The organism is Paraburkholderia sp. CI2, assembly GCF_014201055.1.
Classification (GTDB): Bacteria; Pseudomonadota; Gammaproteobacteria; order Burkholderiales; family Burkholderiaceae; genus Paraburkholderia; species Paraburkholderia tuberum.
The window spans coordinates 55,516-170,858 of the sequence record NZ_JACHDL010000007.1 but is presented as its reverse complement, the minus strand read 5'-3'; the positions used below and the strand labels follow the sequence as shown (position 1 = coordinate 170,858).

Sequence of the window (115,343 nt, the reverse complement as noted above, 5' to 3'; positions counted from 1 at the left end):
CTGTCGCGCTCGGCAAGTCTGCCGCCGCTGACCTTCACCGCCGACGAACTCGCCGCGCTCGCCGCCGGCGCGCGCATGCTCGAATCATGGGGCGGCGCGGGCTTCGCGAGCGGCGCGCGGGGCGCGCTGGCCAAAATCGCATCGGCGATGCCCGCCGACAAGCGCGCGACGCTCGAACGGCTCGCGATCTTCGCGCCGTCGTTTCACATCAAGGGGGATTTTTCGACGCAGCTCGACTCGCTGCATCGCGCGATCGATGCGCGCCAGGTGGTGCGCTTCGCGTACACCGACGCCAACGGCGCCGACACCGAGCGCCGCGTCTGGCCGCTCGCGCTCGCGTACTGGGGCGCGCGCTGGACGCTCGGCGCATGGTGCGAGCTGCGTGCTGATTTCCGCAACTTCGGACTGGAGAAGATGCGCGATCTCGAAGTGCTCGAGACGTATCCCGATCAGGAAGGCAGGCGGCTCGCGGATCTGCTGCGGCACGTAAACGCGAGGCCGAAAATATGAAAAGGATCGCGGCGCGACGCACCGCGATCTCAGGGTCTGTTTACCGCTAACGAGCTACTCGAACCGCCTTCACCATATCCTCGATTACCTTCTTCGCGTCGCCGAACACCATCATCGTCTTGTCCATGTAGATGCGTTGATGGTCATTGGGTCAAGCTCCCTATGAAAGCCCGCCGCATCAGGCTTACGGCCGGGGTGCCCGGCGATCCAGGCGGTTATCGCAGGTAAAACGCATTCCGGTAGGTCCAGTTACCGGCATTGACCCGACGCGAAATTTTTCGCGTCCGCGAAAAATCACGCGGCCTGCCAAGGGTTCACAAGGGAGACGCCCGTTGCTACGAAATCAGCGACATTTCGCGTCACCACGGTCATACCATGAACGATCGCCGTAGCGGCGATAAGCGCATCACGCTCCGAGCGCCGATCCGGTACATGCAAGCGCGCGCAGCGTAAGGCAACGCCCGTATCGACAGGCAGCACGCGATCCGCAAATTCAGTTAAGACGTGCTCATCGAGCCATGCACGCAGCAACGCGCCTTGGCTCGGGTCGCTGCGCTCCTTCAGCAAAACGCCCGTTGCCAGCTCCATGATCGTGATTGCAGAAACAAAGAGCGCCGAAGCATCGACGCTCTTTGCCCAGGCGACGAGGTTGGCATCCGCCCTGCGCCCCTTACGGAGTTCGGAAACGACATTCGTATCGATAACAAACATCAGAGTTCAGCCGGCCGGATAGATATATCCACGCGCGGCGGATCGAATTCAATGTCAGCAACCTCGGGCATGGCCAAGGCGTCCACGATGTTGCGACGTTGTCCGGCGAGAAGCCAGTATTCCTCGATGCTCAGCAAAACATGGGCGGGCCTGCCGCGATCGGTGATGAATACCGGGCCGTCCTTGGTCGCCTTTTTCGCCCGGGTCACATCCTGATTGAGTTCCCTGCTGGATAAGGTCGTAATCGTCATATTCCCTCCCGCTATCTAACGTAGTAACGTTACTACATGTCAGGAACGTAGACAAGTCACTACGTTGTGAGTTCCGAAAGAGAAACTTTCGCGTCCGCGAAAAATCCGCCGACGGCGGCTCACTTATGCTCGCTCTCCTGATCGAGAGCGAGCAACGCAAGGTGGTCCTCCAGCGATCTCGAAGTGCTCGAGACGTATCCGGATCAGGAAGGCAGGCGGCTCGCGGATCTGCTGCGGCATCTGAACGCGAAGCCGAACAGATGAGAAGGATCGCGGTGACCCACCGCGATCCTGACGCCGATTCACCGCTAGCGCTCTAGTCGACCGCCTTCACCATATCCTCGATCACCTTCTTCGCGTCGCCGAACACCATCATCGTCTTGTCCATGTAGAACAGGTCGTTGTCGAGCCCGGCGTAGCCCGCCGCCATCGAGCGCTTGTTGACGATCACGGTGCGCGCCTTGTACGCCTCGATGATCGGCATGCCCGCGATCGGCGACTTCGGATCGTTCTTCGCGGCCGGATTCACCACGTCGTTCGCGCCGAGCACGAGCACCACGTCGACCTGGCCGAACTCGCCGTTGATGTCCTCCATCTCGTACACCATGTCGTACGGCACTTCGGCCTCGGCGAGCAGCACGTTCATGTGACCCGGCATCCGCCCGGCCACCGGGTGAATGGCGTACTTCACCTCGATGCCCTTCTCGACCAGCTTGTCGGTCAGCTCCTTCAACGCATGCTGCGCGCGCGCGACGGCCAGCCCGTAGCCCGGCACGATCACGACCGTTTCCGCGTTACCCATCATGAACGACGCGTCATCGGCCGAACCCGATTTCACCGGACGCTGCTCCGCCGCGCCGCCCGCGGCCGCGCCCGGCTCGTTGCCGAAACCGCCGAGGATCACGTTGAAGAACGAGCGGTTCATCGCGCGGCACATGATGTACGACAGGATCGCACCCGACGACCCCACCAGCGAGCCGGCGATGATCAGCATCGGATTGTTCAGCGAGAAGCCGATGCCCGCCGCCGCCCAGCCCGAGTACGAGTTCAGCATCGACACGACGACCGGCATGTCCGCTCCGCCGATCGGAATGATGATCAGCACGCCGAGCACGAACGCGATGATCGTCATGATGATGAACGGCAGCCACGACTGCGTGAGGAAGAAGAGGACGCCAAAGCCGAGCATCGCGAGCGCGAGCATCAGGTTGATCAGATGCTGGCCGCCGTAGACGACCGGCGCACCCTGAAACAACCGGAACCTGTACTTGCCCGACAGCTTGCCGAACGCGATCACCGAGCCGCTAAAAGTAATCGCGCCGACGAACGTGCCGATGAACAGTTCGATGCGGTTGCCGTACGGCAGGAAGCCCTCGATCGGCACGTCGGGATCGACGAGGCCGAACGCGGCCGGCTCCGACACCACCCCATACGCGATGCACACGGCCGCGAGACCGATCAGCGAGTGCATCGCCGCGACCAGTTCAGGCATCTTGGTCATCTCGACGCGCGCGGCGACGAACGCGCCGATCGCACCGCCGATCACGAGCCCGAACAGCAGCAGGCCGAGACCGAGACCGAGATTGGAGCCAAGTGCTTCGGCCTGCCGCGAGATCAGCGCGATGGTCGTCAGAATCGCGATCGCCATGCCGACCATGCCGAAGGTATTGCCGACGCGCGCGGTCTTCGGATTGGACAGCCCCTTGAGCGCCTGGATGAAGCAGACCGACGCGACCAGATACAGCAGCGTGACGACGTTCAGGCTCATTTACGTACCCTCCTTGCCGCCAGCCGGTAGTTTCCTGGGTTCTTTCTTCTTGAACATCTCGAGCATTCGCCGCGTGACGAGGAATCCGCCGAACACGTTGACGGCCGCGAGCGCCACCGCGATCGTGCCGAAGAACTTCCCGGCGCTGCCGACGGTGAGACCCGCCGCGAGCATCGCGCCGACGATCACGATCGCCGAGATCGCATTGGTCACGGCCATCAGCGGCGTATGCAGCGCGGGCGTGACGTTCCAGACCACGTGATAGCCGACGTAGATCGCCAGCACGAAGATGATCAGGTTGATCACCGTGTGATTGATGACTTCCATCTTCGGCTTCCCCTTATGCGTTGCGCGTGACCTGGCCGTCGCGAGCCAGCAGCGTGGCCGCGACGATGTCGTCCGCGAGATCGATGTTCAGCGTGCCTTCCTTGGCGATAATCAGCTTCAGGAAGTCGAGCACGTTGCGCGCGTACAGCGACGACGCGTCGGCGGGCACCATCGCGGCGAGATTCGTATAGCCGACGATCTGCACGCCATAGCGCACCACCACCTGGTCCGCCTCGGTCAGCGGACAATTGCCGCCGCGCCGGCCGTCGACTTCGGGGCCGCGGCCGGCCGCGAGGTCGACGAGCACCGAGCCCGGTTTCATCGCCTGCACGGTTTCGACCGACAGCAGCGTCGGCGCGGGGCGGCCTGGAATCAATGCGGTCGAGATCACCACGTCGGCCTGCTTCGCGCGCTCGTGCACGAGCGCCGACTGGCGCGCGAGCCACGACGGCGGCATCGGCCGTGCATAGCCGCCCACGCCTTGCGCGGCCTCGCGCTCCTCGTCGGTCTCGTAGGGCACGTCGAGGAACTTCGCGCCGAGCGACTCGATCTGCTCCTTGACGGCCGGGCGCACGTCGGACGCCTCCAGCACGGCGCCGAGGCGCTTCGCGGTGGCGATCGCCTGCAGGCCAGCCACGCCCGCGCCGAGAATCAGCACGCGCGCGGCCTTCACGGTGCCGGCCGCGGTCATCAGCATCGGCATGAAGCGCGGATAGAGCGTCGCCGCGAGCAGCACCGCCTTGTAGCCGGCGATGTTCGCCTGCGACGACAGCACGTCGAGGCTTTGCGCGCGCGTGGTGCGAGGCGCGGCTTCGAGCGCGAACGCGGTGACGCCGGCCGCGGCGAGCTTGCCCGCGTTGTCGGCGTTGAACGGATCGAGCATGCCGACGAGCGTCGCGCCGCGCTTGAGCAGCGGCAGTTCGGAATCGGTGGGGGATTGGACTTTGAGGACGAGATCTGCGCCGAATGCAGTGGCGGCATCGACGATTTCCGCGCCCACGGCCGTATAGGCGTCATCGGGAAAGCTCGCGCCGGCGCCGGCGCCGCTCTGGAGCGTGACCCGGTGGCCTTGCGCCACGTACTTCTTGACCGTCTCGGGCGTCGCGGCAACGCGGGTTTCATGCGCGCGCGTCTCGGCTGGCACTCCGATGTGCATCGTTGTTCCTCCTCGACTTCCTGTTTGACGACAGATCTGCCGACGAGGCTCGCCGGCTTGCACATGCAACGGCTAACGCAGGCCCCACTTTAACCGGAAACCGCCACATCACAAATATCGGGGTCGATGCGAATGCGCGGCAGACCGCCAAACTGTTACGGATCGGTCGCGATCCCACCTCGAACATGCTGCAAACCGGCTGCCAGCGGTCACCAGGCAGCCGGCGCGCATAACCGGTAAAATGCGCACCCATGAAACCGGAAACCTGGCGGCCGCACGTGACCGTCGCGGCGATCGTCGAGCGTGACGGGCGCTTCCTGCTAGTCGAGGAACACACTGCCGCCGGCCTGCGCCTGAACCAGCCCGCCGGCCACCTCGAGGCGGGCGAAACGCTGCTGGAAGCGGTGGTCCGCGAAACGTTCGAGGAAACCGCGCATCCGTTCGCGCCCGAGGCGCTCGTCGGCATGTACATGACCCACTTCGAGCAGCCGGACCGCGCGGGCACCACGTACCTGCGCTTCACCTATTGCGGCACGGGCGGCGAACCGGACCCGGCGAGTTCGCTCGATCCCGACATCGTCCGCACGCTGTGGATGAGCGCCGATGAGTTGCGCGCCTGCCCCGAGCGGCATCGCACGCCGCTCGTGATGCAGTGCATCGACGATTACCTGGCCGGCCGGCGTTTCCCGCTCGACGTCGTCCATACGCATTCGGTTGCGCCGAAGCAATAAGGCCGTCACGAGCGGCCCCATAGATCCATGCAGTCATGCAGCACCCAGTGAGTACCTTATGAGCAAGCGCAAAGTCGTAGTAGGCATGTCGGGCGGCGTCGATTCGTCGGTCACCGCGTGGCTGCTAAAGGAACAGGGCTACGACGTGGTCGGCCTGTTCATGAAGAACTGGGAAGACGACGACGACAGCGAATACTGCTCGACGCGCCAGGACTGGATCGACGTGGTGTCGGTGGCGGACCTGATCGGCATCGACGTCGAGGCGGTCAACTTCGCGGCCGAATACAAGGACCGCGTGTTCGCCGAATTCCTGCGCGAATATTCGGCCGGCCGCACGCCGAACCCGGACGTGCTGTGCAACGCCGAGATCAAGTTCAAGGCCTTCCTCGATCACGCGATGTCGCTCGGCGCGGAAACGATCGCGACCGGCCACTACGCGCGCGTGCGCGAGAACGATGGCCGCTTCGAGCTGCTGAAGGCGCTCGACCATACCAAGGACCAGTCGTACTTCCTGCACCGGCTGAACCAGGCGCAGCTGTCGAAAACACTGTTCCCGCTCGGCGAAATTCCCAAGACGAAAGTGCGCGAGATCGCCGCGCAGATCGGCCTGCCGAACGCGAAGAAGAAGGATTCGACCGGCATCTGTTTCATCGGCGAGCGGCCGTTCCGCGACTTCCTGAACCGCTATCTGCCGACCAGGCCGGGCCCGATGAAGACCACCGACGGCAAGATCGTCGGCGAGCACATCGGCCTCGCGTTCTACACGTTCGGCCAGCGCAAGGGCATCGGTCTCGGCGGCAGCAAGGACGGCAGCGGCGAGCCCTGGTTCGCCGCCGGCAAGGATATTCCGACCAATACGCTGTACGTCGCGCAGGGACACGACCATCCGTGGCTGCTGTGCCATACGCTGTCGGCGGGCAACACGAGCTGGGTCGCGGGCGAGCCGCCGGCCGACGGCTTCGCGTGCGGCGCGAAGACGCGCTACCGGCAGGCCGACGCGGCGTGCACGTTCAACGCCTCGGCGGGAGGCGGTTCGGGTGAAGGCCTCTTCGAACTGAGCTTCGGCGCCGCGCAATGGGCCGTCACGCCGGGCCAATCGGCGGTGCTGTATGACGGCGACGTGTGCCTCGGCGGCGGCATCATCGAACGCGCGATGACCGGGCAACCGGCCGAGCTGCCGCAGGATCAGGCGCCGAAGCAAACCCGCGCGCAGCGTCGCAAGCAGGCGCACAAGCCAAAGCAACCGCAAGGCCAGGCGCAGGACGAGCCGCAAACCCCGCGGCAAAACGCGGCTCTGCTCGGCGCGCGTTGAGCGATGCATAACGGCGGGCGCGGCGGGTCGTACCATTCCGGCAGGTTCGCGCCGTTCACCATGTTTCCCCCGCCTGGCGCATTCACACACACTTCACCTTCGCGTGCGACGCTTGGCTTCCATTCGCAGGCCTTATCTTCGGGCTTCGCCGGTCCGCGTCGCACCGTGACCCGCAACCGCCAGTTTTCCCTCGCGACCGATACCGCCCGCACCCCCGTGCGGACGATGCCGCCGCAATGATCTTCACTGCACTGGAGTCCCCATGTTTTCTCGACGCTATCTGGCCATGTGGTGCGCAATCGCCCTCACCGCGGCATGTGCCGCGCTCGCCGCGACGCATCACCTGTCGTGGTTCTGGATCCTCGTGCCGGCCGCGCTCGTCGCGCTCGGCGTGTTCGACCTGAGCCAACAGCGCCATGCAATCCTGCGCAATTACCCGCTGTGGGGCCACCTGCGTTTCATTTTCGAATCCATCCGCCCGGAGATCCGTCAGTATTTCGTCGAAGACGATACCGACGAAAAGCCGTTCTCGCGCGCGCAACGCAGCATCGTCTATCAGCGCTCGAAGAACGATGTCGACAGTCGCCCATACGGCACGCGGATCGACGTGAAGGCGGTCGCGCACGAATGGATCAGCCACTCGCTCGCGCCGACCACGCTCGACGGTCACGACTTTCGCATCGTCGTCGGCCCCGATCGCGCGCGGCCGTATTCGATGTCGATCTTCAACGTGTCGGCGATGAGCTTCGGCTCGCTATCGGCCAATGCGATCATGGCGCTGAACCTCGGCGCGAAGAAAGGCAACTTCGCGCACGACACCGGCGAAGGTTCGATGTCGAAATATCATCGCGAACATGGCGGCGACATCATCTGGGAAATCGGGTCCGGCTATTTTGGATGCCGTAACGACGACGGCACCTTCAACGCCGGGAAGTTCGCGAAGCAGGCCGCCGAACCGCAGGTGAAGATGATCGAGGTGAAGCTGTCGCAAGGCGCGAAGCCCGGTCACGGCGGCGTGCTGCCGGGCGCGAAGATCACGCCCGAAATCGCCGAGACGCGCGGCGTGCCGATGGGCCGCGACTGCATCTCGCCAGCGACGCACTCCGAGTTCTCGACGCCGCGCGAGCTGCTCGAATTCGTCGAGCGGCTGCGCACGCTGTCGGGCGGCAAGCCGACCGGCTTCAAGCTGTGCATCGGGCATCCGTGGGAATTCTTCGGTATCGCGAAGGCGATGCTGGAAACGGGCATTCTGCCGGACTTCATCGTCGTGGACGGCGCGGAAGGCGGCACCGGCGCGGCACCGCTCGAATTCACCGATCACGTCGGCGTGCCGTTGCAGGAGGGGCTGCTGCTCGTGCACAACACGCTGGTCGGCATCGGTCTGCGGCAACGCATCCGCATCGGCGCGAGCGGCAAGATGATCACCGCGTTCGATATCGCGAAGACGCTCGCGATCGGCGCGGACTGGGTCAACGCGGCGCGCGGCTTCATGTTCGCGGTCGGCTGCATCCAGGCGCAGACCTGCCATACCGGCCGCTGCCCGACCGGCGTCGCGACCCAGGACCCGGTGCGCCAGCGCGCGCTGGTGGTGCCGGACAAGGCCGATCGCGTGTTCAACTTCCACCACAACACGCTGCACGCGTTGCAGGAAATCATCCAGGCCGCCGGGCTCCGGCATCCGGCTGAGTTGCGCGCGCATCACATCGTGCGGCGCGTGTCCTCGCATGAGGTGCGGCTGATGTCGGATCTGCTCAAATATCTCGAACCGAATGACCTACTCAACGGCAACTATCGCTATACGCTGTTCGAGACGTACTGGCCGATCGCGCAAAGCGATTCGTTCTCGCCGAAGGCAGAGCTGGCGGCGAGCTGAACGTGCGCGCGGCCCTTGCCGCGTCGCCCGTCGCCCAAAAACCGCATCGCGGCCCGTCCGACCCCGCAAAACGGGCCGCCCCCCTTCCTTTCCGTTAAAATGTCGGGTTTAGCACTTCGCTCCACGGCCCCCTCGCGCGCTTAGGCGCACGCGGCATGGCCCCATGCCCGAAAGGCACTTCATGCTCACGTTTCAGCAAATCATCCTGACCTTGCAGTCCTACTGGGACAAGCAGGGCTGCGCGTTGCTCCAGCCGATCGACATGGAGGTCGGCGCGGGCACGTCCCACGTCCATACGTTCCTGCGCGCGATCGGCCCCGAGCCGTGGCGCGCCGCCTACGTGCAGCCGTCGCGCCGCCCGAAAGATGGCCGCTACGGCGAGAACCCGAACCGTCTGCAGCACTACTACCAGTATCAGGTGGTGCTCAAGCCCGCGCCGGAAAACATTCTCGACCTGTACCTCGGCTCGCTCGAAGCGCTCGGCTTCGACCTGAAGCAGAACGACGTGCGTTTCGTCGAGGACGACTGGGAAAACCCGACGCTCGGCGCATGGGGGCTGGGCTGGGAAGTGTGGCTGAACGGCATGGAAGTGACGCAGTTCACGTATTTCCAGCAGGTCGGCGGTCTCGACTGCAAGCCGGTGCTCGGCGAAATCACCTACGGTCTCGAGCGCCTCGCGATGTATCTGCAGAAGGTAGAGAACGTCTACGACCTCGTCTGGACCGAGTGGGAAGAACAAGGCCCGAACGGCCCCGAACTGCGCCGCCTGACCTACGGCGACGTGTATCACCAGAACGAGGTCGAGCAGTCCACCTACAACTTCGAGCACGCGAACGTCGATCTGCTGTTCACGTTCTTCAACAGCTACGAAGCGGAAGCGAAGCGCATGATCGATGCACAGATCGCGCTGCCCGCCTATGAGCTCGTGCTGAAGGCCGGCCACACGTTCAACCTGCTCGACGCGCGCGGCGCGATTTCGGTCACGGAACGCGCGGCGTACATCGGCCGGATTCGCGCGCTGTCGCGTCTGGTCGCGCAGGCCTACTACGACTCGCGCGAAAAGCTCGGCTTCCCGATGCTCGGCAATCCGGTGCACGGCGTGCCCGGCCTCACCACCGACGAGCAGGAAGCCGCGATGCCCGCGTGGGCGCCGCCGCTGAAAGTCGAACGCAAGATCGACCAGGACTGACGAGAACTTCAACCAATGACTCAATCTCAACACGCTACCCTGCTCGTCGAGCTGCTGACCGAAGAACTGCCGCCGAAGGCGCTCGCCCGTCTCGGCGACGCTTTCGCCGAAGGTATTGCGCAGCGCCTCGCGGCGCGCGACCTGATCGAAGGCGAGCCGTCGTTCGAACGCTTTGCCACGCCGCGTCGTCTCGCGGTGACGATTCACAACGTGCGCGCGGTCGCGCCGGAAAAACACGTGCGCGAAAAAGTGCTGCCGGTTTCCGTCGCGCTCGATAAAGACGGCCAGCCCACCGCGCCGCTCGCGAAGAAACTCGCCGCGCTCGGCTTCCCCGACTTCACGGTGAACGACCTCGAACGCGCCCAGGACGGTAAAGCCGAAGCGTTCTTCCTGCGCTACGCGGCGCCGGGCGCGACGCTCGCCGACGGCCTGCAAGGCGCGCTCGACGAAACGCTCGCGAAGCTGCCGATCGCAAAGCCGATGACGTATCAGCGCCCGGACGGTTCGAGCGTGCAGTTCGTGCGCCCGGTGCATCGACTGACCACGCTGCACGGCGAAGAGGTCGTGCCGGTCAGCGTGCTCGGCATCGACGCCGACGACACCACGCTCGGCCACCGCTTCCTGTCCGAAGGCTTCGTGCAGATTCAGCACGCACAGTCGTATGCCGAAACGCTCGAACACAGAGGCCGCGTGATCGCGAGCTTCGCGAAGCGCAAGGAAGCGATCCGCTCGCAACTGCTCGCGCAAGCCGGTGACGACAAGGTCGTGATGCCCGAAGCGCTGCTCGACGAAGTGACGTCGCTGGTCGAATGGCCGGTCGTCTATGAGTGCCGCTTCGAGGACGAATTCCTGCAAGTGCCGCAGGAATGCCTGATCCTGACGATGCAGACGAACCAGAAGTACTTCGCGCTGACCGATGCGAACGGCAAGCTGCGCTCGCGCTTCCTGATCGTGTCGAACATCGAGACGGCGACGCCGGTCGAGATCGTCGAAGGCAATGAGCGCGTGGTGCGTCCGCGTCTCGCCGATGCGAAGTTCTTCTTCACGCAAGACAAGAAGAAGCCGCTCGCGGATCGCGTGCCACTGCTCGCGAACGTCGTTTATCACAACAAGCTCGGCTCGGCGCTGCAACGGGTGGAGCGGCTCGAAGGGCTGGCCGGCGCGATCGCCGCACTGACCGGCGCCAACGTCGCGTTCGCGACGCGCGCCGCGCGCCTCGCGAAAGCCGACCTGATCACCGACATGGTCGGCGAATTCCCCGAGCTGCAAGGCACGATGGGCACGTACTACGCGCGCCACGACGGCGAGCCGGAAGAAGTCGCGCTCGCATGCTCGGAACACTACCAGCCGCGCTTCTCGGGCGACGCCTTGCCCACCACCGCGACCGGCACCGTCGTCGCGCTCGCCGACAAGCTCGAAACGCTGGTCGGCATCTGGGGCATCGGCCTGCAGCCCACCGGCGAGAAAGACCCGTTCGCGCTGCGCCGTCATGCGCTCGGCGTGCTGCGCATTCTGGTCGAGAAGCAGCTGAACGTCGACTTCATCGAGCTGCTGCGCATCGCTTATGCGCAATTCGCCGGTGTGCCGAGCGTTGCCGATTCGACCGACGCGATCTACGAATTCAGCATGGACCGCCTGCGCGGCCTGCTGCGCGAACGCGGCTACGCGGCCGGCGAAATCGACGCGGTGCTCGCGCTGAACCCGACGCGGCTCGACGACCTCGTCGCGCGCCTCGACGCGGTGCGCGAATTCGCGTCGCTCGCCGAAGCGGCGTCGCTCGCGGCGGCCAACAAGCGTATCTCGAACATCCTGAAGAAGTCGGAAGGCGTGACGAACGGCAGCGTGCAGCCCAGCTTGCTCACCGAGGCAGCGGAGAAGGCGCTCAACGCGCAGCTCGAACAGGTCACGCCGCGCGTGCAATCGCAACTGGCCGTGCGCGACTACACCGGCGCACTGACGGCGCTGGCCGCGCTGCGCGAGCCGGTGGACACGTTCTTCAACGACGTGATGGTCAACGCCGAAGACCCCGCGTTGCGCGCGAACCGTCTGGCTCTGCTCGGCGCGCTGCATCAGCAGATGAACTGCGTCGCCGACATTTCCCGACTCGCCGCCTGAGCACCGCGCCATGCCGATCAAGAAAGTGGTGATCCTCGACCGCGACGGTGTGATCAACGTCGATTCCGACGCGTTCATCAAGTCGCCGGACGAATGGGTCCCGCTGCCCGGCTCGCTGGAAGCGATCGCACGCCTGAACCAGGCCGGCTATCGCGTCGCAATCGCGACGAACCAGTCGGGCATCGGCCGCGGTCTGTTCGACATGGATGCGTTGAACGCGATGCATCTGAAGATGCACCGGATGGCGGCAGCGGTCGGCGCGCGCATCGAAGCGGTGTTCTTCTGTCCGCACACGGCGGAAGATCAATGCGAATGCCGCAAGCCGAAGCCCGGCATGCTGAAGATGATCACCGAGCGATTCGAGGTCGATCCGGCGCATACGCCGACGGTCGGCGATTCTCTGCGCGATCTGCAGGCGGGCGCTGCGCTCGGTCACCCGGTGCATCTGGTGCTGACCGGCAAGGGCCGCAAGACCCTCGCCGCGGGCGGCTTGCCCGAAGGCACGATCGTGCACGACGACCTGCGCGCGTTCGCGCTCGACTTTCTCGCCGACGCTCAGGAATAAACGCGCGCACCGCGCTCCCACCCCCCACCGACCACGCCGATGCGCTTTATCCGTTCCCTGCTGCTGCTGATTTATTTCGTTGTGTTCACGGTGCCGTACGCGACCGCGTGCTTCATCGCGTTTCCGTTCCTGCGCGCGGAAAACCGCTACTGGATGGCGGCCGGCTGGTGTCGTCTGACGCTGTGGACGGTGCGCTACCTGAACGGCATCCGCTACCGCATCGAAGGTTTCGAGAATCTGCCCAACGGCCCGGCCGTGCTGCTGTCGAAGCATCAGTCGGCGTGGGAAACGCTCGCGTTTCCGGCGCTCATGCCGCGCCCGCTGTGCTACGTGTTCAAGCGCGAGCTCTTGTATGTGCCGTTCTTCGGCTGGGCGCTCGGCATGCTGAAGATGGTTCACATCAACCGCAAGGAAGGCAAATACGCGTTCAAATCGGTCACGAACCAGGGCAAGGCCCGCATGGCCGAAGGCGCATGGGTCATCATGTTTCCGGAAGGCACGCGCACGCCGACCGGCAAGCAGGGCAAGTACAAGACCGGCGGCGCGCGCTTCGCGATCGCGAGCGGTGCCCCCGTCGTGCCGATCGCGCACAACGCGGGCCGCGTGTGGCCGCGCAACTCGTTTCTTAAATATCCGGGTATAGTCACGGTGTCGATTGGCAAGCCGATCGACACGACGGGGCTCACGCCCGACGAAGTGAACACGCGCGTCGAACAGTGGATCGAAGCCGAAATGCGCCGCATCGATCCGACTGCCTACAGCGCGGCGGCTAACGATTCCGCCGCCGCGCCCATCTGACGCGCCACGCCCTCGAACTCCGAAGGCGTATTGCGCGAAGCGAAGCCGATGCAGAAGTCTCCTACGCCGCAGCCCGCCGCGGCGCTCGAAAACCGGCAGCTCGATCTCCCGCTCTTCGCCGAGCCGGGGTCGACGTCGTCGTCTCCTTCACCTTCCGCGCCGGGTTCATTGGGCTCAGCGCCGGCCCGGCCGCCCGTCGCGCCGCTCGCGCCGGACGGCAGCAAGCTGCGCAGTCTCGCCATCGGTTCACGCACGCTGCATTACGCGCTCAAGCGTTCCGCGCGCCGCTCGATCGGCTTTGCGATCGACAGCACCGGCCTCACGATCACCGCGCCGCGCTGGGTCACGCTCGCCGATATCGAAACCGCGATCACCGAAAAACAGCGTTGGATTTTTACGAAGCTGATCGAATGGCAAACGCGCGTCGAGCAGCGTGCATTGCCGAAGATCGACTGGCAAGACGGCGCCGAAGTGCCCTACCTCGGTCAGCCGGTGCGCGTGACGCTCGGCGCGCCGCAAGGCATGCTCGCGTTCAGCGCCGAGCACGGCGCGCTGCAATTGCCGCTGCCGTTGCAAGCCGACCCGCAGCAGATCAAGGACCGCGTGCAGGGCTGGCTGCAAGGAGAAGCGAAGCGGCTGTTCGGCGAGCGTCTGGCGATCTACGCGCAGAAGCTGGGCGTCAACTATCGCGCGTATGCCTTGTCTTCGGCGGCGACGCGCTGGGGCAGTTGTTCGAGCGACGGCAAAATCCGCCTGAACTGGCGGCTCATCCACTTTCCGCTGTCGATCATCGACTACGTCGTCGCGCACGAGCTGTCGCATCTGCGCGAGATGAATCACAGTCCGCGCTTCTGGCAGACGGTCGAATCGATTTTTCCGGAATTTCGCGAGGCGCGGCAGACACTGAAGTCGCATCCGCCGGAGCTGTTGCCGACGCTTTGAGGCCGGGTGCTATCTATGCGAGAGCGCTTTCGCGGACTGCAACAGATCGTCGAGCATCACGCCGCGCCTGTCCGGGCTCGTGTCGCGGCCGGTCATGAAACACAGCGCCGCAATCGGCAGTCCCGCACGGTCGCGAATCGGCGCTGCCATACAAAGCCTGAACGCATTCGAGAGTCCTTCGGTGCAGCAGTAGCCTCGTTCTTTTGCGGCCTGCACGTCGTTCAGGAATTCGTCGAATTCGATATTCACCCCGTTGTCGAGGATGAAATCTTCGGCCGGAATGAGCGCGCGAATCTCGTCGGCATTCAGGTGACCTAGCAGCAGACGTCCCGTGGCGGTCCACGGAATCGGCACTCTCACGCCGATGTCCGAACTGATGTTGAATGGCCGGGCACTGTTCTCGGATAACACGACCGTGTACTTGTTGCCTTCCAGCATGCACAGCTGCGTGGTCTCGTCGTACTTCCGTACCAATGCCAGAATGGATTGATGCGCGCGGCTAATCAGATCGTTGTGCGTTGCATAGTCGGACCCGTAGTAGTGCATCTCGCGCCCGAAGAACACGCTCCCATCCGCGGCCGTCTCGAGCCAGCCCACTTCCGCGAGAATCGCGACCAGCTCGTAAATGCTCGAACGCGGCGCGCCAGTCGCCTCGATTAATTCGCGCATGGTCAGCGGGCGTTGGGCGACGTGCAATTGCCGGAACATCGCGATGACGCGATCCACGCCTCTCGCCCGAGACGATTCGGTTACAGCCATGCGTTCACTCCGTAAAGCGTTCATCCGACCGGTTGTCTTTCAAGCGACGTGAGTTTATCCCGCGGCAGACCCGCGAAAGCGACTTTCAGGCCGCGACAGGTCAATGGTCGAGAACTCTGTGCAGAAACTGCCGCGTGCGTTCGTTCGCGGGATTGACGAAGATCTGTTCCGGATCGCCCTGCTCGGCGATGACGCCCTTGTCCATGAAGACGACGCGGTCGGCGGTCTTGCGGGCAAAGCCCATTTCATGCGTGACGACGACCATCGTCATGCCGTCGCGCGCGAGCCCACGCATCACCTCGGTGACCTCGCCGACCAGCTCCGGATCCAGCGCGGACGTCGCCTCGTCGAAGAACATGATGCCGGGCTCGACCGCGAGCGCTCGCGCAATTGCCACGCGTTGCTGCTGACCGCCCGACAACTGGCTTGGATAGTGTGCCGCGCGGTCCGCGAGCCCGACACGGTCGAGTGTCTCCATGGCGCGCTTGCGCGCGTCGTCCGGACTCATGCGGCGTGCCTTGATAAGCGCGAGCGTGACATTGCCGAGCGCGGTCTTGTGAGGAAACAGATTGAACTGCTGGAAGACCATGCCGACATGGCCACGAATCTCTCGCGCCCGGCGCGGATCATGCATGGGCACATCGTTGACCCAGACCTCGCCGGAATCGGTGGTCTCCAATCCCGCCATGATTCGCAAGACCGTGCTCTTACCTGAGCCGGACGCGCCAATGAGCACCAGCACCTCGCCCGAGCGAACCTCGAGATTGATTTCGTTCAACACCCGAGTCGAACCGAATGCTTTGCTGACGCCCGTCAGTGAAATGATGGGTCTGGTTTGGCTTTGGTTACTCACGACAATCTCCTGCGGTCATGGTGGCGCACCCATTGCGAGAGCGGGAAGCACACGGCGAAGTAAATGAGGGCGACGAGTCCGTAGATTTCCACGGGCTTTCCGACCCGGTCGACGATCGCCTGGCCACCATGCATCAACTCGGACATTCCGATCATGCTGACGATCGACGTGTCCTTGATGAGCGACAGATACTGACCGACGAGAGGCGGCAACACGATCTTTCCCGTCTGAGGCAGCACGACGAACGAGAACGACTGAGCCCGCGTAAGACCGAGGATCTGAGATACCTCCCATTGACCTTTGGGTACCGCCTCGATCCCTGAGCGGAAGATTTCGGCGATGTAGGCGCCCTGATAGACGCTCAAGCCGATGACGCCGGCTGCGAAGACGTCGATCGCGTAACCGAAGTACGACACGCCGAAATAGATGAACATCAGCGTGATGAGTACCGGCGTGCCGCGAAACAGCTCCGTATAGAGTCTGGCAATGCGGGCTGTGCCCCACGGTCCGAACGACCGCAAGACCGCGGCGAAAAGGCCGATCAGCGTGCTGCCCGCGATGGACGCAATGGAAAGCAACAGCGTCGTCACCAGACCCTGCAGCAGGATGGAGAAACTGGTTTTCAGCAATTCGACTGACATGATCCAACTCCAATCCGGGAATCAGGCCCGTTTCGTCCGGCGCATAAAGCCGGTCCGGAAACCGGTGCGCGCCGGCATGACGAGGGGAGGATGAAAGATCCGCGCTCCGAGCTGGCCCGCAAGCCAGGACAGTACGTTACTGAGCACGAGATACGCGACGAGCGTCACGCTGAACGTCTGAAGGTAGAGAAGCGTCCGCGAGTTGATCACGGTCGCAGTGCCGGTCAACTCCGGCAACGCAATGGCGGACAGCAGCGACGTACCGAGCAGCAACTGGATCAGGTAGTTGACGATGGCCGGATAGACCGCGCGCGTCGCCTGCGGTAGCACGACCTCGACGAAGATCTGCGCGCGTTCGAGACCGAGAATGCCGGCGGCCTCGAGTTGGCCGCGCGGCACCGACTGTATGCCGGCGCGGAACACTTCCGATAGATAAGCACCGACGTTGACGCCGAGCGCAATGACGCCCGCCCAGTATGCGTCGAGCGAAATACCCGCCGACGGCAGACCGAAGAAAACGATGAAAATCTGCAGGAGAACAGGCGTGTTGCGGATGATTTCAACGTAGCCGCGAGCAATCAACCGAAATGGCGCGAGCGGAGAAACGCTGGCAAGCGCGGTCAACAAGCCGAGGACTAGCGCCAGTACGAATGCCAGCACGGTCACTTGCAACGTCAGCCAGCTCGCGCTCAAAAACTCGGGCACGTAGCCCCACAGAGTGAGCCACTCGTAACTCATCTCACCCTCCGCATCGTTCGGGTTTCAATAGATATCGGCATCTCCCGCTCCTCAAAACTGCGGATTGAGCGGGTAGCGCGGATCGGTGCCGAACCACTTGTTGTAGAGCTGCGCGTTGAGCTTCGACGCATTGACGTTGAAGAGGAACAGATTCAGGTAGTTGAGCCATTCCTGATCGCCGGCCTTGACGCCGAACGCGTTGTATTCGAGCGGGACCAGCGCTTCGTTCGTGACGGCAAGTTCAGGATCGAGCTTGGCCTGATACGCAAGAAAGTTGTTGTCCTCGATCATCGCGTCGGCCTGCCCCTGCTTGACGGCAAGAATCGCGGCCTGCGAGCTGTCGTATTCCTGGATCTTGATCGGGATATTCAGCGAGCGCACTTCGTCGCCATTGGTCGAGCCCTTGACCGTCGCAATCGTGCGACCGCCCATGTCCTTGATCGACTGAACGCCACTATTTTTTCTGACCAGCAGTGCTTCGCTGGCAACCACGTAGGGGGTCGTGAATTCGATTACCTTCGCGCGCTCGAGATTACGCGTGAAGTTGCAGAACACGACATCCACTTTGCTGGTCTGCAGATTCGGAATCCGGTTCGCGCTCGTCGTATTCACGACCTCGAGCTTCACGCCCATCTGCTTCGCGAGTTCCTTCGCGAGGTCCACATCATAGCCGTCTGGTTGGCCATCCTTGTTATAGAACCCGAACGGCGCGAACGTCAGGCAGTCGCCGACGCGCAGCGTGCCTCGCTGCAGCACGGCCTGAAGCGTCGAGGGGGATGCCGCTGCGCTCTGCCCTGGCGTGGCAACCTTGGTGCAGCCGGTGATGGCGAGCAATCCAGCAACAGCGAACAGAAAGGCGGCTTGGGCGCCTCGTTTGGCAAGCTTCATGGCAGGGTCCTAAGCGGAGAAGAGTGGTCCGGAGCGGACGAATCGGCTTCAGCGCCTGTCTGCACGCTCAACGAATTGCCGGGTCACGCATCGATTGTCCGATATATCAGACTGCTATCTGACGAACCGGATTGATGCTGAGTGTTGGACACTAATATCAAACCGGCAACCGCACACAAACCCTTATTGCCCATACTTTTTTGTTCAAATAGATCCGATCGAATTCCACGATGCGCATCGAGTCCGCAGTGGGCCGGGCGGGCGGCGCGGCTTCGGGCTCAAGCTATACGGCAATCATTTACAATTGCCGGAGGTCGACGCATTTATCGACAAACTATCAAAGGAGTCCTCATGCGAATCTTGCATACCATGCTTCGAGTCGGTGATCTGGACGCATCGATCCGGTTCTACACCGAAGTTCTAGGAATGCGCCTGCTTCGAAAGAACGACTACCCGGACGGGAAGTTCACCCTCGCATTCGTCGGTTACGAGGTCGAATCCGAAAGCGCGGCGATCGAACTGACGTACAACTGGGACACGAGCAAGTACGACCTCGGAACCGGCTACGGTCACATCGCCCTCGAAGTCGACGACGCCTATGCGGCATGCGAAGAAGTGAAGAAACGCGGCGGTGTCGTTACACGCGAAGCTGGGCCCATGAAACACGGCACGACTGTCATCGCCTTCGTCGCCGATCCGGACGGGTACAAGATCGAGCTGATACAGAAGAAGGGGCGAGTCGACTGAACGTCCGGTGGCGAGCACGAGTCGCGCTGTCAGCCAGAACGATGAAAACACAGCCCGGCTTCACGTTGCACCCGGCGAATTGACGCCGGGCGAATTCGCCCGGCAATCTTGCCTCGTGCCGACGCCATCAAAAAACGCCGACGACTGACGCTCGGCGTTTTCGCCGCGCACCGGACCGACCGGCTCGCCGTGCACTCTCCCCCTCTTCACCACACCGCCATGAGCACGACCACCGCCTTGCCCGCGCGCCGCACCCCGGATAGCTTCGCGATCCTGTTGATGATCGGCCTGTGCGCAATCTGGGGGCTGCAGCAAGTCGCGATCAAGACCACCAATGCGGCGGTGCCGCCGGTCTTTCAGGCGGGGCTGCGCTCGACGATCGCGGCGCTGCTCGTGTGGGCATGGGCACGCTCGCGCGGCACGCCGCTCTTTCGCGATGACGGCACGCTCGGCGCGGGCCTGCTCGCGGGCGTGCTGTTCGCGGCCGAGTTCGTCTGCATCTTTCTCGGCCTGACGCTGACGAGCGCGTCGCGCATGGCGGTCTTTCTGTACACGGCGCCGTGTTTCACGGCACTCGGCCTGCACTGGTTCGTCGATGGCGAACGCATGCGGCGCATCCAGTGGCTCGGCATTGTCGTCGCGTTCGCGGGGATGGCGCTCGCGTTCGCGGACGGCTTCCTGCACACGGACGCGGGCACGGCTGCAAGCGCGGCCCACGGCTCGACGCTCGCGGGCGCGGCCGGCGATGCGCTCGGCGTGCTCGGCGGCGTCGCGTGGGCCGCGACCACGGTGATCGTGCGCGGCTCGCGGCTCGCGCGGACGAGCGCGAGCAAGACGCTGTTCTATCAGCTGACTGTGTCGGCGGTGGTGCTGCTCGCGCTGGCGCTGGGGCTCGGCGAGGTGCGCGTGGAAAGCGTGACGCCGCTCGCGCTCGCGAGCCTCGCGTATCAAGCCGTGATCGTCGCGTTCGTCAGCTATCTGTTGTGGTTCTGGCTGTTGACGCGTTACATCGCGTCGAGGCTGTCGGTGTTTTCGTTTCTGACGCCGCTGTTCGGCGTCACCTTCGGCGTGCTGCTGCTCGGCGAGTCGTTCAGCGCGCGCTTTCTGATCGCCGCGCTGCTGGTGCTGACCGGCATCGCGCTCGTCAACGCGCCGGCGAAACGGTAAGCGGGCTCGACGGCGGCGCCCTGCCGCCGTCGAGCGTCGAGTCTATTCCGGCGCAGCGGCCGAGCGCACCGCCACCGCCTGCGCCACACTCACGTATTCGGCGACCGGCACGTCCTCCGCGCGGCGTTGCAGATCGAAGCCGAGCGCGTCGAAATCGACGGTGCCGCGCAGCGCGGCAAGCGTGTTGCGCAACATCTTGCGACGCTGCGAGAACGCCGCCGTCACCACCCGGCCGAGCACGCTTTCGTCGACCACCGGCAGTTCGTGCCGCTCGTACGGAATCATCCGCACGATCGCCGAATCCACCTTCGGTGGCGGCTGGAACGACTCGGGCGGCACGTCGAGCTGCTTGTCGATCACGTAGCGGTACTGCAGCATCACCGACAGGCGACTGAACGCCTTCGTGCCCGGCTCCGCCACCATCCGCTCGACCACCTCGTTCTGCAGCATGAAGTGCTGGTCGATCACGCGCTCCGCGAACGTCGCCAGATGAAACAGCAGCGGGCTCGAAATGTTGTACGGCAGATTGCCGACGATGCGCAGCGACGCCTTGTCGCCCGGTGCCGCGAGCGAGCCGAAGTCGAATTCGAGCGCGTCGCCCGCGTGCAGTTCGAGCAGGTTGCCGAACTTCGTCTTCAGACGGCCGATCAGATCGCGGTCGAGTTCGACCGCGTGCAGCGGCGTCTCGGGCGTCGCGAGCCGCTCGATCAGCGGTTCGGTCAGGGCGCCGAGGCCCGGCCCGATCTCGACCATCCGCTCGCCGCGCTGCGGCCGGATCACGTCGACGATCGAATCGATCACGCCCATGTCGACCAGGAAGTTCTGACCGAAACGCTTGCGCGCGAGATGGCCCTGGTGCCGGCCTTGCTGTCTGCTGGTGGACATCGGAGAAACGCTAGAAAGAAAACTGCTTGAGAATGAAAGACGTCACGCTGGAAACACGACGCCACGCGGCGCGTCACGAGCACCGCGACCGCCCACGCTACCCGCGCCTCAGCCCGCGCGACGATGCTGCGCCATCGACACCGCCGTGTCGATCGCGGCCATCAGGCTGCCCGCGTCGGCGCGGCCGGTGCCGGCCAGATCGAGCGCGGTGCCGTGATCGACCGACGTGCGGATGATCGGCAGGCCGAGCGTCACGTTGATCCCTTCGCCGAACGTCGCGAATTTCAGCACCGGCAGGCCCTGGTCGTGGAACATCGCGAGCACGCAGTCGGCTTCGTCGAGATAACGCGGCTGGAACAGCGTGTCGGCCGGATACGGACCGCGCGCGTCGACGCCCTCGCCGTTCACCTGCTGCAACGCCGGCGTGATCACGTCGATTTCCTCGCGGCCCAGATAGCCGTTTTCGCCAGCGTGCGGATTGAGCCCCGTCACGAGGATGCGCGGCGCGGGCAAGCCGAAGTGGTGACGCAGGTCGTGATCGATGATGCGCAGCGTCGCGACGAGGCTTTCGATCGTCAAAGCCGCCGACACGTCCTTCAACGGCAGATGCGTGGTCGCAAGCGCGACGCGCAGCGGCCGCTTGCCGGTGCCCGCGAGCATCATCACGACGCGCGGCGTATGGGTGCGCTCGGCCAGATATTCGGTGTGGCCGGTAAACGGCACACCGGCGTCGTTGATCGTGCTTTTTTGCAGCGGCGCGGTGACGATCGCGTCGAACCTGCCGGCTACCGCGCCGTCGATCGCCGCATCGAGCAGATCGAGCACGTAGCGGCCGTTCGCGGCGTCGAGCTTGCCTGCCTGCGCTGGTGCGCCAAGCGAGTGATGTTCGAGCCGCACGCGCGGGCCCGGCGCGAGCAGCGCCGCCCAATCGACGCCGACCGCGCGCGCGCGCTCAGCGAGCAGTTGCGCATCACCGAGCACGGTGAACTGCGCGTGAGGCCAGTGCGCCGCCGCGCCGGCCAGCGCCTGCGCGGTCAGCTCGGGACCGACGCCGGCGGGCTCGCCGGTCGTGATCGCGATCTGCAGCGGGCGGTGGGTGGGCTGGGCAGCGCTCGTCATCGCATTGGCTCTGTTATTGCACGTTCGCCGTGGCCGGTTTCACTTCGACGTACGCGGTATCGCGCAGCTCGCGCAGCCAGTCGGCATACGCCTGTTCGGCCTTGCGCTGGCCGATGGCCTGACGCGCGAGATCCATCTGCTGCGCAATCGAGCCTTGCGCATCGCGGCGGCCGAGCACCTGAATCAGGTGGTAGCCGTATTCGCTGCGCACCGGCTCGCTGATCTGACCGTCCTGCAGCGAGTTCATTGCGCGCTCGAACTCGGGCACCGTCTCGCCCGGGCTGACCCAGCCGAGGTCACCGCCTTGCGACGACGAGCCGTCCTGCGAGTAGGTGCGCGCGAACTTCGCGAAGTCGCCGCCGGCGGCGATCTGGTTGCGGATGTCGAGCAGCTTCTGGCGTGCCTGCGGTTCGGACAGACCGTCGCCGACGCGCAGCAGAATATGGCGCACGTGCGTCTGCACGAGCTTCGGCGCGTCCGCGCTGGTGCCCTGGCCGGCACGGCGCTCGACCAGACGCACGATCTCGAAGCCGTCGTTGGTGCGGATCAGATCCGGATTGATCTCACCCGGACGCAGTGCCGACGCGGCCTTCACGAACTCGGGCGGCAGCTTCGACGGCGCGAGGAAGCCGAGATCGCCGCCGTTCTTCGACGCGTCCGGCGCCTGCGAATTGGCTTTCGCGAGCTTTTCGAAATCCGCGCCGCCCTTCGCTTCGGCGAGCAAACCCTCGGCCTTCTTCTGCGCCGCCTCGATGTCGGTCTCGGACGCGTTCAGCGGCGCCTTCACGAAAATGTGCTGGACGTGCAGGTCGTTCGTCTGGCCGGCGCCCGGGCCGCGCTGGCTGGCGATATAGTTCGCGACCTCGGCGTCCGTCACTGTGATCTTGCTGTCCACTTCCTTCTCGCGCAGACGCGACAGCGTCAGCTCCGTGCGCGCGTCGCTCGAGAAGGTGGTCCAGGGCACGCCTTGCGCCTCGATGCGCGCGCGGTACATGGCGAGCGACATGTTGTTCGCCTGCGCGAGACGCTCGAGCGTGCGCTGCACGGCCGCGTCGTCGATGGTGATGCCGTCTTCCTTGGCCTTCTGCAGCTGGATGCGCTCGAGCACCATCTGCGTGAGCACCTGCTGGCGCAACTGGTCCGTCGGCGGCACCGGAGCGTTCTGCTGGTTCAGCCGGTGCGCGATCAGACCGACCCGCTCGTCGAGCTCGCGCTGCGTGATGACACCGTTGTTGACCACTGCGGCGATGGTGTCCACCGTCTGGCCGCTATTGCCGCCCAATGCCTGCGCCTGTACCGACGCGACTGGAACGAAGGACGCCGCGGCGACGAGACCCGCCGCGAGTATTGCCAAGCGAAGCTGTTTCATGATTGCCACAGATACTCCAATGATGTCGGGCGCTTCGCCCGTCTTTTCGCAAGCCGTGAATGACCGGGCGAGCGTCATTCGTAGTTGGTGAACCGCGACTCCGGCGGTGGCGGTGGCGGCAACGGCATGTAGCCGGCCACACTGCTGCGGAACGCGGTCATCAGCCCGTTGTCGACGCTCGACAAGCCCTTGAACGTCAACTGCGCCAGAAACCGTGTGCTCGACTGATTCTGTCCCGACGAGTTCAGGCCGTTCGCGTAGCGCTGGATGCCGGCGCCGAGCGTCCAGCAGTCCGCGTCGTATTGCAGGCCGACCAGGCCGTCGACGATACGGTGGCCACCCAGGTCGTAGTTGAACCGGCCGACACCGTACATCCGGTGCGTCAGCGGCCATTGGCCCGAAATCAGCACCTGATTGATCGGCTGGTTGTCGAGCGTGGTGTTGGCGCGCGTGTAGCGGTACGCGACGTTGATGACCTTGCCGCTCGCCGGACTGAACCCGAAGCCGACACTCGTCTTCGTGAGCTGGTTATTGTCCGCATTATATTGGAACGCCGTTTCCGAAGCGAAACCGGCGCCCAGCTTGATCGACGCGCCCGCGATCAGGTCCGAGTGCGTGGCCTGGGTACTGGTCTGGGTCGGCGTCAGCGTAACGCGCTGATCCCGGAAGTAATACTGCTGCGCGATCACGAAGCGCGCGCGCTCGTCGCCGGTGGACGGGTTGATGAAGCGCGTGGTGAGACCGGCGGTCAGGCGGTTCGCGTCGGCGATCCGGTCGTTACCGACGAACGTATTCGGCGTGAAGATTTCCGCGAGACCGAAGTCGGATTCGGCGGTGTCGAACAGCGGCGCGTTGTTCTGGTTGCGGTACGGCGTGTACACGTAGTACAGGCGCGGCTCCAGCGTCTGGATATAGTCCGCGCCGAAAATGCGCACCGAGCGCTCGAACGTCAGTCCCGTGTCGAACGTGAAGGTCGGAATCGACTCGGTGAAATTCTTCTGCGCCCCCGGCACGTTCGCCAGATCGGTGCCGATGTTGTTCAGGTTGTACGACGCAAAGTGCCACTGCACCTTCGGCGTGACGAAGTAGCCCGGCCCCACCACCGAATACGACAGGTACGGGTTGAACACTACCCGCTGGCCTTCGCTCAGATCCGCGGTGGTGATGCGGAAGTTCGTGTAGTCGGCTTCGGCGCCGAAATCGAAGCCGCCGATGTTGTACTTCGCGTACTTGACGTTCAACTGCGGCTGGCGGCCGTACGGCGCGACCGACGGCTCCAGCGTCTGCCAGTGCTGCTCGCGCGCGAGCACGGACCACGGTCCGTTGTTGTAGGTCAACCCGGCTTCCTGCTGATACAGGAGCTGGGTGCCGTTCATGAACTGGTTGACCGACGACGACAGGTCTTCCGGATAGGTGTTGTCCGAAACCTTGTTGTAATAGATGTAGCCGCCGAAGCCGTTACCGAAATTCTGGTTGTGCTGGATGTACAGCGCGTAGCGGTTGGTCTTCGTCAGGCGATCGTCGGGCAGAAATTCACCGGTGATCGACCCGGAATACGTCGGCGACAGATAGCGGAACGTGCTCTGCAACTGCACACCGCGCTTCGAGATCAGACGCGGCGTGACCGTCAGATCGCGATTCGGCGCGATGTTGAAGTAATACGGCACCGACAGCTCGAAACCGTTCGTCGAGCTCAGCGAGAACGTGGGCGGCAACAGGCCGCTGCGCCGATCGCCCGACAGCGGGAACGACAGCCACGGCGACGCGAACACCGGCACGCCCTGGAAGAACAGCACGCTGTTGTAGGCGACGCCTTCGTCCGCGCCGGTGTCGAAATCGAACTCGCTGCCCTTGATGTACCAGGCCGGATTGTCCGTGCACGCGCAGGCCGTGTAGGTGCCCTTCGTGAACACGGAGCGCTCCGCGTCGAGCAGGTCGACGCGCTGCGCGCTGCCCGAGCCGCCCGTCAGCGTGAAGTGGTACTTCGGCGCGGTCATGAAGCCTTCGGTCGAATCGACGCGCAGATGCGCTTCGGGTCCGATGAAGGTATTGCCGGTATTGATCACGTGGACATTGCCGTACGCATCGGCCATGTCCGTGTCCTGATCGTAGTGCAGGGCGTCGGCCTTGATCACGGACGTGTTGTGCCGCACTTCCGCCGAGCCCTTGGCGGCCAGATCCTGGTCGATCGTGCCGCTCGCGTGGTCGCCGAGCACGAAGGTGGCCGGCCGCTGGCCCGTTTGCAACGGATGATCCTCGAGCTGCGGCGCAAGCTGCATGCCCCACGGCGGGTAGACCGCCTGCGGTTGCGCAGCTTCCCCCACCAGCTGGGCGTGCGCAAGCGCGGGCATCAGACCCGGAACGGCGATCAGCGCCGCGACGAGCCGCCTTTTGCGCGGCACTGCTGCACAGGAAGGAGTGGTATCGGAAAGCTGTCTGGGCGGCATGTATCGTTTGGCGAGTCGACCCCTGCGCAAGCTTTCGTCGTCACGATCCACCGCCTGCACACCGCGACCGTTAGAGTCGGCTGCACGTCTGGATTCCAAATTTGCCGAGTGATAAGGCGGGCGGTGAAACGGAGCACGCGAAAGCTGGCGTGTGAGTCGCGTCAAAAAAGTCGTGGGGTATTATATGGCAAGACGTTGTCCCCAAGAATTTGCCGCCGCTTTTCATGACGCTGCCTTCCACCCAAGATTTCACCGACACCCGTCTCTCCCTGCTCAAGGCCTGGCTGCAAGGCCACGCGGCGCGCCATGCGCTCGAGCCCGACACCCTCGTTCCGGCCTCGTCCGACGCCAGTTTCCGCCGTTATTTCCGGCTCGCCGGTAAGGCGGCGCAAGGCAACGGCGCGGCCACGCTGATCGCCGTCGACGCGCCGCCGCCCGAAAAATGCCGCGAATTCGCACAGATCGCGCAATTGCTCGCCGCCGCCGGCGTGCACGTGCCGCGCGTGCTCGAGGTCGACTTCGACGCGGGCTTCATGCTCGTCACCGATCTCGGCACCGCGTCGTATCTGGGTGCGCTGACCGACGCGCAGGCCGCGGGCGACACGCGCGCGGCTCGCGCGCTGATGCGCGACGCGCTCGACGCGCTGATCCGCTGGCAGCTCAGCTCGCGCGAAGACGTGCTGCCGCCGTTCGATGAAGCGTTCCTGCACCGCGAGATGGAGCTGATGCCCGAGTGGTTCATCGGCCGGCACCTTGGCCGCGAGGTCGATGCCGCCACGCGCGCGCTGCTCGATCGCACGTTCGCGCTGCTGATCGCAAGCGCGCGCGCGCAGCCGCAAAGCTTCATGCTGCGCGATTTCATGCCGCGCAATCTGATGATCGCCGAGCCGAACCCAGGCGTGCTCGACTTCCAGGACGCGGTGTACGGGCCGATCACGTACGACGTCGTGTCGCTGCTGCGCGACGCGTTCCTCAGCTGGGACGAGGAGTTCGAGCTCGACTGCTTCGCGTACTACTGGGAGCGCGCCAAAAAAGCCGGCCTGCCGGTCGATGCCGATTTCGGCGAGTTCTACCGCCAGCTCGAATGGATGGGGCTGCAGCGGCACATCAAGGTGCTCGGCCTGTTCTGCCGCATCAACTACCGCGACGGCAAGGCGCATTACATGAACGACCTGCCGCGCTTCATCGGCTATGCACGCAAGGTGGCGGAGCGTTACGCGCCGCTGCGCGGGTTCGCGAAACTGCTCGACGACCTCGACGGCCGCGCGCAGGAAATCGGCTACACCTTCTGACCGATGACGATGTCCGTAAAGAAAGCGATGATTTTCGCCGCGGGCCGCGGCGAGCGCATGCGTCCGTTGACCGACGCGTGCCCGAAGCCCTTGCTCGAAGTGGGCGGCAAGCCGCTGATCGTATGGCAGATCGAACGGCTCGCGCGGGCCGGCATCCGTAGCATCGTGATCAATCATGCGTGGCTCGGCGCGCAGCTCGAAGCCGCCCTCGGCGACGGTTCGCGCTGGCAGGTCGAGCTGCGCTATTCGCCCGAGCACGAGGCGCTGGAGACCGCGGGCGGCATCGCGCAGGCGCTGCCGCTACTGACCGACGACGGCGCGGATCAGTTGTTCGTCGCGGTGGCCGGCGACGTGTACACCGATTACGACTACGCCGCGCTGCACGCGCACGCCGGCCGGCTGAAGGCGCTGCCCGAGCCCGGCATGCATCTGGCGATGGTGCCGAATCCGGGATTTCACCCAAACGGCGACTTTGGTCTCGTCGACGGCGTGCTGTCGCTCGACGCGCAGCCGCGCCTCACGTTCGGCAGTTTCGGTCTGTACGACACGCGCATGTTCCGCGATCTGCCGCGCGGCACGCGGCGCGCGCTGAGCCCGTATTACCGCGCGACCATCGCGCGTGGGCTCGCGAGCGGCGAGCTGTACGAAGGCTTGTGGGAGAACATCGGCACCCAGGCGCAGCTGGAAGCGCTCGATCGGCTGCTGCGCGCGCGCTGAGCTTTACTTCGCCGGGCTCTCACCTGCCCCGACTGCTTCCGCTCTTTCCACCGCATCCGTGGTGTGCGCGGCGCGCTGCTGCAGCGCCCACATCTGCGCGAACAAACCGTTCGCGCGCAACAGCTCCGCGTGCGTGCCGCGCTCGACGATGCGCCCTTTGTCCATCACGATGATCTGCTGCGCGTGCACGACCGTCGACAGCCGGTGCGCGATGATCAGCGTCGTGCGTTCGCGCGCGATCAGGTCGAGCTCATGCTGGATCGCGCGCTCGGAGCGTGAATCGAGCGCGGACGTCGCTTCGTCGAACAACAGGATCGGCGGATTCTTGAGTATGGTCCGCGCGATCGCGACGCGCTGCTTTTCGCCGCCGGACAGCTTGAGCCCGCGCTCGCCGACCGGCGTGCCGTAGCCCTTCGGCAGACTCTCGATGAACTCGTGGATATGCGCGGCGCGCGCCGCCGCGATCACTTCGTCGCGCGTCGCCGACGGCCGACCGTACGCGATGTTGTAGTAGATCGAGTCGTTGAACAGCACCGTGTCCTGCGGCACGATGCCGATCGACGCGCGCAGCGAATCCTGCGTGACGTCGCGAATATCCTGCCCGTCGATGCGAATCGCGCCGCCCGTCGTGCGGTCGAGATCGTAGAAGCGGAACAGCAGCCGCGCGAGCGTCGACTTGCCCGAGCCGCTGTGACCGACCACCGCCGTCGTCGTGCCGGCCGCGATCGTGAAGCTCACGCCGTGCAGAATCTGCCGCGAAGGCTCGTACGCGAAGCTCACGTCGTCGAAGCGCACCTGCGCGCCGCTCACTTGCAAAGCCACCGCATTGGGTGCGTCGGGCACTTCCCGCGGTGCGCCGAGCAGCGAGAACATGCGGTCCATGTCGGTCAGGCTCTGCTTCAGCTCGCGATAGACCACGCCGAGAAAATTCAACGGAATATACAGCTGCAGCATGAACGTGTTGATCAGCACCAGGTCGCCGAGCGTCAGACGCCCGGCCATCACGCCCTGGGTCGCGCGCCACAGGATGAACACGAGCCCCGTGCCGATGATCGCCTGCTGCCCGAAGTTCAGCGCCGACAGCGAACGCTGCGACTTGATCGCCGCCGCGCGATAGCGCTTCAGGTTCTCGTCGTAGCGGCTCGCTTCCCACTCCTCGTTGCCGAAGTACTTGACGGTCTCGTAGTTGAGCAGCGAGTCGATCGCGCGCGAATTCGCCTTCGAATCGAGCTCGTTCATCGTGCGGCGAAAGTGCGTGCGCCACTCGGTGACCTTCACCGTGAACGCGATGTACACCGCGAGCGCGACGAACGTGACGATCGCGTAATAGGCCTCGTATTTGACGACGAAAAAGCCGAGCACGAGACCGACTTCGACGAGCGTCGGCAGGATGCTGTACAGCGAATAGGAAATCAGCTGCGTGATGCCGCGCGTGCCGCGTTCGATATCGCGCGACATGCCGCCCGTCTGCCGCTCCAGATGAAAGCGCAGCGACAGTCCGTGCAGATGGCGGAATACTTTCAGCGCGAGTTGGCGCACCGCGCTTTCGGTCACTTTCGAAAACAGGATTTCGCGCAGCTCGGTGAAAAACGACGTGGACAGCCGCGCCACCGCATACGCGACCACCAGCAGGCCGACGCCGCCGAGCAGCACGATGCCGGGCGCGTCCTGCGCGCGGCCGAGCGCGGTCAGATGCCGGACCGACGCGAGACTGTCGACGATGCGCTTCATCACGATCGGCACGCCGAGGTTCGCGACCTTCGCGCCGATCAGGCAACTGAGCGCGAAGCTGACTCGCCATTTGTAGGTGGCAAGGTATGGCAGCAGCGACAGGATCGTTTGCCAGTCGTTGCGGGGTGCGGTGGAAATCGGCGAGGGTTCGGACGAAGGAGCGCGGCGCATAAATCGTGGGGAGAGTGTGGAGCTGCCGGAGTTCGCAGCGGCGCGCGGCGCGCGCGCTTCGCTGGGTGCTTTCCCGTACAATTCCTGATCTTTCCATTGTCGCAGAAGCCGACTGGCGGCGCTTTGCATGGCCTACTGTCGAACTGGCCCAGCCATTGCGTCAATGCGCGTCAATACACTCGAACACGTTTCCCAAGGATGTCCCGATGACCGATCTTCTTCAACTTCCGTCCAAGCCGTGCGCGCTGCGCGTCATGCCGCAGCCATCGGACGCGAACATTCATGGCGACGTGTTCGGCGGCTGGATCATGGCGCAGGTCGACATCGCCGGCTCGATTCCGGCAAGCCGTCGCGCGAATGGGCGGGTCGCGACGATCGCGGTTAATTCTTTCCTGTTCAAGCAACCGGTGTTCGTCGGCGATCTGCTGAGCTTTTACGCGGATATCGTGAAGACCGGCAATACGTCGGTGACAGTGTCGGTCGAGGTCTATGCGCAGCGGTTGAGGCTCTCGCAGGAAGTCGTCAAGGTCACGGAAGCGATCCTCACCTACGTCGCCACCGACAGCGACCGCCGTCCGCGCGCGCTGCCCGCGCTGGACTGAGCCGGCGAGGATGCTTAAGCTAGCGATTCCACGCGTCACGCGCCGCGCCACCCGCTAGCCGTTCCAGCCGATCAGCGCACGAGGCCCGGGGCGCCCCCATAGTCGCTCTTCTCATGGAAACGAGATGAAACTGATCGGAATGCTCGACTCGCCCTACGTGCGGCGCGTCGCCATCTGCATGAAGCTGCTCGCGCTCGACTTCGAACACGAGTCGATTTCGGTATTCCGCACCTACGACCAGTTCGCGAAGATCAATCCGGTCGTCAAGGCGCCGACGCTCGTCGCCGACAACGGCGCGATCCTGATGGACTCGACGGTGATCCTGCAGTATCTGGCAACGCTCGCCGGCCCCACCCCGCTGTTCCCGACGCAGGCCGACGCGGCGTTGCGCGCCGCGCGTCTGACGGGTCTCGCGCTCGCCGCGTGCGAAAAGAGCGTGCAGATCGTCTACGAGCGCAATCTGCGGCCTCAGGAGAAGCAGCATGAACCGTGGGTCGAGCGCGTGCGCGCGCAACTGCTCGCCGCCTATGCCGAACTCGAACGCGAGTTGGGCGAAGGGCCGCTGCCCGACACGCAGCGGCAGTTCAGCGCGGCGGACGTGGCCGTCGCCGTAGCCTGGCAGTTCACGCACATGATGCTGCCGGAGGCGGTCAGCAAGGCCGATCATCCGCGGCTCGAGAACTTTTCCGCGTTCGCGGAAAGCCTGCCGGTGTTCAAGGACACGCCGGCTCAGTGACCGGCGTTGGACGCGGCACGCGGCGACACGCGGCGACACGCGGCGACGCCCGTCGCCGCGTCACGCTCGCCTCACGCCGGCTCCAGCTCCGGCACCAACCCGCCGTGCAGCAGTTCGGAAATCGCTTCCGTCGATAGCGGCTTCGCGAAATAGAAGCCCTGCATTTCGTCGCACGCGCGTTCCTTCAGGAAGGCGAGTTGCGCCGACGTTTCCACGCCCTCGGCGATCACCTGCAACTTCAGCGAATGGGCGAGCGCGATGATCGCCGACGTGATCGTCTCATCGTCGCCCGATACGCCGATATCCGACACGAACGAGCGGTCGATCTTCAAGCGGTCCACCGGGAAGCGCTTCAGATAGCTGAGGCTCGAATAGCCGGTGCCGAAGTCGTCGATCGCGAGACCGATGCCGAGCGCGTGCAGTTCGTTGAGCATCGACACCGCTTCTTCCGCGTTGCGCATGATCGTGCTTTCGGTCAACTCGAGTTCGAGGTACTTCGGTTCGAGTCCGGTCTCGTCGAGCACCTGCATCACGAGCTTCGCGATGTCACGCTGCTGGAACACCCGCGCCGACAGATTCACCGACACGCGCGCCGGCGGCAAGCCCTGATCCTGCCACGCCTTGTTCTGCCGGCACGCCTCGCGCAGCACCCACTCCGACAGCGGCCCGATCAGCCCGCTTTCCTCGGCGAGCGGAATGAACGACGACGGCAGCACGAGCCCGACCTCGGGATCGTGCCAGCGCACCAGCGCCTCGATGCCGACGATCTGTCCGCTGCCGATATCGACCTGCGGCTGATAGTGCAGCAGGAACTCGTTGTCGCGCAGCGCGCGGCGCAGGCGTCGTTCGAGATTCAGGCGCGCGCCCGCGCTCGCATTCATCTCCGGCTGATAGAACTGGAACGTGTTGCGCCCCATGTCCTTCGCGCGATACATCGCGACGTCGGCCTTCTTCATCAGCGTTTCGGCATCCTCGCCGTCCTGCGGGAACAGGCTCGCGCCCATGCTGCAGCCGACGTACAGCTCGGTGCCGTCGAGCCACACCGGCTCGGCGATCGACGCGCGCACGCGCTCCATCCACGTGATCAGCGATTGCTCGTCGACGGTGTCGGTCATCACGATCACGAACTCGTCGCCGCCGTGGCGCGCAACCGTGTCGCTGGTGCGCGAGCAGCGCGCGAGCCGTTCGGCGACCACCCCGAGCAGCCGGTCGCCGACGCTATGGCCGAGGCTGTCGTTGACGTTCTTGAAGCCGTCGAGATCGAGGAACACGACCGCGACGCCCGAATGATGCCGCTGCGCGACGACGAGCGCATGTTCGAGCCGGTCGCGCAGCAGGTTGCGGTTCGGCAGCCGCGTAAGGCCGTCGTAGTTGGCCTGGTATTCGAGCTGCTCCTGATAGCGGATCAGCTCGGTCACGTCGTTGATGACGCCGATATGATGGGTGATCACGCCTTCCGCGTTCGGCACCGGCGCGATGAACAGCTGATTCCAGAACAGCGCGCCGTCCTTGCGATAGTTGCGCACCACCGCGCTGACCTCGCGATTCGCCGCGAGCGCCTCGCGGATCAACGCGACGCCTTCCTGGTCACGGTCGTCGCGTTGCAGCACGCGGCAGTCGTGGCCGATCACCTCGGCGGGATCGTAGCCGGTGATGCGCATGAACGCCGGATTCACGTATTCGATCAGATTGCCCGACGGCGACGGCGCGGTGATCAGGATCGCGTTGACGCTCGCGTCGAGCGCCCGGCTTTGCAGACGCAGCGCGAGATCGGCGCGCTTGCGCTCGGTGATGTCGGTGTACGAGCCGAGCACGCCGATCACCTGACCGCCGCCGTCGGTGAAGGGCAGCTTGCTCGTGACCGTCGTGCGGTGCACGCCGTCGATCACGAAGTCGACCTCGAAGTTCATCTTGGGCACGCCGGTGCTCACGACTTCGCGATCGTGCTCGGTCAACAGGTCGGCGAACGCGCGCCACGCCAGGTCGGCGTCGCTCTTGCCGACCACCTGCTCGGGATACGCGAGCCCCGCGTCGCGCGCGAACGCCATGTTGCAGCCGAGATAGCGCGAGTTCAGGTCCTTCCAGAAGATGCGCTGCGGAATGTTGTCGATCACCGCTTCGAGCATCTGATTCGAGCGCTGCGCTTCGGCTTCGGCGTTGATCTGGTCGGTCACGTCGTCCGCCAGCACGAACGAGGCGTCGCGGCCCATGAAGTTCAGTGCGTGATAGGACACGTTGACGCTGAGGATCGAGCCGTCCTTGCGCCGATGCCGCCAGATGCCCGCCATCGTGTGGCTCTGGCGGAGGTCGGCGCTACGCTGCAAGTGCGTCTCCAGTCGGCCGATTTCCGAGTTCGGGCGGATCGCGCGGATCGTCATGCCGAGAAACTCGTCTTCCGTGTAGCCGTATTGCTGGATCGCGGCCTTGTTGACGGCGAGAAAGCACAGCGTGTCGCGATCGAAGATGTACATCGGCACGGTGTGATCGTCGAACAGGCTGCGAAAACGCTCGTCGTTGCGCACCAGCGCGCGGGCGCTGCGCAGTTTTTCGCGAGCGCTGTTCTCGCGCACGCCGAACGTGAGGAACAGCAGCACGCTGCCGGTGAGCATCGTCACGAGCAGCACGAACATCGCGCGCTCGCTGTCGCTCGCCGATGCCGCGAGCGAGGTCTGCAACGAGCGGTTTTCCTCGCTGCGCAACGTGGCGAGCGCGGCTTCGACACGCTCTGGCGCGGGGGCAAGATGCGAGTTCGACGGCGCAGGGTCGAGGGATGCCTCGAATGGCGCGTCGAGGGGGGCCGCGCCTGGCGCTTCGGTCGATGCCGCGTGCGCCGCCCCCGACGCCGCGCTTGCCGCTCCGGGCAGGTCACTCGCCTGGTTGCGCAGCGTGTCCTCGAGATCGTGCTGCAACGCGTGCCGCGCCGCGCTCAGGCTGGCGAGCGCCCCCAACATGTACGGCTCGCTCGCGAGCTCGTCGCGCAGTGATTGCTCGCGGCTCGCGAGTGTGTTCGTCATCGAAGCGGCCGCGTCAGGCGGCACCGGCTTGCCCGATTCTTTCAGGCGGTGCAGAGCGGCGAGCGCGTTATCGAGCGCGGCGTGATACGCATCGAGGTTCTGGCGCACGCTGGTCGAGCGCGCGAGGCGCGCATCGGCGTCGCGCTGCCCGCGAATCTGCGTGTACGCGACGAACGCGTTTGCACCGACCGCGACGACCACGACCGCAATATTGATCAGCAGTCGCTTCGATAGAAAAGGATTCATGGGTTCCGAACGTCAATCGTTCCGAGGGCGGGAGAGCGCGCTCGCTGCCGGTGCGTCGGGCCGCACCGATGCAAGTCTTTTACGCGCCATCCTTTGGATATCGGCAGCGATCGGAAGCGGGTTGAGGGTCGGCGTGAAAAAAATCTGATGATTGGGGGCAACGCTGCGAGTTGGTGGGGGCGCCTGGCTGGGAGCGGCTGGCTGGGAGCGGCTGGCCGGCCGCGCCTAGCCGGCCGCGCCTAGCCGGCCGCACCTAGCCGGCCGCTCCAAATTCCTTCATCGCCGGGACGAAATCGTGGCTCGCCTCGGGCTTGCGCGACAGCTTCGCGAGCACATAGCGCTTGAAAGGTTCGAGCTCGGCCCAGCGCGCGACGCTCGGCGCGGCGAGACCGGCCAGCCCCGCCTGATGCGCGACACCGTCGGGCACGCTGTCGGTTTGACGCCAGGCCGGCGACTCCTCCGGCGTAAACCACTCCGGTTCGACGTTCGCGTGCGTGCGCAGCATCTCGAACAGCGCGTGATCGAAATTCGGTTCGATCTGCGTGTCGTCTTCGACCGGGAAACGCGCGAGCAGCTTGCGATCTTCGAGCGGCAATTGCTGCCACTGCGCGAGCGTGATGCGCAGCCCGAAACGGTCGAGATTGAAGCGCACCGACATCGGGATATAAGTGAAATTCTCCGAAGACGCGACTTCGAAGTCGAACAGAAGCGGTGCTTCGTTGAGTCCCATGTCAGTGCTCCTTGTCGGTGGCGGACAGCGTGCGGGCGTCGCTTGAGGTATTTTAGAACCTTATTCGCGCGACGGCGCCCCGCGCGGCGGCCGCCGCGAAGCATACGGCGAGGCCGGCGCACCCTTTGACGCGCGGCATGATACAGGAGTGAAGCAGCTTGAACGGACAGCAAAACGGGCGCCAAACCGGGCGGGCGAACGGCCAGCCCCACGCCCTCGACAGCGACGAACAACCCGGCGCGGTGCAACTCGAAGTGCGCCGCCATCGCGGCGCGGCGGTTGAAACCGCCACCGATCACGTCGGCCAGGAGTGGCCGGTCGCGCTCGTGTTCAACGGCATCTCGCACGCGGTGATGATGTGCACGCCGCGCGATCTCGAAGCGTTCGCGGTCGGCTTCGCGATTTCGGAGGGGATCGTCGAGCGCGGCAGCGACATTCAGGACATCGAGGTCGAATTGCACGGGCACGGCGAGCTGCCGCATGCCGAGGTGCAATTGCAGGTCGTGCAGCAGGCGTTCACCGGTTTGAAGGAAAAGCGCCGCGCGCTCGCCGGGCGCACCGGCTGCGGCGTGTGCGGCATCGAAAGCATCGATCTGCTGGATCTGAAACCGCAGCGTGTACCCGACACTGGCTTCTTGCAGCGGCTCGCGCCCGATGCGATCGCACGCGCCGCGCGCGCGCTGCCCGAGCACCAGGCGCTCACTCGTTTGACGGGCGGCCTCCACGCGGCCGCGTGGTGTGATGCGCAAGGCGCGATCCACTCTGCGTTCGAGGACGTCGGCCGCCACAACGCGCTCGACAAGCTGATCGGCCAGCTCGTGCTCGACCGCGCCGATACGCGCGACGGTTTCGTGTTTCTGTCGAGCCGCGCGAGCTACGAGCTGGTGCGCAAGGCCGCGCGCGTCGACGTGCCGATGGTCGCGACGATCTCGGCGCCGTCGTCGCTCGCGATTGCGATCGCGCGTGAGGCGGGCGTGCGGCTCGTGAGCTTCTGCCGCGAAGGCAGCTACGTCGATTACGACACGTGGCAGCAGCAAGCTTGAGCAATTGAAGCGGCGCAGCGACGATTCACGGCTAACCCACCCGAAGCCCGCCAGCGTCGCCCCCCTCAGTCGAACCGCCGGAAATCCGGCTTGCGCTTCTCGAAGAACGCCTTGAACGCCTCGCGCGCTTCGGGCGCAAGCAGCATCTTGCCGAAATGCACGGCTTCCTCGGTCATCTGCGTCTGCAGTTCCTGCTGGCTCGCGCGCTTCATCAGGCTCTTCGTCACGCGCAACGACGACGCCGGCAGCGCCGCCAGCTTCGCGGCCTGCGCCGCCGCGAACGCGTCGACTTCGCCCGCCGGCAGCACGCGATTCACGAAGCCCATGCGGTGCGCTTCGGCCGCGTCGAACGCCTCGCCGAGCAGCAGTTTTTCCGCCGCCGCCTGGTAGCCGGCCACGCGCTGCAGCAACAGGCTCGACGCTGCTTCCGGGCACAGCCCGAGCTGCGTGAACGGCAGCGAAAAGCTCGCGGTGTCGGCCGCGTAGACCAGATCGCAATGCAGCAGCAGCGTCGTGCCGACGCCGACCGCCGGCCCCGCGACCGCCGCCACCACCGGTTTTTCCGCCGAACATAGCGCGCGCAGGAATTGGAACACCGGCGGGGTTTCGCCAACCGGCGGCGACTTCATGAAGTCCTCGAGATCGTTGCCCGCGCTGAATATGCCCGCGCTGCCGCGAATCAGGATCGCGCGCACCGACGCGTCGCCCTGCGCGTCTACGAGCGCGTCGGCCATCGTCTGATACATCGCGGCCGTGAACGCATTTTTCCTGCCGGGCCGGTTGAAGCTGATGGTCAGCACCGCGTCGGCGCGCTCGACCAGAATATCCGTCGTCATCCCGTTCATCTCCTTGTGCTCCTGCTGAATGTAGAAACGGTTCGCAAGCCGCGCGGCCTGCGAACCGTTGCGCGGTCCCTGGTGGATCACAGAAGGATCCCCCGTTCGATCAGCGGCTCACAGACGCTCGATGATGCCCGCCGCGCCCATGCCGGTACCGACGCACATCGTCACCATGCCGTACTTGTAGTTGCGGCGGCGCAGGCCGTGCACCACGGTCGCCGCACGAATCGCGCCGGTCGCGCCGAGCGGATGGCCCAGTGCGATCGCGCCGCCGAGCGGGTTGATCTTCGACGTATCGAGGCCGAGGTCCTGGATCACCGCGAGCGACTGCGCGGCGAACGCCTCGTTCAGCTCGATCCAGTCGAGGTCGTCCTGCTTCAGGCCGGCGGCTTTCAGCGCGGCCGGAATCGCTTCCTTCGGGCCGATGCCCATGATTTCCGGCGGCACGCCGCGCACCGCGAAGCTGACGAAGCGCGCGAGCGGCGTCAGGTTGAACTGCTTGAGGATTTTTTCCGACACGACGATCAACGCGCCCGCGCCGTCCGACGTCTGCGAGCTGTTGCCGGCCGTGACCGAGCCTTTGTTCGCGAACACCGCGCGCAGCTTCGCGAGGCCTTCCATCGACGTGTCCGCGCGCGGACCTTCGTCGAGCGACACCTCGCGCGTTTTCACGTTGATCTCGCCGGTCGCGAGATCGGGCACGCGATCGACGATCGTGTACGCGGCGATTTCGTCGTCGAATTCGCCGGCTTGCTGCGCGGCCATCGCGCGGCGGTGCGATTCGACCGAGAACGCGTCCTGCGCTTCGCGGCTGATCTTCCAGCGCTCGGCGACTTTCTCCGCGGTCAGGCCCATGCCGTACGCGATGCCGACGTCTTCGTTGCGATCGAATATATGCGGCGACAGCGACGGCTTATTGCCCATCATCGGCACCATGCTCATCGATTCGCAGCCGCCCGCGATCATCGCATCCGCCTCGCCGACGCGGATGCGGTCAGCGGCCATCGCGAGCGCGGTCAGACCCGACGCGCAGAAGCGGTTCACCGTGACACCGCCGACCGTGTTCGGCAGACCGGCCAGCAGCGCGCCGATTCGCGCGACGTTCAGGCCCTGCTCCGCTTCCGGAATCGCGCAACCGACGATCGCGTCTTCGATCACGCCGGTGTCGAGGCCGGGCACCTGAGCGACGGCCGACCTGATCGCGTGAACCAGCAGCTCATCCGGACGTGTGTTCCTGAACATGCCGCGCGGCGCTTTGCCGATCGGCGTACGGCTCGCGGCGACGATGTATGCGTCTTGCAATTGCTTTGCCATTTGGGAATCTCCTTTGTCGACCAGAGTTGGCCAAAGCTCTTACTCTGGTCCCATGCACATTGTGCGGTCGCCGCTTAGTTGCGCACCGGCTTGCCGGTCTGCAGCATGCCCATGATCCGTTCCTGCGTCTTCTGCGTGCCGAGCAGCTCGACGAACGCGCGACGCTCGAGTTGCAGCAGCCATTCTTCGTCGACGAGGCTGCCCGCTTCGACGTCGCCGCCGCACACCGCTTCCGCGATGCGGCTCGCGATCAGGAAATCGTGCTCGCTGATGAAGCGGCCGTCGCGCATGTTGACGAGCGACGCCTTGATCGTCGAGATCGCCGAGCGGCCCGCGACCGGCACCTGGGTCGCGCGCAGCGGCGCACGGTAGCCCGCCGCGGCGAGCGCGCGCGCTTCCTTCTTCGCGACGTCGAGCAGTTCGAACACATTGAAGACGATCGTGTCGGAAGGCTTCAGGTAGCCCATCGCGCGGGCATCGAGCGCGGAGGCCGACACCTTCGCCATCGCCGCGTTCTCGAACGACTTCTGCAGGAACTTCAGCAGATCGTTCGTCGCGCCGACCTGGCTTGCGGCTTCGGCCGCGCGCAGCGCCGCTTCCTTCAGGCCGCCGCCCGCCGGCACGAGACCCACGCCGACTTCGACGAGACCCAGATAGCTCTCGATGTGCGCGACGCGCTTCGCGCTGTGCAGTGCGAGCTCGCAGCCGCCGCCGAGCGCGATGCCAGAGATCGCCGAGATCACCGGCACGTTCGCATACTTGACGCGCAGCATGCCCTGCTGGAAATTCTTCACGAACGGCTCGATGCCCTTCGCGCCGCCCATCATGAACGCGGGCATCGCTTCTTCGAGGTTCGCGCCCGCCGAGAACGGACCGCCCGGCGTGCCGAGCTTCAGCGATGTGGGCTGCCACACGACGAGGCCCTTGTAGTCCTTCTCGGCCAGTTCGATCGCCTGCGTGAGCCCTTCGATCACCGCCGGTCCGATCGTGTTCATCTTGCTCTTGAACGACACGATCAGCACGTCGTCCTCGCCCGCGCGATCGTCGACCCATGCGCGCACCGCATCGGTCTCGAACAGCGTCTTGCCGTAGGTCTTCGGATCGGCGCCGGTTTCGCCGACGAGCGGCGCGCGGAACACCTGCTTGCGGTACACGTCGAGCGACGAGCGCGGCACGAAGGTCTGCGTGGCCGGTGACCACGAGCCATCGGCCGTGTGCACGCCGCCCTTCTCGTCAACCGCGCCTTCGAGCACCCACGACGGCAGCGGCACGTTGGCGAGCGCCTTGCCCGCCGCGATGTCTTCCTGCACCCATTCGGCGACCTGCTTCCAGCCGGCCGTCTGCCAGCCTTCGAACGGACCTTCGTTCCAGCCGAAGCCCCAGCGGATCGCGAGATCGACGTCGCGCGCATTGTCGGCGATCGATTCCAGATGGACGGCGATGTAGTGATAGACGTCGCGGAAGATCGACCACAGGAACTGCGCCTGCGGGTGCTGCGTTTCGCGCAACAGCTTCAGACGCTCGGCAGCCGGACGCTTCAGAATGCGGCCGACGAGTTCGTCTGCCTTCCCGCCGCCGTCGATATATGCACCCGTGTTCGGATCGAGCACCTTGATCGCCTTGCCTTCCTTCCTGTAGAAGCCGGCGCCGGTCTTCTGGCCGAGCGCGCCCTTCTGCACCAGTTCGGCGAGCACGGCCGGCATTTCGTAGACCGGCAGAAACGGATCGTCCGGCAGCGTGTCCTGCATCGTCTTGATCACGTGCGCCATCGTGTCGAGACCGACCACGTCGGCGGTGCGGAACGTCGCCGACTTCGCGCGGCCGAGGCGCGCGCCGGTCAGGTCGTCCACTTCGTCGAAACGCAGGCCGAACTTTGCGGCTTCGGCAATAACCGCAAGGATCGAGAACACGCCGACGCGGTTCGCAATGAAGTTCGGCGTATCTTTCGCGCGCACGACGCCCTTGCCGACCACGCTGGTCAGGAAGGTTTCGAGCTGATCGAGAATTTCCGGACGCGTCGTCGCGGTCGGGATCAGTTCGACCAGATGCATGTAGCGCGGCGGATTGAAGAAGTGCACGCCGCAGAAGCGCGCCTTCAGTTCGTCCGCGAAACCTTCGGACAGTGCGGTGATCGACAGCCCCGACGTGTTGGTCGCGAAAATCGCGTTCGGGCCGATGTGCGGCGCGACCTTCTTGTACAGGTCGTGCTTCCAGTCCATGCGTTCGGCGATCGCTTCGATCACGACGTCGCACCCGGCGAGCTTGTCGATGTCGTCGTCGTAGTTCGCGGGCTGGATGTATTGCGCGTCGTCCTTCACGCCGAACGGCGCCGGCGACAGCTTCTTCAGATTTTCGATCGCCTTCAGCGCGATCCCGTTCTTCGGGCCTTCCCTGGCGGGCAGGTCGAACAGCAGCACGGGCACCTTGGCGTTGATCAGGTGCGCGGCGATCTGCGCGCCCATCACGCCGGCGCCGAGCACGGCTACCTTGCGAATGATCAGATTGCTCACGTCGTTTCTCCGGAGAGTTGTGCGATGGCGCGAAGCGTCAGCCATGCTTCGCGCGATGTGTGTGGCCTCGCTCGATGTGCGAGCGTCAGAACAACGCTTCTTCGACGTCCATCATCGGCTTCGAACCGGCGCGCGCCTGGCGGATCGTCATCGCCGTTTCGGGCAGCAGCTTCGCGAAGTAGAAGCGCGCGGTCGCGAGCTTCGCCTTGTAGAACGGATCGCCCGATGCCTCCTTGTCCAGCGCGATACGAGCCATGCGCGCCCAGAAGTACGAGAACACCAGATGGCCGACCGTGCGCAGATACGGCACGGCCGCGGCGCCGACTTCGTCCGGGTTCTGCATCGCCTTCATGCCGATTTCCATCGTCAGTTTCTGCACCTTTTCGCCGATCTCGGCGAGCGGGTTCACGAACTCCTGCATCTCCGGCTTGATGCCTTCGGCTTCGACGAATTCGGCGACGAGCTTGCCGAACTTCTTCATCTTCGCGCCCATGTCGCCGAGCACCTTGCGGCCGAGCAGGTCGAGCGACTGGATGCCGTTGGTGCCTTCGTAGATCATGTTGATGCGCGCGTCGCGCACGTACTGCTCCATGCCCCATTCGGCGATGAAGCCGTGGCCGCCGTAGATCTGCATCGCGTGATTGGTGCCTTCGAACGCGTTGTCCGACAGGAACGCCTTCAGGATCGGCGTGAGCAGCGCGACCAGGTCGGCGGCTTCCTTGCGCTCGGCTTCGTCGGCGTGCGACAGCTCCTTGTCGATCTGCAGCGCCGACCAGTACGAGAACGCGCGGCCGGCTTCGGCGTAGGCCTTCTGCGTGAGCAGCATGCGGCGCACGTCCGGATGCACGATGATCGGATCGGCGGCCTTTTCCGGCGCCTTCGGGCCGGTCAGCGAACGCATCTGCAGCCGCTCTTTCGCGTACGTGAGCGAGTTCTGATATGCGACTTCGGTGAGACCGAGGCTTTGCATGCCGACGCCGAGACGCGCGGCGTTCATCATGACGAACATCGCGTTCAGGCCCTTGTTCGGCTCGCCGACCATCCAGCCCTTCGCGTTGTCGAGATTGATCACACAGGTCGCGTTGCCGTGGATGCCCATCTTGTGCTCGATCGAACCGCACTTCACGCCGTTGCGCTCACCGGGCTCGCCCGCTTCGTTCGGCACGAACTTCGGCACGATGAACAGCGAAATCCCCTTGGTGCCCTTCGGCGCATCCGGCAGACGCGCGAGCACGAGGTGAACGATGTTCTCCGCCATGTCATGCTCGCCGCTCGAAATGAAAATCTTCGTGCCGCTGATCGAGTACGAGCCGTCGCCGTTCGGCTCGGCCTTCGTGCGCAGAATGCCGAGGTCGGTGCCGCAATGCGGCTCGGTCAGACACATCGTGCCGGTCCAGACGCCTGCGACGAGCTTCGGCAGATAGCGCTGCTGCAGTTCCGGCGTGCCGTGCGCGTGCAGGCATTCATACGCGCCGTGCGACAGGCCCGGATACATCGTCCACGCCTGATTCGCCGAGTTCAGCATTTCATAGACCGCGTTGTTGACGAACGCGGGCAGTCCCTGGCCGCCGAATTCCGGGTCGCAACCGAGCGCCGGCCAGCCAGCTTCGACGTATTGCCGATAGGCTTCCTTGAAGCCCTTCGGCGTGGTCACGACGCCGTCGCCGGCATACGTGCAGCCTTCCTGGTCGCCGCTGTGGTTGAGCGGGAACAGCACTTCGGAGCAGAACTTGCCGGCTTCCTCGAGCACCGCGTTGATCGTGTCGGCGTCGAGTTCGGCGTGCTTCGGCATTTGCCGAAGTTCGGCCTCGACGTTGAGCAGTTCGTGCAACACGAATTGCATGTCGCGCAGTGGCGCGGCGTACTGTCCCATGACTCTCTCTCCCTGGTTTGACAAAAAGCCAGGCCGTTGGCCGGGTCCGTGGTCGGACCTTCTGCGCCGCGCGTTTCCGGTAGATTCCGGCGACGCCGCTAACGGCTTTCGCTTTGATACGAATTAATCAGTTTTTCCAGCGCGGCCCACGTGAGACGCACCGCATCCGGCAGATGCAGAAAGCGCGCGTCGTGATGCAGGCCGAGCGTGACGCTATACAGTTCGAACAGCATCAGCTGCGGGTCGGTATCGGCGCGCAGATGCCCTTCTTCCATCGCTTGCGAGATCGCGCGCGTGAGCGCCGCACGCCACGTCGTCACGCTCGACACCAACTGCTCGCGCACCTGGCTGTCCGCGCGGTCGTCGTATTCGACGGCGCCGCTGATGTAGATGCAGCCGGTCGTGACTTCCTGAATGCGTTTCTCGATCCAGCGGGAAATCATCGCGCGCAAGCGCGGCAGACCACGCGGCTCGCGCAGGCTCGGGAAAAACACCTCGTCTTCGAAACGGCGGTGGTATTCGCGCACGACTTCGATCTGCAGATCCTCGCGCGACCCGAAATGCGCGAACACACCGCTCTTGCTCATCTGCATGCGCTCGGCCAGCAGACCAATCGTCAGACCTTCCAGTCCGTCTCGGCCTGCCAGATCGAGTGCTGCGTCGAGAATCGCGGCTCGGGTTTGTTCGCCTTTTCGCATAGCTGTTTTACCGTTCTAATGTGACCGAATTGAAAATCGAACGGCCGTACTATTATTGAGCGCTTGCCGTCCGCGAAACAAGGACTTTATTAGAAACCGGTTTCTAACCGGCTTCTAATTTTGCGGCTTTCGACCATCAGATCAATCAGATTTTTAGAGGCGTTTGCCTTGAATCGATGGTTGCCGATCGGCGCGCGCGTGTTCTCGCGCGTGTTCTATTTCTTTGCCCCGCTTCGCTGGCGCCGATTGATGGCCGACGTGATGCGGCAAGCGCGGGCTCTCGTGCGAGCGGTATTAGTCGTAGCCGCCCACCGTCAGCAGCTTCATCGCGACGCGGTAGCTCGTGTACGCGATCCAGCTCAGCGCGCGCACGCGCGCCGGTCGCGATTCGTAGTGCGCTTCATCGATTGGGCGCGCGTCCGTGAACGCGTCGAGAATCGCGTCGCGCAGTTTGGGGATCGACGGATCGTTCACGAGCACGACGTTCGCTTCGTTGTTCAGCATCAGGCTGAGCGCATCGAGATTCGACGAACCGACCGTGCCCCAGTTCGAATCGACCACCGCGACCTTGCCGTGCAGCAGCGTCTTCTCGTATTCGGCGATCTGCACGCCTGCGCGCAACAGCGCGTGGTACAGGAACGGCACGGCGTAATCGAGCGCCTTGAACTCCTTGCGCCCGATGATCAGCTTCACGACCACGCCGCGCCGCGCCGCGAACACCAGCGCGCGACGCAGCTTGCGTCCCGGCATGAAGTACGGATTCGCGAGCAGGATTTCATGGCGCGCCTGGCCGATCGCGGCCAGATAAGCTTTTTCGATCGCGCGGCGGTTGATCAGGTTATCGCGCGCGACGAATGCGACGCACGGCTCGCCGCCGGCCCACAGTGCCTCGTTGCGGCGTCGCCGGCGTCTGCGCAGACTGCCAAGCGAGTTGGCGTCCTGCGACGACAGGTCGGGCTTCATCGAATCGAGCGGCCGATGGCCGACGCGAATCCGCCGCCACTGCACGTCGATTGCATCGCGCACGTCGGCGACCACCGGCCCGCGCAGCTCGACCGCGAAGTCCCAGCGCCGGTACGGCAGCTTCTCGCCGTTGTTCTCGTAATCGTCGACGATATTGATGCCGCCGCAATACGCGATCTGATCGTCGATCACGGCGAGCTTGCGGTGCGTGCGCGAAAAGCCGAAGCGGCCGAACAGATGCGGGTTGTAGATGCGATGCTCGATGCCGCCGGCCGGCCATTGCTCGAACATCTTCAGGCGTGCGGTGCCGACGCCATCGGTGATCACGCGCACTCTGACGCCGCGCGCGGCAGCGCGAAGCAGCGCCTCGCTGACCGCGTGGCCGGCTTCGTCGTCGCAGAAGATATAGGTTTCGAGCGCGACGTTGTGCTCGGCCGCGTCGATGCGCTCGATCAGCGCGTCGAAGAAATCGTCGCCGGAGCGCAGCAGCTCGACCTCGTTGCTACTGGTGAAGCGGTAGCGCTGCCAGTAACGACGGCCGAGCAACGTGTGCCGCAGACGCGCCAAACGGCCCGAGCCGCCTGCGCTCACCGGCCACGCTCCCCGGTCAGCGGGCCGGATTGCGGGTCGATCGGGCGCGCGGCGAGCCGCCGCGGCAACTGCAGGATCGCATCGGCATTCGACGACGAAAAGCAGCGCGATGCGGCCTCTTCATATGGCAGCCACATATACGCGGTGTGTTCGCGCGGCGCGAGCGTCACGTCGATGCACTCGGGGACCTGCAGGCTGAACCAGTGCTCGGTGTTGTAGAGCACGCCCGCTTCGTAGCGGTAACGAAATTCCGGGTAGATCTCGTAGTCGATCGAGTAGTGCCAGTCGAACAACCCGCTGCGCGGCACCAGTGCGCCGCCGATCATGATGCCGGTTTCCTCGCCGACTTCGCGCACCGCCGTGTCGGCGAGCGGTTCGTCGAGCCGGTCTTTCGAACCCGTCACCGACTGCCAGAACGCCGCATGATCGGCGCGCTCGAGCAGCAGCACGTCGAGCGCAGGCGTATGAATGATGACGAGGACGGACTGCGGAATTTTCGGCGGTTTCGGCATGGCTCAAACTGGGCGCGACGATACGCGCGGTACATGTCGGATGACGGTCGAAAGGGTCTGGAAAGCGGTGGCTTCACTGTAACGCAAAAAATGAAAAAGGCGCTGAGGTGGAGATCACCTCAGCGCCTTTTCGTTTCGCTCGTGTGGTTTTTTTGCGGCCGCCGGCCGCGCGCAGCGGCCGCGGCTTTATGCCTTCGGTTCCGGCGTACGCAGACGGATGTGCAGCTCGCGCAGCTGACGCTCGTCGACTTCGCTGGGCGCCTGCGTGAGCAGATCCTGCGCGCGTTGCGTCTTCGGGAACGCGATCACGTCGCGGATCGAGTCGGCGCCGGCCATCATCGTGACGATGCGGTCCAGACCGAACGCGATACCGCCGTGCGGCGGCGCGCCGTATTGCAGCGCGTCGAGCAGGAAGCCGAACTTCGCCTGCGCTTCTTCCGCGTTGATCTTCAGCGCGCGGAACACCTTGCTCTGCACTTCCTCACGGTAGATACGCACCGAGCCGCCGCCGATTTCCCAGCCGTTCAGCACCATGTCGTAGGCCTTCGCGAGGCAGCGCGCGGGGTCCGTTTCGAGGTACTCGAGGTGCTCGTCCTTCGGGCTCGTGAACGGGTGATGCGCGGCGACGTAGCGGTTGTCTTCCTCGTCGTATTCGAACATCGGAAAGTCGACGACCCACAGCGGCTTCCAGCCGGACTCGACGAGGCCGTTGGCCTTGCCGAATTCCGAATGACCGATCTTCAGACGCAGCGCGCCGAGGCTGTCGTTGACGACCTTCGCGCGATCCGCCGCGAAGAAAATGATGTCGCCGTCTTGTGCGCCGGTGCGCTCGATGATCGCCTTCAGCGCTTCGTCGTGCAGGTTCTTCACGATCGGGCTTTGCAGACCGTCACGGCCCTTCGCCGCTTCATTGACCTTGATCCACGCGAGACCCTTCGCCCCGTAGATGCGCACGAATTCCGTGTAGCTGTCGATGTCGCCGCGCGACAGCTCGCCGCCCTTCGGCACGCGCAGCGCCGCGACACGGCCGTCCTTCGTGTTGGCCGGGGTGCTGAACACCTTGAAGTCGACGTCGCGCATCGCATCGGTCAACTCGGTGAACTCGAGCTTCACGCGCAGGTCCGGCTTGTCCGAACCGAAGCGGCGCATCGCTTCCGCGTATTCCATGACCGGGAATTTCTGGTCGAGCTCGACGCCGATCGTCGTCCTGAACACGTGGCGGATCATCGCCTCGAACAGATCGCGGATTTCCTGTTCCGACAAGAACGAGGTTTCGCAGTCGATCTGGGTGAATTCCGGCTGACGGTCGGCGCGCAGGTCTTCGTCGCGGAAGCACTTGGTGATCTGGTAGTAACGGTCGAAGTTCGCGACCATCAGCAGCTGCTTGAACAGCTGCGGCGACTGCGGCAGCGCGAAGAACTGGCCCGGGTTCGTGCGCGACGGCACGAGGTAGTCGCGCGCGCCTTCCGGCGTGCTCTTCGTGAGCATCGGCGTTTCGATGTCGATGAAGCCCTGCTCGTCGAGGTACTTGCGCACTTCGATCGCGACGCGGTAGCGCAGACGCAGGTTGTGCTGCATCTGCGGACGGCGCAGGTCGAGCACGCGATGCGTGAGGCGCGTGGTTTCCGACAGGTTGTCATCGTCGAGCTGGAACGGCGGCGTGACCGACGCGTTCAGCACGATCAGCTCGTGGCACAGCACTTCGATCTTGCCGCTCTTCAGCGATGCATTGGTCGTGCCTTCCGGACGGCCGCGCACAATGCCCTTGACCTGCACGCAGAACTCATTGCGCACGCCTTCGGCGACCTTGAACATGTCAGCGCGATCCGGATCGCAGACGACCTGAACGAGCCCTTCGCGATCGCGCAGGTCGATGAAGATGACGCCGCCATGGTCGCGGCGGCGGCTTACCCAGCCGCACAGCGAGACGGATTGGCCCAGCAGTTCTTCGGTCACCAGACCGCAGTATTCAGATCTCATCGACATGATGTTTGTCTTTCGTTTTGCATTGGTTGAACGGCGCGCCACAGACGATCCTGCATGAAGCGTTGCGCGCCGGCATTAGAGCGGGGGCTCGACGGTGGCGCGGCGCACCGGCGCCGGCTGCGGCGCGGACGGCGCCACGACGCCCATCGAGACAATGTACTTGAGCGCAGCGTCGACCGTCATGTCGAGCTCGATCACTTCGCTTTTCGGCACCATCAGGAAGAAGCCGGACGTCGGGTTCGGCGTGGTCGGCACGTATACGCTGACGTAATCTTCCTTCAGATGGTTGGCCACGTCGCCGCCCGGGATGCCGGTCAGAAACGCGATCGTATAGGACCCGCGGCGCGGGTACTCGATCAGCAGCGCCTTGCGGAATGCATTGCCACTGCTCGACAGCAGCGTGTCGGACACCTGCTTCACGCTGGTGTAGAGCGGGCCGACCACCGGAATGTGCGCGACCAGCAGTTCCCACCACTTCACGAGCTTCTGCCCAATGAAGTTCTGCGTCAACAGCCCGACGACGAAGATGAACGCGAGCGTGAGCACCGCGCCGAGGCCCGGCAAGCGATAGCCGATCGTGCGTTCCGGCTGCCACGAGGTAGGCAGCAGCAACAGCGTCTGGTCCATCGTGCCGATGACCAGGCCGAGCACCCACAGTGTGATGGCCAGAGGCACCAGCACCAGCAGGCCGGTCAGAAACACCGATTTGAGCGTGAATTTTTTCGTCGTCATGTGTACCGCCAGAAAGCTGCGCAGGCCGAAGCCCATGCGCGGTAGATACACCGCCCGCGCGGGGCGGCAGTCCCACTAGGCGCTGCCGGAACCGCTCGGGCTCGTGGCGGCGGGCGCTGCGGCGGGCGCCGCGGGCGCGGCAGCCGATGCAGCGGCTGCGGCCGGCTCGGACTTCGCTTCCGACGCGGCCGGCGCGCTCGTGCTGCCGCGGAAATCGGTCACGTACCAGCCGGAGCCTTTCAACTGGAAGCCGGCGGCCGTGAGTTGTTTGCTAAAGGTGTCTTTTCCGCACTCGGGACACTGCGTCAACTGGGGGTCGCTCATCTTCTGGAGCACGTCCTTCCCGAAACCGCATGACCCGCAACGATAAGCGTAGATCGGCATGATCCTTTCTTACTCCAAATCCCTACTGAAATCTTGTAAACGCTTGCAAAGCCTTGAATTATAGCCGCAAACGATGTCCGTTCCCCGGATTTCGGGAAGCGGACGCACGATGCGCCCGCCACCGCGCCAGATGGGGACGACCCCCGGACCTCTCAAGAGCGGCGCGCGTGGCGTTAGCCGCGACGCCGCCAGGTGAGCCAGCGCTCGCGTCCGGCGAATACAGCGATCGAGTCGTCGACCGCTTCGTCTTCGACCAGCTCGAAGTGTGGCGTGAGCAGCGCATCGAGCTCGCCGCGTTCGATGCCGAACGGCGGCCCTTTCGGCGTCGCGCCGATGAAAAAGATGCCCGCCAGCAACCCGCCGGCCGGCAGCAGTTCGCCCATGCGCTGCGCATAGTCGGCGCGGCGCGCCGGCGGCAGCGCGCAGAAGAATGCGCGCTCATAGATCCATGCCGGTGCGAACGGTGGCGCATAGGTGAAGAAATCCGCCTGTTCGACCAGCGATGCATGCGCGCCGAGCTGCTCGCGTGCCGCCGCCACGGCGGCCGGCGAAAAGTCGATCGCGCGTACCGGGTTGCCCTGGCGCGCGAGCCATACCGCTTCGTGCGCGGTGCCGCAGCCTGGAATCAGCACGGCCGCGTCGCGGTGCCGTTCGGCGAACGCGCGAAACGCGGACGGCACGCCCGCCTGATCCCACGGCGTGAAATGGCGCTCGAAGCGTTCGTCCCAGAACTCGGGCGAGTCGGGATCGCGGGTTGCGAAATCGGGCGCGGCGGGTTGGGTCGGATCGCTCATCGGAATCTAACCTCCATAAGCCAGTACCAGGAACGCACGCGCCAGCATCGCGCCGACGCCGACCGCCACGCCGAACAGCAGCAGGCCTTGCAGCAGACGGTTGGTGCGCTTTTGCTCGAGCAGGATCTGGCGGATCACGTCGTCGTTCGCGCCGCCCACCGGATGATGGCGCTCGGCCAGCATGTTATGGACGAGGCGCGGCAACTGCGGCAGCGTCTTGCTCCACTGCGGCGCCTCGATCTTCAGACGCTCGTACCAGCCGCGCAAGCCGATCTGCTCGTTCATCCAGCGCTCGAGATAGGGCTTCGCGGTCTTCCACAGATCCAGTTCGGGATCGAGCGAACGGCCTAGGCCTTCCACGTTCAGCATCGTCTTTTGCAGCAACACGAGCTGCGGCTGGATCTCGACGTTGAAGCGCCGCGACGTCGAGAACAGACGCATCAGCACCTGGCCGAGAGAAATGTCCTTCAGCGCGCGATCGAAATACGGTTCGCAGACCGCGCGGATCGCGCTTTCGAGCTCCTCGACGCGCGTGCTCGGCGGCACCCAGCCCGACTCCAGATGCAACGTCGCGACGCGATGGTAGTCGCGCTTGAAGAACGCGAGGAAGTTCTGCGCGAGGTAGTTTTTGTCGAAGTCCGACAACGCGCCGATGATGCCGAAGTCGAGCGCGATATAGCGGCCGAAGTGCGCGGGATCGAGGCTCACCTGGATGTTGCCGGGGTGCATGTCGGCGTGGAAAAAGCCGTCGCGGAACACCTGCGTGAAGAAAATTTCGACGCCCTCGCGCGCGAGTTTCGGGATGTCGACACCCGCCGCGCGCAACGTATCGACCTGGCTGATCGGCACGCCGACCATGCGCTCCATCACGAGCACCGTGGGCGTGCAGAACTCCCAGTACATCTCGGGCACGAGCAGCAGGTCGAGCCCAAGGAAGTTGCGCCGCAACTGGCTGCCGTTGGCGGCCTCGCGCATCAGGTCGAGTTCGTCGTGCAGGTATTTGTCGAATTCGGCGACCACCTCGCGCGGCTTCAGGCGCTTGCCGTCGGCCCACAGACGCTCGGCCCACACGGCGATGTCGCGCATCAGCGCGAGGTCGGAATCGATCACCGGCAGCATCTTGGGGCGCAGCACCTTCACCGCGACCGCCTTGCCCGCATGCTGGCCGGCCTTCACCTTCGCGAAGTGGACCTGTGCGATCGACGCGCTCGCGACCGGCACCCGCTCGAAATCGTCGAACAGCACGTCGACCGGCGCGCCGAGCGACTTCTCGACGAGCGCGATCGCGACCGCCGAATCGAACGGCGGCACCTGATCCTGCAGCTTGGCAAGTTCGTTGGCGATATCGACCGGCAGCAGATCGCGACGGGTCGACAGCACCTGGCCGAACTTGACGAAGATCGGCCCGAGGCTTTCGAGCGCGAGCCGCAGACGCACGCCCGGCGGCGCATCGAACTTGCGGCCAAGCGTCGTGATGCGCAGCAGCAGACGCACGCGCCGGTCGTTGATGCGGCTCAACATCATTTCGTCGAGGCCGAAGCGGATGACCGTGAAAAATATCTTGAGAAAACGCAGAAAACGCATGGCTGGGCCCGGTGACTAGCGCGTGCTGCGCGACGTGGCGGCGCCGCCCGGCGTTTGCGCGCCGCGGACTTCGACCTTCTGTTCGATGCGCTCGATGCGCTTTTCGACGCGCGCGAGCGAATCGCGCGCGCGCGCCAGCTCGACGTTGAAGTCCGCGAGCGCGGTGCGCCGCACCAGTTGCGGATTTTCGTCGAGCAGGTACTCGGCGGCGGTGTCGAGCAGATTGCGACCGGTGCGCTGCACATGCTCGCCGACTGAGCGGACTAGCGACGTGATGCGCCACGCGGGTCCATCACCGATCAGCTTCGCGAGATCTTCCTCCGGCTCCCAGCGCAGATGCTCGGCGAGCTTCGCAATCACGGTCGCGAACTCGGCGTCGCCCTCGATCTTCACGTGCTTCATCACCGCGGCCTGGCCACCTTGCAGGAAGGCCGGCAGTGCGTCGGACGGCACCGAGATCGTCACGTCGAACTGATGCGCATCGGCTTCGTCGAGCGTACCGAGATAGCCGTCGGGCTGCACGAGCAGCGCGAGCACAACCGGCGGACATGACAGGCGAGCGGTCTTGCCCGCGTACGGGGCGAGGCGCTCGCGGGCCCACGATTCGCGGGCGAGCAGATGATTGACAGCAGCAGCGAAGGGCTTGGCGGCGAGGGTCATCGAAGGTGGCAAGAAAAAACCCGCGCGAGCGAGGTGCTTGCGCGGGCTCCCATTGTAACGTCCGTTCGCTTCGCGGCCTGCTATGCCGAACGGCCTAAGCCATGCGCGAGGTCAGGAATCGCGATGCCGTGGCCGGCTCTTTTCGAGGCAAACGCGACTCGATGCTTCGGCATGTCAGTGTTGCTCGACCTGCTGGATGCCGGCAAGCAGCCAGCCTTCGCCAGTGCGGTTCGCCTTCGTCAGATTCCAGACTTCGACGAACGGCTCGGCCGCCGCGCCCGGCTCCTCGCGGATCAAACCGGAGAAGCGCACGCTCGCGAAGGATTCGTTCGCGCGCTCCTCGACGCCGAGCAGCTCGGCGTTCAACTGCACGACGTCGGTCTGGCTCGGCTGCGTGCCGCGCGACGCGAGATCGACGCGCACTTCGGCGAACATTTCCGGCGTCGTGAATTCGCGGATGTCCTCGACGTTGCCGACGTCCCACGCGGCCTGCAGGCGCACGAAGTACACCTTTGCGTTACGCAGAAACGCTTCCGAATCGAAGCCGGGCGGCACCGACGGCGTCGCGCCGAGCGATGGCGTGGTCAACGGGTTGCCCTGCGGTTCGAGATACGAGCCGGTGGGCGGCGCCGTGTAACGCGGCTCCTGAATATAGTCGGTGCCTTTCGTGTTCAGCGACGGCGCCGTGCCCGCGTAGGCAGGCTGCGCCGCATTGCGCTTACGGCCGGTGAAGCGGCGGATGAGCCAGATCACCACAATCGCGATCAACGCGATCACGATCACGTTCGCGAGCATGCCGGCGAACGCCTCGCCGAGCCCGAAATGCGACAGCAATGCGGCGATGCCGAGACCGGCCGCGAGACCGGCGATCGGCCCGAGCCAGCGATTGCGGTTCGGCGCGGCGGGCGGCGTGGGCTTAGTCGCAGGCGCCGCCTGCGCGCTCTGCTGCGTGGCCTGATTGTTCTGCGCCGGCTGGGACGGCGGCGGCGTCTGGCGCTGCTGCAGACTGTTCGATTGACGGCCGAAGCTGCGGCCTCCGCCCAGGCGGCGTGCTTCGGCGTCGAGAGAGGCAAGCGTGCCGGCCATCAGCAGACCGACCATCGCGATCAGTCCGATTCTTCTCGCCAGCGCCCCCTTAACCTTACGAGTAGATAACAAATTCGAATCGGACATTTCGCACTTTCCTTTAAAAATCGATGGGTTAGGGACTCTAGTATTTGGTCCCCACATGCAAAGCTACCACGCCAGCTGACAAATTGTAATATTTGACGCCGTCGAGACCAGCTTGTTCCATCATAGTTTTCAAAGTTTCCTGGTCCGGATGCATGCGGATCGATTCCGCCAGGTACTGGTAGCTTTCCGCGTCCTTGGCGAAGCGCTCGCCGAGCCACGGTAACACCTTGAACGAATACAGATCGTAGACCTTCTTCAGCGGATCCCATACCTTCGAGAACTCGAGCACGAGCAGCCGCCCGGCCGGTTTCAGCACACGACGCATCTCGGCAAGCGCGATGTCCTTATGTGTCATGTTGCGCAAGCCGAACGCGACCGTCACGACGTCGAAGTAGTTGTCCGGAAACGGGATTTTCTCGGCATCGCACAGCAGCGCCGGCGTGATGATGCCCTTGTCGAGCAGCCGGTCGCGGCCCACGCGTAACATCGATTCATTGATGTCGGTATGCCAGACCTCGCCCGTTTCGCCCGCCTGTTTCGCGAATGCTTTCGACAGGTCGCCCGTGCCGCCCGCAATGTCGAGCACCTTGTAGCCCGGCCGCACGTTCGCCTGGGCGATCGTGAACACCTTCCACGCCCGGTGCAATCCGCCCGACATCAGGTCGTTCATCAGGTCGTAGTTGGCGGCCACCGAGTGGAACACCCCCGCCACCTTCTGCGCCTTGTCCTGTTCGTCGACCGATTGAAAGCCGAAGTGGGTTTTGCTCATCGCGCTCGTCCTTTCGCGTGTTCTTGAATGTTGCGCCGCTCGAGCGGCGTTCGGGGGCGAATCGTATCAGTGACAGTGCCCGTGCGCAGCCGCGGCGGGCACCATCGGCGTGTCGCGGTCGATGCCGGCCGCTGCCAGTTTGGCGAGATACGCGCGCCAGAGTTCATCCTGACGCACGGCCATGTCATACAGCAGGTCCCACGAGTAGATACCGGTGGCGTGTCCATCGGAGAAGGTCGGCTGCAGCGCGTAATTGCCGACGCCTTCGATCATCGTGATCGTCACGTCGCGCTTGCCGGTCTGCAGGGTTTCCTGACCGGGCCCGTGGCCCATCACTTCCGCCGACGGCGAATACACGCGCAGCAGTTCGAACGGTAGCCGATACGCTTCGCCGTTCGCGTACTGCAGTTCGAGCACGCGCGACTTCGAATGCAAGATCACGCCTGTCGGCACCGGCGTCTCGGGAGTCAATCCGCTCATGTTGGCCTCATCAGATAACGGCGGGTGATAACGTCGGATCGGCCGCCTCGCACGCCGACGGCAGTCCGGCGATGCGCGGCGACGGGTTCAGCGACGCTCAGCCCAGCGCCTGTTCAATTTCCTGCCGCACGGCTTCGCGCAGCAGCGTGGCGTGCGCGCGGCGCGACGACAACATCGCTTCGGACACCGTGCGCTGGCGCGGCGCCCAGATCGGCAGGGGGAAATGCGCGTCGTTCGAGAAACGCGGAATCACGTGCCAGTGCACGTGCGGCACCTGGTTGCCGAGGCTCGCGAGATTGACCTTCGCGGGCTGCATCACGCGCCGCTGCGCACGCTCGACCGCGTACACGGCCTTCATCACGTGATCGCGCTCGTCGGCAGAAAGATCCGAAAACTCGGCGACGTGAGCGTTCCAGATGACCCGGCAAAAGCCCGGGTAGTCGTGTTCGTCGGCGAGGACGACTCGCAGCGCGTCGTCCTGCCACAGCACATCGCCGCCGTCTTCACGGCAAAAAACGCAGTCCATCGTCGTCCTCGGCAAAAATCGTTGGTCGTGCCATTAAACCAGCACGCGCTCGATTCCGCCATTGTTCGCCCGTTGAACGTAGTCCGCCATCCAGTTTTCGCCGAGCACGTGACGTGCCATCTCGACCACGATGTAGTCCGCCTCGGTACCCGCGTCTTCGTTGTAGCGCGACAGCCCTTGCAGGCACGACGGGCAGCTCGTGAGGATCTTGACGTCGGTCGAACCCGCGTTTCCGTGATTGGGCTGCGGACCGTCGCCGGCCTTCAGCACCGAACCGTTCGGCGCGCCCGCGGCGCCGGCCGATGCATTGGCCGGATTGATCGCATTCGCGCCCGCTTCGGCGACGAGAGGAATGCCGCGCAGCTTCGCCGCGCCCTTGCGGATTTCTTCTTCCTTGCGGAAGCGCACCTGGGTCGAGATGTCGGGACGCGTGACCGCGAGCGTGCCCGATTCGCCGCAGCAGCGGTCGTTCTTCTCGATCTTGTAGCCGTCCTGCTCCGAACCCATCAGCTGATTGACGAGCTTGACCGGGTCCATCGTCTTGATCGGCGAATGGCACGGGTCGTGGTACATGTAGCGCACGCCGTTCACGCCATCGAGCTTGATGCCTTTTTCCAGCAGATACTCGTGGATGTCGATGATCCGGCAGCCCGGGAAGATCTTTTCGAATTCGTAACCGGCGAGCTGGTCGTAGCACGTGCCGCACGACACCACCACCGTCTTGATGTCGAGGTAGTTCAGCGTATTGGCGACGCGGTGGAACAGCACGCGGTTGTCGGTGACGATCTGCTCGGCTTTGTCGTACTGGCCCGAGCCGCGCTGCGGATAGCCACAGCACAGATAACCCGGCGGCAGCACGGTCTGCACGCCCGCCTCCCACAGCATTGCCTGGGTCGCGAGACCAACCTGCGAGAACAGCCGCTCGGAGCCGCAGCCCGGGAAGTAGAACACCGCTTCGGTGTCGGCGGTGGTCGTCTTCGGATTGCGGATGATCGGGACGATCTTGTTGTCCTCGATATCGAGCAAGGCGCGCGCGGTCTTCTTCGGCAGGTTGCCCGGCATCTTCTTGTTCATGAAGTGGATCACCTGCTGCGTGATCACCGGCTTGCCCACCGTGGCGGGCGGATGCGCGGTCTGCTTCTTCGCGAACTTCTTCAGCAGTTCGTTGCCGAGACGCTGCGCCTTGTAGCCGACGCCCATCATCGCGGTGCGCGCGAGGTTGATGGTCTGCGGATTCGTCGCGTTCAGGAAGAACATGCCCGCGGCGTTGCCCGGGTTGAACTTCTTCTTGCCCATCTTGCGCAACAGGTTGCGCATGTTCATCGTCACGTCGCCGAAATCGATCTTCACCGGGCACGGTGTCACGCACTTGTGGCAGACGGTGCAGTGATCGGCGACGTCGTTGAATTCGTCCCAGTGCTTGATCGACACACCGCGGCGCGTCTGCTCTTCGTACAGGAACGCCTCGACCAGCAAGGAGGTAGCAAGAATCTTGTTGCGCGGGCTGTACAGCAGGTTCGCGCGCGGCACGTGCGTCGCGCAGACGGGCTTGCACTTGCCGCAGCGCAGGCAGTCCTTGATCGACTCGGAAATCGCGCCGATATCGGACTGCTGCATGATCAGCGATTCGTAGCCCATCAGGCCGAAGCTCGGCGTGTACGCGTTGCGCAGGTCCGCGCCTTCGAGCAGCTTGCCCGCGTTGAAGCGGCCATGCGGATCGACGCGCTGCTTGTACTTGCGGAATTCGCCGATCTCGTCGTCGGTCAGGAATTCGAGCTTCGTGATGCCGATGCCGTGCTCGCCGGAGATCACACCGTCGAGCGAACGCGCGAGCTTCATGATGCGCGCGACCGCCGTGTGCGCGTCCTGCAGCATCTCGTAGTTATCGGAGTTGACCGGCAGGTTCGTGTGGACGTTGCCGTCGCCCGCGTGCATGTGCAGCGCGACGAACACGCGCCCGCGCAGCACCTGCTTGTGGATCGCCTGGGCTTCGTCGAGGATCGGCTTGAACTCGCCGCCGTTGAAAATCTGCCGCAATTCGGCGCGGATTTCCTGCTTCCACGACACACGAATCGTGCGGTCCTGCGCGAGATGGAATACGTTTGCGTCGGGTTGCGCGTCGACGCGGTCGGCGAACTTTTCGGCGAGCGACTCGTAGCCGAGGCCGACCAGGTAGTGCTGCGCCTCGCGCAGCGACAGGTCGAGCTTGCCGCGCACGAATTCCCAGCGCGTGCGCACACGCGCGAGTAGATCGAGCGCCTGCTGCACGCGGTCTTCGAGCAGCTCGGCGCTCGGGATTTCGTTCGCGTCGTCGCTCTTGCCGAGCGGCAGCTTGCCGCCCTGGAAGAACGCTTCGAGCGCGTCGACCAGTTGCAGCTTGTTCTTCAGCGACAGCTCGATGTTGATGCGTTCGATGCCGTCCGTGTATTCGCCCATGCGGTCGAGCGGAATCACGACGTCTTCGTTGATCTTGAACGCGTTGGTGTGCTTTGCGATCGCGGCCGTACGGCTGCGGTCGAGCCAGAAGCGCTTGCGGGCCTCGGCGCTGACGGCGACGAAACCTTCGCCGCTCTTGCCGTTGGCCATGCGCACGACTTCCGAGGTGGCCTGCGCGACCGCGTCCGCGTCGTTACCGACGATATCGCCGATCAGCACCATCTTCGGAAACGCGTTGCGTTTGCTCTTGGTCGCATAGCCGACCGCGCGCAGATAGCGCTCGTCAAGATGCTCGAGACCCGCGAGAATCGCGCCGCCCTGGCGCGAGGTCTCGAACAGGTAGTCCTTGATTTCGACGATGCTCGGAATCGCCTCGCGCGCCTGGCCGAAGAACTCGAGACAGACGGTGCGCGTATGCGCAGGCATCTTGTGCAGCACCCAGCGCGCGGACGTGATGAGGCCGTCGCAGCCCTCCTTCTGCACGCCCGGCAGACCGGCGAGGAATTTGTCGGTGACGTCCTTGCCGAGGCCTTCCTTGCGGAACACGCGGCCCTTGATGTCCAGCGCTTCGGTGCGCAGCAGCTTCTCGCCCGGCGCGTAGTTGCCGTCGAACCATTTGAGCTCGAAACGCGCGACTTCGATGTCGTGGATCTTGCCCATGTTGTGCTCGAGACGCGTGACTTCGAGCCAGTTCCCTTCCGGGTCGACCATGCGCCACCACGCGAGGTTGTCGAGCGCCGTGCCCCACAGCACCGCCTTCTTGCCACCCGCGTTCATCGCGACGTTGCCGCCGACGCAGGACGCGTCGAGCGAGGTCGGGTCGACCGCGAACACGAAGCCGGCCTGCTCGGCCGCTTCGGTCACGCGGCGCGTGACGACGCCCGCGCCCGAGAAAATCGTCGCGACCTTGCGATCGACACCCGGCAGCTGGGTCATTTCGACCGGGCCGAGCTGTTCGAGCTTTTCGGTGTTGATGACGGCCGAGAACGGCGTGAGCGGCACCGCGCCGCCCGTGTAGCCGGTGCCGCCGCCGCGCGGAATCACCGTCAGGCCGAGTTCGAAGCAGGCCTTGATCATGCCGGCGATTTCGGCCTCGGAGTCCGGCGTCAGCACGACGAACGGGTATTCGACGCGCCAGTCGGTCGCGTCGGTCACGTGCGAGACGCGCGACAGGCCGTCGAACTTGATGTTGTCTTTCTGCGTGACCTTGCCGAGCACGCGCGTAGAACGGCGGCGCAGGTCGTAGGTCTGCTGGAATTCGCTGGCGAACTCGTCGATCGCGCGGCGCGCGGCCTGCACCAGCTTTTCGACGCGCGCGGCGCGCTCGATGCCGGCTTCGTCGCCGTGTTCGCGCAGATCGGCGCGGCGGCGTTTCTCGATTTCGGCGAGACGGTGATTGAGCGCCTCGATCAACAGCGCGCGGCGCTTCGGGTTGTCGAGCAGGTCGTCCTGCAGATACGGATTGCGACGCACGACCCAGATATCGCCGAGCACTTCGTACAGCATGCGCGCCGAGCGGCCGGTACGGCGTTCAGCGCGCAGTTCGGCGAGCGCGTCCCAGGCGTCGTTGCCGAGCAGGCGGATGACGATTTCGCGGTCGGAGAACGACGTGTAGTTGTAGGGAATTTCGCGCAGACGCGCTTCGGGATCGGCGGCCACCGCGCCGGCGGCGCCGTGCGGATCGAAAACTTGAGGTGCGTTCATGGTTGGACGACTCGGTAGGTCAGCCTGGCGCACTCGTCACGAGGCGTCGGCGGACAATGCGCGTGGGGCGCAATGCTTGAAATCTTCTAGGGCTTCAAGGGGAGCGAGCACGACCGGCGGCCAACTCACGGCGGTCGCTTCGCGGCACTCAGAGACAGCTACACGATCACGCGTGGCGGACATGCCGTTCCGCCGCGGGGAAGGATTCGCGCGGGACGGGCATTAAATGGGCGATCCGAGGCTGCCAGTGCATCTTCCGATCCTTATTCCAAAACGAAATTCTACCGCATCATTCCGCCACGCGTTGACGGTGGGAATCGGGCGGCGGCGGGGGTTCGGAGGTTTTGGCGATGGATCCGGCGGCGTTTTCGCATACCGTCCATTGACCGGCCGGACGGTTGGGCGAGCTTCGATCGCGCGATTCCGATACGGCCCGGTTAAGTGCACGGCACCCGTCCGCGGAGCGCGCCGAACGGCCAGAGCGGGCACCGTTGGCGCTATCATTGACGTCTTCCCGTTTTACACAGCGCACCGCGCCACCCGCATGGCCTCCCACGACTACCTGAAAAAAACCCTGACCGCGCGCGTCTACGACGTGGCGCGCGAGACCGAACTCGAACGCGCCCCGAACCTGTCGGCGCGGCTGTGCAACCCGGTCTATCTGAAGCGCGAGGACAACCAGCCGGTGTTCTCGTTCAAGCTGCGCGGCGCATACAACAAGATGGCGCATATTCCGGCCGAGGCGCTCAGTCGCGGCGTGATCACCGCGTCGGCGGGCAATCATGCGCAGGGCGTGGCGTTATCGGCGGCGCGCATGGGCGTGAAGGCGATCATCGTCGTGCCGGTGACGACGCCGCAGCTCAAGGTCGACGCGATCCGCACGCATGGCGGGCCGACCGTCGAGATCGTGCAGTTCGGTGAGTCGTATAGCGACGCCTATGGTCACGCGGTCAAGCTACAGGAAGAGCGCGGCCTGACTTTCGTGCATCCGTTCGACGATCCGTACGTGATCGCCGGCCAGGGCACCGTCGCGATGGAAATCCTCAGCCAGCACCAGGGGCCGATTCACGCGATCTTCGTGCCGATCGGCGGCGGCGGTCTTGCGGCCGGTGTCGCCGCATACGTGAAATCGGTGCGCCCCGAGATCAAGGTGATCGGCGTGCAGACCGATGATTCATGCGCGATGGCCGCGTCGTTGCAGGCGGGCGAGCGCGTGACGCTGAACGAAGTGGGCCTGTTCTCCGACGGCACCGCGGTGAAGCTCGTCGGCGAAGAGACCTTCCGTCTGTGCCGCGAATATCTCGACGAAGTGCTGCTCGTGAACACCGATGCGCTGTGCGCCGCGATCAAGGACGTGTTCCAGGATACGCGCAGCGTGCTCGAACCGGCGGGCTCGCTCGCGGTGGCCGGCGCCAAGCAGTATGCCGAACGGGAAGGCATCGAGAACCAGACGCTGATCGCGATCACGTCGGGCGCGAACATGAACTTCGACCGCATGCGCTTCGTCGCCGAACGCGCGGAAGTAGGCGAAGCGCGCGAAGCGGTCTTCGCGGTGACGATCCCCGAAGAGCGCGGCAGCTTCAGGCGCTTCTGCGAACTGCTCGGCACGCGCAGCGTCACCGAGTTCAACTACCGGATCGCCGACGCGAACTCGGCGCATATTTTCGTCGGCGTGCAGATCCGCAATCGCAGCGAATCGGCGCAGATCGCCGGCGCCTTCGAAGCGCACGGCTTCGCCACCGTCGACCTGACCTTCGACGAACTGTCGAAGCAGCACATCCGCTACATGGTCGGCGGCCGCTCGCCGCTCGCGCGCGACGAACGACTGTTTCGCTTCGAGTTTCCGGAACGTCCGGGCGCGCTGATGAAATTCCTGTCGTCGATGGCGCCGAACTGGAACATCAGCCTGTTCCACTACCGCAACCAGGGCGCGGACTACAGCTCGATTCTGGTCGGCATTCAGGTGCCTGGGAGCGACCACGCGGCGTTCGAGCGCTTCATCGAAACGCTCGGCTATCCGTGCTGGGAAGAGACGAAAAATCCGGTCTATCGTCTCTTCCTCGCCTGATCTCTTCGAACCGGAACGCAACGATGGCGCTTTCGCTCGTCGACAAACTGGTGGTCGCAATCTCGTCGCGCGCACTGTTCGACTTCGAGGAAGAGAACCGTGTCTACGAGGCCGGCGACCTGAAGGCTTACGAAGCGTTGCAGCGCGAGCGTCTGAACGTGCCCGCGAAACCGGGCGTGGCGTTTCCGCTGATCCGCAAGCTGCTTGCGCTGAACGCCGGCGATCATCGCGTCGAAGTGGTGATCCTGTCGCGCAGCGATCCGATCAGCGGTCTGCGCGCGTTTCATTCCTGCCGCGAACACGGGCTCGCGATCGAGCGCGGCGTGTTCACGCGCGGCCGCGCGCCGTTCGGTTATCTGAAGCCGCTGAACGCTTCGCTGTTTTTGTCGGCGAATCAGCACGACGTGCGCGATGCGCTCGCCGCTGGCTTCCCAGCCGCACGCGTGTTGCCGGAATCGGCGAAAATGGCGAGCAAATACCCGGACGAAATCCGCATTGCGTTCGACGGCGACGCGGTCTTGTTTTCCGACGAAGCGGAACGCATCTTCCAGCAAGACGGCCTGCGCGCGTTCGTCGGTCACGAGATCGACAACAAGCATCTGCCGCTCGCGGACGGTCCGCTCAAGCCGCTGCTCGAAGCACTCCACCGGCTGCAAAAACTCGCGGACGCGGCCGCGCCGATGCGCATTCGCACGGCGCTGGTGACGGCGCGCTCGGCTCCCGCGCATGAGCGCGCGATCCGCACCCTGATGGCATGGAACATCGAAATCGACGAAGCGATGTTCCTCGGCGGCCTCGACAAAAGCGCATTTCTGCGCGAGTTCGAGCCCGACTTTTTCTTCGACGACCAGATCGGCCACTGCGAATCGGCCCGCGTCGTAACCGCGACCGGGCACGTGCTGAGTGGCATCGTGAACGCATCATGACCCCCGAACAATCCCCGCTCGGCAAGTCCTCGACTTACACCGAACAATACGATCCGACGCTGCTATTTCCGATTGCGCGCAGCCATGCGCGCGAGGCGATCGGCATTACCGCGCGACTGCCGTTTTTCGGCACCGACATCTGGAACGCCTACGAGCTGTCGTGGCTGAACGCGCGCGGCAAGCCGCAGATCGCCGTCGCGACGTTCTTCGTGCCGGCCGACTCGCCGAACATCGTCGAGTCGAAATCGTTCAAGCTGTATCTGGGCTCGTTCGCGCAGACCGCGTTCGACTCGGCCGAGAGCGTGCGCGACACGATCAGGCGCGACGTGTCCGCGTCGTGCGGCGCGACCGTGTCGGTACATCTGAGCACACCGCACGAATTCGGCAAGCTGAAAATGGAAGAATTCGCCGGTCTGTCGCTCGACCGGCTCGAACTCGAGGCGAGCGTCTATCAGCCGGACGCGTCACTTTTGAGCGCGGCGCGCGACGAAGCGCCGGTCGAGGAAACGCTGTTCTCGAACCTGCTGAAGTCGAACTGCCCGGTGACCGGTCAGCCGGACTGGGGCAGCGTGCAGATCCACTACGCCGGCCCGCAGATCGATCACGCGGGCCTCTTGCGATACATCATCTCGTACCGCAATCACACGGGGTTTCATGAGCAATGCGTCGAGCGAATCTTCGTCGACATCATGAAGATGTGCAAACCGCTGAAGCTCGCCGTGTATGCGCGCTACACGCGCCGCGGCGGGCTCGACATCAACCCATTCCGCACCAACTACAACCTGCCGATGCCGGACAACATGCGGCTCGCGCGGCAGTAACTCCAACGCAAAAAAGCAGCGGTAAACGCGACGAGGGCGCCGCAGGCCATCACGACCTGCGGCGCCCTCGTCACATGAAAGCCATCAAAGCGATCAGGCCGCCGGCTTCTTATAAGCGACGCAATCCACCTCGACCTTGCAGTCGATCACCATCGACGACACCACGCACGCGCGCGCCGGCGGATTCTCGCCAAAATACTCGCGAAACACCTTGTTGAACGACGCGAAGTCGCGCGGATCGTCGAGCCACACGCCGCAACGCACGACGTGCTCGGCGCCATAGCCCGCTTCCTTCAGGATCGCGAACACGTTCTGGATCGCCTTGTGCGATTGCTCGACGATGCCGCCGTTGATCACTTCGCCGTTTTCCATCGGCGTCTGGCCCGATACGAACAGCCAGCCGTCCGCCTCGACCGCGCGCGCGAACGGCATCACCTGACCGCCCGTTCCCTTTCCGCCTTCCACGCCATATCGCTTCATCGTCACACTCCTTAAAAAGTCGGGCACGCGCGGCGCCCTCGCCGCGCGTGCCGCCATCAATCGATAAAAAATCAGAACGCGCCCTGCGCATCGCCCTTCGACGGCGCGCCGCGCGTGACGAACCGGCCAGCCCGCTCGCCCGTCACCGCGCCATCGCGATACGACAGCACGCCGTTGACCCACACCGCGTCGATGCCGGCAGCGGGCTGCTGGGGCTTGTCGAACGTCGCCACGTCATGCACTTTCGCCGGATCGAACAGCACGAGGTCGGCGTGATAGCCGATATGCACTTCGCCGCGTTGCGCGAGTCCGAAGCGGCGCGCGGACAGGCTCGTCATCTTGCGCACCGCTTCCTCGAGCGGCAGCAAAGCGGTATCGCGCGCATAGTGACCGAGCACGCGCGGAAACGCGCCCCACAGCCGCGGATGCGGCAGCGGATCGTTCGGCAGGCCGTCGGAACCGACCATCGTCGCAGGATGCGACAGGATGCGCCGCACGTCGTCTTCGGACATGTTGTGATAGACCGCGCCGGCCGGCTGCAGGCGCTTGCCCGCCTCCTGCTGCGAGACGCCCCATTCGGCCGCGACTTCCTTGATCAGCTTGCCCGCCATTTCCGGATGCGGCTCGGACCACGTGATCGTGATGTCGATGTCGCCTGTCACCTGCTTCAGATCGAGCGTCGACGAGCTGCGGTTGTACGGATAGCAGTCGCAACCGACCGGCTGCCCGCCGCGCGCGCCTTCGAGCGACTTCAGCACCTCGACGCTGCGCCCCCAGTTCAACGGCCCCGCGCACTTCAGATGCGAGATCACGACCGGCACACGCGCATGACGACCGACGCGGTAGGCCTCGTCCATCGCGTCGAGAATCGCGTCGAACTCGGTGCGCATATGGGTCGTGTACAGCGCGCCCGCGGCCGCGAGCGGCTCGGCGAGCGCCATCACTTCCTCGGTCGGCGCGGCGAACGCCGAACCGTATGCGAGCCCCGAGCTGAGACCGAGCGCGCCGTGCGCGAGCGCTTCTTCGAGCTGCGCGCACATGCGCTCGATTTCCTCGGCAGTCGCCGCGCGATCGAGCCGGTCCATCTGGTTATTGCGCAACGCCGTGTGGCCGATCAGCGCGCCGACGTTCACCGCCGGCCGCGCCGCGTTCACCGCGTTCACATAGTCGGCGAAGGTCGGGTACTGGAACGCGTCGCGCTCGCCGAGCAGGTTCATCGGATCGGGCGGATCGCCCTTCAGCGATACCGGCGACGCGCTGATTCCGCAATTGCCGACGATCACCGTCGTCACGCCCTGGGTGATCTTGGGCAGCATCTGCGGCGAGCGGATCACATGCGTGTCGTCGTGCGTGTGTACGTCGATAAAGCCCGGCGCGAGCGCGCGCCCCTCGGCCTCGATCACCTCTTCGGCGAGCCAGTTCGACAGATTGCCGATCGCGGCGATGCGCCCGTCGCGGATCGCCACGTCGCGCTCGACGGGCGGCGCGCCCGTGCCGTCGTACAGTTGCGCGCCGACGATCAGCGTGTCGGCCGCTTCGGGATGCGAATGCATGGATCAATCTCCTAACGGTTGTCGATCGCCGCCGCCGCGGTGCGCGTCGAGCGCGTGCTTCATGCGGCGCAGCAATTCGCGGCTTTCGTCGCCCTGACTGACGGCAAGTTCGGTGACGAGCACATCGAGCGCCATCATCATCGCGTAACGGGACGACGACGGCTTGTAAATGAAATCGGTTTCGAACGCGACGATCGGGATCAGCCAGTTGGCGAGCTTCGCCAGCGGCGACGCGGGCGCCGTCAGCGCGACCACCGTCGCACCGTAGCTGCGCGCGATCTTGCAGTTCTCGACCATCTCGGGCACGCGCCCCGTGGTGGACAGCGCGATCACGACGCACTCGCGCGACACCGTGCTCGCCACCATGCGCTGCAACAACCCGTCCTGATAGGTCGCGACCGGGCGGCCGAGGCGCACGAGCCTGAAACGCATTTCGTCAGCGAGCGCGGTCGAGCCGCCGCCCATGCCGAACACGTAGATCATGCGCGCATCGCGCAGCGCGGCCGCCGCTTCGGCGAGCGGCGCCTGGCGCAGCAGTTGATGATTGTGCGCGAGCGCCGTTTGCAGCTCGTCGAAGACGCGCGTGGCGATCGGCTCGGGTGCGTCGCTTGCGGTGTCGCGCTCGAGAAACCGCTGACCGACCGCGGCCGCCTGCGCGAGCCGCAGCTTGAGTTCGCGCACGTCGCGGCAGCCGACCGCCTTCGCGAAGCGCGTGACGGTCGCGATGCTGACCTCGGCCTGCTGTGCCAGCGCGCCGATGCTCGCGCGCGACGCGCCGGTCAGATCGTCGAGGATCAGCGCGGCGACCTTGCGTTCGGCCGAGCGCAACTCCGGCGCGCACTCGGCAATGCGCGCGACGATGTCGAAAGCGAGCGGTTCGGCGCTACGGTTCATGGCAGGCGGTGGGGTTCGCGGCACGGCTTTCGCGGCCCTTTCCGGCGGCCTTCGAAACCCATGGTACTAAATAACATTCGTTCAGACATCGTACTTTCGATAACATGGTAAAGTCAAATCTGACTCAATTTACCCGGACGATGGAGCACGGAGACATGAAAGTTACAAACTATCATGGCGCGACGATTGATCCTTATAGCAAGGGCTTGGGCATGGTTCCGGGCACGAGCATCCAGCTGACGGACGCCGCGCGCCTCGAGTGGAACCTGCTCGCCGAGGACGTCAGCCTGCCGGCCGCCGTGCTGTACGCCGATCGCGTCGAGCACAACCTGAAGTGGATGCAGGCGTTCGTTGCCGAATACGGCGTCAAGCTCGCGCCTCACGGTAAGACCACGATGGCGCCGCAACTGTTTCGCCGTCAGCTCGAAACCGGTGCGTGGGGCATCACGCTCGCCACCGCTCATCAGGTGCGCGCGGCGTACCACGGCGGCGTCTCGCGCATCCTGATGGCGAATCAGCTGGTCGGCCGTCACAACATGATGATGATCGCCGAATTGCTCAGCGATCCGGATTTCGAATTCTTCTGCCTCGTCGATTCGGCTGAAGGCGTCGAGCAACTCGGCGAATTCTTCACCTCGGTGAAGAAGCCGCTGCAGGTGCTGCTCGAACTCGGCGTGCCGGGTGGACGCACCGGCGTGCGCGACGAAGCGCAGCGCAACGCGGTGCTCGACGCGATCGCACGCTATCCGGACGTGCTGAAGCTCGCGGGGGTCGAACTGTACGAAGGCGTGCTGAAGGAAGAACCCGAAGTGCGCGCGTTCCTGCAAGGCGCGGTTGCGGTCACTCGCGAACTTGTCGAGCAGGGGCGTTTCGCGCGCTCGCCGGCGGTGCTATCGGGCGCGGGATCGGCGTGGTACGACGTGGTCGCCGAAGAGTTCGCGCAGGCGACGCAATCCGGCAAGGTCGAGGTCGTGCTGCGTCCCGGCTGCTATCTGACGCATGACGTCGGCATCTATCGCAAGGCGCAGACCGACATTTTCAAGCGCAATCCTGTCGCGAAGAAAATGGGCGAAGGGTTGCTGCCGGCGCTGCAATTGTGGGCGTACGTGCAGTCCATTCCCGAGCCGGATCGCGCGATCATCGGCCTCGGCAAACGCGACTCCGCGTTCGACGCAGGCATGCCGGAGCCGGCGCGCCACTATCGCCCGGGCCAGCAAGCGCCGCGCGACATCGCCGCGAGCGAGGGCTGGGAAATCTTCGGTCTGATGGATCAGCACGCGTATCTGCGGATTCCCGCCGGCGCCGATCTGAAAGTGGGCGACATGATCGCGTTCGACATCTCGCATCCGTGCCTGACGTTCGACAAGTGGAAGCAGGTGCTGGTCGTCGATCCGCAGTATCGCGTGAAGGAAGTGATCGAGACGTTCTTCTGATCGGACCACGCCGCGCTGACTCAAGCGCGATCTGTTCCGCTAAAGAAAAAGGCTGTGCGCCCCTGGGCTCACAGCCTTTTTTATCGCCACGCGCGGACTAAAAATCACATGCGCTGCGCCGCCTCGTCGCCAGCGGTCTCCTGCGGCGCGGCGGCCACGGTCGCGGCGCCGGCGTTGGCCGTCACCTCGCCGATGCGCGTCTCCAACATTTTCAGCGCGCTCGACAACGCCGCGAGCGCCTCATCCGGCAACCCGGCCATCGTGTCGTGCAAGAACGCGTTGCGACGCGGCAGGCTCGCTTCGGTCGCGGCGTGGCCCGCTTCGGTCAGACGCACGTTGGTCACGCGGTTATCGCGCGTATCCATGCTGCGCGCGATCCAGCCCAACCCTTCGAGCGCCTTCAGCTGTCGCGTGAGCGCGCCAGGATCGACGCGCAACCGCTCGACGAGCCGCTTCTGCGACGACTCGCCGGCCTGCTCGCGCAGCGCGAGCAGAATGCGCCAGCGTGGCAACGGATGCCCCACCTGGGCCTCGAATGCCGACATGAACGCCCGATACGTGCGACCAAATTGCTGCATGACGGCGACGCGGTCCTGTTCTTCCATAATCTGCCTGTCCAACACCAAGTTCAAAAATCAGTCTGCGTGAATCACCGGCTCGAGCTTGCGCTGCAGCTTGATCGGCGGCACGCGGCGGGTTTGCCACACCGACACGACGGCGATCACCGCGGCCATCGCGAGACCCAGATGAATCGCCCCGACCAGCGCCTCGCGCGCACTTTCGAGCAACATCGCGCCGTTGTGGCCAGCGTGGGTCAACTGGTCGACGAGCGTGGTCTGCGCATCGCGGTTGATCAGGATCTGCGGATCGCCGAGATCGGCGAACCAGTGCGACGCGCCCGCGCCTTCGAGCGCATTGCGCACACCGCTCTTGTACATGTGGGTCACGAGCGTGCCGGTCAGCGCCGTGCCGATCATGCCACCGATCATCCGCAGCGACTGCAGCAGCGCGGTCGCGATGCCGAGGTGTTCGCGGCCCGCGGTCTGCTGCGCGAAGATCGTCAGGTTCGGCATCACGAAGCCGAGCCCGAGGCCGCCGACGACCATGAACGACATCAGCACCCATTGCTGCATCGAACGGGTCGCGACGACGATGCCAAGGCATGACAGCGCGACCATCGCAAAGCCGATGTACAGCATCAGGTTCGGATTCTTCACCCGCGACACGACGCGCCCGTTCGCGATACTGCCGATCGTGATGAACACGACGAGCGGCGTGATCACGAGGCCCGCCTCTTTCGGCGACATGCCGAAGCCGCCCTGGAACAGCAGCGGTGCGTAGAACAGCAGCGAGAACATCGTGAAGCCGCCGAGCACGGCCAGCGTGAACAGCGCGGCCAGACTGCGGTTGCGGAACATGTCGACGGGCAGGATCGCGGTCGGGCAGCGCTTTTCCCATTTCCACAGCGTGACGGCCGACGCGACGGCGAGCCCGAGCAGCGCGAACGCGCTCAGCGTGATGCCGTGCTTCGGCAGCAATTCGACGAACAGCTGCAGTGAGCCGAGCGCGATCGCGATCAGCAGCGCGCCGGGCCAGTCGAGCCGCATTTTGCCGGTATGTTCGACGTGCCGCAGATGCGGCAGGAAACGCCAGACGAAAAACAGCGACAGCAGCCCGACCGGCAAATTCACATAGAACACCGAGCGCCAGCCGTAGTACTGCGTGAGAAAACCGCCGAGCGACGGGCCGACCGCATTGGCGATGCCGAACGCCGAGCTCATCAGCACCTGCCAGCGCAGCCGCACGACGGAATCGGGGAACAGATCGGGAATGCAGGCGAACGCGGTGCCGACGAGCATGCCGCCGCCAATGCCCTGCAACCCGCGCGCGAGCACGAGAAACAGCATGCTGTTGGCCGCGCCGCACAGCACCGAGGCGCCGGTAAACACGACGATCGACGCAATCACGAACGGCTTGCGCCCGTAATAATCGCCAAGCCGCCCGAAAATCGGCACGGTGATCACCGAGGTCAGCAGATACGAGGTTGCGACCCATGCGTACAACTCGAAGCCTCGGAGTTCGGACACGATGGTGGGCAGCGCGGTGCCGACCACGGTCTGGTCGAGCGCGACCAGCATCGTGACGAACGAGATGCCGAGCATGGCCAGCAGGGATTCGCGGAACGGTAAGACTTGCCCACTCGAATGGTGAGCGGCGGTATGGACAGCCATTTTTGATGGAGCAAAAGTTGACGTGTCAAAAGATTGTGGATCATACCATGGTGCGACGCTCCAAGCGGGACGGAACGCGTCTTGCAACGCGGTAGACTGACTCCAGATACGCAACACACGACATGCCAGGGAGGCCCATGCAGCCGAGTTCGCTCGCAACTCCATACTTATCGGAGCAGGACCTCGCCGCGCTGCGGCGCGCGAAACACCAGCTCGAAAGCCCCGCGCTCACGATGAAGCTCGCGAGCGTCGTCGGCGCGCCGATCGAGAAGCTGCTATCGCGCATCCCGGCGTTCGCCAACCAAAAAGTGTCCGATGCGACGCAGGCCGCGTTGCGCAAATGTCTGTCGATCGCGCTACGCACGCTCGGCCGGCGCGACGACGCCAGGCTTCTCGCGCCCGACAAGCCGAACAACCTGCTGCACAAGTTCGCGGTCGCGACCACCGGCGCGGCCGGCGGGGCGTTTGGATTGATCGCGCTGCCAGTCGAGCTGCCGGTCACGACTACGCTGATGTTCCGCTCGATCTGCGACATCGCGCGCAGCGAGGGCGAGGACCTGACCTCGGTCGACACGCAGCTGCAATGCCTGACCGTGCTCGGCATGGGTGGTACATCGAGCGAGGACGACGACGCCGACCTCGGCTACTTCTTCATGCGCGGCGCGCTAGCGCAGGCGGTGTCGAGGGCGTCGTCCGAGGTGGCCAGCAAGGGCTTCACGACCCACGGCTCGGCGGCGCTGCTGCGGCTGCTCAACGCGATCGCCGCGCGCTTTTCGGTGCAGGTCAGCGAACAGATCGCTGCCAAATCGATTCCCGCGATCGGCGCGGTGCTCGGCGCGATGGTCAACACCGTGTTTATCGATCACTTCCAGCAGGTCGCGCACGGGCACTTCACCGTGCGGCGGCTCGAGCGGCAATACGGCCAGCAAACGATCGAAGCCGTCTATCGGACGCTCGACGTCACGCTCGACGCCTGAGCCCTGTTCGCGGCGCGGCTCGTCGCGCGTCGCACGAACGCGGCCGCGCGATCGAGTGCGCGGTTCGCCTCCGGCATGAACGGCGCGAACATCGGCCACACGTGCGGCAGGTTTTTCCACACCTCGCATTCGCAATCGACTCCTGCCGCGTGCGCATGGTCGGCGACGCGGCGCGCGTCGTCGAGCAGCACCTCGGTGCTGCCCGCCTGCAAGAACAGCGGCGGCAGACCGCGCAGGTCCGCGTAGACCGGCGACGCGTACGGATGCGTGGCCGGCGCGTCGCCGAGATAAACCTTGGCCGCGCGCTCGATCGAGGCGCCACAGAACATCGGATCGACGCTGTCGTTGGTGCGCAGGCTCGCGCCGGTCGTCGCCAGATCGGTCCACGGCGAGAACAACAGGCCGCCAGCGGGCATCGGTGCGCCGGCGTCGCGCAGCGCGACCAGCGTGGCGAGCGCGAGGCCGCCGCCGGCCGAGTCGCCGGCGACCACGATCGAGCTCGGTGCGATGCCCATCGCGAGCAGCTGTCGATAGGCGGCGGTGGCGTCGTCAAGCGCGGCCGGAAAGCGATGCTCGGGCGCGAGGCGGTAGTCGAGGGAGAAGAGCCGCGCGTCTGCGCGGGTAGCGAGAGCGAACGTTAGCGACCGATGCGTGCGCGGCGAGCAGAAGTAGTAGCCTCCACCGTGGCAATACAGCACCGTCGGCTCCGCGCCGCCGGCCGTGCCGCCGTCCACGCGTTCCAGCCATTCGCCGACGAGCGGCGCCTCGCCCGCGCCATACGTTTCGCGAAGATGCCAGCCGCGCGGCACGCGTGGCGACCACACCCGCTTCGAGGTCAGCGCGCGCGCCCGCTCGACGTTGATAGACGGCTTGAGGGTTTCGGGCCGGAACTGTCTGCGCAAATACCAGCAAGCGAGCGCGCTTTGCCAGCTCATCGGGACATGCTCCTTCGTTGAAGTCCCGTCATGGTACGGGCGGTGGCGGGGGCGCCGTTGGTTGGCGGGTTCTAACGGTGTGAAGCTGCTTTTGGCCGCGGCACGCGCGCTCGGCCCACGCGGGGCCCACGCCTAGTTCGCCGGCAACACCTGCCCGCGAATTTCGCCCGTCGGATTCTGCGCGGTATGAACATTGAAGTACCACTGCCCCGCCATCAGATCCGTGACCTGCTGCTCGGTCAGCTTCGCCGTGCCTTTGATCGGACTTGCGAGGCCATTCTTCTCGATCGGCACCTGGACCTTCGCGTTCTGGCCAACCGGCGCGGGACCGTGGAAATGCGCGGCGGTGACCGGACTGCTCAAGCCTTCGTAAGTAACAGTCCACTGCAGCGATTGGGTGGACGTGTCGAAGGTCGCATTCAGCATGCCGTGCCCGCGACTCACGCGCGGCGGCACTTCGCTCGACGGCTGGAGATTCGCCTTCAGCGCAACCGTATCCGCGAACGCAGCGCCCGACGCAAGCGCCCACACCACCACGGCCAGATTCAATTTTCGCAGCGAAATCATGGTCTTCTCCGGACATTGACGCGCCGCCGCGGCACCCGTGTCGGCCGTGCGGAGCTTCCACATACTAGTGCAAATCATTTGGAGCCGGTGAGGTTGGGATGGTGGCTTGCGCGGGCCGCTTTAATTCGAACCGGACTGTGATTAAAACAGAAGGCAAGGTGCGCAATGCGCACAGGCGTTCGTCACGATATGCCTAAAATACCGGCAAAAACGTAGTGCGAAATCGTTTTAATCGATTTAATCAAAAAGTTAATTGCGCGATTTGCAATGAATAAATGACGCCGTTCCTGGTATGCTTCGATTTGCGAGAAGTGACTCCTTCATCGAAGGATGTCTCCAAATCTTTAACGCGGCTTCGGCCGCGTTTTTTTTCGTCCCGATTTTGGTCGCGCCCGTTTGAATCGGCCGCGTATTCGCGCGAGGTCACCGCCCGCCGCCCGCTAGGCGAGCAATGCGGCCTGCTGTTCGATGCCATCGAGCATCGCCTCGCATTGGCGGATTAGCGCATGCCCCTCGTTACGCAACTGCTCGGGCGACTTCGCGACAATGTCGCGACGATAGGCTTCGAGCGCGTGTACGAGTGGCTGATACCGCAGCACGCTGGCCGCCCCCATCACCCGATGCAGCCACTCGGGCACCCGCCCCGTGTCCGCGCGTTCGAGTAACGTCGCAAGCGCGTTGAAGTCTTCGCGCATCGACGAGATGAATGAACCGAGCAACGCCTTGACCGTCGACTCGCTTCCCCATAACTGCGTCATGTGTGTTAGTTCGACGGGCACGTACGGTTCGACACCGACGCGCTGCGTGATCTGCCGCTCGCCGGCCGGCGCAGACGATTCGCGACCGCATGTTTCTGCCGGCGCGGGGTGCCGAACGGTGTCGGTGCCAAACCAGCGGCTCAGGTAGTCGCGCAACGTGGCAAGCCGAGTCGGCTTGATCAGACTGTCGTCCATGCCGGCTTCGCGGCACAGCCTCAGGTCGTCGGGCGCGGTGTTGGCCGTGATGCCGAGTATCGGCAGACGCTGCGCGCCGCCGCGCAGTGCCTCCGCTTCGCGGATACGGCGAGTCAGTTCGTAACCGGACAGGTTCGGCATATGACAGTCCGTGATCAGGCAGCCATAGCTCGTGCGCTCGAGCGCGAGAAGCGCTTCGGCGCCGTCGTTCGCGACGTCGCACGCGAACCCCAGCAGGGCGAGTTGATGGCGGATCAACTCCTGATTGACTGGGTGATCTTCCGCGACAAGAATCAGTCGCCCGCTCGCGATCGCGCGTTCACGATCAGGCGGCGGCGCGACGCCATCGGTCGAGAACGGCACGCCTCGCGCTCGCGGTACCATCGGGGACATCGACGACAGGCCCGTCATCGCGGCCGCGCATGCGGCGCCGAGGCCGCGCCACGAAATCGGATTGATGCTCACGCGCACCTTGTCGTCGAGGATGCGGTAACCCGTCGGCATCGGCTTTTCGGTCAGCGTGACGACACGCGCATTTGCGCCGATCCGTACGGGCAACGTGACGTCCTCGCCGACGAACAGCAGATCCGCGCGGCTCAGCAAATCGCTTTTGCCCTGCGTCGCCCCAACGGCCGAGAGGCTGCGCAGTTCGAGCCCGAGCGCCTCGCCGAAGTGTGCGAGAGCGCGGCCGATGCGCGGATCTCGCGTGATCACGACGGCGCGTTTGCCGCGCAGACCGTCGATCGAATAGCGCCGTTCGACGATCGGCATCGTCAGCCGCACGATCATCCTCGTGCCGTGGCCCGGTTCGCTGCGCAGCGCGAGCGTGCCGTTCATCAGGTCGATCAGCTTGCGGCAGATCGTCAGCCCAAGGCCCGTGCCGCCGAAGCGCCGCGTGGTGGACGACTCAGCCTGCACGAACGGCTCGAACAGGCCCGCCTGCACATCCGGCGCGATGCCGATGCCGGTGTCCTCAACGGTCAGCTCCAACGTCTGCGAGTCCGCGCGATCCTGGACGACCGCCACGCTCACACCCACCTCGCCCTTCGGCGTGAACTTGATCGCATTGCCGAGCAGATTGAACAGAATCTGGCGCAGACGCACGCTGTCGCCGCGGAGCGTCGCGGCGGCGTCGGTCGCGATGTCGACGCGCACTTTCAGCCCTTTTTCGTGGGCGCGCCCCGCGAGCAGGCCGACCGCGTTATCGACGAGTTCGCGCAGATCGATCGGCTCGGCTTCGAGCGTGAGCCGCCCCGCCTCGATCTTCGAATAATCGAGCAGATCATCGAGAATCTGCAGCAGCGCGCCCGCCGACTCATGGATCATGCCGAGCATTTCGCTCTGATCGGTACTGAGCGGCGTGCGCTCGAGCACTTCGACGAGACCGAGCACACCGTTCATCGGGGTGCGGATTTCGTGGCTCATCATCGCGAAGAAGTCGTCCTTCGCGCGCGAGGCCGCCTCGGCCACGTCGCGTGCCCGCGCGAGTTCCTCCGAACGCGCGCGCTCGACGCTCGCATCGACCCAATAGCCGCTCCAAACGACGCTGCCATCGGCTTCTCGCCGCGGCACCAGCTCGGCCCGCACCCACTTTGGTTGACCGGCGTTTTCGAGGCGGAACTCCATATGCACGGGGGAGGCGCAGCTCGCGGAACGCTCGAGCTCGGCGAGAACGCGCGGCCGATCCAGCTCCGACACTCGTTGGAAATCGACTCGTGCCCCCCCATGCCAATCACCCTCGCCGAGCAGATGCCGCGTGTCGCCGCCGATGTACGGGAAGGAATACGCGCCGGACGGCGAGCGCCGCAACTGGAACACGACGGCGGGCAACGAGCGCGTGACGTCGAACAGGCGCCGTTCGGTTTCGCTCGCGCGCATTTCAGCGCGCCGGATGTCGGTGATGTCGACCATCGTGCCAAGCACGTACGCCGGCTGCCCATCGCTGGCCTCGCAGACGCTCGTCCAGAAAATCCCATGCCGCGTCTCGCCAGCGCCGTCCTCGAACTCGAGTTCGACTTTCGCGATGCCGCCGCCGCGCAGGATCTCGCCCGTGATGTCGTCGAGCACGCGGCTGTTTGCGTCGCCCCATGTGCCGACCTCGGTCGTCGTGCGCCCGAGCACGTCCTTCCGCTCCAGCCCGCACGCTTTCTCATAGGCCTCGTTGATCGCGATGTACCGTCCGTCCAGGCCTTTCGCGATGAGCGGATACGGCACCGTCTTCATCATCGTTTCCTGGAAGTTCAATTGCAGTGCGAGTTCGCGCTCGGTCTGCTTGCGTAGCCGGACTTCGCGTTGCAGCAGCACGTACGCGCGCAACGTGACCAGCAGCACGACGCCGATGCCGATCAGCACCGGCAGCAGCCGCACCGCAGTCACGCTCCATACGGCGTTGTCCGGCGCGGCGGGACTCACCCACTTGCGCCGGATGCGCTGCTTTTCGGCTGCCGGCATCGCCTGCAACGCGCGATCGATCAGCTTGACGAGCGGGCTCAGATCCTCGCGCACAGCAAAATACAACGAGTCGGATTCGCCGAGCGAGTCGAGCACCCTGAGCGCGCCGACGTAGTGCTGCCGCAGTTGCACGTTGATCGCGGCAGCGTTGCCGACCAGCACGTCGGCCTCGCCGCTCGCGACCATGCGCATCGCCTCGCCCAGGCTCGCCGCGACGACGATGTGATCGACCGGCACCGTTTCCAACGCGAGCGGCACCGAGCCGGCCACATGCGGCGACATCACGACGCGGCACGACGTGATGTCGTCGAACGAGCATGGGGGCGGCGCGCCACTGCGCCCGACGATCACCAGCGGATCGCTCTCGTATACACGGCTATGGTCGGCGCCTACCAGAAGCGCGGCGCGACTCGATGTGGAGGACAGCATCGCGAGGTCGCCACGCTGGAACGCCTCGACGGCGGCGGCCCAGTCGGCCATGCGCGCGCGGTTGAACACGACACCGAGCGTGCTGCTCAGGTACGTGAGGTAATCGGCGGTCAGACCGACGGGGCGGCCTGCGGAATCAACATAGCTGAACGGCGCCCAGTCGTTGTCGAAGCCGACCTGCAACGGCGGCAGCGAACGCAGCCAGTTCTTCTCTTCCGGCGTCAACGTGAAGCGTGGTGCATGCGGCGCGGGCGCCGCGTTGAAGTTGCCGGACAGCCAGCGCGCGCGTATCGCGGCGGCCTCGGCGGGATTCATCGACACGAGCGCGCGGTTTAGCTGATCGCGCAAAGCAGGCTGGCGAGGCGATACGGCAAAGCGCAGGTCGAGCGCTTTGCCGCCTTGCTCGAACGCTACGCGCAGATTGCGATACGCGTCGGTCGCCAGTTCGTATTGCACGACCGGCGTGAAGCCGAAGTAGACGTCTGCATCGTCATGCAGTAGCGCGTTCAGCGCTTCGTGCGTGCTCGCGAACGGGACGATACTCGCGCGAGGAAAACCTGCGCGCAACAAACGCTCACGCGCAAAACCGCGCTCGATCGCGATACGCGCGCCAGCGAGGTCGGTGGGGTTCACATGCCGGGCGTCGTCGCGACGCACGACGGCCGAGGCGAACGAGTGGAAGTAAGGAGCCGTAAAGCTGAGGCAGCGCTCGCGCTCCGGCGTGCGCGCTATGCTCGTCAGCAGGTCGACCTCGCCGGCGCAAGCCGCGGCGACCAGCTTGGCCATGTCGGGAAAGCTCTTCGTCTCGATGACGACGTTCGGCCCCACGAGCGCGCGCAACAGGTCGCCGCTGACGCCGGCGAGCCGGCCGCCCAGCGGAATGTCGAACGGCGCCCAGCCTCTTTCGAGAATGCCGACCGTCAATCTGGCAGGAAATGCAATGGATGACGACGCGGAAGAACCCGCTCCCACTGCGGAAATTACGGGTGACTGTGACGCAGCGCCGGCAGGTCCGGCCATGCAGACCGCATCCGTAACCGCCAGCAGGAAAAACGCGAGCCAATGCGTCATCGAGTGGCGCGGCGAGCGCGGCCAAAGACACCGCAACAAACGCACCGGAAGTGGTGAGTACCGTCCCTCGCTCACGAAACGTCACCCTGCCCGTCCACCAACGACACCGAAGACGAATCGGCTCCGCCGTCCAGAAACGAAAACAGCACGCCAGCCGCGATTGCTCCGGCCAACGGCGCGGCCCAGAACAGCCACAACTGATCCAGCGCCCAGTTGCCGACGAACAGCGCCTGCGCGGTCGAGCGTGCGGGATTGACCGCTCCATTGGTGATCGGAATGGACACCAGGTAGACGAGCATCAGACATGCGCCGGTGATGAATGGCGCAATGGTTGCCACCTCTTTTCGAACGACGACCAGCAGGCATGCTCCGACAAACACGAACGACAGCACGCATTCCACGACGAGTGCCGCATGCAATGGATAGTCGGCGGGCGAATGAGCGCCGAAGCCGTTCGCCGCGAATTCACTCGCGGAGAGTTCGAAACCTGGCCGGCCGCTGGCGAGGTAGGCGAGAAGCGCCGCGGCGACTATTGCGCCCCAGATTTGCGCAGCGATATAGGGCAAGACATCACGCACGGGAAAGCGCTGCGCGATCGTCAGGCCGATGGTGACGGCAGGATTGAAATGCGCGCCGGAAATCTTGCCGAAGGCATAGCTGCCGGTAGCAAGCGCAAGACCGAACGCCAACGACATTTGCAACGCGCCAGTGCCCTGCAGCACGCCTGTGGTGTCCAGCACCGTACTGCCGCAGCCGACAAACACGAGCCAAGCCGTACCCACACCCTCGCTGCACAATCGCTTGCCTAGCGCAACCATCTCTATCCCGTCCATCAAGTATGAGGCACAGACGCCAAACGATCGCGCGAAGAGGTCTGCACCGGATTCCCCTGATCCATTGGTAATCGGATCACGAACCAGCCGCTTGGCAGTTGCGGCGCACGGCGCGCAATGACAGGCGGCCAAGATTATTGGGTGCCCCCCACGCCACGGCAATCAGATAAGTCTGATAAGGGCTACCTCAAATCCATCGAGAACAAGAATTTGTGACCGTTGCTGCGCCTCATATCAGCCCAATCTGAGTGGCGTAGTTGATCAGGTCGGCTTCTGTTTCCAGTCCGAGCTTGCGCATCGCGCTGCGTTTTTGCGTGCTGATGGTTTTGTCGCTACGTCGCAGACGTGTGGCGATCTCGTGCACCGCGAGGCCTCGCACATAGAGTTGAAACACCTCCCACTCGCGTGCGCTCATCACACCGCCGCGCCGGGGCGGCGCAGGCTCCGCGGTCGCAAGCGCGGCCCGAACCTGTTCCGATAGATGGGTGCCCCCGGCGGCAACGGCTTCGATTGCGTCGATCAATGCGTCCACGGCGTCGCGCTTGTCGACGATTCCAGTCACGCCGATATTGCGCAAGCCGGCCAACACATGCGCGCGCCCAATCATGGTCAGCACGACCACGTGGGGATGCGGCGTGCGCCGTAGCAGCCGGCGCAATAGCGGCACCGCGCTGGTGTCTCCGTCGAGTCCCGGCATGCCGATGTCCGACACGACGACGTCGCATGCGCAGGCATCGAGCAGCTTCGCGAGACCACGGGTGTCGGCAGCTTCGCCGACAATTTCGATATTCGGCTTGTCGCGCAGCAGAGATCGGACGCCCGCGCGAATGGAGTCGTGATCGTCCGCCACGACGACGTGAATCTTGTTTGGCATTCTTTTCCGTGACTTTTTTATGGTGTCGATCGGGCATACCGCACGAAATGTGTCCCCCGGTTATGCCGATATATTCGCCGCGCGCCTGCGCAGAATGTTGCCGCCCGCTTAACGGCTTTGACCAAGCCCTTCCGGCACTACGCCATACTCGACTGCGAAGCGAAACAGTTCGGCGTCGCTATTCAGCGACAGCTTGCGCATGGCCATGCACTTCTGCGCGCTGATCGTCTTCACACTACGTCCCAGCCGCGTGGCGATTTCCGTGACGCCGAGTCCTGACGCGTATTGCGTAAAAACCTCGAACTCTCGGCGAGACAGGGTGGCGCGCACGAAGTCGAGACGTTTCGTCAGCGTGACATCGGCCAGCATGGCGCGCACCGCCGGACCGACAAAACATTCGCGCGCCAGCGCCATGACCACCGCCACATGGATCAGATCGATACGATCACGTTTGCTCAGCAGCCCATCCACGCCGAGCGACATCACTTTGCGCAGCGTCGCCGCCTCCGTTTCCATTGTCAGAATGACGAGCGCCACGTTGGGATAGCGCGCCTTCAACTGCCTGACGACGTCGAACCGGTTGTCGTTGTGCCCTCCTGGCATGTAAAGGTCCATCAGCACGATATCGCAAGGACTGCGATCGACTTCGATGAACAGTTCGGCGACATCCGCCGCACGGCCAACCACCTTCAGGTCCGGATAGTTGCCAATCAGATTTTCTATAGCCAGCAGAACCAGCGGATGATCATCCGCAATGATCGTTCGAACAGGCGAGCCTGATGCAGCCATGAGGTTCATCGTCTGGCGCTCCTCGATACTTTCATTTCTCGACCTTGTTATGTGTGACCGGCGCTCACGCAATGGTCGAGCATTTCTATTGCGACAAACATCAGAGCGCTCTGAAATGGTACGAACAACCGTATGCCTGATGCTTAGTCTTCCGATTCGAGGAGGACCGTGCCGCAGGCGCGCACACAGGAAAAAAGCGCGGGGTCGTCGTTGACGCCAAGCCGCGCCATCGCTTCGCGCTTGTGCCGGCTCACCGTGCGGCGATGGCAGCCGAGCGCCGCCGCGATCTGCACGATGGACTCGCCGCTCACGAGCCTGCGCAGGATGTCGGTCTGCCGCTTCGACAGCAGCAGGGCCGACACGAACCGACCGTTGTCCGGCTGCAAACGCGCGAGCGTTTCGACTACCGAGCGGCCCAGGTAGCGCGCGCCGCGCGCACTGTCGCAGACCGCTTGCGGCAGTTCCTCGAGCGAATCGGCTTTGCCGATCACACTCACCGCGGCATCGGCGACGACGACACGCAACATCGCGGCATTCGTCTGCCCGGTCACGACGACGACGCGCAATGACGGCCACTCGCCACGAATGCGCCGGATCAGGCCGAGTCCGTCGCCAATCTCGCCGGCGGGCTCCGGCATGGAAAGATCGACGACGAGCACGTCGCACGGTGTGTGTTGCAGCAATGCGATCAACGCAGTGGGCATCTGCGCCTGACCGACGACGGACAGACCTTCGTGCGCCTCCAGTGTCGATTTCAGGCCAAGCAGGACGAACGGGTGATCGTCCGCCAGAATGATTCGAAGATTTGTCACGATTAGTCTCGCTCGTTATAAGAATGGTCGAAATGCGCGCGGCAGTGGCTGTGCAGGGGGCAGGCGTCGACCTGCGTCGCGGCACTCAAGCGACGTGCCGGAACAGCCATCTGATCACCCTCGCAAATTCACGACAATCGGAGCGTTCCTAATCCAGATCAATAATCGGGATAATTTATAGTTCGACCAAGCAATATGCGCACCGTGATTCGAATCGAATCAAAATCAATTCGGCAACGCAAAGCGCGCGCTGTTCGCCCCATGTCTCACGCCGCATCGCAAGCACGCGTCGCGCGCATCGCACGCGTCGACGCGGCGCGCGGAAACACCGGCAATGCGAGCAACGCGCAAGCGCTCGCCACCGTCCACACCAGCGGCCATGCTCCGATAGACAGCAGCGCCGGAATCGCGAGCGGCGTCACGAACAGCGTGAGGAACACGCAGGTGTTGCCCATCGCGAGCGCGGTGCCCGCGCGGCGAGTACCGGCGAGCGTCGCGAGTTCGGTGAACGCGACGCCGTGCCACGCCGACGCGCTAACTCCGCCGAGTACGATCATCAGCGCGAACGGCGCGACCGCCCCGGCGCGACGCAGGCCGATGAGCCCGGTCGCGAGCGCGAGCAGCACGAACAGCACGGCGGTCACCAGACTGCATGCCCGCATATACGCGCGGCGGTTGCCGCGCCGGTCGGTCCACGCGCCGCTCCAGACCCGCGCGATCGCGGCGCCAGTCTGCACCGCGGCCATCGTCGCGGTGATCGCGAACACGCCGGCACGCCCGAAGTCGTGCAGGAACACCGTGCCGAATGTGATCACGGCAATCTGCGGCATGCACAGCGCGCCCGCGCCGAGCGCGACGCGCCAGATCGCGATGTCGCGCAATGGGGAGATCATCGGCGGCGGTGCGCTGACGTTCGAGGAGTCCAACCTCCGACCGTTGCCCGCCGCAGCACGGGCCGTCGCAGCCGCGCGCGCCCCTTTGGGCGCCGGCGTATCGTCCGCGTGTGCGGGCTCGTGCAGCCAGCGCCACGCGAACCATGCGGTGATCGCGCACGCCAACGCCAGCACCGCATAGGCGCTCGCAAAACCAAAGTGCGAGGCGAGCACCGGCAGGACCACTGCGCCGAGTCCACCGCCCGCCGGCACGGCGGTCTGGCGGATGCTCATCGCGAGGCCGCGCTCGCCTTCGCGAAACCACGCCATCACCGCCCGGCCGCTCGATCCGTTGACGCTGCCGCCCAGCAGTCCGACCAACAGCAGCCCGAGCGCGAGCGGGACGATGCCGGGCACATGCGCGCCGCCCGGCGACACGAACAGCGCGAGACCGGCGAGCGCAATCGCGGTCGACAGCAAGCCGAGCAGCAGCACCCGGCGATCGCCCCAGCGGTCGGTTAGCAGCCCCCACGGCAACTCGCTGACCGCAATGCCCAGGCCGAGCATGCCGAGCACGAGGCCGAGCCCGTGGTTGCCCAGGTGGTAGTCCGAGCGCAGGAACACCGCTGTCGTCGGAATCCCCGAAAATGCCGCCGAAAAGCTCGCATTCGCGGCAAAACCAACGCCCAGCACCTTCCAGCGATGCCGCGCGCCGCGCTCGCCGGTGCCGCCCGACGCTGTCATCGATCCGTTTTCCATCACACCCTCCGTGTGTCATTCGAGGGTATGCTACGGCTGGGCATTCCATCGGCAAAGCCGGAAATTTAGATCGCCACCATCGGAAAAACCGAATCATGAGCCAGCGTGGTTTCGACCTTGCGCAGTTGCGGACCTTCGTCGCCGTCGCCGAATCGGGCGGGGTGTCGGCAGGCGCGCAGCGCGTGTTCCTGTCGCAGTCGTCGGTAAGCGAGCAGTTGAAGAAGCTCGAGGAGCGCGCCGGCCAGCCGCTCCTCGTGCGCAGCCGGCAGGGTGTGAGTCCGACGTCCGCGGGCGAGCGCCTGCTCGAGCATGCGCGCCGCATCATCGCGATGAGCGAAGCGGCCTTCGACGACCTGCAAGGCCGCTCGCTCGACGGCGAGCTGCGCATCGCGATCACCGATTACTACCGGCCGCACGACATCGCGCGCATCCTCAAGACGTTTTCGGAACAGCATCCGCGGCTGAAGCTGCACGTGACGGTGCTGCCGAGCGCGGTGATCGACAGCGGCGCGGACGATCACGCGTCGTTCGACATCGGTTTGTCGGCGCGGCTCGTCACAGGCCAGCTGCGTGCGCGCGGCGCGGGTGCCGGTGCCGCGAGCATCGTCGTGCGGCGCGAAAGGTTGCTATGGGCCAGTTGCGCCGATGCCGCCCCCCGCCCCATCGCGCCGTATCAACTGGTGCTGCTGCCGTCGACGTGTCAGTTGCAGCGCTTCGTCGTCAAGCTGCTCGACCAACACAAGGTACCGTACGTGGTGTCGCATTCGGCGTCGGGCGTCGCGGGCCTGCAGCTCGCTTTGAAGGCGGGGCTCGGGATTTCCTGTCTGAACGAGTCGTCGCTCGGCGGCGGCGTGGTGGCGTGTGCCGCGAACTTCGGCTTGCCACCGCTGCCCGCCATCGAGTTTCATCTGCTGCCGCGGCTTCCGGGCGAAAGCGAGTTGGTCAGCAATGCACGTGATGCGCTCGTGCGGCTCTTCGCATGACGCACAAATGAAATTCACAGCAAAATTTATCGATCGACATCAGCTAATCACACTTACATGATGCATTGCGATCGATAAGCCGCGGCGCGACGATCGCGACGCAGCACTGCTCAATGTGCCACGGCGTACTCGGCACCGTGCAGGTCACCGCGCCGGCGAAGGACCCGATGCGACCGCATCCAGGCTCGTGATGCAGGGCGACCCGCAACGCAATATCGCACCGTGCGCGGCGGGTCATGGCCAACTCGATCGCAAGGACGCGGCGCCGTGGCTCGGCGGACAGTCGGCGGCCTATCTGGCCGCGCAGTTGCAGGCGTTCGCTTCGGGCGCGCGGCGCAACGACATCAACGAGCAGATGCGCAATGTCGCGCGGCAGATGACGCCCGAGGAAATCGATGCCGTGGCGAGGTATTACGCGGCCATGCAGTAGTGGGACGGTGAGAGGTCGCGGGTTGACGCAGCGCAACGGCTCGCGTTACGCCGCGACAAACTCGCTGTCCAGTCTCCGCTCGCCGGCAACACCGGCCAGCTTCGCGCCGGGCGCCGGAGCACGGCTGCGCGATTCGCTGCCGGTCCGGAACACCGCCACCGCCGTCGACAGGCGCCGCGCCTGATCTTCCAGCGAACTCGCCGCCGCGGCCGCCTGCTCGACGAGCGCCGCGTTCTGCTGCGTGACCTCGTCCATCTGACCGACCGCGCGATTGACCTGATCGATGCCGGTGCTCTGTTCGAGCGCCGCCGCCGCGATCTCGTTCATGATGGAACTGACGCGCGCGATCGCGCCGACGATGTCGTTCATCGTCGTGCCCGAGCGCTCGACGAGCTGCGAGCCCTGCTCCACGCGGGTGGTCGACGCGTCGATCAAGCCCTTGATCTCCTTGGCCGCCGCCGCGCTGCGCTGCGCGAGCGAGCGCACTTCGCTCGCGACGACCGCGAAGCCGCGTCCCTGCTCGCCCGCTCGCGCCGCCTCGACTGCGGCGTTCAGCGCGAGGATGTTGGTCTGGAACGCGATGCCCTCGATCACACCAACGATATCGGCAATCCGCCGCGAATCGTCGACGATGCCGTGCATCGTGCCGACCACCTGCTCGGTCAGCTCGCCGCCCCGCGCGGCCAGTGTCGAGGCGCCCTGCGCGAGCGAGCTCGCCTCTTTCGCGTTGTCGGCCGTCTGCTTGACCGTCGTGGTCAGCTCTTCGATGCTCGCGGCCGTTTCCTCGAGCGCCGCCGCCTGCTCCTCGGTGCGTTGCGACAGATCGGCGTTGCCGGCCGCGATCTCGCTGACGCCGGTATCGATCGAATCGGTACCTTGACGAACCGCGTTGACGGTCGCGATCAGCGACTCCTGCATCTTGCGCAGCGCGGCCGCGAGACGGCCCGTCTCGTTGTCGCTGAGCACCTCGATGCGGCCGCTCAGATCGCCGTTGGCGATGCGCTGGAACTGCGCGATCGTCGCATCGACCGGCGTGACGATCGCGCGCACGAGCACGAAGCGGGCGAGCAAGCCGCCGACCAGCGACAGCGCAATGCCGATCGCCACCGCCGTGCTGATCGCGTAGAACAGGTCCTGCGCATCCTTGTAGCGCTGTGCGCCGTGATCGAGCTGCAACTGCTCGAGCGCGAGCATGGCCTTCTCGTACGCGCTGTACAGCGACGGCAGTTTATGCGCCTGCAATTGCTGGAAGGCGTTGGTGTCGCTCGACTTCAGCGCGGCGAGCGTCGGGTCGACGCCGTCGTGCAGGAACGCGTCGCGCTTCTGCTGCATGTCGGCGATCAGACGCTGCTCATCGGCATCCGTGCCCGCATGGCTCAAATAGTGGGCAAGCCGCTCGTCAGAGGCTTTGCGGTACTGATCGAAGCGCTTGAGCACGGCGCTCGCGCCGTCCTGATCGTTCAGCGCGACGAGCGACGCGTACGTCGCGAGCGCGAGCCGCAGGCGCAGCAGTTGGCCGGCGCTGCCTTCGAGGTCGGCGACGGCGGGCGTGTCGACCGTGTACATCTGTTGCAGCGACGCGTTCGACGAGCGCAGCGACAACAATCCCGCGGCCGCGCCGAGCAGCAGCACGATGCCGAAGAACACGATCATCAGGGTAAGGCTGGTGCGAATCGACAGCTTTTTCAACATCGGACTGGTCTCCTTGGGCTGCCCGGCCGATGATTCCGTATCGTTGACGATAGCTGCATGGCCACGCAGGCTGCGCCCACGCCGTTCGGCCCGGTCCGCAACTTATCTGAAAGTTAAGCAAACAGCACATTCGGGACAACGGCGTATCGGCCGAAAACTTTATGGTTGATCGCTCGCCCGGCTTGCGTTACATCAATAGAGTCCCGAAGCCCGTTTGCTGAAGCCCTTCTGTCGAAGCCCCTTCCTGCCCGGAGCGCGCCCATGTCGGAAATCGGTTCGGCCGTACTCGTGTTCGCGCTGCTGCTGATCGCCACCTGCCTCGGCGTCGGGGTGCGGCCGCTGCTGCCGGAAGAGCACAAGGCACACGAGACCGTACAGCTCGTGCAGCTCGTGATCGGCATGCTGGTGACGTTCGCCGCGCTGGTGCTGGGTTTGATGACGGCATCGGCGAAAGCGAGCTTCGACACCGCGTCGAACGATATGCGCAGCTATGCGGCCGAACTGATCGAATTCGACTCGACGCTGCGCGAGCTCGGCAGCGCGGCCGACGAATCGCGGCGCCTGTTGCGCCAGTACACGGCGGCGGCGATCGCTTCGACATGGCCGCGCGAGCCCGCGCCGAGCGGCGACTATCCGCGCGATCTCGGGCCGCCGGGCAATCCTCAGCAACTCGAAAACGTGCATCTGGGCGACATGCTGACTACGGTGGGGCGGCAATTGCGACAGCTGCGCACGCAGGATGCGTTGAAGCAACGTGCACTCGATGACGCGTTGACGCAGTACCGGCGCGTCATCGATGCGCGCTGGAAAATCATCGAGGAAGCGCACAGCTCGATTTCGCAGCCGTTCTTCAAGACGCTGACGTTCTGGCTAGGCGTGATCTTTCTGAGCTTCGGGTTGATCGCGCCGCGCAATGCGTTGGCGCTGGTGACGATATCGCTGGGAGCGGTGTCGATTGCTTCGGCGGTTTATGTGATCGTCGATCTCGACACGCCGTTCACCGGGCCGATCGTGATTTCGAGTCTGCCGTTGCGGGATACGTTGGAGCATTTGAGTCGGTGAGTTTCTGACGGAATGCCCCGTCCGCGCGTACGACGTAAAAAAAGCCGGCAAACAGAAGGCAGAAAGGCCCGCTTTCCTGGCAGAAAGCGGGCCTCTGTTTTTGTGTCGATCAGCGGGACGCTGGTCGGCTCGGCATCGAGCCGCAACGATCAGAACGGAATATCGTCGTCCATCTCGTCGAAGCCGCCGCCAGCCGGCGCGCTCGGACGGCTCGCACCGCCACCGCCGCTACCGCCACGCGAACCGCCGCCGGACGACATCGCGCGACCACCACCGCCGCCGCTGCGCTCCGACGGCTCGCCACGGCTATAACCGCCTTCATCGCCGCCACCCATCGACGCGCCGCCGCGGCCGCCGAGCATCTGCATCTGCTCCGCGACGATCTCGGTCGAATAGCGATCGGTGCCGTCCTGCGCCTGCCACTTGCGCGTGCGGATGCGCCCTTCGAGGTACACCGACGAGCCCTTCTTCAGATATTCCGCCACGATTTCCGCGAGGCGGCCGAAGAACGCGACGCGGTGCCACTCGGTGGCTTCCTTCATCTCGCCCGACGCCTTGTCCTTGTAGCGGTCCGTCGTCGCAAGGCGGATGTTCGCCACTGCGTCGCCGCTCGGAAGATAGCGGACTTCCGGATCGGCGCCGAGGTTGCCGACCAGAATGACCTTGTTCACGGATGCCATGAATTTCTCCTGTTGATTCCTGTTGCAGGCGGCGCGGCACTACGCGGTTCGCGTCTCACGGCCGGCAGGCCCGAGACCAGAAGAGCGCCTCTGCCCGCCGCCGGGTGAGTTCTGGATGATTCGGGAGGTGCCCCGAGTACGCTGTGTTATGCCTTGCGCGGCGGCTGTTTCATCTTTGCGGCGATTATAAGCCAGCAAAATACCAGCCCGGAGCAGGCGAAGAAAACCGCGCTCTGGCCGTGAACCTTCAGCAGCCAGCCGCCGACCACTCCGCCCAGCGCAAGACCGATCGACTGCGTGGTGTTGTACACGCCGGCCGCGGCTCCCTTGCGGGTACCGGGCGCGAGCTTCGACACCAGCGAAGGCTGCGAGGCCTCGAGAATATTGAAGCCGAGAAAGTACACGAACAGGATCGCCGCCACACTCAGAATCGTATGCGGAGCAACGCCCAATAACAACTGGCCGATCAGGATAAGAGCGATCGCCGACAGCAGCACGATCTTCATCTTGCCGCGCTTCTCGGCGGCGATGATCGCCGGCACCATCATCACGAACGACAGCCCCATCACCGGCAGATACACCTTCCAGTGTGAAGCGACCGGCAGCCCGCCCGCTTCGAGAATGCGCGGCACGACGAGGAACAGCGCGGTTTGCGTGGCGTGCAGCACGAGCACGCCGAAATTCAAACGCAGCAGCTCGACGTTGTGCAGCACTTCGGCGAACGGCGCGCGCACATGCACCGGCTTCGGCGCATCGGGCACGACCCATATCACGACGCCGATCGCGAGAATCGAGAACACGCCGACCAGCGTGAAGAGCCCGCTCATGCCGAGCCAGTGGAACACGATCGGCGCGCCGACGATCGCGACCGCGAACGACACGCCGATGCTGCCGCCGACCATCGCCATCGCCTTCGTGCGATGTTCCTCCGAGGTCAGATCGGCGATGAACGCGATCACCGCCGACGACACCGCACCCATCCCCTGAATCACCCGGCCGACGATGATCCACGTCATGTCGTGCGCGGCCGCCGCGACGAAGCTGCCGATCGCGAAGATCAGCAGGCCCGTCGCGATCACCGGCTTGCGGCCGACCTTGTCGGAGATCCAGCCATAGAAGATGTAGAGCATCGACTGCGTGACGCCGTACGCGCCGAGCGCGATGCCGACGAGCAGCACGTTTTCGCCGCCGGGAATGGTCTTCGCGTAGATCGAGAACACCGGCATGATCATGAAGAGACCCAGCATGCGCAGCGCGAAGATGGCGGCAAGCGACACGGTCGCGCGCAATTCGGGCGCGCTCATGCGTGTGGAGATGGCGGACGGATTGGACATCGAAGCGTTGTTTGAATGAACCGGGCGGCGAGCCCGTGGGGACAGCCTTGGCCGCCGGCACAGTGGAGCAGAACGAACAGGCAGGCGGCTAGCCCCGGCATATCGGCGGGTCCGCGCCGACGAGACGCGCAAAGCCCGTGCCCCATCGCCCCCGCTCGCCCCTCGCGGCATCTTGTACTCACGGAAAACGGCCCCAGCTACGCCTTTTTCCCGCTGTCAGCACACCGTAACGGCGGTCTGGAAAAGTCGTTATAGTAGCAGGTTTGGCCTCTTTCCCTTTCCGCAGTTCATGGAATAAATCCGTGGAACAAATCCGTATTCGTGGGGCTCGCACCCACAACCTGAAGAACGTCAATCTCGACCTACCGCGTCACAAGCTCGTCGTTATCACGGGGCTTTCGGGCTCCGGCAAATCGTCGCTGGCGTTCGATACGCTGTATGCGGAAGGACAGCGGCGCTACGTCGAAAGTCTGTCCGCCTATGCGCGGCAGTTCCTGCAACTGATGGAAAAACCGGACGTCGACCTGATCGAAGGGTTGTCGCCGGCCATTTCGATCGAACAGAAGGCGACCTCGCACAATCCGCGTTCGACGGTCGGCACCGTCACCGAAATCCACGACTATCTGCGCCTGCTGTTCGCGCGCGTCGGCACGCCCTACTGCCCCGATCACGAGATTCCGCTCGAAGCGCAAAGCGTGTCGCAGATGGTCGACACGGCGCTCGCGCTGCCTGAAGAAACCCGCGTGATGATCCTCGCGCCCGTCGTCAGCGATCGCAAGGGCGAGCACACGGATCTGTTCGAGGACATGCAGGCGCAAGGCTTCGTGCGCTTTCGCGTGCGCTCGGGCGGCGGCACCGCCAACGAAGGCACCGCGAAAATCTATGAAGTCGACTCTCTGCCGAAGCTGAAGAAAAACGACAAGCACACGATCGACGTCGTGATCGATCGTCTGCGCGTGCGCCCCGACATGAAGCAGCGCCTTGCCGAATCGTTCGAAACGGCGCTGCGTCTCGCCGACGGCCGCGCGATCGCGCTCGAAATGGATACGGACAAGGAGCACCTGTTCAGCTCGAAGTTCGCCTGCCCGATCTGCTCGTATTCGCTGCAGGAACTCGAGCCGCGCCTGTTCTCGTTCAACAACCCGATGGGCGCGTGCCCCGAATGCGACGGCCTCGGGCAGATAACGTTCTTCGATCCGAAGCGGGTGGTCGCGCATCCGTCGCTGTCGCTCGCGGCGGGCGCGGTGAAGGGCTGGGACCGGCGCAACCAGTTCTACTTCCAGATGCTGCAGAGCCTCGCGGCGTTCTACGACTTCGACATCGACACCGCGCTCGAGGACCTGCCGGAAAAAGTCCGCAAGATCCTGCTGTACGGTTCGGGCAAGCAGGAAATTCCGTTCTCGTACATCAACGAGCGCGGCCGCACGTCGGTGCGCGAGCACGTGTTCGAAGGGATCATCCCGAATCTGGAGCGGCGCTACCGCGAAACCGATTCGTCCGCGGTGCGCGAAGAACTCGCCAAATACCAGAATAACCAGCCATGCCCGGCGTGCGCGGGCACGCGGCTGCGTCGCGAGGCGCGCTTCGTGCGCATCGGCGCGGACAGCGACGCGCGCGGCATCTTCGAGATCAGCGGCTGGCCGTTGCGCGATGCGCTCGGCTACTTCCAGACCCTGCGTCTCGAAGGCTCGAAGCGCGAGATCGCCGACAAGGTCGTCAAGGAAATCGTCGCGCGTCTGATGTTCCTCAACAACGTTGGACTCGATTACCTGTCGCTCGAACGCAGCGCCGAAACGCTGTCGGGCGGCGAAGCGCAGCGCATTCGCCTCGCTTCCCAGATCGGCTCGGGGCTGACCGGCGTGATGTACGTGCTCGACGAACCGTCGATCGGCCTGCATCAGCGCGACAACGACCGGCTGATCTCGACGCTCAAGCATCTGCGCGATCTCGGCAACTCGGTGATCGTCGTCGAGCACGACGAGGACATGATCCGCATGGCCGACTACGTGGTCGACATGGGCCCGGGCGCCGGCGAGCACGGCGGCATGGTGATCGCCGAGGGCACGCCGAAAGAGGTGCAGAAGAACGCGGCGTCGCTGACGGGCCAATACATGTCCGGCGCGCGCACGATCGAATACCCCGACGAGCGCAAGGATCCCGACGAGCGGCGCCTGCGCATCGTCGAAGCGTACGGCAACAATCTGCACAACGTCACGCTCGATCTGCCGGTGGGTCTTTTGACCTGCGTGACCGGCGTGTCCGGCTCGGGCAAGTCGACGCTGATCAACGACACGCTGTATCACGCGGTCGCGCATCATCTGTACGGCTCGGCCACGGAGCCTGCGCCGTACGAGTCGATCGAGGGCCTCGAACACTTCGACAAGGTGATCAACGTCGACCAGTCGCCGATCGGCCGCACGCCGCGCTCGAATCCGGCCACCTACACGGGCCTTTTCACGCCGATCCGCGAGCTGTTCGCGGGCGTGCCGGCCGCCAAGGAGCGCGGCTACGATCCGGGCCGCTTCTCGTTCAACGTGAAGGGCGGGCGCTGCGAATCGTGCCAGGGCGACGGCGTGCTGAAGGTCGAAATGCACTTCCTGCCCGACGTGTACGTGCCGTGCGACGTGTGCCACGGCAAGCGCTACAACCGCGAAACGCTCGATATCCAGTACAAAGGCAGCAACATCAGTGAAGTGCTCGACATGACGGTCGAACGCGCGTACGAGTTCTTCAAGGCCGTGCCGGTCGTCGCGCGCAAGCTGAAAACCCTGCTGGACGTGGGTCTCGGCTATATTCGCCTGGGTCAGTCGGCCACCACGCTGTCGGGCGGCGAGGCGCAGCGTGTGAAACTGTCGCTGGAACTGAGCAAGCGTGATACCGGTCGCACGCTATACATCCTTGACGAACCGACTACCGGCCTGCACTTTCACGATATCGCGCAGTTGCTGGAAGTCATACACCGGTTGCGTGACCAGGGTAATACCGTCGTGATCATCGAACATAATCTCGATGTAATCAAAACTGCGGACTGGGTCATTGATCTCGGCCCCGAAGGCGGCGCCGGCGGCGGACAGATCATCGCCCAGGGCACGCCCGAGCAGGTCGCGAAGTCGAAGGCCAGTTTTACCGGCAAATATCTGGCGCCGCTGCTCAAGCGCGCCGCCACCACAAAGTAACGCTGCACTACCGAGGTTGGAGACGGGATAAGCCATGACCAAGCGTATTCAGGCGCGCGAAGAAGATCGGGTGCAGGACCTGCGCCCGCGCCCGGTCAGGCTGACCAGCGACATGAGTCTGCCGAAGCTGTCGGCGGTCGAGATCGGCAGCTACGTGGTGATGCTGTTCGGCATGTGGGCGGTGATCGAACTGAAGCTGCTCGGCGCGCTGCTCGCCGGGCTGCTGGTGTTTCAGCTCGTGCATATGATCGCGCCGCGCATCGAGCGTCACATGTCGAGCAAGCGGGCGCGCTGGCTCGCGGTGGTGATTCTGTCGACGCTGATCGTCGGCGCGCTGACGGGACTCACGCTCGGCATCATCTCGCATTTCGAGAACGACGTGCCGAGCGTGCAGGCGCTGCTCGATCAAGCGATGCAGCTGATCGACGAGGCGCGCGGCAGAATTCCGCAATTCGTCGCGAACTCTCTGCCGGTCGACACCGAGCAGATGAAGACGAAGGCCGCCGAACTGATGCACACGCACGCGAACATGCTGCAGAAAAGCGGCACGACCGTGGCGCGCGCGTTCACCCACGTGCTGATCGGCATGATCATCGGCGCGATCATCGCGGTCGGTGCGCAGAAGCATATCCAGCGGCTGCCGCTGTCCACCGCGTTCGTCACGCGGGTCACGCGGTTTGCCGACGCGTTTCGCCGCATCGTGTTCGCGCAGGTGAAAATCTCCGCGCTCAACGCGGTATTCACGGCGATCTTCCTGCTCGTGATCCTGCCGATCTTCCACGACCGGCTGCCGCTGTCGAAGACGCTCGTGCTCGTCACGTTCATCGTGGGTCTGCTGCCGGTGATCGGAAATCTGATCTCGAACACGATCATCGTCGCGGTCGCGCTGTCGGTGAGTTTCCCGGCGGCGATCATGTCACTTGTGTTCCTGATCCTGATTCACAAGCTCGAGTACTTCCTGAACGCGCGGATCGTCGGCGGGCAGATCGAGGCGCGCGCGTGGGAGCTGCTAATCGCGATGCTGGTGATGGAAGCGGCGTTCGGTCTCGCCGGGGTCATCGCGGCGCCGATTTTTTATGCGTACATCAAGCGGGAGCTCATTTATTTGCGGTTGGTGTGAGTTGGGCTGGGTCGAGTAGCAAAAGTCAGCACTCACTAGCGCTCTGCAGCACACGCGGCAGTCCACACAGGCGACGAAAGCGCAAGCGGCACTTCGGTGCCGCTTTTTTTTGCTTCCCGCGACCCTGCATCGTCGCCTCTTGCTGACAGAAAACTTGCAGCCGACCGCGCCAACCCCTAAGATGCGAACAATTCCTATTTACACCCAGTCCGCATCGTGACGTTTCACCTGATCTCCCACCCACGTCTCCGCCTGGGTCCCTGTTGCGCGTTGCCGGCTCGCGCATGAGACGCCAGCTTGTCCGCCTGCACCGCTGGTTCGGCGTCGCGACCGCACTGTTTCTGTGGGTCGCGGGCCTGACGGGCGCGATCATCGCGTGGGACCACGAGCTCGATGCCGCGCTGAACCCGTCGTTTTACCAGGCTCGCACGGTCGGGCCGACGCTGTCCGGCCTCGAACTGGCGAATCGCGTCGAAGCCGCCGATCCGCGTCTTCGGGTGACCTATCTGCCGCTCGCGGTCGAAGCGGGCCACACGCTGCAGATGATGGTGCTGCCGCGCACCGATCCGGCGACGAAGCAGCCCTATCCGCTCGATTTCAATCAGATCGCCGTCGATCCCGTCACCGGCGAGGTCCAGGCACGCCGCGAATGGGGCGCCGTGTCGCTCGCGCGACTCAACCTGATTCCGTTCATCTACAAGCTGCACTACACGCTGCAGTTGCCGTTTACCGGCGGTGTCGACCTTGGCACCTGGCTGATGGGGATCGTCGGCATCGTGTGGCTCTTTGACTGCGTGATTGCGCTGTGCCTGTCGTTTCCGAGCCTGAAGGCCTGGCGCAAGTCGTTCACGCTCCGCCTGAAACGCGGCGGCCATGCGTTGACGTTCGATCTGCATCGCTCCGGCGGCATATGGATCTGGAGCCTGCTGGCGATCGTCGCGCTGACGTCGATTGCGATGAATCTGTCGTCCCAGGTGGTGCGGCCGATCGTGTCACGACTGTCGACGCTGACACCCGATCCGTTCAGCAACCCCGAAATCCTGCGCGCGCCGCAACCCGGCGATCAGGTGGTGAGCCGCGAGCGCATCGTCGAACTCGCCGGGCAGGCCAGCAAGGAAATGCATGTCGCCGCGCCGCCGGGCGCGCTCTACTACGCCGAATTCATGCACGCGTATGGCGTCGGCTTCTACACGTCCGGCAACGACCACGGCGACACCGGCCTCGGCAACCCGTGGATGTATTGGGACGCCGCCACCGGCAAGCGGCTCGCCGCGCGGATTCCCGGCCAAGGCACGGCCGGCGACATCTTCCTGCAGGTGCAGTTTCCGCTGCACTCGGGGCGCATCCTCGGTCTCGGGGGGCGGATTCTGATCAGCGCGGTGGGGGTGGCGGTGGCCGTGCTGAGCGTCACGGGCCTGCTGATCTGGCTGAAGAAGCTGAACGCGCGCCGTCGTTCCGCGCAAAACGCGAATCTCGCGAGAAGCACGGGCGGCGCGGCAGCGGGTTCGTAACACGAGCAGGTAAAGGACCGCGCCGACCTCGACCGGCGCAGTGTTACTGGCGCGGCTCCTAGCGGAACACCACCGTCTTGCTGCCGTTCAGCACGACGCGATGCTCCACGTGCCACTTCACCGCGCGCGCGAGCGTGACGCACTCGACGTCGCGGCCGATCGCCGTCAGTTGTTCCGGCGTCATGCTGTGGTCCACACGCTCGACTTCCTGTTCGATGATCGGACCTTCGTCGAGATCGGTCGTCACATAGTGGGCGGTTGCGCCGATCAGCTTCACGCCGCGGTCGAACGCCTGGTAGTACGGCTTCGCGCCCTTGAAGCTCGGCAGGAACGAGTGGTGGATGTTGATCGCGCGGCCGGCGAGCGCCTCGCACAGGTTCGGCGACAGGATCTGCATGTAGCGCGCGAGCACCACGAGGTCGGCCTGATGCTCGTTGATCACTTCGAGCACGCGCGCTTCCTGCGCGGTTTTCGCTTCGGGCGTGCCGCCGAGCAGCGGGAAATGGTGGAACGGGATGTCGTAGCTCGCGGCGAGCTGGTAGAACTCCTTGTGGTTCGAGATGATCGCCGGGATGTCGATGTTCAACTGACCGGTGCGGTAGCGGAACAGCAGATCGTTCAGGCAGTGGCCGATCTTCGACACCATGATCACGACGCGCGGCTTCACGTTCGCGTCGTGCAATTCCCAGCTCATGCCGAACTGCTCGGCGAGTGTCACGAACGACGCGCGCAGCGCGTCAAGCCCCGGATCGCCGCCCACCTGCTGAAAATGCACGCGCATGAAGAACTCGCCGGTGCGGCTGTCGCCGAACTGCGCGGAGTCGAGAATATTGCTGCCCCGCTCGAACAGAAAGCCCGACACGGCGTGAACGATGCCGGGCCGGTCGGCGCACGACAGTTTGAGGATAAAGCTGTGATCGGTCGACATGACCTCGGTGACTCCCTTCTTCAATGCGTGGTTTGTTTCAGTGCGTACTGGCTGCACGGGTTGAGCTCGACTGATGAGCCTGAGCTAGGCCAGCGCCGGCGGCGCGAACAGCGCGTCGATGCCCTCGCACGCGTCCTCGTCGATCCAGCGGCGGCGCAGCAGGCAATCGAGCGTCGCGAGGCTGGCATCGACGGTCAGCGCGCCTTCCTCGATCCAGCGCGCGACTTCGTCGATGCGCGCGAGCCGGTGTTCACCCACTTCGCCGTCCTGGTTGCGCGGCGCGAAGTCGGCGGGCAGCGCGAGGTCGTAGATGAAAATCTGCTCGGCCTGCGTGCCTTCCGGCAGCGATTGCAGCACGTGCGCGGTGCGGCCCGCGACCGCGCTCGCCGCGATCTGCGCCGGAATGCCCGCCTCTTCCCAGCACTCCTTGACGATCGTCTCGGCGATGCCGAAGCCCCAGCCGATCCCGCCTGCGACGACGTTGTCGAGCATGCCGGGGTCGGTCGCCTTGGTGTCGCTGCGGCGCGCGATCCACAATTGCGGCGCCCCACTAAAGGGCGCACCGCCAAAGGGCGCTCCGCCATCCGCATATTCTACGACGCCGTTCAGATGCACCGCGTAGGTCATCGTGCCGAAGAAGCGCGACGCCGCGCGCTCGATATACGCGAGCGGCGGCGCGTCGAACGCATTGCGGATCGCGTACGTCTCGTTGCGCCAGCCGGGGATGCGACCATCGGCGGCGAGCGCGCCGATCACGGAAGCGAGCGCCGCGCTGCGCAGATCGACGGTATCGAACGTGGCGGAGAGCGTCACGCCGTCGTTCGCCATCTCGAACACGTCGGGCCAGCGCGCGAGCAGCGGCAGGTCGCGCTCGCGAATCCACCCGACCTGTTCGGCGCCGATCAGAAACGGCCGATGCGCGTTCGCGTCGAAGCGGCGCGCGGCGGTGATGCAGGGCAAAGTCATCGGAAAACTCCAAACTGTCCGCCGTGGTGGCGAACCGGGGCAAAGCAGAAGCGGGCGGATGGCGTGACGAGCCTCAGTCGCGCAAGGCGACGCGAATCCCGATCGCGATGAACGTCGCGCCGGCCACGCGATCGAGCCACAGGCCCACGCGCGGCCGCCGTCTGAGCCAGCCGCCGATGATCCCCGCGCACACGCCGAATAGCGAAAACACCACGACGGTCTGCAGCATGAACAGCGCGCCGAGCTCCAGCATCTGCACGGTGACGCTCTGCGCGCCGTCCGGCTGCACGAACTGCGGCAGAAACACGACGAAGAACAGCGTGACCTTCGGATTCATCAGATTGCCGAGCACGCTCTGGCGAAACACCGTCGAAAGCGGCTGCGGCGCACGCTCGTGCGCGGTCGCGAGGCCCTGGCTGCGCAGCGCCTTGATGCCGATCCACACCAGATACGCGGCGCCGGCGAGCTTGATCGCTTCGAACGCGAGCGGCGACGAGCGCAGCAGCGCGGCGACGCCGAGCGCCGCGAGTGTCGTATGAAACGTGATGCCGGCGGCAAAGCCGAGCGCGGCGATCAGGCCGGCCGCGCGGCCCTGCGAGATGCCGCGCGCGAGCACCTGCAGATTGTCCGGGCCGGGCGCCACGGTGATCGCGATCGAGGTGGCAAGAAACAGCAGGAAGTTGGGCATCGTGGTGGCCTTCTGGTTGGGCGACTGGTGAACCCTGATGGGTGAGCGATATCGTTGAGCCCGGTTGGTTTTGCCCGGCCAACGGGGCTTGTGCGGCTCATGCGACTTTAGCCGCTGGTACGGCGGGAAACGCTAGCGCGCGTCACGGCACGCGCCGTGACTACCTCCCAGTTCAATGACCGTCGAAACTCGTCACGGTATAGAGCGCAAGACCGCCCTCGCCCAGCAGCTTCGAGCCGCCCAGCTCCGGCAGATCGACGATCGCCGCGCCTTCCACGACGACCGCGCCGAGCCGCTCGAGCAGCAGTTTGCCGGCCATCATCGTGCCGCCGGTCGCGATCAGATCGTCGATGATCACGACGCGGTCGCCCGGCTCGCACGCATCCTCGTGAATCTCGACGGTCGCGGTACCGTATTCCAGTTCATACGATTGCGAGATCCGCTTGTACGGCAGCTTGCCCGCCTTGCGAATCGGGATGAAGCCAACGCTCAACTCATGGGCGACGATCGGCCCGATGATGAAGCCGCGCGCATCGAGCCCGGCAATGTAGTCGAGCCTCGCGTCGATATAGCGCTGCACGAACAGGTCGATCAGCACACGCAGCGACTTCGGCTCGCGCAGCAGCGGCGTGATGTCGCGGAACTGCACGCCCGGCTGCGGCCAGTCGGGCACCGTGCGAATGTGACTTCTGATGTAGTCGGCCGCATCGAGCGGCGCGCTCGCGAGCGCCTTGGACATGATGTCTCCGGATGGACCTCGACAGGTCCGGTGAAAAGCTTGAATCAGGGTCGCCCGCCAGAACGGGCCCGGCTCACGGGTTCAGGCCGCGGCGGCGCGGCGATGCTTCGACAGCCGCTCCTCGGCTTGCGCCAGTTGTTCGGGCAGACCGCGCAGCACCACGATGTCGCTCGCGCGCAGTTTCGTCGACGGGTCCGGTTCGACGCCGCGGATGCCGTGCCGGCGGATCGCGGTCACTTCGACACCGAGTTCGTACAGGCCCACCTCGGCGAGCGTACGGCCCACCGCGTCGGCGCTCTCGTCGACCGGCACCGATTGTAGCCGCACCTGCTCGTGGCCGTCGTCGTCGTCGATGTCGTCGGCGCCGTGGAAATAGCCGCGCAACAGCGAATAGCGTTCGTCGCGCATCTCCTCGACGCGCCGCACCACGCGCCGCATCGGCACACCCATCACGACGAGCGTATGCGACGCGAGCATCAGGCTGCCCTCGACGATCTCCGGAATCACCTCCGTCGCGCCGGCGGCGAGCAGTTTCTCCAGATCGGCATCGTCGACGGTGCGCACGATGACCGGCAGCGTCGGCTCCATCTCGTGAATGTTGTGCAGCACGCGCAGTGCCGACGGCGTGTTCGCGTAGGTGATCGCGATCGCGGCCGCGCGATGCAGGCCGGCGGCCAGCAGCGACTCGCGCCGCCCCGCGTCGCCGAACACGACCGATTCGCCGGCTGCCGCGGCCGCCGCGACACGGTCGGGATCGAGATCGAGCGCGACATACGAGAGCCCTTCATGCTCGAGCATGCGTGCGAGGTTCTGCCCGGCGCGGCCGTAGCCGCAGATGATTACGTGGCCGCTCTGCTTCAGGCTTTGCGTGGCGATGCGCGTCATCTGCAACGACTGCATCATCCATTCGGTCGACGACAGCCGCAGCACGACACGGTCCGCGTTCTGGATCATGAACGGCGCGGCGAGCATCGACAGCAGCATCGCGGCGAGAATCGCCTGCAACAGCGTCGCGTCGACGAGATGTCGGTCGAGAATCAGGTTCAGCAGCACGAAGCCGAACTCGCCCGCCTGCGCGAGACCGATACCGGTACGCATCGCGACGCCCGGCGTCGCGCCGAAGAGCCGCGCAAGGCCGGTGATCATGATCAATTTCAGCAGCACCGGGCCGAGGAAAAAGGCCAGCACGACGAGCGGATGCTCCCAGATCACGCGCGGATTGAGCAGCATGCCGGTGGTCACGAAGAAGAGCCCGAGCAGCACGTCGCGAAACGGCTTGATGTCCTCTTCGACCTGATGCCGATACGGCGTCTCGGCGATCAGCATGCCGGCGATGAACGCGCCGAGCGCGAGCGACAGCCCGAATTTGTCGGTGATGAACGCGGCGCCGAGCGTCACCAGCAGCAGATTGAGGACGAACAGCTCCTGCGAGCGGCGCCGCGCGACGACGTTGAACCAGCGCGTCATGAAGCGCTGCCCGACGATCAGCAGCAGCGCGAGGGCCACGACGATCTTGATCGCCGCGACGCCCAGCGCGCTGACCAGATTCTCCGAGCGGCCGCCGAGCGCCGAAATGATGATCAACAGCGGCACCACCGCGAGATCCTGAAACAGCAGCACGCCGAAGATATTACGGCCGTGCTCGGTTTCGATTTCGAGCCGCTCCGCGAGCATCTTGCTGACGATTGCCGTCGACGACATCGCCAGCGCGCCGCCCAGCGCGACGCTCGCCTGCCACGTGATATGCACCCAACGCTCGAGCACGAAGCCGAGCGACACGGCCACCGCGACCGTGCCGATCACCTGCAGCAAGCCGAGTCCGAACACGAGCCGGCGCATCGTGCGCAGCTTGGCGAGCGAAAACTCGAGCCCGATCGAGAACATCAGGAACACGACGCCGAATTCCGCGAGATTCTGCGCTCCCGCCGAATCGGGAATCAGCCCGAACGCATGCGGCCCGACGACGATGCCGACCGTCAGGTAGCCGAGCATCGGCGGCAGATTCAGGAAGCGAAAGATCACCACGCCCGCCACCGATGCCAGCAGCAGAAACAGCGTCATTTCGAGCGGGGAAATCATCGGCAAAAACGCATGGGTGAAGCGTCCTCGTTCGTCAGCGGAACCGCGCACGAGAACGCCGTGCGAGATGATTGATTGGGCCGGCAAAAAAGCTGCAAACAGGCGGCAAAGCAGCTGAAAAAGGGATTGTCGACAGGCCGATGCAGACAGCGGCTCGGCACAGCAGGCCCGGCGCGGCGAACAGGCGCCTTTGCTATACTCCGCGAATGATAGCGAAAATCAATGGCGACAGGGCACTCACGCTTGCTCGCGACGTACTCGACATCGAAGCGGACGCCGTGCGCGCGCTTCGCGACCAGCTCGACGGCAGTTTCGTCGGCGCGGTCGATTTCATCCTGGGTTGCCGTGGACGCGTGGTCGTCTCCGGCATCGGTAAATCCGGCCACGTGGCCCGCAAGCTTGCGGCCACGCTGGCAAGCACCGGCACACCCGCGTTCTTCGTGCATCCGGCGGAAGCAAGCCACGGCGACCTCGGCATGGTCACCGCCGACGACGTATTTCTCGCGCTGTCCAATTCGGGCGAAACCGAGGAGCTGATGGCGATCCTGCCGCTCATCAAGCGGATCGGCGCGAAGCTGATCGCGATGACGGGCCGTCCTGGCTCAAGCCTCGCGCAACTCGCGGATGTGCATCTGAATTCCGGCGTCGCGAAGGAAGCCTGTCCGATGAATCTCGCGCCCACCGCCAGCACCACCGCCGCGCTCGCGCTCGGCGATGCGCTCGCGGTCGCGGTGCTCGACGCGCGCGGCTTCGGCCGCGACGACTTCGCGCGCTCGCATCCGGGCGGCGCGCTCGGCCGACGCCTGCTCACCTACGTGCGCGACGTCATGCGCACCGGCGACCAGTTGCCGCAGGTCACACCTGAGGCAACCGTCAGCGATGCCCTCTTCCAACTGACCGCGAAGCGCATGGGCATGACCTCGGTCGTCGACCGCGAGGGCCGTGTGACGGGCATCTTCACCGACGGCGACCTGCGCCGCGTGCTCGAACGCGACGGCGATTTCCGCCAGTTGCCGATCGCCTCGGTGATGACCGCGGGCCCGCGCACGATCGGGCCGGATCATCTCGCGGTCGAAGCCGTGGAACTGATGGAGCGTTATCGTATCAATCAGATGCTGGTCGTCGACGAAACGGGCAAGCTGATCGGCGCGCTCAACATGCACGACCTGTTTTCGAAGAAGGTGATCTGATGGCCGTTGCTCCCCCTACCGCTACCGAACGCGCAAGCCGCGTGAAGCTGATGATTTTCGACGTCGACGGCGTACTGACCGACGGCGGCCTGCTGTTCACGGCGGAAGGCGACACGATGAAAGGCTTCAACTCGATGGACGGCCACGGCATGAAGCTGCTGCGCCAGGCCGGCATCGAAACGGCGCTCATCACCGGGCGCAAGTCCGGCATCGTGGCCGCGCGGGCGAAAGAAATGAACATCGCGCATGTCTACCAGGGCGTGCAGGACAAGCCACAGGCGTTCGCCGACCTGCTGCGGCAAACCGGCCTCACCGCCGAGGACTGCGGCTACATGGGCGACGACTGGGTCGATCTCGCGGTGATGCTGCGCGTCGGCTTCGCGGCCGCGCCGGCCAATTCGCATCCCGAAGTGATCGCGCGCGCCCACTGGGTCAGCGAGGCGCGCGGCGGTTACGGCGCGGCGCGCGAAGTGTGCGACACGCTGCTGCGTGCCCAGCACAAATATGAAGCACTGCTCGCGGCGGCGTGCAGCGGCGAGCAACGGGGCCTCGTGGGATGAACCAGTTTCGCCTGACTTCGCTGATCCCGCTCATCGCGATGGCGGCGCTCGCCGGCATCACGTGGTGGCTGCTGCAAGCCACGTTGCCGCGCAAGACCGACGACGAGGTGCGCCCGAAGGAACACACGCCGGACTACTTCGCCGACAACTTTTCGGTGTCCGAGCTCGACCAGTCAGGCGCGACGCAGTACCGGCTGACCGCGCAGTCGCTGGTCCATTACGAGGACGACGAAATGAGCGACCTCGTCAAGCCGGCGATGCGTGCGTTCCAGCCCGGCAAGCCGATCGTCACCGCGACCGGCGACACGGGCACGGTCAACGCGGATGCGTCGATCGTCAATCTGTACCAGAACGCGCGCATCCTGCGCGCGCCCGGCGACGGCGATCCGCAGATGCAGGCCGATTCCGAGCATTTCAGGGTCCTCGTCAACGACGATGTGATCGAGACTGAAAAGCCAGTTAAACTTCAGCGCGGCATGTCCGTGATGACTGCCAGCGGCATGAAATACAACAATGTCACCCGGTTTATGCAACTGTTCGGCAATGTAAGAGGCGCAATCGCCGCGTCCGATTCCGGCCACTAAGCCAACGCATACCGGGTAATCCATTCCAGGCGTGACTGCATGAACGAATCGCACCCCCGTTTTGATACCGGCCGTTCGCGCGCGCTGTCCGCGTGCCGCGCCGCACTTGCTGCGCTCGTCGTCGCGCTGCCGCTCGTCGGCTTCGCGCCGCTTGCGCACGCGGACCGCGCCGACAAAGACAAGCCGCTTAACATCGAAGCGGACAACATGACTTACGACGACCTGCGGCAGGTCAGCATCTTCACCGGCCACGTGGTGGCCACCAAAGGGACGATCCTGATCAAGGCCGATCGCGTCGAAGTGTCGCAAGACCCGCAGGGCTACCAATTCGCGACCGGCACCTCGAGCGGCGGCAATCTGTCGTATTTCCGCCAGAAGCGCGAAGGGCTCGACGAATACATCGAGGGTACGGCGATCCGTATCGACTACGACGGCAAGCAGGATCTGACCACGCTGACCACCAACGCGACGGTGCGCCGCCTGCAGGGCATGACGACGCTGCTCGACCAGGTGCACGGTAGCGTGATCACCTACGACGGCCAGAACGACTTCTACACCGCGAAGTCAGGCAAGGACGTCGCAGGTCCGGGCAACCCGACCGGCCGCGTGCGCGCGATGCTGTCGCCGCGCAACGCCGGCGCCGCGCCGCTGACCGGCGCGTCGGCCACGCTCACGCCGTCCAACTCGATCCAGGGAGCGCCGAACCAGTGAGCACCATGAGCAGCACCATCGCGCCCCTCCCCCATCGGAAGCCGGCCGGCACCAGCAGTTCGCTGGTCGTGCGCAATCTGAAGAAGCGCTATGGCTCGCGCACGGTCGTCAAGGACGTGTCGCTCGACGTGAAGAGCGGCGAAGTGGTCGGCCTGCTCGGCCCGAACGGCGCCGGCAAGACCACGTCGTTCTACATGATCGTCGGCCTCGTGCCGCTCGACGCCGGCGAAATCGATCTGGACGGCAAGTCGATCAGCCTGCTGCCCATTCACAAACGCGCATCGCTCGGCCTGTCATATCTGCCGCAGGAAGCGTCGGTGTTCCGTAAGTTGAGCGTCGAGCAGAATATTCGCGCGGTGCTGGAATTGCAGCACGACGAAAACGGCAAGCGCCTCGGCAAAGACGTGATCACGTCACGCACCGAAGCGCTGCTCGACGAGCTTCAGATCGCGCATCTGCGTGAAAATCCGGCGCTGTCGCTGTCGGGCGGCGAGCGTCGTCGGGTTGAAATTGCGCGCGCGCTGGCAACCAATCCGAGCTTCATTCTGCTCGACGAACCGTTCGCCGGCGTCGACCCGATCGCGGTGCTGGAAATCCAGAAAATCGTCAAGTTCTTGAAGCAGCGCAATATCGGCGTCCTGATCACCGACCACAACGTGCGCGAAACGCTAGGTATCTGCGATCACGCGTACATCATCAGCGACGGCAGCGTGCTGGCCGCCGGCGCGCCTAGCGACATCATCGAAAACGAAAGCGTGCGGCGCGTCTATCTGGGCGAGCACTTCCGCATGTAAGCACGTACGGCGTCCCCGGCCACGCGAGCGCGCGCGGCCGCGGCGCCATTTTTGCGGCACCCGCACATTCGTTGTCAGGCGGCGCAGGGTGGCGCCACGCGGCGCGCCAAATTGGGCGTACCCAAAAATTGCGAGTGCCGCAAGGTATCGCGGTCGTGGCAAACTCTCTACAATGAATCTCAACTTGCCATGAAAGCCAGCCTCCAACTCCGCCTATCGCAGCATCTTGCGCTCACGCCGCAACTGCAACAGTCCATCCGGCTGCTTCAGTTATCGACGCTCGAACTGCAGCAGGAAGTCGCCATGGCGATCTCGCAGAATCCTCTCCTCGAAAACGAAGACGAGTGGATCGCGAGCCCGTTGCGGGTGGCAGCCGACGGTTCCTTGATCGCCCAGACACCGGGCTCCTCGGCGCCGGCCGATCCGATGGCCGGCAACGGTTCGGCATCGTCCGAGGGCAACGGCGAGCGAGCCGAAAGCGGCGAGCCGCAGGGTGTCGACGAATACAATGGCCTTTCGGGCGACGGCGGCGGCGATACCTCGCAGTGGAACCTGGACGACTACGGCCGCTCCGGCAACGCGTCGGACGACGACGACCTGCCCCCGCTGCAAATCCACGAATCGAGCACGTCGCTGCGCGACCACCTGATGGCGCAACTGCGCGTCACCCAGGCGAGCCAGCGCGACCGCGCGCTCATCACGTTCCTGATCGAATCGCTGGACGACGACGGCTATCTCGCCGCCACGTTCGAAGAAGTGCTGGCCGACCTGCCCGAAGAACTCGAAGTCGACGTCGACGAACTGAACGCTGCGCTTGCGCTGCTGCATAGCTTCGACCCATCAGGTGTCGGCGCGCGCTCCGCGTCCGAATGTCTGAAGCTGCAGTTGCTGCGGCTCGAGCCATCGCCCACGCGCACGCTTGCGCTAGACATTGTCAGCCATTACCTGGAACTGCTCGCCGCGCGCGATTTCACGCGGCTACGCAAGCACCTTAAGGCCAGCGACGACGATCTGCGCGACGCGCATGTGCTGATCCGCTCGCTCGAACCATTTCCGGGCGCGGCCTACGGCAAGGCCGAAGCGGACTACGTGGTGCCCGACATCATGGTGCGCAAAACGGCACAGGGCTGGCTGGCGGAGCTGAATCCCGAGGTAGTGCCGAAGCTGCGGATTAACCATCTATACGCGAATATTCTGCGCAATAACCGCGGCGATCCGGGCAGCGGTTCGTTGCGCCAGCAACTGCAGGAAGCACGCTGGCTGATCAAAAATATCCAGCAGCGTTTCGAGACGATCCTGCGGGTTGCGCAGGCAATTGTCGAGCGTCAAAAGAGCTTTTTTGTGCACGGCGAAATTGCCATGCGCCCCTTGGTTTTGCGGGAAATAGCTGATACGCTGGGCCTACACGAGTCGACTGTCTCGCGTGTGACAACCGGCAAATACATGCTGACCCCATTCGGGACGCTGGAATTCAAGTACTTTTTCGGCTCACACGTTTCGACGGACACCGGCGGCGCGGCCTCCTCCACGGCCATTCGCGCGCTGATCAAACAACTGATAGGAGTGGAAAACCCGAAATCGCCACTTTCAGACAGTCGCATAGCCGAACTGCTGGCGGAACAGGGCTTCGTGGTCGCACGGCGTACCGTTGCGAAATACCGTGAGGCGCTCAAAATCCCGGCAGTCAACCTGCGCAAGTCTCTGTAGCCCGCCGCGTTTTGCAGCGGGCATTTACCGGCCGCTCCGCACCTGGCGGACAGGCCGGCCGCTGCGACCTGCCAGATGTCCGTCACCGGGGGGCGACACAGGCAAGCCGTCAGATCGACCGGACCTTTGTCATTGTGCGGACCAAGCGGCCATTAGCTTGGAGAAGCACTATGAATCTCAAGATCAGTGGACACCACCTCGAAGTAACGCCTGCGTTGCGCGAATACGTGATCACCAAACTGGACAGGGTGCTAAGACATTTCGATCAGGTCATCGACGGCAGTGTGGTCCTCTCGGTCGACAACCATAAGGAAAAGGACAAGCGTCAAAAGGTGGAAATCAACCTCCATCTGAAGGGTAAGGATATCTTCGTCGAGAGTTGTGACAGCGATTTGTACGCTGCAATCGATCTGATGATCGACAAGCTCGACAGGCAGGTGATACGCCACAAGGATCGTCTGCAAGGCCATCAGCACGAAGCGATCAAGTATCAGCCGGCGCCGCAACTGGACGTGCCGCCGCAATAGGAGAAATTAGAGGAAATTCCTCAATTCCCTTGAACTCGTCGAGCCGCCCGCGACCGGGCGGTTTTTCGTTTCAGCGCCCCGGTTCCCGCTCACCGGCGGTGCGTCTCGCCGAGGCCGACCCCAACCATTCCCGCAAAGGTTTGCGCAGCGCGACACGTGCCGCGGCGCAAGCGCTGAAAAACCTGATATGCATAGATGGCGCGCCGCACCATCGGCCGTCACCCTGTTCTATAATGTTCCAGTTACCATCGGGGTCAAGCCAGCTCTGATGAAGTACGGCCGATCGAAATCTAACGCTTTCGCGATCGACTCTGACCGTCCGTCTTCGCCAGCATCGAACGAATGGAACGTCACTCAACCGCCCCGGTGGGGAGAACTCAGGCCACGTTTTCGCCTGTCAAAATGAATCGTTTAGCCAAATTTCTTCCCCTCGAGAACGTCGTCATCGGACTATCGGTCACCAGCAAGAAACGCGTGTTCGAGCAAGCGGGCCTGATCTTCGAGAACCAGAACGGCATCGCCCGCAGTACCGTCACAGACAATCTTTTTGCGCGAGAACGACTCGGCTCGACCGGGCTCGGCGAAGGCGTCGCGATCCCGCATGGGCGGATCAAGGGCCTCAAGCAGCCGCTCGCCGCATTCGTCAGACTCGCCGAACCGATCCCCTTCGAAGCGCCGGACGGCCAGCCGGTCTCGCTGCTGATCTTCCTGCTCGTCCCCGAACAGGCCACTCAACAGCACCTCGAAATTCTCTCCGAGATCGCGCAATTGCTGTCCGATCGCGACGCCCGCGAGCGGCTGCACACTGAAGAAGAACGCGAATCGTTGCATCGCCTGCTTACTCAGTGGCAACCTTGATGCAACGGCGGCGGTAGTTCATACGCGCCCGCACACGCAGCAAAGACCCGGCAAGCGGCTCACACTGGAGTCACTGACTCATGGATACGTCCAGCATCAACGCCCAAAGCATTTTCGACGACAACGCCGCCATGCTGAAGCTCAGCTGGCTCACGGGGCATGAAGGCTGGGAGCGCGGCTTTTCTTCGGAATCGGTCGCCAATGCCACGTCGAGCGCCGACCTCGTCGGCCACCTGAACCTGATCCACCCCAACCGGATCCAGGTGCTCGGCGACGCTGAAATCGACTACTACAAACGTCAGACCGACGAAGACCGCTCGCGCCACATGGCCGAGTTGATCGCGCTGGAGCCGCCGTTTCTCGTCGTCGCGGGCGGAGTCGCGGCGCCGCCGGAGCTGGTGCTGCGCTGCACGCGCTCGTCGACGCCGCTGTTCACGACGCCGACCTCGGCGGCCGCGGTGATCGATAGTCTGCGTCTTTACATGTCGCGCATTCTCGCGCCGCGCGCGACGCTGCACGGCGTGTTTCTCGACATCCTCGGCATGGGCGTGTTGCTGACCGGCGACTCGGGCCTCGGCAAGAGCGAGCTCGGCCTCGAACTGATTAGCCGAGGCCACGGTCTCGTCGCCGACGACGCTGTCGACTTCGTGCGCCTCGGCCCGGACTTCGTCGAAGGACGCTGTCCGCCGCTGCTGCAGAACCTGCTCGAAGTGCGCGGCCTCGGTCTGCTCGACATCAAGACGATCTTCGGCGAAACGGCGGTGCGCCGCAAAATGAAACTGAAGCTGATCGTGCAACTGGTGCGCCGCCCCGACGGCGAATTCCAGCGGCTGCCGCTGGAAAGCCAGACCGTCGACGTGCTCGGCCTACCGATCAGCAAGGTGACGATCCAGGTGGCCGCCGGCCGCAACCTCGCGGTGCTGGTCGAAGCGGCCGTGCGCAACACGATTCTGCAGCTGCGCGGTATCGACACGCTGCGCGATTTCATGGATCGGCAACGTCTCGCCATGCAGGATCCCGATAGCCAGTTTCCCGGCAAGCTGATCTGAAGCCCGCCACAGCGCCATGAAGCGCCCGCAGAAGGCAGGCCGCGGGCACGCGCATGGAGGCCAGATGCTATGATGAAATCTACGCTTTCGACGACTCCATGCGCATAATCCTGATCACCGGTATCTCCGGCTCCGGCAAATCGGTTGCCCTGAACGCGCTCGAAGACGCGGGTTATTACTGCGTCGATAATCTGCCGCCGCGTTTCCTGCAGCAACTCGCCACCTACCTCGCCGCGGACGGCCAGGATCGTCTCGCGGTCGCGATCGACGCGCGCTCCGGTTCGTCGCTCGACGAAATGCCCGCGATGATCCGCGACCTCAAGCGCTCGCACGACGTGCGCGTGCTGTTCCTGAGTGCGAGCACGCAGTCGCTGATTCAACGCTTTTCCGAAACGCGTCGCCGCCATCCGCTGTCCGGCTCGCCCGCGCACGACGCGGACGTTGGCCTGCTCACGTCGCTCGCCGAAGCGATCGAACGCGAGCGCGAACTGGTCGCGGGACTTGCCGAATTCGGCCATCAGATCGACACGAGCAATCTGCGCGCGAACGTGCTGCGCGCATGGGTCAAGCGCTTCATCGAACAGGAGGACGCGGGGCTCGTGCTGATGTTCGAGTCGTTCGGCTTCAAGCGCGGCGTACCGCTCGACGCGGATTTCGTATTCGACGTACGCACGCTGCCGAACCCATACTACGATCATGAATTGAGGCCGCTCACCGGCCTCGACAAACCGGTCATGGATTTTCTCGATGCGCAGCCGGTCGTCCACGAGATGATCGACGACATCGAGAAGTATCTGTCCAAGTGGCTGCCGCATTTCCGCGACGACAATCGCAGCTACCTGACCGTCGCAATCGGTTGCACGGGCGGCCAGCACCGCTCGGTATTCATCGCGGAGACGCTTGCCGCGCGTCTCGCAACATCGGCGAATGTGATTGTGCGGCACCGCGATGCGCCGGTCGACGTCGGCGAATCATCGAAGCTGGTGGCTTAACCGGCCGCATCGCGCGGCCTTAACCCGAAGCGTTGCGCCATGTCCTCTACGCCTACTGTGTACGCCGATTTGCCGCTGTTTCCGCTGCATACGGTGCTATTTCCCGATGGCTTGCTGCCGCTCAAAATCTTCGAAGCGCGCTACCTCGACATGGCGCGCGACTGTCTGCGCGAAAAAACACCGTTCGGCGTTTGCATGCTGAAAAGCGGCGCCGAAGTCGCGCGCGAGGAAGAACCTTCGGTACCCGAAACGATCGGCTGTCTCGCCGAAATCGACGAGTGCGACGTCGAAGCATTCGGCATGCTGCTGATTCGCGCGCGCGGCACGACGCGCTTTCGTCTGTTATCGCATCGCGTCGAAGCGAGCGGTCTGCTGGTCGGCATGGCCGAGCCGCTCGCCGATGATCTCCCGCTCGAGGGCAATGAGCTATTGGCCAAATTCGGCGCGTGCGCGGAAGTGCTCGAGCGGATCATCGCAACGATCCGCGAACGCGATCCGGACAGCCTACCGTTCGCCGAGCCGTTCCGGCTCGACGATCCGTCGTGGGTGTCGAACCGTCTCGCCGAGGTGCTGCCAATCGCGTTGCGCGCACGGCAAAAGCTGATGGAATTAACCGATGCCGGCGCGCGCATCGACGTCGTGCATCACTACATGCAACAGCATCAGTTGCTGTGAAATCCTGAAGTCGTGAAGGCTGCCGCGCCGGACTCAAGTCGCCCGCTCAGCACCTCCGATCCATTCCGTTAGAGCAACGAACCATGCAGACTGGCGAGCAGCTTGCGTACCGGCGCCGGCACGCCGAACGAATCCAGATCGCTGAGCGCAACCCATGCGGTGTCCGCATCGTTGAGCGCGGCCAGGGCGCCGACACCGCGATCGAACTCCGCAAGCCGCGGTTCGATATCGAGCTTGAAATGCGTGAATACGTGTGAGAACGACGCGAGCGCGGACACTTCGCCGTCGCCGCCGAACGCGCGCGCCCGCTCGGCCAACGATGCTTCGTCGGCAGCTTCGGGCAGACTCCACAGACCACCCCAGATGCCCGACGGTGGACGCCGCTCGAGCATCACCGCATTGCCGTCGCGCAGCAGCAGCATCCACGTACGGCGTGTCGGCACCGCTTTCTTCGGGCGCGCGGTCGGCAATTCACGTTGACGTCCGGTGACGTTGGCAACGCAGTCCGGCGCGAACGGACAGCGCGAGCAATCGGGTTTGCCGCGCACGCACAATGTCGCGCCGAGATCCATCAAGCCCTGCGTGTACCCGCTGACCTCCGCGTTCGACGCATTCGACGGCAGCAGTGACTCCGCGAGCGTCCACATTGCGTTCTCGACTTTCTTCTCGCCCGGAAAGCCTTCGACGCCGAATACGCGCGCGAGCACGCGCTTCACGTTGCCGTCGAGAATCGTCGCGCGCGCGCCGAACGCGAACGACGCGATCGCCGCGGCCGTCGAGCGGCCAATGCCGGGCAACTCGGCGAGCTCATCGACCGACGCGGGAAACGCGCCGCCATGCTGCTCGACGACGACCTGCGCGCAGCGTTGCAGATTGCGCGCGCGCGTGTAGTAGCCGAGGCCGGCCCACAGCGCCATCACGTCATCGGACGGCGCGGCGGCGAGCGCGGCGACATCCGGGAAACGCGCGAGAAATTTCGCGTAGTACGGAATCACCGTCGACACCTGGGTCTGCTGCAGCATGATTTCGGACAGCCAGATGCGATACGGATCGCGCGTGTTCTGCCACGGCAGATCGTGGCGGCCGTGCTGGCGCTGCCACGCGACCAGCCGCGCGGAAAACTCGGGCATCGGCGCAAACGCGGGCGCGGTGTCGGACGCGCTGGAGCGCGCGCCGGTCGTTGGGGTCAGGCGGGAAGGCATCGAGAATCTAGCGCTGGCAAGTGGGACAGAAGTACGTGGAGCGTTGCCCCTGCACGATCTGTTTGATTGGCGTTCCACACACGCGGCATGGCAGGCCCGCGCGATCATAGACGAAGTAGTCGAGCTGAAAATAGCCGCTTTCGCCGTCGCTGCCGACGAAATCGCGCAGCGTGCTGCCGCCCCTGTCGATCGCGGCGGCGAGCGTCACGCGCACGGCATCGGCCAGCAGTTCATAACGCACGAGCGACACGCGGCCCGCCGCGGTGGTTGGCCGGATGCCCGCGCGAAACAGACTCTCCGACGCGTAGATATTGCCCACGCCGACCACGAGGTCCCCCGCCAGCAGCGCCTGCTTCACCGACACCTTGCGCCCGCGCGTCAACCGATGCATCAGCGCGCCCGAAAAAGCCGGCGAGAAAGGCTCGACGCCAAGGCTCGCGAGCAGCGGATGTTCGAGGATGTCGCCTGCTTCGCGCGGATGCCATAGCACCGCGCCGAAGCGGCGGGGATCACGATAGCGCAGGATAAAGTCGTCGAAGATCCAGTCGACATGATCGTGCTTCGCCGCGGCAGGCGGATGCGGCACATGACGCAGAACGCGCAACGTGCCCGTCATGCCGAGGTGGACGATGAACCACCCAGCGTCGATTTCGAACAGCAAATACTTGCCGCGTCGCTCGACTTTGCGCACCACGTGGCCGCGCAAGGTTTTCGCAAGGTCGGCCGGAATTGGCCAGCGCAGCGCGGCCGTCCGCACGTCGACGCGCTCAACCTTGCGCCCGGACACATACGGTTCGATCCCCCGTCGGGTAACCTCGACTTCTGGCAACTCTGGCATGGCTGATTGGTCTGCTACTTGCGTGAGTGGTTGTGCGCGTATTGTAGCGAGCGCGTTACAATCGACTGAAACATTGAACGGATTTCCATGAACGTGTCCTTCGTGAAGCTGCTATCAAAGCGCCGCGCGCGCGTGTCCAACGTGCCGCTCGCCGTGTCCGCTCGCCGGATGCTCGGTGCGGCCGTGCTCGGATTGTGGGCGCTGGCCGCCGTGCCCGCGCATGCGCAGGACCCGACGCCGGATTCCGACGACACGTCGGTCACGATGCCGGACCCGCTGGGTCCGGCAACACCTGAAGACGAAAAGTCGCTGCCCGGCGTGCCGCTGTCGAGCCAGATCGTCTTCCAGGTGCTGGCCGCCGAGATCGCGCTGCAGCGCGACCAGCCGGCACCGGCCTATCAGACCTACCTCGCGCTCGCGCGCGACACTCACGACCCGCGCATGGCGCAACGCGCCACCGAAATAGCGCTGGCGGCGCAGAGCCCGTCGGACGCGCTCGCCGCCGCGCAACTGTGGCAACAGTACGCGCCGAGTTCGGAACGCGCCGCCCAGCTCGACGCGTCGCTGCTCGTGCTGTCTGGCAGGCCCGACGATGCGTCGCCGATCCTGTCGCAAGAACTGGCGAAGGTACCCGAGGAAAATCGCGGCAGCGCGGTCCTCGCGCTGCAACTGCTGTTGTCGCGCGGCCCGAACCGCGTCGGTGGCCTGCACGTGTTGCAGGACCTGCTGAAGAACGACATGAACCGGCCGGAGGCGCAACTGGCCCTCGCGCGTCAGCAGCTGCTGGCCGACGACGCGCCGGGCGCGCACAAGTCGCTCGAGCAGGCGCTCACGATCAAGCCCGACTATCTGCCGGCGGCGTTGATGCTGTCGCAAATGGGTCCGGAGGAGCGCAAGGAAGGCATCGCGTCGCTCGAAAAGTACATGCAGCAGAATCCGAAATCGCATGACGCACGGCTCGCGCTTGCGCAGATGTATCTTGCCAGCGACCGTCTCGACGACGCGCAGAAGCAGTTCGAACTCATGCGCAAGGCAAACCCCAACGACTTGACACCGTTGATGGCGCTCGCGCTGATCAAGATCCAGCAGAAGAATCTCCCCGAAGCGCAGACGTATCTGATGCAGTACGCGCAGCAGGCCGAGAAGACGCCGGGTGTCGATGCGGGCCAGGCCTACATCTACCTCGCGCAGCTAGCGCTCGAACAGAAGAATGAGGCGGCCGCGAGCGACTGGCTGAACAAGATCTCGCCAGCGAGTCAACAATACCTGGCCGCGCAGATTACCCGCGCGCAACTGCTCGCGAAACAGGGCAAGACCGAGGAGGCGCGCCAGTTGCTCTCCAACTTGCAGACCTCCGATCCGCGTGATGTGGCGCTGATCGCGCGCACCGATGCGGCGATCCTGTTCGACGCGAAGCGCTACCCGGAGGCCGAAGCGCGTCTGCAGCAAGCCACGGCGAACTTTCCCGACGACCCCGACCTCACCTACGACTACGCGATGGCCGCCGAGAAAACCGGCCATTACGACATCATGGAAGCGCAGCTGCGCAAGCTGATCGAGACGCAGCCGGACAATCCGCAGGCGTATAACGCGCTCGGCTATTCGCTCGCAGATCGCAACCAGCGCCTGCCAGAGGCGGACAAGCTGGTCGAGAAGGCCTCGGCGCTCGCACCGAACGATGCGTTCATCATGGACAGCGTCGGCTGGGTCAAGTACCGGATGGGTAACACGGCCGATGCGATCAAGCTGCTGCGCAAGGCATACAGCCTCCAGCCGAACGCGGAAATCGGCGCGCACCTCGGCGAAGTGCTGTGGAAGGCCGGCGAGCAGGAACAGGCGCGCGCCGCGTTTCGCGAGGCTCGCAAGCTCGAACCCGACAACGAGACTCTCGTCAAAACGTTGCAACGTCTTCAGGTAAACAATCTTTGATGCGTCTTTCCCGTTTGATTTCTTTTTCCAGGGCGCCTCGCGGCAGCGCGGTTGGTTTCGCGGCGGCGGCGGTTGTCGCGCTGGCCGGCTGCGCGTCGGTGAAGCCGCAGGGGCCGTCCACGTCGAACGCCGCCACCGAAGTCACCGCGCAGACGAGCCGCTCGTATCAGGGCCGCTTCGCGATCCAATACAACGATCAGAACGGCCAGCAGCGCAACGCTTACGGCAATTTCTCGTGGCAGGAAACGGGCGACACCGTCACGCTGCAGTTGCGCAATCCGCTTGGCCAGACGCTGGCCATCGTGACTTCGTCGCCGGCTTCGGCCACGCTCGAATTGCCGAACCGCCAGCCGCTCACCGCCGATAACGTGTCGACGCTGATGCAGAACGCGCTCGGCTTCACGCTGCCGGTCGAAGGGTTGCGCTACTGGCTGCAACCGTCGCCGGCGCCGACTTCGCGCGCGAAGACCGAGAAGGATCCGGAGCAACCGTCGCGCCTGAAGCAGATCACCCAGGACGGCTGGACGATCGACTATGTGGCCTATGCCGATGCACCAGCCACCGGCGTGAAGCGCCTCAATCTGAGCCGCTCGGAGCCGCCACTCGACATCAAGCTCGTGCTGGATCAGTGAGTCGTTTCTTGCTGGGCCTTTTGTCCCAGCATCCGCTCACGTAACCTTGCTACCCGTTTGGCGCCACCGTGGCGCATGTAGCCTTCACTCATGATCGAAACAACCAATTCGCTGCGCGACTGTCTCGCGCCAGCGAAACTCAATCTCTTCCTGCACATCACCGGCCGTCGGCCGGATGGTTATCACACGCTGCAGACGGTCTTCCAGTTGCTTGACTGGGGCGACACGCTGCACTTCACGCGACGCGACGACGGTCTCATCACACGCCGCACCGACATCGCCGACGTGCCACCCGAGCATGACCTGACCGTACGCGCCGCGACGTTGCTGAAGGTACATACGGGCTCCCGCGAAGGCGTCGATATCGAAATCGACAAGCGCCTGCCGATGGGCGCGGGCCTCGGCGGCGGCAGTTCCGATGCGGCGACGACGCTGCTCGCGCTCAATCGCCTGTGGAAGCTCGATCTGCCACGTCAGGAGTTGCAGGATCTTGCGTTGAAACTCGGCGCGGACGTGCCTTTCTTCGTATTTGGAAAAAATGCGTTTGCAGAGGGTGTCGGAGAATCATTGGACGTTGTACAATTGCCGCCGCGTCACTTCCTGGTAGTGACGCCGAGGGTGCAGGTTCCGACTGCAGCGATTTTTTCCGAAAAAGCGTTGACAAGAGATACAAAGCCCCTCATAGTTACGGACTTTCCCGCAGAACTCAGCTGCAACACTGAGTGGCCAGAAAGCTTCGGCCGGAATGACATGCAGCAGGTTGTCGTAGGAAAGCACGCGGAAGTAGCGCAAGTGTTGCGGTGGTTTGAAAGCATCGCGCCAGCGCGGATGTCCGGATCGGGTGCCAGTGTTTTTGCAGCGTTCCGTAGCAAAGCTGAAGCAGAAGCGGCGCAAGCCAAACTGCCCGGCGAGTGGAACAGTGCAGTAGCAGCGGGCTTGGATCAGCATCCACTCTTTGCTTTCGCGTCATAAGTTTTGCATCGTCGAACGAAACTCCACGTTCGACGGAGCTCAAAGTTAGTGTAGGGGAGTCGCCAAGCTGGTTAAGGCACCGGATTTTGATTCCGGCATGCAAAGGTTCGAATCCTTTCTCCCCTGCCAAAAATTCTCGTAGTTCGCTGTAGTTCGCATTTCTCCCGCCCCCAGCCTGAAGTAGGTGCACGATGAGCAGCCATGACGGCCTGATGGTTTTTACTGGCAACGCAAATCCCGCGCTTGCACAGGAAGTCGTCAAAAACCTCGGTATTCCCCTCGGCAAAGCAATGGTTAGCCGTTTCTCGGACGGTGAAATCCAAGTCGAGATTCAGGAAAACGTGCGCGGCAAGGATGTCTTCGTCCTGCAATCCACGTGCGCGCCGACTAACGACAATCTGATGGAACTGATGATCATGGTCGATGCGCTCAAGCGCGCATCCGCAGGCCGGATCACCGCAGCCATCCCCTACTTCGGTTATGCCCGTCAGGATCGTCGCCCGCGTTCGGCGCGCGTCGCCATCTCGGCTAAGGTCGTGGCGAACATGCTGGAAATCGCCGGCGTCGAGCGGATCATCACGATGGATCTGCACGCCGACCAGATTCAAGGCTTCTTCGACATCCCGGTCGACAACATCTACGCAACGCCCGTGCTGCTCGGGGATCTGCGCAAGCAGAACTACGACAACCTGATGGTAGTTTCGCCGGACGTCGGCGGTGTGGTCCGCGCCCGTGCATTGGCGAAGCAACTCAATTGCGATCTCGCGATCATCGACAAGCGTCGCCCGAAGGCGAACGTCGCCGAAGTGATGAACATCATCGGTGAAGTCGAAGGCCGCACCTGCGTGATCATGGACGACATGGTCGACACGGCTGGCACGCTGTGCAAGGCCGCGCAGGTTCTGAAGGAACGCGGCGCGAAGCAGGTATTCGCGTACGCCACCCACCCGGTTCTGTCGGGCGGCGCGGGTGAGCGTATTGCCGCTTCCGCACTCGACGAACTCGTTGTCACGGACACGATTCCGCTCGGCGAAGAAGCCCGTTCGTGCGCGAAGATCCGTTCGCTGACGAGCGCCGGTTTGCTCGCCGAAACGTTCTCGCGCATCCGCCGCGGCGATTCGGTGATGTCGCTGTTCGCTGAGAGTTAAGCATTTGCGAAGACACCGCGTACCGCTTCATGCGACACGCGGCGTTTTTGCACAATCGGCATGAACGAACGAAGGTTCTTGCCGCTATCCTGGGCCTCAGCCATTACGGCTTCGAGGCCCTGTTTTTACTGCCTGGTCGCGGGCAGTGCATTGGAGATTCAACATGAAAGTAGTCGCTTTCGAGCGTT

General features: G+C 64.5%; 100 protein-coding genes, 1 tRNA gene and 2 pseudogenes (2 of these 103 only partly in view). 45 read left to right on the top strand and 58 right to left on the bottom strand.

Annotated elements, in window-relative coordinates:
• Positions 1–510, top strand: partial view of a YafY family protein gene (locus HDG32_RS12760; RefSeq protein WP_184067209.1) — the 3' portion only. 234 nt of this gene lie to the left of the window's left edge; the window shows 510 of its 744 coding nt (coding positions 235–744); its start codon lies off the left edge, out of view; it ends in the stop codon at positions 508–510.
• A 294-nt stretch (positions 511–804) separates the two neighbouring features.
• On the opposite strand, the gene HDG32_RS12755 is transcribed toward HDG32_RS12760, so the two are convergent.
• Complete coding sequence (locus tag HDG32_RS12755; RefSeq protein ID WP_184003177.1) at positions 805–1,224, bottom strand: type II toxin-antitoxin system VapC family toxin; 420 nt, start codon at positions 1,222–1,224, stop codon at positions 805–807.
• Entirely contained in the window at positions 1,221–1,472 is a 252-nt protein-coding gene (locus HDG32_RS12750) for a type II toxin-antitoxin system prevent-host-death family antitoxin (RefSeq protein WP_184067206.1), read from the bottom strand. The genes HDG32_RS12755 and HDG32_RS12750 overlap by 4 nt, the downstream gene beginning before the upstream one ends.
• A 174-nt stretch (positions 1,473–1,646) precedes the next feature.
• On the opposite strand from HDG32_RS12750, the pseudogene HDG32_RS36365 reads away from it, so the two are divergent.
• Positions 1,647–1,736, top strand: a pseudogene (locus HDG32_RS36365) (DNA-binding transcriptional regulator); the annotation flags it as partial.
• 52 nt (positions 1,737–1,788) lie between these two features.
• Here HDG32_RS36365 and HDG32_RS12745 read toward each other — a convergent pair.
• Genes HDG32_RS12745 through HDG32_RS12735 form a run of 3 tightly spaced genes read right to left on the bottom strand, consistent with a single transcriptional unit; the run spans position 1,789 to position 4,723 of the window.
• The gene (locus HDG32_RS12745; protein ID WP_184067203.1) at positions 1,789–3,240 is read right to left on the bottom strand and encodes an NAD(P)(+) transhydrogenase (Re/Si-specific) subunit beta; all 1,452 of its coding nucleotides are present in this window, start codon (positions 3,238–3,240) and stop codon (positions 1,789–1,791) included.
• Positions 3,241–3,567, bottom strand: coding sequence for an NAD(P) transhydrogenase subunit alpha (locus HDG32_RS12740; RefSeq protein WP_018419437.1), 327 nt, complete (start codon positions 3,565–3,567; stop codon positions 3,241–3,243).
• 13 nt (positions 3,568–3,580) lie between these two features.
• Positions 3,581–4,723 (bottom strand): Re/Si-specific NAD(P)(+) transhydrogenase subunit alpha, encoded by a 1,143-nt coding sequence (locus tag HDG32_RS12735; RefSeq protein ID WP_184067200.1) that lies wholly within the window; start codon positions 4,721–4,723, stop codon positions 3,581–3,583.
• 251 nt (positions 4,724–4,974) lie between these two features.
• Between HDG32_RS12735 and HDG32_RS12730 the strand changes: the two genes are divergently transcribed.
• From HDG32_RS12730 to HDG32_RS12695, 8 genes are all read left to right on the top strand, one after another.
• Positions 4,975–5,454 carry an NUDIX hydrolase gene (locus HDG32_RS12730; RefSeq protein ID WP_184067197.1) on the top strand — a complete coding sequence of 160 codons (480 nt, stop codon included), beginning with the start codon at positions 4,975–4,977 and terminating at the stop codon, positions 5,452–5,454.
• Between the two features lie 58 nt (positions 5,455–5,512).
• Positions 5,513–6,766, top strand: a complete 1,254-nt coding sequence (gene mnmA, locus HDG32_RS12725; RefSeq protein WP_184067194.1) for a tRNA 2-thiouridine(34) synthase MnmA — start codon at positions 5,513–5,515, stop codon at positions 6,764–6,766.
• A 262-nt stretch (positions 6,767–7,028) separates the two neighbouring features.
• Positions 7,029–8,639, top strand: a complete 1,611-nt coding sequence (locus HDG32_RS12720; RefSeq protein ID WP_184067191.1) for an FMN-binding glutamate synthase family protein — start codon at positions 7,029–7,031, stop codon at positions 8,637–8,639.
• Between the two features lie 181 nt (positions 8,640–8,820).
• Positions 8,821–9,828, top strand: a complete 1,008-nt coding sequence (glyQ, locus tag HDG32_RS12715; protein WP_008921090.1) for a glycine--tRNA ligase subunit alpha — start codon at positions 8,821–8,823, stop codon at positions 9,826–9,828.
• Between the two features lie 15 nt (positions 9,829–9,843).
• On the top strand, positions 9,844–11,943 hold the full coding sequence (gene glyS / locus HDG32_RS12710; RefSeq protein ID WP_184067188.1) for a glycine--tRNA ligase subunit beta: 2,100 nt from the start codon (positions 9,844–9,846) through the stop codon (positions 11,941–11,943).
• 10 nt (positions 11,944–11,953) lie between these two features.
• A complete protein-coding gene (gmhB, locus tag HDG32_RS12705; protein WP_184034583.1) occupies positions 11,954–12,508 on the top strand; it encodes a D-glycero-beta-D-manno-heptose 1,7-bisphosphate 7-phosphatase in 555 nt (184 codons plus the stop codon).
• 39 nt (positions 12,509–12,547) lie between these two features.
• On the top strand, positions 12,548–13,306 hold the full coding sequence (locus tag HDG32_RS12700) for a 1-acyl-sn-glycerol-3-phosphate acyltransferase (protein WP_184067186.1): 759 nt from the start codon (positions 12,548–12,550) through the stop codon (positions 13,304–13,306).
• Positions 13,307–13,354: 48 nt separating this feature from the next.
• Complete coding sequence (locus HDG32_RS12695; protein WP_090805591.1) at positions 13,355–14,248, top strand: M48 family metallopeptidase; 894 nt, start codon at positions 13,355–13,357, stop codon at positions 14,246–14,248.
• A gap of 9 nt (positions 14,249–14,257) precedes the next feature.
• Here HDG32_RS12695 and HDG32_RS12690 read toward each other — a convergent pair whose 3' ends face one another.
• The 5 genes from HDG32_RS12690 to HDG32_RS12670 all read right to left on the bottom strand — a co-directional run bounded on the left by HDG32_RS12690 (position 14,258) and on the right by HDG32_RS12670 (position 18,127).
• The gene (locus HDG32_RS12690; protein WP_184067183.1) at positions 14,258–15,007 is read right to left on the bottom strand and encodes an IclR family transcriptional regulator; all 750 of its coding nucleotides are present in this window, start codon (positions 15,005–15,007) and stop codon (positions 14,258–14,260) included.
• Between the two features lie 100 nt (positions 15,008–15,107).
• Complete coding sequence (locus HDG32_RS12685; protein WP_311539811.1) at positions 15,108–15,860, bottom strand: amino acid ABC transporter ATP-binding protein; 753 nt, start codon at positions 15,858–15,860, stop codon at positions 15,108–15,110.
• Complete coding sequence (locus HDG32_RS12680; RefSeq protein WP_184034595.1) at positions 15,857–16,501, bottom strand: amino acid ABC transporter permease; 645 nt, start codon at positions 16,499–16,501, stop codon at positions 15,857–15,859. The genes HDG32_RS12685 and HDG32_RS12680 overlap by 4 nt, the downstream gene beginning before the upstream one ends.
• Before the next feature lie 21 nt (positions 16,502–16,522).
• Complete coding sequence (locus HDG32_RS12675) at positions 16,523–17,239, bottom strand: amino acid ABC transporter permease (protein ID WP_184067180.1); 717 nt, start codon at positions 17,237–17,239, stop codon at positions 16,523–16,525.
• A gap of 51 nt (positions 17,240–17,290) precedes the next feature.
• Positions 17,291–18,127: a transporter substrate-binding domain-containing protein gene (locus tag HDG32_RS12670; RefSeq protein WP_184034601.1), complete on the bottom strand. Its 837-nt coding sequence runs from the start codon at positions 18,125–18,127 to the stop codon at positions 17,291–17,293.
• A gap of 351 nt (positions 18,128–18,478) precedes the next feature.
• On the opposite strand from HDG32_RS12670, the gene gloA reads away from it, so the two are divergent.
• On the top strand, positions 18,479–18,874 hold the full coding sequence (gloA, locus tag HDG32_RS12665; protein WP_184067177.1) for a lactoylglutathione lyase: 396 nt from the start codon (positions 18,479–18,481) through the stop codon (positions 18,872–18,874).
• 219 nt (positions 18,875–19,093) lie between these two features.
• Positions 19,094–20,041 (top strand): DMT family transporter, encoded by a 948-nt coding sequence (locus HDG32_RS12660; RefSeq protein WP_184067174.1) that lies wholly within the window; start codon positions 19,094–19,096, stop codon positions 20,039–20,041.
• Between the two features lie 42 nt (positions 20,042–20,083).
• Here the strand turns inward: HDG32_RS12660 and rsmA are convergent, their stop codons facing one another.
• The 4 genes from rsmA to HDG32_RS12640 all read right to left on the bottom strand — a co-directional run bounded on the left by rsmA (position 20,084) and on the right by HDG32_RS12640 (position 25,861).
• Complete coding sequence (gene rsmA, locus HDG32_RS12655; RefSeq protein ID WP_184067172.1) at positions 20,084–20,926, bottom strand: 16S rRNA (adenine(1518)-N(6)/adenine(1519)-N(6))-dimethyltransferase RsmA; 843 nt, start codon at positions 20,924–20,926, stop codon at positions 20,084–20,086.
• A 108-nt stretch (positions 20,927–21,034) separates the two neighbouring features.
• A complete protein-coding gene (pdxA, locus tag HDG32_RS12650; protein WP_184067169.1) occupies positions 21,035–22,045 on the bottom strand; it encodes a 4-hydroxythreonine-4-phosphate dehydrogenase PdxA in 1,011 nt (336 codons plus the stop codon).
• A gap of 13 nt (positions 22,046–22,058) precedes the next feature.
• Positions 22,059–23,423: a peptidylprolyl isomerase gene (locus tag HDG32_RS12645; RefSeq protein ID WP_184067166.1), complete on the bottom strand. Its 1,365-nt coding sequence runs from the start codon at positions 23,421–23,423 to the stop codon at positions 22,059–22,061.
• Between the two features lie 65 nt (positions 23,424–23,488).
• Positions 23,489–25,861, bottom strand: coding sequence for an LPS-assembly protein LptD (locus tag HDG32_RS12640; protein ID WP_184067163.1), 2,373 nt, complete (start codon positions 25,859–25,861; stop codon positions 23,489–23,491).
• 224 nt (positions 25,862–26,085) lie between these two features.
• On the opposite strand from HDG32_RS12640, the gene HDG32_RS12635 reads away from it, so the two are divergent.
• The gene (locus tag HDG32_RS12635) at positions 26,086–27,153 is read left to right on the top strand and encodes an aminoglycoside phosphotransferase family protein (RefSeq protein WP_184062378.1); all 1,068 of its coding nucleotides are present in this window, start codon (positions 26,086–26,088) and stop codon (positions 27,151–27,153) included.
• A 3-nt stretch (positions 27,154–27,156) separates the two neighbouring features.
• Positions 27,157–27,870 (top strand): N-acetylmuramate alpha-1-phosphate uridylyltransferase MurU, encoded by a 714-nt coding sequence (murU, locus tag HDG32_RS12630; RefSeq protein ID WP_184067159.1) that lies wholly within the window; start codon positions 27,157–27,159, stop codon positions 27,868–27,870.
• 3 nt (positions 27,871–27,873) lie between these two features.
• Here the strand turns inward: murU and HDG32_RS12625 are convergent, their stop codons facing one another.
• A complete protein-coding gene (locus HDG32_RS12625) occupies positions 27,874–29,772 on the bottom strand; it encodes an ABC transporter ATP-binding protein/permease (RefSeq protein ID WP_184067156.1) in 1,899 nt (632 codons plus the stop codon).
• Between the two features lie 206 nt (positions 29,773–29,978).
• Between HDG32_RS12625 and HDG32_RS12620 the strand changes: the two genes are divergently transcribed.
• Positions 29,979–30,374: an acyl-CoA thioesterase gene (locus HDG32_RS12620; RefSeq protein WP_090803024.1), complete on the top strand. Its 396-nt coding sequence runs from the start codon at positions 29,979–29,981 to the stop codon at positions 30,372–30,374.
• 124 nt (positions 30,375–30,498) lie between these two features.
• A complete protein-coding gene (locus tag HDG32_RS12615) occupies positions 30,499–31,110 on the top strand; it encodes a glutathione S-transferase family protein (protein WP_184067153.1) in 612 nt (203 codons plus the stop codon).
• 71 nt (positions 31,111–31,181) lie between these two features.
• Here HDG32_RS12615 and HDG32_RS12610 read toward each other — a convergent pair whose 3' ends face one another.
• Both HDG32_RS12610 and HDG32_RS12605 read right to left on the bottom strand, forming a co-directional pair.
• Positions 31,182–34,370, bottom strand: a complete 3,189-nt coding sequence (locus tag HDG32_RS12610; RefSeq protein WP_184067150.1) for an EAL domain-containing protein — start codon at positions 34,368–34,370, stop codon at positions 31,182–31,184.
• A gap of 253 nt (positions 34,371–34,623) precedes the next feature.
• Positions 34,624–35,100, bottom strand: coding sequence for a nitrate reductase associated protein (locus HDG32_RS12605; protein WP_184067147.1), 477 nt, complete (start codon positions 35,098–35,100; stop codon positions 34,624–34,626).
• 158 nt (positions 35,101–35,258) lie between these two features.
• On the opposite strand from HDG32_RS12605, the gene fdhD reads away from it, so the two are divergent.
• A complete protein-coding gene (gene fdhD / locus HDG32_RS12600; protein WP_184067144.1) occupies positions 35,259–36,143 on the top strand; it encodes a formate dehydrogenase accessory sulfurtransferase FdhD in 885 nt (294 codons plus the stop codon).
• 65 nt (positions 36,144–36,208) lie between these two features.
• Here the strand turns inward: fdhD and HDG32_RS12595 are convergent, their stop codons facing one another.
• The 18 genes from HDG32_RS12595 to HDG32_RS12510 form a co-directional block, all read right to left on the bottom strand.
• A complete protein-coding gene (locus tag HDG32_RS12595) occupies positions 36,209–36,979 on the bottom strand; it encodes an enoyl-CoA hydratase (RefSeq protein WP_184067454.1) in 771 nt (256 codons plus the stop codon).
• A gap of 117 nt (positions 36,980–37,096) precedes the next feature.
• Complete coding sequence (locus HDG32_RS12590) at positions 37,097–38,296, bottom strand: acetyl-CoA C-acyltransferase (protein ID WP_184067141.1); 1,200 nt, start codon at positions 38,294–38,296, stop codon at positions 37,097–37,099.
• Between the two features lie 74 nt (positions 38,297–38,370).
• A complete protein-coding gene (locus HDG32_RS12585; protein ID WP_184067138.1) occupies positions 38,371–40,806 on the bottom strand; it encodes a 3-hydroxyacyl-CoA dehydrogenase/enoyl-CoA hydratase family protein in 2,436 nt (811 codons plus the stop codon).
• Between the two features lie 85 nt (positions 40,807–40,891).
• A complete protein-coding gene (locus tag HDG32_RS12580; RefSeq protein ID WP_184067136.1) occupies positions 40,892–42,679 on the bottom strand; it encodes an acyl-CoA dehydrogenase C-terminal domain-containing protein in 1,788 nt (595 codons plus the stop codon).
• Positions 42,680–42,777: 98 nt separating this feature from the next.
• The gene (locus HDG32_RS12575) at positions 42,778–43,377 is read right to left on the bottom strand and encodes a TetR/AcrR family transcriptional regulator (protein WP_184027146.1); all 600 of its coding nucleotides are present in this window, start codon (positions 43,375–43,377) and stop codon (positions 42,778–42,780) included.
• Positions 43,378–43,671: 294 nt separating this feature from the next.
• Positions 43,672–44,931 (bottom strand): cardiolipin synthase ClsB, encoded by a 1,260-nt coding sequence (gene clsB, locus HDG32_RS12570; protein ID WP_184067133.1) that lies wholly within the window; start codon positions 44,929–44,931, stop codon positions 43,672–43,674.
• Positions 44,928–45,443: a dihydroneopterin triphosphate diphosphatase gene (gene nudB / locus HDG32_RS12565; RefSeq protein ID WP_184067130.1), complete on the bottom strand. Its 516-nt coding sequence runs from the start codon at positions 45,441–45,443 to the stop codon at positions 44,928–44,930. Before nudB ends, clsB begins: the two co-directional genes overlap by 4 nt.
• Positions 45,444–45,629: 186 nt before the next feature.
• Positions 45,630–47,429, bottom strand: a complete 1,800-nt coding sequence (aspS, locus tag HDG32_RS12560; RefSeq protein WP_184067126.1) for an aspartate--tRNA ligase — start codon at positions 47,427–47,429, stop codon at positions 45,630–45,632.
• 75 nt (positions 47,430–47,504) lie between these two features.
• Complete coding sequence (locus tag HDG32_RS12555; protein ID WP_184027136.1) at positions 47,505–48,161, bottom strand: DUF502 domain-containing protein; 657 nt, start codon at positions 48,159–48,161, stop codon at positions 47,505–47,507.
• A 75-nt stretch (positions 48,162–48,236) separates the two neighbouring features.
• Positions 48,237–48,545 carry an FmdB family zinc ribbon protein gene (locus tag HDG32_RS12550; protein ID WP_184067122.1) on the bottom strand — a complete coding sequence of 103 codons (309 nt, stop codon included), beginning with the start codon at positions 48,543–48,545 and terminating at the stop codon, positions 48,237–48,239.
• A gap of 173 nt (positions 48,546–48,718) precedes the next feature.
• Complete coding sequence (locus HDG32_RS12545; RefSeq protein WP_184067119.1) at positions 48,719–49,339, bottom strand: methyltransferase domain-containing protein; 621 nt, start codon at positions 49,337–49,339, stop codon at positions 48,719–48,721.
• A 6-nt stretch (positions 49,340–49,345) separates the two neighbouring features.
• Positions 49,346–50,923, bottom strand: a complete 1,578-nt coding sequence (gene ubiB, locus HDG32_RS12540) for a ubiquinone biosynthesis regulatory protein kinase UbiB (protein ID WP_184067116.1) — start codon at positions 50,921–50,923, stop codon at positions 49,346–49,348.
• Positions 50,924–50,938: 15 nt separating this feature from the next.
• Positions 50,939–51,583 carry an SCP2 domain-containing protein gene (locus HDG32_RS12535; RefSeq protein ID WP_184067113.1) on the bottom strand — a complete coding sequence of 215 codons (645 nt, stop codon included), beginning with the start codon at positions 51,581–51,583 and terminating at the stop codon, positions 50,939–50,941.
• A gap of 174 nt (positions 51,584–51,757) precedes the next feature.
• Positions 51,758–52,756 carry a Tim44 domain-containing protein gene (locus HDG32_RS12530; protein ID WP_184067109.1) on the bottom strand — a complete coding sequence of 333 codons (999 nt, stop codon included), beginning with the start codon at positions 52,754–52,756 and terminating at the stop codon, positions 51,758–51,760.
• A 37-nt stretch (positions 52,757–52,793) separates the two neighbouring features.
• Complete coding sequence (gene ubiE, locus HDG32_RS12525) at positions 52,794–53,525, bottom strand: bifunctional demethylmenaquinone methyltransferase/2-methoxy-6-polyprenyl-1,4-benzoquinol methylase UbiE (RefSeq protein ID WP_090802995.1); 732 nt, start codon at positions 53,523–53,525, stop codon at positions 52,794–52,796.
• 66 nt (positions 53,526–53,591) lie between these two features.
• The gene (locus tag HDG32_RS12520) at positions 53,592–54,005 is read right to left on the bottom strand and encodes a gamma-butyrobetaine hydroxylase-like domain-containing protein (RefSeq protein ID WP_018419393.1); all 414 of its coding nucleotides are present in this window, start codon (positions 54,003–54,005) and stop codon (positions 53,592–53,594) included.
• Between the two features lie 97 nt (positions 54,006–54,102).
• Positions 54,103–54,531: an HIT family protein gene (locus HDG32_RS12515; protein ID WP_013088371.1), complete on the bottom strand. Its 429-nt coding sequence runs from the start codon at positions 54,529–54,531 to the stop codon at positions 54,103–54,105.
• A gap of 33 nt (positions 54,532–54,564) precedes the next feature.
• Entirely contained in the window at positions 54,565–58,671 is a 4,107-nt protein-coding gene (locus tag HDG32_RS12510; protein WP_184067106.1) for an FAD/FMN-binding oxidoreductase, read from the bottom strand.
• 502 nt (positions 58,672–59,173) lie between these two features.
• On the opposite strand from HDG32_RS12510, the gene ilvA reads away from it, so the two are divergent.
• Genes ilvA through queF form a run of 3 tightly spaced genes read left to right on the top strand, consistent with a single transcriptional unit; the run spans position 59,174 to position 62,486 of the window.
• Positions 59,174–60,739 (top strand): threonine ammonia-lyase, biosynthetic, encoded by a 1,566-nt coding sequence (gene ilvA, locus HDG32_RS12505; protein ID WP_409340028.1) that lies wholly within the window; start codon positions 59,174–59,176, stop codon positions 60,737–60,739.
• A gap of 23 nt (positions 60,740–60,762) precedes the next feature.
• Positions 60,763–61,665 (top strand): 5'-nucleotidase, encoded by a 903-nt coding sequence (locus HDG32_RS12500; protein ID WP_184067104.1) that lies wholly within the window; start codon positions 60,763–60,765, stop codon positions 61,663–61,665.
• A complete protein-coding gene (queF, locus tag HDG32_RS12495) occupies positions 61,662–62,486 on the top strand; it encodes an NADPH-dependent 7-cyano-7-deazaguanine reductase QueF (RefSeq protein ID WP_184053835.1) in 825 nt (274 codons plus the stop codon). The genes HDG32_RS12500 and queF overlap by 4 nt, the downstream gene beginning before the upstream one ends.
• Before the next feature lie 93 nt (positions 62,487–62,579).
• On the opposite strand, the gene HDG32_RS12490 is transcribed toward queF, so the two are convergent.
• The 3 genes from HDG32_RS12490 to HDG32_RS12480 form a co-directional block, all read right to left on the bottom strand.
• Positions 62,580–62,966 (bottom strand): RidA family protein, encoded by a 387-nt coding sequence (locus tag HDG32_RS12490; protein ID WP_008923846.1) that lies wholly within the window; start codon positions 62,964–62,966, stop codon positions 62,580–62,582.
• Positions 62,967–63,037: 71 nt separating this feature from the next.
• Positions 63,038–64,519 (bottom strand): amidohydrolase family protein, encoded by a 1,482-nt coding sequence (locus HDG32_RS12485; RefSeq protein ID WP_184067101.1) that lies wholly within the window; start codon positions 64,517–64,519, stop codon positions 63,038–63,040.
• 3 nt (positions 64,520–64,522) lie between these two features.
• Positions 64,523–65,413, bottom strand: coding sequence for a MurR/RpiR family transcriptional regulator (locus HDG32_RS12480; protein ID WP_090802984.1), 891 nt, complete (start codon positions 65,411–65,413; stop codon positions 64,523–64,525).
• Between the two features lie 155 nt (positions 65,414–65,568).
• Here HDG32_RS12480 and HDG32_RS12475 point away from each other — a divergent pair, with 155 nt between their 5' ends.
• Entirely contained in the window at positions 65,569–66,846 is a 1,278-nt protein-coding gene (locus HDG32_RS12475; RefSeq protein ID WP_184067098.1) for an amino acid deaminase, read from the top strand.
• A gap of 104 nt (positions 66,847–66,950) precedes the next feature.
• Here HDG32_RS12475 and HDG32_RS12470 read toward each other — a convergent pair whose 3' ends face one another.
• Together HDG32_RS12470 and HDG32_RS12465 are read right to left on the bottom strand one after the other, a co-directional pair.
• Positions 66,951–67,451 (bottom strand): MarR family winged helix-turn-helix transcriptional regulator, encoded by a 501-nt coding sequence (locus HDG32_RS12470; RefSeq protein ID WP_184067095.1) that lies wholly within the window; start codon positions 67,449–67,451, stop codon positions 66,951–66,953.
• 30 nt (positions 67,452–67,481) lie between these two features.
• Positions 67,482–69,077 (bottom strand): MDR family MFS transporter, encoded by a 1,596-nt coding sequence (locus HDG32_RS12465; RefSeq protein ID WP_184027056.1) that lies wholly within the window; start codon positions 69,075–69,077, stop codon positions 67,482–67,484.
• A gap of 137 nt (positions 69,078–69,214) precedes the next feature.
• On the opposite strand from HDG32_RS12465, the gene HDG32_RS12460 reads away from it, so the two are divergent.
• Positions 69,215–70,054 carry an EcsC family protein gene (locus tag HDG32_RS12460; RefSeq protein ID WP_184067092.1) on the top strand — a complete coding sequence of 280 codons (840 nt, stop codon included), beginning with the start codon at positions 69,215–69,217 and terminating at the stop codon, positions 70,052–70,054.
• Here the strand turns inward: HDG32_RS12460 and HDG32_RS12455 are convergent.
• The 8 genes from HDG32_RS12455 to HDG32_RS12420 all read right to left on the bottom strand — a co-directional run bounded on the left by HDG32_RS12455 (position 70,021) and on the right by HDG32_RS12420 (position 81,399).
• Positions 70,021–70,989 (bottom strand): alpha/beta hydrolase, encoded by a 969-nt coding sequence (locus HDG32_RS12455; protein WP_184067089.1) that lies wholly within the window; start codon positions 70,987–70,989, stop codon positions 70,021–70,023. The two genes, HDG32_RS12460 and HDG32_RS12455, sit on opposite strands and share 34 nt — an antisense overlap.
• 132 nt (positions 70,990–71,121) lie before the next feature.
• Entirely contained in the window at positions 71,122–71,556 is a 435-nt protein-coding gene (locus HDG32_RS12450; RefSeq protein ID WP_184067086.1) for a CHRD domain-containing protein, read from the bottom strand.
• A gap of 440 nt (positions 71,557–71,996) precedes the next feature.
• Positions 71,997–76,409, bottom strand: coding sequence for an ATP-binding protein (locus HDG32_RS12445; protein WP_409340027.1), 4,413 nt, complete (start codon positions 76,407–76,409; stop codon positions 71,997–71,999).
• A 122-nt stretch (positions 76,410–76,531) separates the two neighbouring features.
• On the bottom strand, positions 76,532–77,278 hold the full coding sequence (gene aqpZ, locus HDG32_RS12440) for an aquaporin Z (RefSeq protein WP_090805580.1): 747 nt from the start codon (positions 77,276–77,278) through the stop codon (positions 76,532–76,534).
• Positions 77,279–77,522: 244 nt separating this feature from the next.
• Positions 77,523–78,167 (bottom strand): response regulator transcription factor, encoded by a 645-nt coding sequence (locus tag HDG32_RS12435; protein ID WP_184053864.1) that lies wholly within the window; start codon positions 78,165–78,167, stop codon positions 77,523–77,525.
• A gap of 108 nt (positions 78,168–78,275) precedes the next feature.
• Positions 78,276–78,965, bottom strand: coding sequence for a response regulator transcription factor (locus HDG32_RS12430; RefSeq protein ID WP_090802973.1), 690 nt, complete (start codon positions 78,963–78,965; stop codon positions 78,276–78,278).
• 134 nt (positions 78,966–79,099) lie between these two features.
• Positions 79,100–79,768, bottom strand: coding sequence for a response regulator transcription factor (locus HDG32_RS12425; RefSeq protein ID WP_184053870.1), 669 nt, complete (start codon positions 79,766–79,768; stop codon positions 79,100–79,102).
• Between the two features lie 266 nt (positions 79,769–80,034).
• On the bottom strand, positions 80,035–81,399 hold the full coding sequence (locus tag HDG32_RS12420; RefSeq protein WP_184067083.1) for an MFS transporter: 1,365 nt from the start codon (positions 81,397–81,399) through the stop codon (positions 80,035–80,037).
• Positions 81,400–81,494: 95 nt separating this feature from the next.
• Between HDG32_RS12420 and HDG32_RS12415 the strand changes: the two genes are divergently transcribed.
• Together HDG32_RS12415 and HDG32_RS12410 are read left to right on the top strand one after the other, a co-directional pair.
• Positions 81,495–82,382, top strand: a complete 888-nt coding sequence (locus tag HDG32_RS12415) for a LysR family transcriptional regulator (protein ID WP_184067078.1) — start codon at positions 81,495–81,497, stop codon at positions 82,380–82,382.
• 71 nt (positions 82,383–82,453) lie between these two features.
• Positions 82,454–82,812: pseudogene (locus HDG32_RS12410) on the top strand (c-type cytochrome); the annotation flags it as partial.
• 45 nt (positions 82,813–82,857) lie between these two features.
• Here the strand turns inward: HDG32_RS12410 and HDG32_RS12405 are convergent.
• Entirely contained in the window at positions 82,858–84,504 is a 1,647-nt protein-coding gene (locus tag HDG32_RS12405) for a methyl-accepting chemotaxis protein (RefSeq protein WP_184067075.1), read from the bottom strand.
• A 261-nt stretch (positions 84,505–84,765) separates the two neighbouring features.
• Between HDG32_RS12405 and HDG32_RS12400 the strand changes: the two genes are divergently transcribed.
• A complete protein-coding gene (locus HDG32_RS12400) occupies positions 84,766–85,566 on the top strand; it encodes a hypothetical protein (protein ID WP_184067072.1) in 801 nt (266 codons plus the stop codon).
• 149 nt (positions 85,567–85,715) lie between these two features.
• On the opposite strand, the gene HDG32_RS12395 is transcribed toward HDG32_RS12400, so the two are convergent.
• Both HDG32_RS12395 and HDG32_RS12390 read right to left on the bottom strand, forming a co-directional pair.
• On the bottom strand, positions 85,716–86,246 hold the full coding sequence (locus tag HDG32_RS12395; RefSeq protein ID WP_090802962.1) for a single-stranded DNA-binding protein: 531 nt from the start codon (positions 86,244–86,246) through the stop codon (positions 85,716–85,718).
• Between the two features lie 146 nt (positions 86,247–86,392).
• On the bottom strand, positions 86,393–87,580 hold the full coding sequence (locus HDG32_RS12390) for an MFS transporter (protein ID WP_184067069.1): 1,188 nt from the start codon (positions 87,578–87,580) through the stop codon (positions 86,393–86,395).
• Positions 87,581–87,882: 302 nt separating this feature from the next.
• Here HDG32_RS12390 and uvrA point away from each other — a divergent pair, with 302 nt between their 5' ends.
• The 3 genes from uvrA to HDG32_RS12375 all read left to right on the top strand — a co-directional run bounded on the left by uvrA (position 87,883) and on the right by HDG32_RS12375 (position 93,387).
• Complete coding sequence (uvrA, locus tag HDG32_RS12385; RefSeq protein ID WP_184067066.1) at positions 87,883–90,756, top strand: excinuclease ABC subunit UvrA; 2,874 nt, start codon at positions 87,883–87,885, stop codon at positions 90,754–90,756.
• A gap of 34 nt (positions 90,757–90,790) precedes the next feature.
• Positions 90,791–91,876, top strand: a complete 1,086-nt coding sequence (locus tag HDG32_RS12380; RefSeq protein WP_184067063.1) for an AI-2E family transporter — start codon at positions 90,791–90,793, stop codon at positions 91,874–91,876.
• A 284-nt stretch (positions 91,877–92,160) separates the two neighbouring features.
• Positions 92,161–93,387 (top strand): PepSY domain-containing protein, encoded by a 1,227-nt coding sequence (locus HDG32_RS12375; RefSeq protein ID WP_184067061.1) that lies wholly within the window; start codon positions 92,161–92,163, stop codon positions 93,385–93,387.
• 58 nt (positions 93,388–93,445) lie between these two features.
• On the opposite strand, the gene purU is transcribed toward HDG32_RS12375, so the two are convergent.
• The 5 genes from purU to HDG32_RS12350 all read right to left on the bottom strand — a co-directional run bounded on the left by purU (position 93,446) and on the right by HDG32_RS12350 (position 98,787).
• Positions 93,446–94,315 (bottom strand): formyltetrahydrofolate deformylase, encoded by an 870-nt coding sequence (gene purU, locus HDG32_RS12370; protein WP_184067058.1) that lies wholly within the window; start codon positions 94,313–94,315, stop codon positions 93,446–93,448.
• 84 nt (positions 94,316–94,399) lie between these two features.
• Positions 94,400–95,281 carry a DUF4743 domain-containing protein gene (locus HDG32_RS12365; RefSeq protein WP_184067055.1) on the bottom strand — a complete coding sequence of 294 codons (882 nt, stop codon included), beginning with the start codon at positions 95,279–95,281 and terminating at the stop codon, positions 94,400–94,402.
• A 73-nt stretch (positions 95,282–95,354) separates the two neighbouring features.
• Positions 95,355–95,969, bottom strand: coding sequence for a LysE family translocator (locus HDG32_RS12360; RefSeq protein ID WP_184067052.1), 615 nt, complete (start codon positions 95,967–95,969; stop codon positions 95,355–95,357).
• A gap of 172 nt (positions 95,970–96,141) precedes the next feature.
• Positions 96,142–96,708 carry an adenine phosphoribosyltransferase gene (locus HDG32_RS12355; RefSeq protein WP_184067049.1) on the bottom strand — a complete coding sequence of 189 codons (567 nt, stop codon included), beginning with the start codon at positions 96,706–96,708 and terminating at the stop codon, positions 96,142–96,144.
• 81 nt (positions 96,709–96,789) lie between these two features.
• Positions 96,790–98,787, bottom strand: coding sequence for a cation:proton antiporter (locus HDG32_RS12350; RefSeq protein WP_184067447.1), 1,998 nt, complete (start codon positions 98,785–98,787; stop codon positions 96,790–96,792).
• A gap of 206 nt (positions 98,788–98,993) precedes the next feature.
• Between HDG32_RS12350 and kdsD the strand changes: the two genes are divergently transcribed.
• From kdsD to HDG32_RS12295, 11 genes are all read left to right on the top strand, one after another.
• Positions 98,994–99,977 (top strand): arabinose 5-phosphate isomerase KdsD, encoded by a 984-nt coding sequence (gene kdsD / locus HDG32_RS12345; protein ID WP_090802947.1) that lies wholly within the window; start codon positions 98,994–98,996, stop codon positions 99,975–99,977.
• Positions 99,977–100,537 (top strand): HAD family hydrolase, encoded by a 561-nt coding sequence (locus HDG32_RS12340; RefSeq protein ID WP_184026959.1) that lies wholly within the window; start codon positions 99,977–99,979, stop codon positions 100,535–100,537. Before kdsD ends, HDG32_RS12340 begins: the two co-directional genes overlap by 1 nt.
• Entirely contained in the window at positions 100,534–101,121 is a 588-nt protein-coding gene (gene lptC / locus HDG32_RS12335; protein WP_184067046.1) for an LPS export ABC transporter periplasmic protein LptC, read from the top strand. The genes HDG32_RS12340 and lptC overlap by 4 nt, the downstream gene beginning before the upstream one ends.
• A gap of 39 nt (positions 101,122–101,160) precedes the next feature.
• Positions 101,161–101,832, top strand: coding sequence for a lipopolysaccharide transport periplasmic protein LptA (gene lptA / locus HDG32_RS12330; RefSeq protein WP_090802944.1), 672 nt, complete (start codon positions 101,161–101,163; stop codon positions 101,830–101,832).
• A 17-nt stretch (positions 101,833–101,849) separates the two neighbouring features.
• On the top strand, positions 101,850–102,626 hold the full coding sequence (gene lptB, locus HDG32_RS12325; protein ID WP_090805577.1) for an LPS export ABC transporter ATP-binding protein: 777 nt from the start codon (positions 101,850–101,852) through the stop codon (positions 102,624–102,626).
• A 189-nt stretch (positions 102,627–102,815) separates the two neighbouring features.
• On the top strand, positions 102,816–104,333 hold the full coding sequence (locus HDG32_RS12320) for an RNA polymerase factor sigma-54 (RefSeq protein WP_184067444.1): 1,518 nt from the start codon (positions 102,816–102,818) through the stop codon (positions 104,331–104,333).
• Positions 104,334–104,503: 170 nt separating this feature from the next.
• On the top strand, positions 104,504–104,860 hold the full coding sequence (hpf, locus tag HDG32_RS12315) for a ribosome hibernation-promoting factor, HPF/YfiA family (RefSeq protein ID WP_027199628.1): 357 nt from the start codon (positions 104,504–104,506) through the stop codon (positions 104,858–104,860).
• A 342-nt stretch (positions 104,861–105,202) separates the two neighbouring features.
• On the top strand, positions 105,203–105,718 hold the full coding sequence (locus HDG32_RS12310) for a PTS sugar transporter subunit IIA (protein ID WP_184026940.1): 516 nt from the start codon (positions 105,203–105,205) through the stop codon (positions 105,716–105,718).
• A gap of 80 nt (positions 105,719–105,798) precedes the next feature.
• Positions 105,799–106,767: an HPr(Ser) kinase/phosphatase gene (hprK, locus tag HDG32_RS12305; protein WP_008921706.1), complete on the top strand. Its 969-nt coding sequence runs from the start codon at positions 105,799–105,801 to the stop codon at positions 106,765–106,767.
• 98 nt (positions 106,768–106,865) lie between these two features.
• Positions 106,866–107,759, top strand: a complete 894-nt coding sequence (gene rapZ, locus HDG32_RS12300; protein WP_041734268.1) for an RNase adapter RapZ — start codon at positions 106,866–106,868, stop codon at positions 107,757–107,759.
• 39 nt (positions 107,760–107,798) lie between these two features.
• On the top strand, positions 107,799–108,434 hold the full coding sequence (locus HDG32_RS12295; RefSeq protein ID WP_184067043.1) for an LON peptidase substrate-binding domain-containing protein: 636 nt from the start codon (positions 107,799–107,801) through the stop codon (positions 108,432–108,434).
• 68 nt (positions 108,435–108,502) lie between these two features.
• Here HDG32_RS12295 and mutY read toward each other — a convergent pair whose 3' ends face one another.
• Positions 108,503–109,636, bottom strand: a complete 1,134-nt coding sequence (gene mutY, locus HDG32_RS12290; RefSeq protein ID WP_184067041.1) for an A/G-specific adenine glycosylase — start codon at positions 109,634–109,636, stop codon at positions 108,503–108,505.
• Positions 109,637–109,643: 7 nt separating this feature from the next.
• Positions 109,644–110,474: a bifunctional DNA-formamidopyrimidine glycosylase/DNA-(apurinic or apyrimidinic site) lyase gene (mutM, locus tag HDG32_RS12285; protein WP_184067039.1), complete on the bottom strand. Its 831-nt coding sequence runs from the start codon at positions 110,472–110,474 to the stop codon at positions 109,644–109,646.
• Between the two features lie 87 nt (positions 110,475–110,561).
• On the opposite strand from mutM, the gene HDG32_RS12280 reads away from it, so the two are divergent.
• The 6 genes from HDG32_RS12280 to HDG32_RS12255 all read left to right on the top strand — a co-directional run.
• Entirely contained in the window at positions 110,562–112,403 is a 1,842-nt protein-coding gene (locus HDG32_RS12280) for a tetratricopeptide repeat protein (RefSeq protein WP_184067037.1), read from the top strand.
• Complete coding sequence (gene lolB, locus HDG32_RS12275) at positions 112,403–113,035, top strand: lipoprotein insertase outer membrane protein LolB (RefSeq protein ID WP_090802938.1); 633 nt, start codon at positions 112,403–112,405, stop codon at positions 113,033–113,035. Before HDG32_RS12280 ends, lolB begins: the two co-directional genes overlap by 1 nt.
• A gap of 90 nt (positions 113,036–113,125) precedes the next feature.
• A complete protein-coding gene (gene ispE, locus HDG32_RS12270; RefSeq protein WP_184067035.1) occupies positions 113,126–114,007 on the top strand; it encodes a 4-(cytidine 5'-diphospho)-2-C-methyl-D-erythritol kinase in 882 nt (293 codons plus the stop codon).
• Positions 114,008–114,059: 52 nt separating this feature from the next.
• Positions 114,060–114,136, top strand: a tRNA-Gln gene (locus HDG32_RS12265).
• A 62-nt stretch (positions 114,137–114,198) separates the two neighbouring features.
• A complete protein-coding gene (locus HDG32_RS12260) occupies positions 114,199–115,155 on the top strand; it encodes a ribose-phosphate pyrophosphokinase (RefSeq protein ID WP_008921698.1) in 957 nt (318 codons plus the stop codon).
• A gap of 163 nt (positions 115,156–115,318) precedes the next feature.
• Positions 115,319–115,343, top strand: partial view of a 50S ribosomal protein L25/general stress protein Ctc gene (locus HDG32_RS12255; protein ID WP_184067033.1) — the 5' end (the start) only. It continues 593 nt past the right edge of the window; only the first 25 of its 618 coding nucleotides appear in the window; its start codon is at positions 115,319–115,321; its stop codon lies beyond the right edge, outside the window.

Coding starts and splice junctions, on each gene's coding strand:
- HDG32_RS12550 (WP_184067122.1), bottom strand. CDS start 48,545: ATGCCGATCTACGCTTATCGTTGCGGGTCATGCGGTTTCGGGAAGGAC.
- mnmA (WP_184067194.1), top strand. CDS start 5,513: ATGAGCAAGCGCAAAGTCGTAGTAGGCATGTCGGGCGGCGTCGATTCG.
- HDG32_RS12610 (WP_184067150.1), bottom strand. CDS start 34,370: ATGAATCCTTTTCTATCGAAGCGACTGCTGATCAATATTGCGGTCGTG.
- HDG32_RS12745 (WP_184067203.1), bottom strand. CDS start 3,240: ATGAGCCTGAACGTCGTCACGCTGCTGTATCTGGTCGCGTCGGTCTGC.
- HDG32_RS12450 (WP_184067086.1), bottom strand. CDS start 71,556: ATGATTTCGCTGCGAAAATTGAATCTGGCCGTGGTGGTGTGGGCGCTT.
- HDG32_RS12375 (WP_184067061.1), top strand. CDS start 92,161: ATGAGACGCCAGCTTGTCCGCCTGCACCGCTGGTTCGGCGTCGCGACC.
- pdxA (WP_184067169.1), bottom strand. CDS start 22,045: ATGACGAGCGCTGCCCAGCCCACCCACCGCCCGCTGCAGATCGCGATC.
- hprK (WP_008921706.1), top strand. CDS start 105,799: ATGGATACGTCCAGCATCAACGCCCAAAGCATTTTCGACGACAACGCC.
- HDG32_RS12475 (WP_184067098.1), top strand. CDS start 65,569: ATGAAAGTTACAAACTATCATGGCGCGACGATTGATCCTTATAGCAAG.
- HDG32_RS12680 (WP_184034595.1), bottom strand. CDS start 16,501: ATGTCAGTCGAATTGCTGAAAACCAGTTTCTCCATCCTGCTGCAGGGT.
- HDG32_RS12695 (WP_090805591.1), top strand. CDS start 13,355: ATGCAGAAGTCTCCTACGCCGCAGCCCGCCGCGGCGCTCGAAAACCGG.
- HDG32_RS12400 (WP_184067072.1), top strand. CDS start 84,766: ATGTCGGAAATCGGTTCGGCCGTACTCGTGTTCGCGCTGCTGCTGATC.
- HDG32_RS12435 (WP_184053864.1), bottom strand. CDS start 78,167: ATGCCAAACAAGATTCACGTCGTCGTGGCGGACGATCACGACTCCATT.
- HDG32_RS12415 (WP_184067078.1), top strand. CDS start 81,495: ATGAGCCAGCGTGGTTTCGACCTTGCGCAGTTGCGGACCTTCGTCGCC.
- HDG32_RS12260 (WP_008921698.1), top strand. CDS start 114,199: ATGAGCAGCCATGACGGCCTGATGGTTTTTACTGGCAACGCAAATCCC.
- HDG32_RS12700 (WP_184067186.1), top strand. CDS start 12,548: ATGCGCTTTATCCGTTCCCTGCTGCTGCTGATTTATTTCGTTGTGTTC.
- HDG32_RS12465 (WP_184027056.1), bottom strand. CDS start 69,077: ATGGCTGTCCATACCGCCGCTCACCATTCGAGTGGGCAAGTCTTACCG.
- queF (WP_184053835.1), top strand. CDS start 61,662: ATGACCCCCGAACAATCCCCGCTCGGCAAGTCCTCGACTTACACCGAA.
- HDG32_RS12470 (WP_184067095.1), bottom strand. CDS start 67,451: ATGGAAGAACAGGACCGCGTCGCCGTCATGCAGCAATTTGGTCGCACG.
- HDG32_RS12530 (WP_184067109.1), bottom strand. CDS start 52,756: ATGTCCGATTCGAATTTGTTATCTACTCGTAAGGTTAAGGGGGCGCTG.
- HDG32_RS12485 (WP_184067101.1), bottom strand. CDS start 64,519: ATGCATTCGCATCCCGAAGCGGCCGACACGCTGATCGTCGGCGCGCAA.
- mutY (WP_184067041.1), bottom strand. CDS start 109,636: ATGCCTTCCCGCCTGACCCCAACGACCGGCGCGCGCTCCAGCGCGTCC.
- glyQ (WP_008921090.1), top strand. CDS start 8,821: ATGCTCACGTTTCAGCAAATCATCCTGACCTTGCAGTCCTACTGGGAC.
- HDG32_RS12635 (WP_184062378.1), top strand. CDS start 26,086: ATGACGCTGCCTTCCACCCAAGATTTCACCGACACCCGTCTCTCCCTG.
- kdsD (WP_090802947.1), top strand. CDS start 98,994: ATGATAGCGAAAATCAATGGCGACAGGGCACTCACGCTTGCTCGCGAC.
- mutM (WP_184067039.1), bottom strand. CDS start 110,474: ATGCCAGAGTTGCCAGAAGTCGAGGTTACCCGACGGGGGATCGAACCG.
- murU (WP_184067159.1), top strand. CDS start 27,157: ATGACGATGTCCGTAAAGAAAGCGATGATTTTCGCCGCGGGCCGCGGC.
- HDG32_RS12295 (WP_184067043.1), top strand. CDS start 107,799: ATGTCCTCTACGCCTACTGTGTACGCCGATTTGCCGCTGTTTCCGCTG.
- HDG32_RS12545 (WP_184067119.1), bottom strand. CDS start 49,339: ATGAGCGATCCGACCCAACCCGCCGCGCCCGATTTCGCAACCCGCGAT.
- HDG32_RS12355 (WP_184067049.1), bottom strand. CDS start 96,708: ATGTCCAAGGCGCTCGCGAGCGCGCCGCTCGATGCGGCCGACTACATC.
- HDG32_RS12675 (WP_184067180.1), bottom strand. CDS start 17,239: ATGAGTTACGAGTGGCTCACTCTGTGGGGCTACGTGCCCGAGTTTTTG.
- HDG32_RS12615 (WP_184067153.1), top strand. CDS start 30,499: ATGAAACTGATCGGAATGCTCGACTCGCCCTACGTGCGGCGCGTCGCC.
- rsmA (WP_184067172.1), bottom strand. CDS start 20,926: ATGTCCACCAGCAGACAGCAAGGCCGGCACCAGGGCCATCTCGCGCGC.
- HDG32_RS12395 (WP_090802962.1), bottom strand. CDS start 86,246: ATGGCATCCGTGAACAAGGTCATTCTGGTCGGCAACCTCGGCGCCGAT.
- HDG32_RS12320 (WP_184067444.1), top strand. CDS start 102,816: ATGAAAGCCAGCCTCCAACTCCGCCTATCGCAGCATCTTGCGCTCACG.
- ubiE (WP_090802995.1), bottom strand. CDS start 53,525: ATGAGCAAAACCCACTTCGGCTTTCAATCGGTCGACGAACAGGACAAG.
- HDG32_RS12730 (WP_184067197.1), top strand. CDS start 4,975: ATGAAACCGGAAACCTGGCGGCCGCACGTGACCGTCGCGGCGATCGTC.
- HDG32_RS12480 (WP_090802984.1), bottom strand. CDS start 65,413: ATGAACCGTAGCGCCGAACCGCTCGCTTTCGACATCGTCGCGCGCATT.
- HDG32_RS12625 (WP_184067156.1), bottom strand. CDS start 29,772: ATGCGCCGCGCTCCTTCGTCCGAACCCTCGCCGATTTCCACCGCACCC.
- HDG32_RS12430 (WP_090802973.1), bottom strand. CDS start 78,965: ATGAACCTCATGGCTGCATCAGGCTCGCCTGTTCGAACGATCATTGCG.
- lolB (WP_090802938.1), top strand. CDS start 112,403: ATGCGTCTTTCCCGTTTGATTTCTTTTTCCAGGGCGCCTCGCGGCAGC.
- HDG32_RS12490 (WP_008923846.1), bottom strand. CDS start 62,966: ATGAAGCGATATGGCGTGGAAGGCGGAAAGGGAACGGGCGGTCAGGTG.
- HDG32_RS12660 (WP_184067174.1), top strand. CDS start 19,094: ATGAGCACGACCACCGCCTTGCCCGCGCGCCGCACCCCGGATAGCTTC.
- HDG32_RS12750 (WP_184067206.1), bottom strand. CDS start 1,472: ATGACGATTACGACCTTATCCAGCAGGGAACTCAATCAGGATGTGACC.
- ubiB (WP_184067116.1), bottom strand. CDS start 50,923: ATGCGTTTTCTGCGTTTTCTCAAGATATTTTTCACGGTCATCCGCTTC.
- HDG32_RS12280 (WP_184067037.1), top strand. CDS start 110,562: ATGAACGTGTCCTTCGTGAAGCTGCTATCAAAGCGCCGCGCGCGCGTG.
- HDG32_RS12510 (WP_184067106.1), bottom strand. CDS start 58,671: ATGAACGCACCTCAAGTTTTCGATCCGCACGGCGCCGCCGGCGCGGTG.
- HDG32_RS12640 (WP_184067163.1), bottom strand. CDS start 25,861: ATGCCGCCCAGACAGCTTTCCGATACCACTCCTTCCTGTGCAGCAGTG.
- lptC (WP_184067046.1), top strand. CDS start 100,534: ATGAACCAGTTTCGCCTGACTTCGCTGATCCCGCTCATCGCGATGGCG.
- HDG32_RS12620 (WP_090803024.1), top strand. CDS start 29,979: ATGACCGATCTTCTTCAACTTCCGTCCAAGCCGTGCGCGCTGCGCGTC.
- gloA (WP_184067177.1), top strand. CDS start 18,479: ATGCGAATCTTGCATACCATGCTTCGAGTCGGTGATCTGGACGCATCG.
- HDG32_RS12455 (WP_184067089.1), bottom strand. CDS start 70,989: ATGAGCTGGCAAAGCGCGCTCGCTTGCTGGTATTTGCGCAGACAGTTC.
- purU (WP_184067058.1), bottom strand. CDS start 94,315: ATGTCGACCGATCACAGCTTTATCCTCAAACTGTCGTGCGCCGACCGG.
- glyS (WP_184067188.1), top strand. CDS start 9,844: ATGACTCAATCTCAACACGCTACCCTGCTCGTCGAGCTGCTGACCGAA.
- HDG32_RS12460 (WP_184067092.1), top strand. CDS start 69,215: ATGCAGCCGAGTTCGCTCGCAACTCCATACTTATCGGAGCAGGACCTC.
- HDG32_RS12515 (WP_013088371.1), bottom strand. CDS start 54,531: ATGGACTGCGTTTTTTGCCGTGAAGACGGCGGCGATGTGCTGTGGCAG.
- aspS (WP_184067126.1), bottom strand. CDS start 47,429: ATGTCGATGAGATCTGAATACTGCGGTCTGGTGACCGAAGAACTGCTG.
- HDG32_RS12590 (WP_184067141.1), bottom strand. CDS start 38,296: ATGGCAAAGCAATTGCAAGACGCATACATCGTCGCCGCGAGCCGTACG.
- HDG32_RS12720 (WP_184067191.1), top strand. CDS start 7,029: ATGTTTTCTCGACGCTATCTGGCCATGTGGTGCGCAATCGCCCTCACC.
- HDG32_RS12310 (WP_184026940.1), top strand. CDS start 105,203: ATGGAACGTCACTCAACCGCCCCGGTGGGGAGAACTCAGGCCACGTTT.
- HDG32_RS12405 (WP_184067075.1), bottom strand. CDS start 84,504: ATGTTGAAAAAGCTGTCGATTCGCACCAGCCTTACCCTGATGATCGTG.
- HDG32_RS12445 (WP_409340027.1), bottom strand. CDS start 76,409: ATGGCCGGACCTGCCGGCGCTGCGTCACAGTCACCCGTAATTTCCGCA.
- hpf (WP_027199628.1), top strand. CDS start 104,504: ATGAATCTCAAGATCAGTGGACACCACCTCGAAGTAACGCCTGCGTTG.
- HDG32_RS12595 (WP_184067454.1), bottom strand. CDS start 36,979: ATGACGACGGATATTCTGGTCGAGCGCGCCGACGCGGTGCTGACCATC.
- HDG32_RS12350 (WP_184067447.1), bottom strand. CDS start 98,787: ATGATTTCCCCGCTCGAAATGACGCTGTTTCTGCTGCTGGCATCGGTG.
- HDG32_RS12555 (WP_184027136.1), bottom strand. CDS start 48,161: ATGACGACGAAAAAATTCACGCTCAAATCGGTGTTTCTGACCGGCCTG.
- HDG32_RS12365 (WP_184067055.1), bottom strand. CDS start 95,281: ATGACTTTGCCCTGCATCACCGCCGCGCGCCGCTTCGACGCGAACGCG.
- rapZ (WP_041734268.1), top strand. CDS start 106,866: ATGCGCATAATCCTGATCACCGGTATCTCCGGCTCCGGCAAATCGGTT.
- HDG32_RS12360 (WP_184067052.1), bottom strand. CDS start 95,969: ATGCCCAACTTCCTGCTGTTTCTTGCCACCTCGATCGCGATCACCGTG.
- HDG32_RS12340 (WP_184026959.1), top strand. CDS start 99,977: ATGGCCGTTGCTCCCCCTACCGCTACCGAACGCGCAAGCCGCGTGAAG.
- HDG32_RS12740 (WP_018419437.1), bottom strand. CDS start 3,567: ATGGAAGTCATCAATCACACGGTGATCAACCTGATCATCTTCGTGCTG.
- lptA (WP_090802944.1), top strand. CDS start 101,161: ATGAACGAATCGCACCCCCGTTTTGATACCGGCCGTTCGCGCGCGCTG.
- HDG32_RS12520 (WP_018419393.1), bottom strand. CDS start 54,005: ATGAGCGGATTGACTCCCGAGACGCCGGTGCCGACAGGCGTGATCTTG.
- HDG32_RS12735 (WP_184067200.1), bottom strand. CDS start 4,723: ATGCACATCGGAGTGCCAGCCGAGACGCGCGCGCATGAAACCCGCGTT.
- HDG32_RS12580 (WP_184067136.1), bottom strand. CDS start 42,679: ATGGGACAGTACGCCGCGCCACTGCGCGACATGCAATTCGTGTTGCAC.
- HDG32_RS12420 (WP_184067083.1), bottom strand. CDS start 81,399: ATGGAAAACGGATCGATGACAGCGTCGGGCGGCACCGGCGAGCGCGGC.
- nudB (WP_184067130.1), bottom strand. CDS start 45,443: ATGCCGAAACCGCCGAAAATTCCGCAGTCCGTCCTCGTCATCATTCAT.
- HDG32_RS12690 (WP_184067183.1), bottom strand. CDS start 15,007: ATGGCTGTAACCGAATCGTCTCGGGCGAGAGGCGTGGATCGCGTCATC.
- gmhB (WP_184034583.1), top strand. CDS start 11,954: ATGCCGATCAAGAAAGTGGTGATCCTCGACCGCGACGGTGTGATCAAC.
- aqpZ (WP_090805580.1), bottom strand. CDS start 77,278: ATGGTTGCGCTAGGCAAGCGATTGTGCAGCGAGGGTGTGGGTACGGCT.
- HDG32_RS12500 (WP_184067104.1), top strand. CDS start 60,763: ATGGCGCTTTCGCTCGTCGACAAACTGGTGGTCGCAATCTCGTCGCGC.
- HDG32_RS12380 (WP_184067063.1), top strand. CDS start 90,791: ATGACCAAGCGTATTCAGGCGCGCGAAGAAGATCGGGTGCAGGACCTG.
- HDG32_RS12390 (WP_184067069.1), bottom strand. CDS start 87,580: ATGTCCAATCCGTCCGCCATCTCCACACGCATGAGCGCGCCCGAATTG.
- HDG32_RS12535 (WP_184067113.1), bottom strand. CDS start 51,583: ATGACCCTCGCCGCCAAGCCCTTCGCTGCTGCTGTCAATCATCTGCTC.
- HDG32_RS12670 (WP_184034601.1), bottom strand. CDS start 18,127: ATGAAGCTTGCCAAACGAGGCGCCCAAGCCGCCTTTCTGTTCGCTGTT.
- ispE (WP_184067035.1), top strand. CDS start 113,126: ATGATCGAAACAACCAATTCGCTGCGCGACTGTCTCGCGCCAGCGAAA.
- HDG32_RS12575 (WP_184027146.1), bottom strand. CDS start 43,377: ATGCGAAAAGGCGAACAAACCCGAGCCGCGATTCTCGACGCAGCACTC.
- HDG32_RS12605 (WP_184067147.1), bottom strand. CDS start 35,100: ATGGGACTCAACGAAGCACCGCTTCTGTTCGACTTCGAAGTCGCGTCT.